Genomic DNA, 115,343 nt, shown 5'->3' with positions numbered 1-115,343 from the left:
TCGATAATATATCATGTTTTTTAGTTTATCATAATGTTTGCAGGAATGGTAACGTTAGCTTTCCGTCTTTTGCTCCAAGGACCTTATCTGCATCTCATGGTAATCGTAGGAAATAGAATATCCCACAAACAGACCATATAATATAAATACACATAATGTAGTTATCCATGTATTTGCATCAAGTTCCAGCATTCTCTTCGTGTATGGAAAAATTGGTTGCAGAAGAAAGAATACGATTGTCCATAGTACAATTCCATAACCGACACCAACCCACATGGAATCTATTTTTCTGAATATCATATGGTAAATAACTGCGGGAACTAAGGATAAAATACTTGCTATAATAATCGCTATCACATGTCCGGAGAAGCGGTCAACCCACCCTTCCTGAACCCAAGGCTTCAATAAATATGTCTTTGGTGAAATTCCGGAGAAATTAAAGTAATAGGAAACAGCTAATAATGCACTCCAGATGAAACCACCAACCAATCCAATAACTAGCGCTCGCACAAATAACGTTCCCGTACTAGGAATCTGTGCACTTTTATTGTCGTTTTCCATCTTCGATCACCTCCATTTGTAGTATGACCAATCAATTCTATTTCTATCATTGGAAGAATGACTAAAATGTCATGATTTTGTGAATTAAAATTCTGAAAACCGATAGTTTTATTATGATGTTTTTAGTACAATTAAGATAAGGGACCTATTCTCCTACGGGATTCAGACTTTCACATTCTTTCATGTATAGTTTTTTGCAGATAGTCAAGACTGGTAATGGTTTTACCTATTGAGCACATGGAAATTTCTGAGTTTCCTAAAAGCGAAGTTGTGGTATATGCTAGTAGTATGTATTATTTGTTCGATGGAAAGGAGGACTTCTTCATGAAGCGTAAAAAAATAGCTTACCTATTCTACCTCATCATGATTCTTGCTGGATTTGGACTCGTCACGCAGTTGTTTGGAAATACTCGAGGTTTCTTGACTAGTATGTTTATGATGCTTGGTTTTGCTGTAGCTATTTTTGCGTTACTTTATTTTCTTGTCAACCGATCAAGAGGTTCGTCCGACGAAATGAAAAAGTACAAACAAGCAGTCAAACAATCAAAATCAAAATACAATCAAGCTGCACCAAAAAAACCTGCACACGTTCCTACGATAAATAAAAAAGCTGCTACGGCACGTAAAGGGAAAAAACGACCTACCCATTTACGTGTCATTGAAGGCAATAAATCTAAAGAAAAAGACCGAGCAACTTTCTAAGTAACTCGGTCTTTTTTATTTGGTTTTTATAGACTGTTTCGGTATGTTTTTGCTATCTTCATCTCGGCCATCTTGCTAAAAAAGTATCTGCTCTTGCTTTTCCCACTGCAGCCAAATGCGACTTTTCCTCATCAGATATATTTAAATCTGTAGCTAGAATATTTTCAACAGGGATAAAAAGTATATTGTTTTCCTCCGACTTTGAGATATACCTCATGTCATGTGCTTTTTTCATTGTATGGAATAATGCATAAAACATATTGAATGCATTTGTAATTTTCTCTTCTTGGTTTCCTTCACTATCTTGTTCAGTCAATTTTATACCTAATACCGGGCGCAGCTGATGCTTTTTTTGTCCAAATAACCACAGAGGGAAATTACTTAATAAACCACCATCAACAATAATGTTCTTTGTTCCTTTTTTTCCTGGAAGCTTCTTAGGCATAAAGAAAAAAGGAAAACCTGCACTCATACGCACCGCTTTTGCAACTGGAAAATCATTCGGGTGGATTCCGTAATATGTCATTAAATCATCCGGAAAAACGACAATTCTCCCCATTGACAAGTCACTGGCGATAACTTTTAAATAACCTTCCTTAATATCTTTAAATGTTCTAATATTTTTCGCAGCTAATTTTTCCGTGAGCCATTCTTCCAACTTATCTCCCTTATAGATACCCATTTGAAAATATAATAAAGGCCATTTTAGTAATGGAAGATACTGGGTAATTAATGGTGGATCCATAAATAATTTAACATCCAATTCATAAATAAGTTTTTCGATTTCTTCATATGAGTAGCGAGCAGCTATTAATGCAGACACAATCGCACCAGCCGATGTACCGGCAGTGCGTTCGAGCTGAAGTTGGTGATTATCGATGCTCTCCAGTACTCCCATATAGGCATAGGCTTTCACCCCACCACCCGAGAAAACTGCATCAATCCGCATGACTCTCCCCCTAAATGTTTAGATAGTATTATATTTACTAGGGTGAGATGTTGTTTTAGAACTATTTTTTCATATATGAACCCTTTACATACTTAACTGAGCCGCCCACGGAAAGCGAAGGTGTTTTGGGTGTGCGGGGCAGAGGCCTAAATTCACTTATCAGCAATCTATTTAAATTATTCATAAAAAAACACGCAAAAGTTAGGATGAGTCTGCTAAACTTGCGTGTTTATTTATTTTTGGATAATTGCTGTATTTCTTTTAAATCTTTCAATCGATTCTCATCTGCCTTAAAATAATTGACTAAATCACTGATGCGATCAATTGAATTCCAACTTAAATGATGTTCAATTCCTTCAACATCGTTGTAGATATTCTCTTTATCCACTCCAATGATTTCCAAGAACTCTTCAAGCAAATCATGGCGATATAACAACCTTTCACCCATTTCTTTGCCTTTCGATGTTAAAACGAATCCACGATATTTCTCATAATTGACATATTCACTTTTATCCAGTTTTTGAATCATTTTTGTAACAGAGGAAGGATGGACATCCAGTTCTTCTGCCATGTCCGATACTCTGGCATAACCTTTAGTTTCTATGAGGATGTATATTTGTTCAATATAATCCTCCATACTTGGCGTTGGCATAATAACACTCCATTTCATTGTGCATCTTTTTTTATATAGCGCAACATTTTTTCTATTACTTAAAGAATATCGTAAAAATTATGTTGGAACAAGTAATTATCCTTGGAAATGAAAAAAAGACCTGTTAGAAGGAGCAACTTTACATGATTAACGTAAGATTGCTTCCTAACTAACAAGTCTTTTAATTAGCTATTATAAACCACATTTTAATTGGGCACCACAGCTTGTGCATGTATTACATCCACCAATTTCTTCAACATTACCTTTACGGCAAACTGGGCAAGTATCCCCGATTTCCGATCCGATTTTAACATTAGTGGAGTCTAATTCTTGAATGGTGTCCATTAATACTACTTTCGGTTTTTCGATTTCACTTTCCTCATCAAATAACTCTGTCTGCTCTCCAACTGTGTTTTCTTCAGCTTTCAGAGTCAGAACTTGGGAATCTCTACTACCATCTACATAAACCGTTCCACCTTTTGCTCCACCTTTGTATAAACGTTCATACACCTGTTCCACTTGCTCTACAGTGTATCCTTTTGGAGCATTAACAGTCTTCGAGATTGAACTATCTACCCAACGCTGAATTACACATTGTGTATCTGCATGCTCTTCCGCTGTTAGATCCATGGAAGAAACAAACCAATCTGGTAAGTTATTAGGATCAACATCAGGGTTATTTTGTAGATACTCTTCAACAATTCCTGCATTTACTTCGATGAATTTTCCTAAACGCCCACTTCTAAAGTAAGAGAAGGAGAAGTATGGTTCAAGTCCTGTGGAAACCCCAACCATTGTACCTGTGCTTCCTGTTGGAGCTACCGTCAACAGGTGAGAGTTACGTATTCCGTATTTCAAGATATCTTGACGGATATCCTCAGGCATAGTCTTCATGTAACCTGTATTAATGAAAGCTTCTCTCAATCTCATTGTCTCTTCTTCCGTCTCTCCAACTAAGAAAGGAAAACTTCCTTTTTCTTTTGCGAGTTCAATGGATGCACGATAAGCAGTAGTTGCAATTGCCTCAAACACTTTGTCAACAAGTTCGTTACCTTCTTTTGAACCATATTTCGTTTCACAGTAGATTAATAGATCATGCAGCCCCATTACCCCTAAACCTACACGACGTTCGCCTAGTGCTTGTTTACGGTTTTCTTCCAAGAAGTAAGGAGTCGCATCGATTACGTTGTCCTGCATCCTCACACCTGTTCGTACGGTTTGTTTAAGCTTTTCAAAGTTAACCGTCTTATTTTCTTTATCTGCCATTTCAGCAAGGTTTACTGCTGCAAGGTTACAAACACTATATGGTGCCAATGGTTGTTCACCACATGGGTTTGTTGCAACAACTTGCTGGCCATATGCTGATGCATTTGTCATATCATTGGCATTGTCTATAAAGAAAATTCCTGGTTCTGCGGAATATGTTGCACAAACATTAATTAAATTCCAAAGTTCTTTTGCACGAATTTTACGGTAAACACGAACGCCATATCCCATTTCTTCCCACTTACGCACATCACCGACTTCATGCCATTTTTCATTATATGCCTTCATTTCTTCTGGTGAATAATTTTCCACATCCGGGAAGCGCAGTTCATACATTTCGTCATTCTCTACAGCTTCCATGAACTCTTTAGTAATACAAACAGAAATGTTTGCACCCGTTAAGAATTCAGGATTATGAACGCTGTACGTTCCGCCTTCCTTCAATTTCAATTCTGCTTCACGCATAGCATCTTCGGTGAAGCCACCTAAACCTGGGAAATGTTTGTAGTTCACAACACTTGTGTACAGATCTATTTCTGTTTCAGTTAATGGTTTAAAATTCAACTTTTCTTTAGCTAATCGTTTAATTTGCTCGTCCTCTGTATTCTCAATCAAATATCGTAGAATACGTGGATTTTGCATTTTAGAGATGATAAATTCAATAATATCTGGATGCGAATCTACGAGCATTATCATTTGAGCTCCACGTCGTGAACCTCCTTGTTCAACAAGGTGTGTAAGCTTTGCGATATCGTCTAACCAGGAAACGGAACCAGATGATTTTCCGTTTACTCCGCGAGCTAGTGTATTTCTAGGACGGAGAGTCGAACCGTTTGTTCCTACGCCACCGCCGCGTGACATGATTTCCATCACTTGTTTGCGGTGATCAGAAATACCCTCTCTTGAATCCTTTACATAAGGCATCACATAACAGTTAAAATAAGTTACCTCTGTATTTGCCCCAGCACCGTAGAGAACCCGTCCAGCTGGTACAAAGTTTAAGCTTGCCAATTCATTATAAAACTCATCGAAGGATTTCATTTGTTTTTCTTCAGATTTTTCAACAACTGATAAACCTGTTGCATTTCGTTTTGCGATTTGCTCATAAAAGATTTCCAATGGTTTATCAATAACATCTAGGGAACGGGTGATGATACCAGTTTTTACTTCATCTTCATTGTCCAACGCTGATAAAAACTCATCTAAGACTTTGACTTTCACTTCATTTGCTTCCCAATCAATCGCTTGTACAAATCCTAATCCTCTTGCTGGGAATTTCGGATCAGATTTTACAGTCAAAACGACAAAATCCCCGACTTTTAGTGTCACTTTCTCTGTATCCTTGTAAGCATACCTATCAAGCATTACCAATCTGGAAACGCCTGAATGGGTAAGCTTCATATCTTCGGTTATCGGATGGACAGCATCAAACAACTCAATGTCCTTATTCAATGAAGCAATATCAATTCCATTTACTTTTTCTAAAACTGTCGACATTAAATCGCTCCCTTACTCATCTTTTTCTATTATTTATGTTATAATTACTAAGTACCACATCTTCAATGTTTTAAAACAACATGTTGTAGTATTAATGTATAAGTCATACTATATATTGTGTTAACACCTTTGTCAATCGTTTAATCCCGTAGTTTTTTTATGTAAAACACCAATAAGCAACATAACTCGACATTTTAAGAATAAAAACTATGGAGTTAAATAATGACAGCACAAAAACTTTCCATGTAATTAAAAGTATTTTATAATAAAACAGATTAGATATGTGAAAGACGGGGGAAATTAAATGGAAGTATTAATTATTGTTTTAGTAGTACTATTAGCTATATCAATTTTCCGTTATTATAGACAGAAAATGTATCTAAGTGTACTGACACAAGATCAATGGATCGAAGGATATCGTAAAGCGCAATTGATTGATGTCCGGGAGCCACAAGAATTTGATGCAGGACACATCCTAGGCGCCAGAAATATACCTGTTACTCAATTAAAGCAACGATTAATCGAAATTCGTAAAGATAAACCAGTATATTTATATTGCCAAAAAAGCAGCCGTTCTGCACGTGCAGCGCAAATCCTCCATAAAAATGGCTACAAAGAGCTTTATCAATTAAAAGGCGGATTTAAAAACTGGACAGGTAAAATCAAGGCAAAATAAGAACAAAATAAAGAGCTATACCGGCGAAAATAATTTCCGGTATAGCTCTTTTATCCGATTACCATTTCGATAAATTCATAATATCAACAAATATACACCTGCCCTATTCATAGGCAGGTGTATTTCATTAGAATGATTAATTATTCTCTTCACTTACGTAGCGCAAAATTGGCTTACGCGATGCTGTGGCCTCATCCAAACGTTTTACAGCTGTAGTCTGTGGAGCTTCCTGCACAATCTCCGGGTTAGTCTTCGCTTCCTCAGCAATTTGGAGCATTGCATCGATGAAACCATCCAATGTTTCTTTCGACTCCGTTTCAGTAGGCTCAACCATAATTGCCTCTTCCACAATTAATGGGAAGTAAACTGTAGGTGGATGAATTCCTAAATCCAACAGACGCTTAGCAATGTTTAATGTCTTCACTCCGTTTTTCTTCTGTTTATTACCAGATAAGACAAATTCATGCTTACAATGTTGCGTAAACGGAAGCTCGTATTCTCCTTCAAGGCTACGCATAATGTAGTTTGCGTTTAGTACCGCGTATTCACTTACCTTCTTCAGGCCTTCAGGACCCATCGTGCGGATATACATATATGCTCGCACATTTATTCCAAAGTTTCCGTAATAGCCTTTCACCATACCAATAGATTGCGGCAAATCATAATCCAGATCATATTCACCATTATTTTCACGGACTACTGGTTTTGGAAGGAATGGCGCGAGCTCCTCAGATACACCAATAGGTCCTGATCCTGGACCCCCTCCACCGTGTGGGCCAGTAAATGTCTTATGCAAGTTCAAGTGGACCGCATCAAACCCCATATCTCCAGGACGAGTATAACCCATAATTGCGTTTAAGTTTGCACCATCATAGTACATTTTTCCACCAGCATTATGAACAATCTCTGACATTTCCAAGATTTCAGTTTCGAACAGACCTAAAGTATTAGGGTTTGTTAACATAAGTGCTGCAGTATTTTCATTAACGACCTTTTTCAAATCTTCAACGTCCACTAGCCCTTTTTCATTGGACTTCACTTCAACTACTTTGAAACCTGCAACTGCAGCAGAAGCAGGATTTGTACCATGGGCAGAGTCCGGCACAATAACCTCATTACGATGGTGATCACCGTTTGCTTCGTGGAAAGCTTTAATCATCATTAAAGCAGTCCACTCTCCTTGTGATCCGGCAGCAGGCTGTAGAGTGATTTCATGCATACCTGTAATCTCTTCAAGATGGACTTGCAAATCATACATCAATTCAAGTGCACCTTGTACTGTTTTCGGATCCTGATAAGGATGGATATGACTAAATCCAGGGAGTCTTGCAATATCCTCGTTGATTACCGGATTATATTTCATCGTACAAGACCCTAGCGGATAGAATCCGGAAAGGATACCGAAGTTACGATTGGATAATCCGATATAATGGCGCATTAATTCCAGCTCACTGACTTCTGGTAATGCAGCATCCGTCTTACGTACATATTCATCTCCAAGTTCCGCTTCCAAATCAACTTCTGGAACATCAAGCGGCGGTAGATTAAATGACGTTCTACCTTCTTTATTACGTTCAAATATTAATGGAAAGTTCTCTTTAGCCATTGATATCCCTCATTTCTTTTACGAAAGCATCGATTTCTTCTTTAGAACGAATTTCTGTTGTCGCAATCAGCATGTGGTTTTCCAATTCTGGGTATACTTTGCCAAGATCAAATCCGCCAATAAATCCTTTTTCAAATAACTCATCATTTACAACAGATACCGGCTTGGAAAGTTTAACTACAAATTCATTGAAAAATGGTCCATCAAATTTAGCTGATAAATTTGCTTCTGCTAACTTTTGCTTTGTATATCTTGCCTTTTGCATATTTAATTTAGCCATTTCTTTAACACCATTCTTACCTAGAGCACTCATCGCAACTGAGCTAGCTAAAGCGTTCAACGCCTGGTTTGATGTGATGTTCGATGTTGCTTTCTCACGTCTAATATGCTGTTCTCTTGTTTGTAAAGTTAAAACGAACCCGCGTTTTCCATCTTGGTCTACCGTTTGACCAACTAAGCGACCAGGTACTTTTCGCATCAGCTTTTGAGTCGTTGCAAAATAACCACAATGTGGCCCACCAAATTGTGCTGGAATACCAAACACTTGTGTATCACCTACAACAATATCTGCGCCAAATTCACCAGGAGGAGTCAAATACCCAAGTGATAATGGGTTACTGGAAACGACAAACATCGTTTTCTTTTGTTGTTTAATCAGTTCATTAATCTTTGCCAATGGCTCGATTTGACCGAAAAAGTTAGGATATTGAACAAGAACTGCAGCAGTATTTTCATCCAGTTCCTTTTCCAATTGTTCTAAGTCAGTCACACCATCTTTATAATCGATCTCAACGATTTCTAATTTCTGTCCATTCGCAGCGGTTTCAACAAGCTGACGATATTCCGGATGCAAGGCAGCTGAAACAAGGACTTTTTTGCGTTTTGTCTGGCCAACACTCAAATTGACTGCTTCGACTACAGCCGTTCCTCCATCATATAAGGAAGAGTTGACGACAGGCATTGCCGTTAATTCCGATATCATCGTCTGGAATTCAAACATAGCCTGTAATTCGCCTTGTGTGATTTCCGGTTGATATGGTGTGTAAGCTGTATAGAATTCTTGTCTTGAAATGACGTGGTCAACAACGGATGGAATGAAATGATCATATACACCCGCCCCTAAAAATGATCGATACTCTGTTAAGTTCGCATTTTTACTTGCCATTTCTGTAAGTTCTTTTTTCAACTCATATTCACTTGTTGGTTTTTTAAGATTTAATTCCCTGTCCAGTCTTACTTCTTGTGGGATATCGGAAAATAACTCTTCAGTGGATGATACACCGATTTTATCCAACATTTCCTTTTTGTCGGTTTCAGTCATTGGTAAATAACGAAATTCCATTACTATGTCCTCCCTATTTATCTCGTTTATAAAATGGTGTTGCTACCACTTTTGCTTTTAACTGGCGCATTCTTACTTGCACTAAAACTTCTGTTCCGATTTCGGTATAGTCGATATCAAGGAGAGCACGACCGATATTTTTCTTTAAAGTCGGTGATTGCGTACCTGTCGTAACATGTCCAATTACCTTTTCATCAGATACTACGTCATAGCCTGTACGTGGAATTCCTTTATCAATCATCTCAATACCTACTAATTTTCTCGTTACACCATTCTCAATCTGTTGTTTAAGTACATCTTTCCCAATAAAGTCGGCTTCCTTATCCACTTTTACTGCAAATTTAAGACCTGCTTCAACTGGTGTAATTGTTTCGGAAAGCTCCTGACCATATAATGGCAAATTGGCTTCAAATCGCAAGGTGTCCCGTGCACCAAGCCCCGCTGGAACAATTCCGTCTTCCTTACCACTTTCTAAAATGAGGTTCCAAAGTTCAGCGACACTTGCTGGTGCTATATAAATTTCAAATCCATCTTCACCGGTGTATCCAGAACGTGAAACTAAAGCTTTATCAGCAATTCCTTCAAAAGCCACATCCGATTCAAATCGGAACGGCTTAATATCTGAGAGATCCGTTTCTGTGAGTTTTTGCAGAATTGATTCCGCTAAAGGACCTTGAATGGCGAGTTGTGCATAGTTATCAGAGTCATTAACGATTTCCAGTTCACTTTCCGTATAACTATTATGTTTTGTGAGCCACTCGTAGTCTTTATCAGTATTCGCCGCATTGACGACAAGAAGGTAATTATTTTCCTCCAACATATAAACGATCAGATCATCAACTACTCCACCATTTTCATTACATAAAAATGTATAATGTGCTTTTTTCGGGGATAGTTTACTAATTTCATTAGTAGTCATCTTTTGAAGGTATTCAACAGATTTTTCCCCTCTGACAACAATTTCGCCCATATGAGATACGTCAAATAGACTCGCTTTTGTTCTTGTCGCTTCATGCTCTTCTTTAATCCCAGAAAATTGAACCGGTAAATCCCAGCCTCCGAAATCAATCGTCTTAGCCCCATATTTCTCATACTCCGGATAAACTGGTGTCTTTTTTAAAGTAGTCACCTAATGTCCACTCCCCTCAAATAATTAATAAACTTATTATGCATTAATAATGAAACCTGAATAATTATAGTATATTCAGATTTTTTAACAAAAAAATAGAGATTTCCTTATTAAAGAAATCTCTGTCCTTGTACCAGAAAGTTGCATATTTACATAGAAAATCTTCTAAGTAAATACTTGCTTCTTGGGTGGTTTACAGGATATGTAAACGCTCTCCAGAGTTGTGTCCAATAAGAGTCTTTTTGCCTGAGAGATTCGTCTTCAACTTGCTCCTTCGGCGTTACATCAAATGATGTAATCTCTCCCCTTATCTTCATCCACGGCATATATTTTCAGTTAATGGTAAAACTACATCTATAATAAGAAAATTTCTATTCTTGCATTGAATAATACCATATTTTTTAGGAAAGGTATAGTGAAATCCAAATTTTAATTAGCTAAAAAGGGTGTATCATATGGATTTTATTAAATTACAAACAGATCAGACATTTATTAAAGAGTTAGAGAAGAGAGTGGAAAGTGATGGTCCGTTCACTTCTCATCAACTTTTTTCACTTGCACACCAGGCAGATCAGGCTAAAATAATCCCCTCCTTTACTGGATTAAGAAGTCTGGACTTTCTTCCACATATGTCTTTTCTTGATCATCAATTGGTGACGGCCAAGGAAACAATAGAAAAGATGAATGGTAGAGCGATTCTTGCAGATGAAGTAGGACTTGGAAAGACAATAGAAGCGGGATTGATACTTAAAGAATATATGTTGCGTGGACTCGTAAAAAATGCGCTGATATTAGTGCCAGCTTCACTCGTTAATCAATGGGTCAATGAATTAAATCAAAAATTTTATATCCCTGCGGTTTCCCATAGAAAAAATTATAATTGGGATGGAAATTATATACTCGTCTCCTCCCTTGATACTGCTAAACGTTCACCACATCGGGAAGCAATTCTAGCAAATGAATATGATTTTGTTTTGATTGATGAAGCACATAAGCTGAAAAACCATAAAACGAAAAACTATCAATTTGTAAGACAAATTAAGAAAAAATATTGTTTACTATTAACTGCAACACCGATACAAAATGATTTAATGGAGATATTTAATTTAATTGCGATACTTCGTCCAGGTCACCTTGGTGATATGACAACTTTCAAACAAAAATATACTGGAAATAAAGGTAAAGTGGAAGCAGATACTTATTTGAAACAATTGATAGAAAGGGTGATGATTCGAAACACGCGAGAAAATACAGATTTAAAACCCTCGAACCGCCATATCAATACAATTTGGGTTGACTTTTCAAAGGATGAAGCCAGTGTATACGATCGATTAAATAACTTGAAAAAAGTAAATGATATGTTTACAAAAATGACATTATTACGAGAGATGTGCTCTTCAAGAGAAGCGTGTTATTTATCATTAAACAAGTTGCTTGAATCTCGTGGGGAAGATGAAGATATCCAATCCATTATACAAGATATCGGTCAATTGCCTGCCCATTCAAAAGCAGATAAAGCCGTTGAATTGATCCAGTCCATTGGTGATGAGAAAGTTATCATTTTTACAGAATATAGAGCGACTCAGCTTTATTTACAATGGTATTTGCAACAACACGGTATCAGCTCCGTGCCTTTTCAGGGAGGGTTTAAACGAGGAAAAAAAGATTGGATGATTCAGTTATTCAGGGATCGTGCACAAGTATTAATAGCTACTGAAGCAGGTGCTGAGGGAATCAACTTACAGTTTTGTCATCACTTGATTAATTATGACCTGCCATGGAATCCAATGAAGATAGAACAAAGGATTGGCCGAATCCATCGATTTGGACAAGAAAACGATGTCAAAATTTATAATATAGCAATTAAAAATACAATCGAAGAACATATACTGACCATTCTATATGAAAAAATACAACTATTTGAGAATGTTATTGGTGAACTGGATGCAATTTTATCTGAATTAAATATAAATAACTTTGATAAAGAAATTGAATCGATTTATGCAGAATCTGATTCCTTAGGAGAAGCTAAGATCAAGTTGGAAAACTTAGCATCCATCGTTCATCAAATGGCTAATGAAAATAAGGCGGCAGGTGAATATTATGACAATCGCTAATTTAGAAAGTTTTATCGTCGAATTTTTTAATGCTTATGGGTGTAATGTCCAAAATCAAGAATCTGGCGTTATCCAAGTGGAGCTTACTGAGGAATTGGATAAAGCATTGATGAATCGCCCGTTCTACTGGCATTATATGAAGAGTCTCAATCAGCAAGGGGTCCCCATGTCGCTGACGTTGATTACAGACCCTGATAAAAGGGACATGAAGGGAGAATGGATTGATATCGGCAGTCCGCGCCTCCAACAAATATTTAACCATGTCACATCTCAAGAAAAATATGTGTTACTGTTTCAAGAGGTGGAAGCAGAGATAAATACACCCCTCTACCCTTGGCTGCTGGCCAACTTTAAAATCAGCTATAGCGGACGACAAAAAAAGGAAGAATTAATCTCCCTTGGTATTCACCTATTAAATGGAAAAATGATTGTTAACATGATGGATGAATTGGAGAAACTTACCCTCAAACAGCAAATTTCCGATTTATGTTATACAATCACCCCTATTATTACTTTATCAAGCGGATATAAACGCCTTGAGAAAATCATATTGAATTATATCGACAACCAACCAAAAGAATGGGCAAATGAAGCAATGGAGACATTAAATGAAGAAATCGCCCTTCTACAGCACTTTTACCAGGACGATTTGGACGATAAGATTCTAAAAAAAGAAGTTGAGGAATTGAATAACCGCTATACTCCAGAAATTAATATCGAAGTGATCAGCGGTGGTATAGTTTATTTATTGGACAACTTTCCTAAATCTTAACTTATTTTCCTCTGATGAATAATTTGAAGGAGAATGGAAGCACCCCAAACCAACGGTTCAGAATAGCAGAATCCGATTGTTTCCCCGCTTCCTTTCTCACTTTCCTTTCTTCTTTTGAACTGTTTAAATATCTCACTATTTCCTCTGTCATAAACTTCAAGTAGTTATTTGTAGACATGATAAAACCTCCCTGATTTTTTTAATAGCTTACACCTCAAAAAAAATTTTATACAAAAAATAAAAATAAAGCAGGAATTTTGCAAACGTTGTCGAATTACAAATAGCAAAAGGAGGTGACTCAGGCTTGAACCCGGCTTTACCTTTAGTTGAAGAGCTGCTCCATAACGCTATCACTACCAAAGCAACCGATCTTCACTTCTTCCCCGCTCGTAAGGAAACGAACGTATTTTTTCGCATTCATGGCAAACGCGTATACCACCGCTCCATCCAGACTAGTCAATATGAGCTATTGCTAACCTATTTTAAATTTACAGCTGGTATGGATATTGGAGAATCAAGAAAGCCACAAGACGGTAGTATTTTCCACCATTTTTCATCACTAGGCAGCTACTCCCTTAGACTTTCAACACTCCCCCTCGCTTCACTCGAAAGCTTGGCAATCAGAATCTTGCCAGAGGAGAATCTCCTGCCACTGGATAAACTTTTTCTTTTCCCAAATCAACTCAATACTTTAAAAAAATGGCTGACAAAAAAAGAAGGGATAATTTTAATTACCGGACCTACAGGAAGTGGAAAAACAACCACGCTTTACGCATTAATAAAAGCCTTAATGGAGAATAACACCTATCAAATGATAACGCTGGAGGATCCAGTTGAAAAACTGATTGATGGAGTGATACAAGTCCAAATTAATGAACAAGCAGGAATCACTTATCAGACAGGTTTGAAAGCAGCTTTACGACATGATCCGGACGTGTTGATGATTGGAGAACTTAGAGATGCAACTACAACCCGATTTGCATTTCAGGCTTCATTGACAGGCCATTTAGTATTAAGCACTCTACATGCAAAAAATACTACAGGAACGATTTACCGTTTACTTGAGATGGGAATCAATCAGCAAGATTTATTACAATCGTTACTTGCGGTTGCCAGTATTGAATTAGTCCCCATCAAAAGAAAAGATTCCTTTCAACGAGCAGCAATTTTGGAGTTATTAGATGGGGACGAATTGGCGAGAGCAATTCGACTAGAAGATGTAACGAATAAGTATCATTCTTTTGACCACTTAAGGAGGAAAGCATATGCGTATGGTTTCTTCTCTGAAGTTTATGACAAAGAAACGAGATATGTTGCCAGAAGAAATTCAAATGAGGTTTCTTAAACGATTGGAGCACTTTATTTCAAATGGTTATGCCTTACAAGATGCACTAGAAGCAATAGCATGGGACAAGGACCTTGCAGATATTTCCTCCCACTTTCTCTTTAGGTTAAAAGAGGGTGAACGATTGGAACTTATTTTTGAAGAAACAAAGTTCCATTCTTCTGTCAGTGCGTTTCTATCCTTTATCCACTCAAACTCCAATCTAAGAGAGGCAATAAAGAAATGCATCGAAGTCATGGAACAACGGTTTAATACAATGAAGAAACTCAAATTGATCATACGTTATCCTTTAATGCTTCTGTTTTTCTTTTCCTTAATTCTATTTTTCATTAACTATCATGTATTGCCTGCTTTTCAATCACTTTTCCTAACCTCATCGCAAGCACTAACGACAATAACCGTTGTAAAATGGATCATGGACTTTCTTCAATTTTCTTTAATATTTTGTTCGATTCTACTTCTTGCATTAACAATTCTTTGGAATTATTACAGTAAGAAGATGCCAATCGAAGAGCAGGTTAAAGTGACTCAACGAGTTCCACTCTACCGCCATTACTTGCGGATACAAACTTCCTTTCAATTTGCCACGCATTTCAGTTCACTGCTTAAAGCAGGTCTTTCCTTAAAAGAAATTCTCTATGAATTATCCAACCAACAGCGACTTCCGATTATTTCTTATTACGCTACACTCTTGATAAATAATTTGGAGCATGGTTTTCATATTAGTAATTTACTTAGAGAGTTTCCTTTGATTGAAGAACAGTTAGCCATCATCTTTCAAAAAAACGCTACAACTGATGTACTTGAGAGGGATTTAACTTTATATAGCGATATGCTTTTAGAAGAGATGGAACGGATGACCATTAAGATAATAACCGTTATTCAACCGATATTTTATATCATATTGGGCATTTTTATTATTTTCATTTACCTCAGTTTAATGTGGCCAATGTTTCAACTAATGAACACTTTTTAGAAAAGGAGAATGTAAAATGCTTAAAAATAATAAGGGATTTACGTTGATTGAAATGTTAATCGTTATGTTGATTATTTCTGTCTTGTTGATACTAATCATTCCCAATCTTACATCTCAGTCGAAAAATGTAAACGATAAGGGGTGTGATGCGTTAGTAGCTGTTGTTCAGGCTCAAGCGGATGCTTACTACTTAGACAAAGGTCAGACTGCCAGCAGTATTCAAACCTTAATTGAAAACAATTATCTTGAGGAAAATCAGAAGACTTGTGGGGATTCGCAAATAACGGTTTCTAACGGAAAAGCTACAATTAAATCACCTCAAAATTGAAATGAATAAAAATGGATTTACCTTTCTTGAGATGCTCATTGTTTTAAGCATAGTAGCTCTCTTGATGATTCTTACTGTTCCACTTCAATTTAACACTTTAAATAATCTAAAAGAGGAACAATTTATTGAACAATTGAAATTGGATGTTTTACTCGTCCAAAATCAGACGAGTCATCATGGAGTAAATCAAATGTCCATCAGATTTCACGATCATTATTACCGTGTATTACACGGTAGAAATCCTACCTACGCAGATCGAGATTATCCAGCTGGCTGGTCGACCATAGCAGGACAAACGATAAGATTTAAAGAAACTGGAACGTTTCTTGAACCTCGCAGGATACCCATGTATACACCAACGGATCGGATACATTTCGTATTTCCGCTCGGTAAAGGGAGGTTTTACGTTGAGAGGGAAAAACGGATACTCCATGATTGAGGTACTAGTTGCATCAACCATCTTCTTTCAAGTCATTTTAATTTTTATACCCATCCATTCACAACTGCAGATGGCAACAGACACATTATCAGATAAGAGATGGGCTTCTATTATATTACATGAAGAAATCCAACATTTTATATGGGAGGATGCTCCCCTCCTCCCTGCTACATTTGAAACAGAACTTAAGAATAGGGTTTTCAGCTTACATTTTTACGAGGAAGAAGGTTATGTGAAAGGATGTGTATACTGGATTAATGCAAAAAAAACGACAGAATCCTTCTGCCTATATGGCTTACCTTACAAATGAAAAAGGATTTAACCTTGTTACACTTCTTACGATGATAAGTCTAATTTTTATTACCCTGCCTTTTCTCGGATATGTCCTCCAAATCACAACAAAACCATCCGATAGTTACGAAGAGCTATCTGTTCATGAATTTTTCCGTTTTATCCGGGATGACATCATCTCATCACATTCTTATTTTATTAAGAAAGATGCCTTACACCTTATCCAAGAAGATGATGCAATCGTTATTATCAGCCAATACGATAATCTAATTCGTAGACAGGTTGAAAACAGAGGACATGAAATTTATTTGCGTGATATAGAGGGATTAGAATTTTATAGTCAACCTTATGGCATAAAAATAGTGATTACTGTCGAAGAAGGTGCTAGGTTTGAACGAACATTCACATTTTACAATGAAACCTAATGGATTTTTTCTCATTCACGTTTTATTTACCATATCAATTATATTTATCATAATCAGCACTAGTATTATCGCCTATCGTAATGAGCTTTTTATCACAGATAGACAGATAGAACAGAATCAAATAGAAACCTTATTCCAAATGGCTCGTGTAAAATATATAGAAGAGCAGAGAAAATCAGAAGAAATCTTACGAACTGCAAGATATACTTTTCCCTATGGTCAAGTCGAGATCACGTTGGGAAATGCTACTGAACATTATCGAAATTTAAACTTTCAAATAAGACTACAATCTCAACAAGAATTTTTCTCAATCAATCACTTGATTAGTGCGGAATTCTTCACCCCATAAATTATGTAAACTTTTCAACAAAGTCAATCTGTACCACCTTTCAAATTAATTTTCTAATATAATTAAAGTATATACAATGTGTATGATGTGGGGTGAAAAAATGGAAAACACATTAAAGGTGACAAATGTAATGAGTGACCCTACCAGATTCTATATTTATCAATATTTAGTTGAAAACCATCAGGATGTCAGCGTAGTTGATATTGGCAATACATTTGACATTCACCCGAATGTAGCAAGACTTCACCTATCTAAACTTGAGGAAGTAGGTCTTGTCACCTCCTACCTAAAGAAAACAGGAAAAGGTGGAAGACCTGGGAGACGCTATCAATTGTCGAATGAAGTGATTGAATTGAATTTTCCAGCCCGTGATTATAAGATTCTTTCATCCATTGCTCTAGAAGCGTTGATGGATCTAGGTGATCCAGGAAAAAAAGCCCTTTACGAAACAGGGAAAAAATATGGAAAAGAAGCAATGCGCAAGAGTTTGAACCATTTGGGCGAACAGTTAACAATCCAAGATAAAATCAAGCTATTGGAAAACGCAAGCAGAATTCTCGGAATGTATCCGGACTTCGAATACGAGAGCAACACGAATAGTATTTCTTTCTCAATCAATAACTGCCCTTTCAAGGAAATGGCCACTAACAACCATAAAATGGTATGTGAGATGCATCGTATTTTTATTAAAGGTATGTTTGAAGTTTTATTTACGTCGATTGACTTGATAGAAAAGCAAAATATGTTTGTCAATAAATGTAGTAATTGTGCATATACTGCAAAACTTTTAATTGTATAGGGTCAAACGTTTACAATATTTGTTTACTCGTTTATAATAACTATGAGATGTCAACTAGAAGGAGGGGGAAAGGGCATGGATCGTGTTTTTCGTATGCTTGCTTTTTGGACAGGTATCTTCGCAGTAATGTTCTATACTGGCGACATGATGGTACCAGCGGTTTTATCCCTGATCCAAACAGTATTTTTCCTTACAGTAAGCTATTTGAAATTATCTGAACGGACGTATATGTATTTATTCGGAGCTTATTTAACTGTATTTATCGTAGGTTATACGTGGTACTCCGAATTTATCCTTGTACCAGGTTTCGGAAGCTAAAAAACCCAAAAAAACCATGCATGGTTCGAATGCATGGTTTTTTATTATGAAAAATATCTCCTGCACGATATATTTAAACTGTTGATTAATGGATTCTCTTTTCCCGAAGTTCGCCGCCCCCGATACACCTTCGCTTTCCGTGGTCGGCTGGTGAGCCTCCTCAGGAGCAAGCACCTTGCGGGGTCTCACCGATGCTTCTGCTCCCACAGGAGTCTCCGGTGTATCGGGTGCAGCTCCAGCAAATATGTTGATTTGGTTCATTGAATAAGGGAATTAATTTTATTAAAACAATTAATACATTTGCATCTAAGTTTCATCCGTTGCTTTAGAAATTGAAGGAATCCAGTGAGACCAATAAATTATGACAAGGAGCAGTCCAAATATTTCGAGACTCGTGCAGGAGGACAGGCCAGAGGAGACCCCGCAGCGTAGCGAGGCAGACTAAAATCGACCACGTCCTGTGGCAACGTCTGCATTAGCACTTCCTTTGTGTCGAAGCTCACGGCCACCTGCGGAAAGCGAAAGGGATTTGACTCGGTCCTCATGTAGAAATTTTTTATTCTTAAATACAATAAATCAAAGGTTTCGAACTACTATTTACTCACGAAAGAATGGATTGTATTGTTTTTCGAAGCCTATCATCGTGCTTGGTCCATGACCAGGGAATACTTCATAATCATCATCCAATTGATATAATTTTTGACGTATGGAATGTTCTAACGTCGCTAAATCGCCTCCACGTAAATCTGTACGGCCAATCCCTTGCCTGAATAAAGCATCGCCACTAATCGCTTGTTTTGTATCAGTAAATACAAAACTTACACTTCCAGGTGAGTGACCTGGCGTATGAAGAACATGAATATTGAAAGGTCCTATTGAAAGCTCCCCTTCTTCTAGTACAATTTCTGCTTCAGAAGTAGTGATCCCTCCACTCACTAGTTTATACGAACCATTCAACATCGGATCAGTTAACCAGCTTTGCTCAGCTTCATTAATATAAACATTAGTTTGGTACTTATTTCTAACCTCTTCTACCCCACCGATATGATCATAATGTGCATGGGTCAATAATATAGCTAACGGACGTAATTTATTTGCTTCAATGTATTGAATAATCTGTTCCGCATCCCCACCTGGATCTATTATTAATGCATCTTCCCCTTTAGAAAGAACATAACAATTTGCACCTATGATTCCAACAGGCATCGTTTTAATATCCATTATATCCATCTCCTTCTACCAATCGAGAGTCTAACCAAAAACAATTCGGCTAGGTTATTTCTCGACAAAAATATTAATATGCTTTAAAATGAGTATAGAGTATTTACATAATAATATAAAGGAATTCCTTAGTGTTCCAATTTATTCTAAGGAGAATAGACATAAGGAGGGTGAACTTTTCATGAGCCATATTATATTAGGAATCATTTTCTTGTTAGTTGCATTACTTGCGGTAGTTTCCGTTATTCGTCAATTAAAATTTAAAAACTATTTGGCACTGCTCTTCTCAGCGATTACAGCATTATCTTTTGGCTTCTTTTCAATCGCAACAATCATTTCCGAGCTGTCTAATCTTTAAGATTAAAGCGTTAATAAATATAGCGTGTGAAAACAGCAGGAGATCAATAGATCTTCTGCTGTTTTTATATAAGAAAAAGGTAGAGAATGTTAGTCATTCTCTACCTTTTCTTCCTTGCCAAAGTCTACAAAACGGAATAAATCTCCATAGATGATATCATCGGAATAATTTAATTCCAAATCAACCTTTTCTTCAATCTCATCACAAGGAAATGTTGTTTCTGCATCATTTTCTTCTGCAGATTCTGTTTCCTCACTTTCAATCGGTTCACCTGTATTCACGTCGTAACACATGCCTGCAGTAGAGACATAATCGTTACTGATAAAGTCACCGTTTCTTAAAGCAATGTAGCCTTTTCTATCTTCGGAAAATAAGTCATTACCGAAATAGATGTCTGATTTATGCTCAATACCTAATAGACTAAGAATTGTTGGTTTCAAATCAATTTGTCCAGCAACTTCAGAAATCACTTCTCCCTCGCCATGCCCTGGGATATGGATAAATAATGGTACTTTTTGAAGTTGTACTTGATCAAATGGAGTTATTTCTTCTTTATCCAAATACATACTCATAGCACGGTTATGGTTTGCACTAATTCCAATATGGTCTCCCATTATAATAATAATTGAGTCTTCATAAAGACCAGCTTGTTTCAGATGATTGAAAAATTCTTCCATCGCTTCATCTGCATAACGTACTGCCGGGAAATAATTATTAAGTGTGTTGGAGTTGGAATTATAAGGTTCTATTGACTTATCCTCTTCATCTAATTCAAAAGGAAAATGATTTGTCAAAGTTATAAATTTAGTATAAAAAGGTTTTTCCATTGCTTGCAAATATTTTATGGACTGTTCAAAGAACGGTTTATCTTTCAATCCCCAGCCCACTGAATTTTCTTCATTTATTTCATATGCATCTTCACTATAGAAATGATCATATTCTAGGCTCTGATACATCCCATCACGGTTCCAGAAACTTTTATTATTTGCATGCAACACAGCAGAATAATATCCTTCTTCTCTTATAATCTCAGGTAGTGCATGATACTCATTTCCACCATGGGTGAAAAATACAGCACCACGAGATAAAGGATATAATGAATTTTCTACAAGAAACTCTGAATCGGATGTATTACCTTGACCAGTTTGCTCAAAGAAATTGTCAAAATAATACGTGTCTTCATCTTCAACCAACTTATTTAAAAAAGGTGTAATTTCTTGACCATTTACATCCCTACCAATTACAAAGTTTTGAATGGATTCTGCATTGATAAAAATGACGTTTTTCCCTTCGGCCGCTCCGAAAAGATCAGATTTTTCTTCGCTAATAACATTTTCATCTACATATTTTTTAATTTCAGGTATTTCATTTCCATCAGCGAATACGCGTTGCGATTCAGCCTTTGAATGAATAACTAAGTCATAGATGTGATAGTTGAATAACCCAATATTCTTGACTAGGTACTCCCGGTCAAATGCACGTGTGAATAATTGTGGTCTTTCCATTTCTGCAAGGAAAAAGTTTCCTGCTAATAGAAGTAATGACATTGCTAAAGCAAAAACTTTTCCGCGCTTCAAGTATTGTACCGAACCAATTTTTTCATCTTTTTTACTGAAGTACCAAATAATGACTACGTCAGCAAATAATAAAATGTCATATGGTTTTATCAATGTCAGAATACTAGAACCTAGATCAGCCATATTACTTCCCATGAACAACTGAGGAAGTGTAATAAAGTCCGTGAACTGTCGGTAAAATACTAGATTGGCAAAAACGAGAAAACTGAAAATAAATGCGGTGTACCGCAGATATTTCATTTGTCTCGATTGCTTTTTAAACCAAACTGATATTGCAAAGATCAGAAATGCAGATACAAACGGATTGATAAATAAAATTAATTCCTGCATTCCATTTTCAAGCTCGATATTAAACATAAAGCGGTAAACTATATATGTTTTTAAGCCAAATAGTAAGGTGGCTAACATATATAATGGTATTTTTAATTGTTTATTTCGCATATTAAATCCTCCCAAAAAAGTAAAAAGAACAGACTGAGGCTAGAAAAGCACAAATCTATTCCCTCTTTAAGCTGATTGTAAACTTTCATTTACAATCAGCTATATATATGACGTATTACAGACAGCATAAGTTTCATATTTTTTACATTTTATCAATATTTTATTCTGAGATTATATTTTACTAGATAAAGAGGAAAAAATCCAGAGTTAATTTCCTGCCATATTTTGGCTAACCAGAAAGGCTCCACCGATTATGCCTGCATCATTCCCTAATTCAGCAAGCTTTATTTCACAACTTTCCTTAACACGAGGCAAGGCATAATGCTGGAAATATGAGTTGATGCGATTTACAAAAGGCTCACCTGCTTGCGAAACGCCCCCACCAATCAAAATTTTCTCTGGGTTCAATATCACTCCAATATTAGCGAATGTATGACCTAAAACATCAGAAACCCGATCAACGATACTTGTTGCTGCTACATCCCCTTCTGCAGCCAATTCAAAAACATCACGGGCTGTGACTTTTTTATTAGTTTCATAATGTTTTGCAAGTGAAGACTCGGGATATTTACTAATCGCTTCCTTTGCTTGTCTAACAATACCTGTAGCTGAAGCGATAGTCTCTAAACAACCATGATTGCCACAATTGCAATATGCACCATTTTCTTCAATTAATATATGTCCGAGTTCACCAGCCATACCATTGGTACCATTAAGGATTTTCCCTGCAGAAATGACACCACCACCAACTCCAGTTCCAAGTGTCACAGCAATGACATGCTGTGCTTGATTTCCGGCACCTTTCCAGTTCTCGCCTAATACAGCAATATTGGCATCATTTTCAATAAAAACAGGTAATCCTGATAATCCCTCTAACTCTTCAGTAATCAATTTATTCTTCCATCCAATATTAATCGCCTCGTGGACGACACCTGTTTGACTATCCACATAACCTGGTATGCCGACACCGATGCCCAGTGCTTTGTCTGTCGAAATGTTCATTTCTGATAATTTACTTTTCATAGAGTTCCAGCTATCATCTAAAATAGCGGATCCATTATTATCTATATTTGTTGGTATACTCCATTTATGAATTAATTCTCCATCGCTTGTAAATAAACCAAACTTTATTGATGTACCGCCCATATCCATACCTATCATATATTTCTCCATGTTTAGTCCCTCTCCCTGGCCATTTCCTCATTCTTTTCTTTTTGTAAAATTAATTTTCCATTTATATATTCTTCTTTTGAAATAAAATTCATTTTAGCAAGTTCTTCAAGTTCACTTTCCATTAATACAAGGTCACCTATCCGATTTCTCGAATAAATGAATGTGCCAAATTTTTTTAGAAGCATACGAACATCATATACTGTTTTCATATTTTCACCACTTTATATTATACCAAATAAATATATGTACAGAAAAGTGTAATGGAACTACACAATAAAGGAAATAGGCAGGAAGGATTGTTTAAGAAGAGTTATGAGGGTTTATACAAAGCGGGAACTGCGAACTAATCAATTTACTTTAATATGGTATTCCTCATACGTAGAATCATTAATTTTATTATTTATATCCTAATTAGTTCGCAGTCACGTATTCATTCAATCGATGGCTTACCTTTTATTTTTTCTTGAATTTCAATAAAATCCTCGTTTTTTGGATCGAGACGGATAGCCTCTTCAATTGCTTTCGAAGCCTTTTCATCTTCCCCATTCATTTCATACAATAAGGCAAGGTTATAATATGCTTCGGGAAGAGGATTATGATACGTTACACTTTTCTCCAAATCAATCAATGCTTCATTATAGCGGCCTTGTTGGATATAGGCGTAGGAACGCTGGAACAATAGTGCACTTTCCATATCTCCTTCTAAACTTAGAGCGTCTGTCGCTTTGTTGATTACTTCATCAAACTCATTTTTCATCAAATGTTCTTGTATCTCCAAAAGTTGAAAAGACTGGCTGTTTTCATTTGCAGAAACACCATAATAACCAATAAAAATAAAAAGCAGTAATGTCACAATTGCTATTGCAAGTTGATTAAGTGCCCTTTTCTTACCAGGCATCCCAACAATTGCTGCAGCAAGGAAACCAGCTAACAAGCCTCCAACATGTGCTGCCATATCTACTTGCTCAAAAGAAAGTCCAATCACTAAATTAATAGCAAGAATAAGTAAGATACTCGTTCCAATTGTTTGAAAGAACAATCGCTTGTGAATTACACCAAAATATAGGAAGGCTCCGAATAAACCAAAGATAGCTCCTGAAGCTCCGGCACTTATACTGGTCGTAAAGGAAAAACTGGCGAGTGAACCACCTATACCTGCAATAAAGTAAATAAAAACAAACCGGGCATTACCGAAGATTTTCTCAATCGCGACACCTAAATAAAAAACGGCAAGCATATTTAGTGCAAGATGTATAAAACCAATATGGATAAACATTGCACTGACAAGGCGCCACCACTCTCCGTCTAATATAATTGCCGGGTTATACTTGGCTCCAAATTGAATCAACGTTTCAGTAGAAGTTGTACCACCGTTCATTTCCATGTAAATAAAGTACAGTACATTAATCACCATAAAAATGTAAGTAAAAACAGGTTTACCAAAACTGAAAATATTTTGCATTTCCTTCTTTTTACTATTTATCAAATGTATGAAGTTGACTTTTGTTTTTGCGATTATATTTTCTTTCGCTGCATCAGGTAAACTAAGATCATAACTGACTGGATTATTCAGCAAATCTCGCTGGAATCTTTCCGTTTCTTGCTCATAATCATCTTTATCAAAGTAATATACCTTCATACTTACTTTCGGTTTACCCTCAGCACTTAAAGGATTTTTTAATACTTCCCACGTATCCACAGGTTGATGGGTGGTGAAATACAAGTTATAGACTTCGATATTCTTACCAAACATTCTCTTTAAATTTTGTATTCGTTGAACTAGAAAAGAGACATCCTGTTTTAAATGATTTTTCCAATCAAACCCCTTATGTATTAATCGTACCACCGTTGATGAACGATTTTCGTATTTCTCCAACCATATTTCATCGTTTTTTTCATTCATATACAGTAGATTGAACTGATGATTCTTGATAAGTTCCTCTGCATAAGTATATAGAAGATATTGTTCATTTAAAGACATGTATTCACCTTCCTTCCCTTTATCATAGCAGATTATCATTGCTTAATATATTAATATATCGCCGCAAAATAAATAAAACCCTTATCCGAAGATAAGAGCTTTATTTTTGTTTATTTAGTTTCACGATGTAATGTGTGTTTTTTAAGGCGTGGTGAATATTTCATAAGCTCGATACGCTCAGGATTCGTACGCTTATTCTTTGTAGTGATATAGTTACGATCTCCTGTTTCTGTACAAGCTAACGTAATGTTAACGCGCATGGTCTTCCCTCCAAACTATTCAAACTATCTTCAACATATAAGCATTCATTAGACCTTATCAATAATAACAGAATTCGAATTAATATTCAAGAACTCCAAGAAAATTTTAATGGTTTTCACCAGAGCTAATCTATGATATAACTAAATATGTGGTTAAAGGGAGGGAAATAAAATGATGATTGCGATTGTAACCATACTTGTCATAGGTGTGATATTGTTCGTTCTTTCTTACTTTATGAATGATCGTATAGAGGAAATTGAAAGCCAATTGGAGCATTATTCAATCACATCAATGCAAGATACATATCAAATGAAGAAGAAAATTAAAATACTGGAAGAAGAATTGCTCCCGGGTAACATGAATCAAGCGGCCAGTTCGGTTGAAAATGAAAAACCATGATTAAGAAAGGGAGTTATGTATGAAACATACAATGCGAGCATTCTCTGTAGGTTTAGTTACTGCAGGCCTCATATTACTTGGTGTATTTTACTTCACTGGGGGAGATAATAGTGGACAAGCAGATTTAAACACAGAGGAAATGATTACAAAAATTGAAGAAGATGGTTATCGCGTGATAACTGAAGAGGAGTATATCAGTTATTCAGTAGCTTCTACTCAACAAGATAATTCTAATAAAAAAAATGCTGAAGAAACAGTAGATGATGAAGATGCTTCAGAGGAAGATAAGTCTACTCAGAAAGAAAAAGCCGATTCATCTAAAGACGATAAAGAGAAAGAAAAGCAAACTGAAAAAGCTTCCGAGAAAGACAATGATAAAAAGGAAGACAAAGAAAAAGAACAGAAAGAGAAAAATAAAGAAAAACAAACCGCTTCCACAGTAACGTTTACGGTGGAACCAGGAATGGCATCTTCCCAAATTAGTGACATGCTTGAAGATCTAGGAATTATTGAGGATGCTAAAGAGTTCAGTAAGTATCTAGATGAGCATGATTATTCTTTACGTATACAAATGGGCAGCCATGAATTAGAGACTGGCATGTCCCATTACGAAATTGCTGAGCGGTTAACAAATTAAAAAAATCCAGTGCCCAACATCAGGGTACTGGATTTTTTCTTAATTTATTTTAGTGCTTTTTCCTTTTACTAAGTAAAGTATACTCTCTCCAATGTTAGTGATGTGGTCAGCGAAACGCTCTAGATAACGGGCACAAAATGCCACTTGCATGACATACTGGATTTTATCAGGATTTGTTGCAGTTTCTCCCAACAACTCACTTACAATCTGTTTATACATCTTGTCTACTTTATCATCTGTTTCGGCTAATTTAGTTGCTATAGTGATATCTTCATATTTAAAAGCATGCATTGCCGTTTTCAACATTTCCATTGTAATCTCATGCATTTGACGCAAACCTTCTGGAATGGTCGTGTGGTTTTTATCTAAATGGATTGTCGCCTTTGCAATATTTTTAGCATTATCCCCCATCCGCTCAATATCTGTAACGACACGTAAGTACATAATAATCCGCCGCAGATCTGTAGCAACCGGCTGTTGTTTTGCTATTAATAAGACAGATTTATCATTTATATCATCTTCAAGATCATCAATTTTTTTATCTTCTTCCAGTATCTCTTTTGCTTGGTCTATACTTTGATCATATAAAGATTCAACCGCCTTAGTAAGGGCTTCTCCAGATAAATTTGCCATCGTAATAATATCTGATTTTAATTGATCCAACTCTGTTTGAAATTGTTCACGTGTAGTAGTCAATATCCTTCCTCCTATCAATGTGATTTACTTAATTATACAGGAAGATTATTAAAACAGTGTTAATTTTACGAAAAATCTAATTTGAAGGATAGATAGGATGAGATAATAAAATTACTCATCACTATCTTCATTTGAGCCATCCTCTGAATCTTCCTCATCTGCCTCTTGCATTTCGAAATAAGTATCAAGAATACGTTCAGCTATCCGATTACTAACATTCCCATCTTCTTTGGCATTAATACCAATATTAGGTACAATTACCGCAAAAGCTACTTCGGGATCGTCTTGAGGAGCATAACCAACAATACTTCGGTTAATTGTTTTATATTCAACTTTATTTTCCCAAACCGAATGTTCCGCAGTACCGGTCTTTCCAACAGCATCGTAATCTTTCCCTGCAAAATAGCTATATGCAGTTCCACCTTGCGATTGAAATGCTTGTCTAAAACCTTCTTGAACACGTGCCAATTCAGATTCGCTCATTTGAATTCGGTTCAAGTATTCCGTATTAATACTTTTATAAACAGGACCTAATTCTTCTTGAGATGCAATAGGTTCCCTAATTTCTTTGACAAAATGCGGACGAACCCGATAACCACCATTTGCAATGGTTGATACATACTGCGCTAGTTGTAATGTAGTATATTGATCATATTGGCCAATGGCAAAGTCCATTAGTAGACCGGCATTCGGTTCGGACTTACCAACTAATCCTGGTTCCTCATATGGAAAATCTACTCCAGTGGGACCTCCAAGTCCAAATTGACGGAAATAATTTCTGAATTCCTGCCACGCATTAATATCAATAGACGTAGGACTATTATTCGGGAAAGGAATACGTGTTTCTCCACCCATTTGTAAAGCAATATTGAACATATAAACGTTGGATGATTGTTTTAGTGCTTTAATATCATTTGCATAACCAATATTTGGGTTTAAAGATCTTTTTGGTGGTGTACCTTTAATTTGTATCGGTTTATCATAATAAGTTGTTCCAGGTTTAATTACTCCCGACTGAAATCCTGCAAGAACTGTCGCTCCCTTAATACTTGAGCCTGGAAGATAGGTTGCTTGAAGATTTTTATTCGCCGCGTCTACAACTTGATTCTTTTCACGATTATATGTCTTTCCTGATACGGAAATCAATTCACCAGTCTGCGGATTCATGACTACTGCTAAGGCGTCATTTAAAAATTTGTTATTATATGGATCAAGCTTAATTGCCTTCTCCAATTCCTCTTCTAGAATCCTGTCAACTTCTTGTTGAAATTCCATATCCAAGGTAAGGACAAGATCCTTTCCTCTTTCACCCTTCACTATCGTCTCCGAGTCAATGATTACCCCTGTTTTGGTTGTTGTATATTCTATTTGTTCTTTTCTTCCTCTTAGAACTTCCTCATATTGTTTTTCTAAACCACTCGTCCCTACCCGGTCATTCCTACTATAACCACGAGACATATACTGCTGAATTTCATCTGCTGGAATACCGGCTTCATGGGAAGTAACATTTCCTAAAATGGAGCCGCGGAGTGTTTGATCATATAGATACTCCCGATCCCAATCCGTCGTAGCATTAATTCCAGGTAATTTATCCAGATTTTCCGAGACGAGTGCATATTCTTCTGGGGTTACATTTTCATTTTTTACAATTTGCGGTGTTAGAGAATAAGCTTTATCAAGTTCCTTTTTGATTCGGATTACTTCCAGCTCTTGTTTCGTAAAGTTCTCTACAGCTACATCTTCATCCGGTATAGAATCCAAAACTAGACGGTATAGTTCAGCATTGGAGAGATCTTCCTTTTTTTCATCAGGAATACGTTCTTCATAAGTCTCTTCCTGTTCTTCAGTACTTTTCCCTTCGTTTTTTTCAAGGTCCTTAAGATAAACATATTCCCGTATATCTCGATCAGTAATCTTGTCTAAGTATTCTTTGCTGTCCATTGAAATAAATTCTGCTAGTTTTTCAGCAACTTCCAGTCTATCTTGTGCTTGCACACCTTTTGGCGGCGTATATGTAATGGAATATAACGCCTTATTATCGACTACAAGATTGCCATTCGTGTCATAAATTTTCCCACGCGGCACTGGTATCTTAGTTATGTCTTGAATAGTCCGGTCAATTTCTTCTTGAAATTCCTCCCCATTCAATATTTGCACAACCCCTAGCTGGAATATAAGGGCAGAGAACAATAAGAAGATAATGAAAAAGATAATATTCGTTCGAAAGGGAAGCTGTGCTCTTTTTTTCTTCTTTTCTTTCATAATGATTCCCCTCTGTTAATTTTTTTACAGTTTATTATCATTTTATTTTACCATAGTATCTTAACATTTTCGTTATTTTCGATGAAATTTTGAAGGATTAATAATAACAGTAGATGTAATAGAGGACTTATTAATTTTCACCGTAAAAATAAAACGCGGGGAAAAGTTCCCCACGTTTCAAAGAATTATTTATTTAGCTTCATTATAGCGTTTAGAAACTTCTTCCCAGTTCACAACATCCCAGAAAGATGCAATGTAGTCAGGGCGTTTGTTTTGATATCTTAAGTAATATGCATGCTCCCACACATCAAGACCAAGAAGTGGAGTTTTCCCTTCCATTAATGGAGAATCTTGGTTTGGAGTACTTGTAACTTCAAGTTCACCATTGTTAACGACTAGCCATGCCCAACCTGAACCAAAACGGCCAGTTGCTGCAGTTGAGAATTCTTCCTTGAACTTGTCGAAACTGCCAAATTTCTCATTAATTTTATCAGCTAATTCACCAGTAGGCTCTCCACCACCATTAGGAGATAGGATTTCCCAGAACAAGCTATGGTTAGCATGTCCTCCACCATTGTTACGGACAGCCGTGCGAATGCTTTCAGGTACTGCATCCAAGTTGCTGATCAGCTCTTCAAGGGACTTCTCTTGTAGGTCAGCATGCCCTTCAAGTGCATTGTTAAGGTTTGTAACATACGTATTGTGGTGTTTCGTATGATGAATGTTCATAGTCTCTTTGTCAAATGATTTTTCTAGTGCATCATATGCATACGGTAATTCTGGTAATTCAAATTTTGCCATATCTAATCTTCCTCCCTAAAAATATATTTATTACCTATATATGTAGCGTATCAAAGCTTAAAAATTGTTGCAAATTTTATGCACCTAATTTATTATTTTAAACAATTTTAATCAAAGCTATAAATTAACCAAATTTAAAGTTGTTGCCTCAATTGGAATTCTTCAGTTCGATTATCTTCCACTTTTCTCGAGTAGTGCTTTTTATAGCAGTTATAAATAATAATTATTAAATAAAAAAACAAGCAATAAGCTTGTTGTTCAAATGGTGGCTCGGGACGGAATCGAACCGCCGACACACGGATTTTCAGTCCGTTGCTCTACCGACTGAGCTACCGAGCCTTTATAGTATTTATATAGAGTTTGTTTCTCGCTTCATAATGGTTTCGAAGCAAATTCATAGATGTTTGTTGCTCGTCGTGTTGCAAGCACATGCAACGATGCAGCACTCCTCGCAAAGCTACAAAGAAGAATATCCAATGAGGTTTACGCTTTGCTCTACCGACTGAGCTACCGAGCCAATAATTTTATGTTTTAAATATATGTAATGGAGGAGGTAGAGGGATTCGAACCCCCGCGCGGTTTGACCCGCCTTTCGGTTTTCAAGACCGACCCCTTCAGCCAGACTTGGGTATACCTCCGAATAAAAAATGGTGGACCCTGCAGGACTCGAACCTGCGACCGATCGGTTATGAGCCGATAGCTCTAACCAACTGAGCTAAGGGTCCGTTTTATAAATATATGGGGCGACCGGTGGGAGTTGAACCCACGAATGCCGGAGCCACAATCCGGTGCGTTAACCACTTCGCCACGACCGCCATCATAGTAAGATTACTAGCTTTTGTATAAATAAAACATCATGCAGATTAATGTCGAAAGATACGTGGCTCTGTGTTTATATTTCTAAACTTTATTAGATAGCCGAGAACGCGTCATCGCGTTCTCAAACTTTCTAATTTCGGCATCGAAGCAAGTATCATTTACAAGACCTAGCTTCTTAGCCTTCCTTTATAGCGGCGGAGGGGATCGAACCCACGACCTCACGGGTATGAACCGTACGCTCTCGCCAGCTGAGCTACGCCGCCATGGCTCCACAGGTAGGATTCGAACCTACGACCGATCGGTTAACAGCCGATTGCTCTACCACTGAGCTACTGTGGAATAAGAATTAATTTTAAGAGTCAACAAGATATAATTTATCATGTAGGAAGAAATATGTCAACATCTTTTTGTCTTTTCGTCAATTTTCCTGTAGTACATTAAAAAATATCCAAGACTTATTATACATGATAAATTAAAAAAATGCATTTAAATTATGAGGAGGAAACCCTCCTCATAATTTAATGCATCAATTTTCTTTTTCTAATATCTCTTCTGCAATATTAACCGCATGGTCACCAATGCGTTCTAGATTACTGAGCATATCAACGAATACAATACCTGCTGTTGCACTACATAATCCTTCATTTACACGAATGATATGTTTCTTACGGTAGTTTCTTTCCATTTGGTCAATCTGATCTTCCTTACGAACAACTTCTAGTGCTGCTTCTCTATCGTTATTCTCAAGACTCTTTACCGCTTGTTTGACCGTTAGAATTGTTAAGTCAAACATCACATTCAAATCTTCCATTGCTTGTTCAGTCAAATTGACTTTATGTGAAATTCTATAGTCGTTCAGTTCTATAATATTTTCGAAATGGTCTCCTATCCGTTCAATATCTCGTACGCTATCCATTAAAAATGTGTGTTTATCTCGTTCCATTTTTGTCATGGAATCTGCAGATATATCAACAAGATATTCCGTTACTTTTTGATCAAGGTTATTGATCGCTCCCTCAATCTGCATAGCAAGTTCTGAATGCTTCTTATCAGAAGTTGTCGTATACTTCAACGTTTCATCCAGCCCATGATAAGCATACTCTCCCATGCGCACTACTTCTTTTTTGGCTTGTTCTAATGCAAGAGAAGAAGATTGTTGTATTACTAGTGGGTCTAAATGCTTTGGCTTATATTCAATGACTGTATCCTCACCTGGAATCAATTTGGTAACCAACCACGCTAAACCACCGATAAACGGAAACTGAATAACCGTGTTGAGAATGTTGAATGATCCATGAGCAAATGCAATAGTCATTTGAGGATTTAATGATAATTGACTTTGTAGAAATGCAACATAGGAAGTAAATAACCCTAAAAATACCAGAAAAATAACTGTTCCAATCAAGTTAAAGACAACGTGAGTTAACGCTGCTCTCTTTGCTGCTATTGAAGCACCTAAAGAAGCTAAAATTGCTGTAATGGTTGTTCCGATGTTATCACCAAACAACACTGGCAAGGCAGCCTTTAGTTCGATGGCACCTTCTGCAAATAGCCCTTGCAGAATACCAATAGTTGCTGATGAGCTTTGAACAATTAATGTAAATACAGTTCCTATTACGACTCCTAAAACAGGTGTGTCACTCATACTGACTGTTAATTCATGAAAAGCTTCCAACGACCGTAGTGGACTCATTCCGCTACTCATGAGTTCCAGTCCAAAGAATAATGCACCGAATCCAAATACTGCTTGTCCGATTGCATTTACTTTCTGGTTCTTAAAGAAGAAAATCAACAAGCTACCAACCGCTATTATAGGTAGTGCATATTCACCGATATCAATCCCAATGATAAATGCAGTAACTGTAGTCCCAATGTTTGCCCCCATAATTACACCAATAGCTTGTCTTAACGTCATAAATCCTGCACTAACTAGTCCGACGGTAAGAACTGTCGTTCCAGAGCTGCTTTGAATTAATACTGTTACTACAATCCCTGCTAGTACGCCTAAGAATGGATTACTTGTAAATCGATCAAGAATGTCCCTTAGTCTATCTCCAGCCGTACGTTGTAGCCCGTCTCCCATGAATTTAATACCTAGGAGAAATATCCCTAAGCCACCAATAAATTCAAATATAAGCGACTGTAAATCAATGTCCAATCATATTCATCCTTTCGAGCATAAAATACATTCTTTTCGAAATCACCCTATCTATTATTAAATTAAATGTACCAATTTGTAAAGTGTTGTTTATATATTTTACTTTATTTTAATACAATATCCATTTTTTATTATTAATAATCATTATTCGACACTTAATTGTTGAATAATATCAAAAAAAATGCTTACCCTAATAGGGTTAAGCATTTCCTGATATTAACTGCATATTAACTTTCTTCCACTTGTATTTTTGTACCATCTACGGTTACTACAGTAACTTTTGTATCTTTTTTGATCCATTTTCCATCTGATTGAGCACTGTATGTTTTTCCTCTGACCTTAATCGTCCCCACAGGACGTAAATCGGTCATTGTAATTCCTTCTTCTCCTAGCAGCTTTTGATACTCCATGTTCATGGAATTATACCCAGCCTCTTTACTAAGCTGATCTTTAAGAGCAATTTTCGTCCACATCTCTCTCTTTTTGAATACTTTGAGAAAGAAAAAGGCACCTCCAGTTCCGATTATCACTCCAATGATAGCATATAACGCAGTAGTCAAGTCAGGGGCTGCAACACCTACTGCTGTTAACATGGTTACGAGCCCGATGGTGGCAAGAGTTCCATCATTAACTATTTTACCATCTATAACGATCAGTACTAATCCAACAAAATAAATAATAAGCATAAGTATAACCGAATCAGTTCCTGCATAAGCACCAAAATAAACGGAAATAAAGCCAACTCCAAGTAATGCAAAGAATCCGCGCATATTAACTAATACTTCACCAATCAAAAAAAGTGTACCAAAGAAAGTAATAATTAACCCAATCCATTCATAATCAAATATCGCCATAACAATTCCCCCTTTCAGTAGTACTACGTATTACATTTTAAATTTGTTTCAAATAAAAAGGTGATAATATGTCCGCTTTAAAGAGGTTTTCTTTGATTTTATTATTTTTCTTGATCATTTTGAGTGTAATGGATGACTTATCAAAACCTAAATCTGTAACGCATGATAAACCAGCTGAATCAAATGTTCATACCGACTATCAGATTGCTCATATTAAGGTAAAACCAGGTGATACAGTTCTTTCCATTACAGAATCGATTAATGAAATGGATGAACTTGATATCGATAAAATTGTATCTGATTTCGAATACTTGAACCCGGGTACCACAAGCGAGACAATAATTCCTCATTCATTTTACTACTTTCCATTATACAATGATTTCTAATAATTAGCATAAGAAAGAGGTTGCGTGAACAACCTCTTCTACATTCTTCGGTTATATGAATAGTCGAAGTATGATGGATAGCACACCAATACCTATTGCAATATTACCTAGTGTGTCAGCGCCTTTACTACGAGACATAAACCCAAGGACAATTCCCGCTACAGCCAATAATAGCGGCCATATTAAAAAGGAAAGAAAGGATAAGACAATCCCTATCCATCCATAGGTGCTGATGGTCTCTGTTCCTTTATTTACACCAACATCCCGACCTACAATTTCTGCTGCGTATTCTTCATCATATCTGCGTTTGTCGTTATCTTCGCCTCGATGCGGAGCTGGCTGGATGTCGGAGCTTCGTTTATTTTCATCCATAGTTTGACCTCCTCTTATAGTTGGTGCATCTTTATTTTATGGAATCAAAGCATACTTATGATGTTATTTCCTGGCAAGAATGGGTGTGGTCCTGCATAACTTACGTATAGAAGGATAAAAAGGAGGAGGAACATGTCTTTTTTTATTAAAGAAATTGTTAAAAACAGGTTAAGACAGCTTACTGTCAATGAACTCTTACATTACGCAGGAGAATATGGTTTTTCAATAACAAGAGAGGAAGCTCACCATATATTGCATTATTTACAATCAAGTGACCTTGACATCTTTTCCAAACAAGCGATGGATGAGGCATATGTAAAATTAGCAGAGATAACAGATCAGCAAACAGCAAGTAAAGCTAAATTGTTATTCGAACAAATAGTTAAAAGCTATGGACTTGAGGATTATTTCAAATAAAATAGACGCAAGCACCCAATCATGAGTGCTTGCGTCTATTTATTATTGCATAATTAGTTCTTTCAACTCCGAATTAAAGTTTCCATCCTTAATCATTTCAATCTCATGTTTATACGGAGCCTTTTTGTTCTTCTTATCCTCACCAACATAAGGTGTTTCTAGAATCTTCGGCAATTCACTCAACTGAGGATGGTTAATGATATAATGCAAAGCATCAAAACCAATATGGCCAAATCCTATATTTTCATGTCGATCTTTCCTAGCTCCTCGAGGGTTTTTACTGTCATTAACATGAACAACCTTAATTCGGTCGACACCAATAATCTTGTCAAATTCATTTAATACACCATCAAAATCATCTACAATATTATAACCTGCATCATGTATATGACACGTGTCCATACATATAGATAACTTTTCATTGAACGTGACTCCATCAATTATGCGTGCAAGCTCTTCAAAAGTTTTACCGATTTCAGATCCTTTTCCTGCCATCGTTTCCAAGGCGATTTGAACCTGATGTTCTCTCGTTAATACTTCATTTAAGCCTTCAATAATCTTCTTTATCCCTTCATCTTCCCCTGCCCCAACATGTGCACCTGGATGGAGGACAATCTGGTTAGCCCCGATTACTTGTGTGCGTTCCATTTCACTACGAAGGAAATTCACTCCAAGTTCAAAGGTAGCTGGCTTTTGTGTATTACCGATATTTATTATATATGGAGCATGTACAATGATATCTGAAATTCCATGCTCTTCCATATGTTTTTTTCCAGCTTCTATATTCAATTCTTCAATGGGCTTTCTTCTCGTATTCTGTGGTGCTCCTGTATAAATCATAAACGTATTCGCTCCGTAGGAAATAGCCTCTTCACTTGAGCCTAAGAGCATTTTGCTTCCACTCATGGAAACATGTGAACCAATTTTCAACAAATCTTACACCTCTCCTATATATAATTATTTCTTTTTATATTTTTTGTTGCCTAATCTTCGTTTTATATTTTCTTGTTCTTTTTTCATTTTCTTTTTATAACCAGGCTTCACTTTCTTAACTTTCCTCACTTGCTTCCAAGCTTCGTTTTCAAGGTTCGTGGAAGTATTTTTCCTTAATTTTCTTGTATTCCAAGGCTTGGCCTCAACAAATTCTCCATTATTAATATCTACATAGGAAATCTGCAACCCTTTTTTCTCTAGCTTTTCAATTAATGGGAGATCTTCTTCAGTATAAAGGCTAATTGCAGTTCCTTCTAATCCCGCCCTTGCAGTACGACCAACCCTGTGGATATAAAATTCTTCTTCCTTTGGTAAATCAGCGTTTATTACATGACTGACCCCTTTAATATCAATGCCCCGGGAAGCGAGATCCGTACAGACAACATATTCATAACGTAAATTTTGTATCTCTTTTAAAACACGTTTTCTCTCTCTTGGAGCTAGACCACCATGGATGATTCCTACATTCAAGCCTTCACTTAACAATTGGTCAACTAAGGAATCTGCTTCCTTTTTTCCGTTAGCAAAGATCAATGCAAGATAAGGTTGGATTGTATTGGAAATTCCCTTGATCAGCTCTCCTTTGTCACGATGTTTCAAAGCTATAAAACGATGCTCCATCGTTTCTGGAGAAAAATGCTCTTCAATCTTTACATAGGTAGGATTTTCCAAGTATTTCTTAAAGAAATGTTGCAACTTCTCAGGAATTGTTGCGGAGAAAACTAGGATTTGAATATCACTTTTAGCTCTTACCAACAACTGGTCAACCTCTTGGATAAACCCTAAATCAAGCATGAGATCTGCCTCATCTACAACAAATGAGTTAGCGGAATAAATGGACAATGCTTCAGATTTCACCATATCCAAGATTCTTCCAGGCGTCCCTACAACAATATGAGGTGGGGTTTTTAACTTGTCAATCATTTTCTGTTTATCAGTTCCACCGATTAATAATTTACTACTCCAGACTCCATCCTTTCCAGCGTAACTGATCACTTTTTTAACTTCTTCATAAAGTTGGGTAGCCAATTCTCTTGTTGGAGCTGTGATAACAAACTGTACTTCTTGCTTCGTGCTATCCAATTGTTGAAAAAGAGGTAATAAAAAAGAATGTGTTTTCCCAGATCCAGTACGAGACTGACCGATTACACTCTCTCCTGCTAAAATTGGAGGAATTACTTTTTGTTGTATCTCTGTTGGTTTTTTAAATTGTAATTGATCAATTACCTGAAGTATATCGGACCCTATACCTAAAGATTCGAAGTTTGAATTTCTCATTATTTGTACTCCTTCTTTGCCTTGCACTAATTTCTTTTATATATACTGAAATGGATCAGTGTTCGTATCGGAAACTATAATTTCCACATTATTTGACGCTAATTTCTTTTGTAGATAGTCTTTGATTTCCTCTTTCATTATCTCTTCAATGTAATGTCCAGCATCAATAACAGCCAATCCGATTTGAATAGCTGTTTGGGCTTGGTGGAAGCCAAGATCTCCTGTGATATATACATCAGCGCCAGCTCTTTTTGCTTGGTGTATATACTTTTCCCCACTTCCTCCAATAATAGCTACTTTTTTAATCTCTTTTTCAAGATTACCGGCTACCCGCACATGATTGAGACCTAGCTGTTGTTTCATCAACTTAACATAATCATCGAGGATTATTCTCTCCGATAGGTCACCGATTCTACCCAGACCGTACTCCGCGCCTTCATTAGCCAACTCTATGATATCATAAGCCGGTTCTTCATAAGGATGTGCTTTTAAGACTGCTTTCTTTACTTCATTCAACTTACTCTCCGTGACCAGCACTTCAATCTTCGCTTCATCCACTTTAGTGATTTCTCCTACTTTGCCAATATATGGGTCAGCCCCCTTAATTGGTTTAAAGGAACCTATTCCCTTTATTTCAAATGAACAGTGGGAATAATCCCCTTGTTCCCCGCCACCTACATCACCAATAACGTTTTTTATCGCTTCAATATGACTAGTAGGAACGTAAACAGCAAATTTGTACATTCTTTCTTTCCCTAAAGATATAAGTGTTTTATTGTTTTGAAGTTTCAAGCGCTTCGCAAGCATATCATTTACTCCAGATGCAACAACATCAAGGTTCGTATGTGCGGCATAAACTGTAATGTCATGGCGAATTAATTTAGATATTATTTTTCCTTCAGGAGTATCGACATTGATTCGCTTTAATGGATTAAAAAACAAAGGGTGATGTGCAATAATAAGATTTACGTCTTTTTCTATTGCTTCATCCACAACAGATTCTACTACATCCAAGGTTATCATCACTTTAGTTGCCTTTTGATTAGCTGAACCAATCTGTAAACCAACATTATCCCAAGAATAAGCTTTCTCTTTTGGAGCTAATTCCTCAATCAGCCTAAAAATAAGCGAATTCGTTGGTACATCAACCATGGTTTAATTCCTCCTCAATCCAAGATAATTCTTGTGTAAATTTCTTGATTTTTTGTTCGTCAGGTTGGGCTGCTTGCTTCATTTGTTCAATTACAAGCTTTAATTTACTAGCTTCTTCCCGCCATTTTTTTAAGAATATGGAAGATTTTTCTTCCATTAAATAAGGCCCCAACAGTAATTGCTTCTCTATCATTTCGGACTTGTATGGATGTACTCCATTGCGGTCTGCAACTAAAATCTCGTAGATATGACCATTTTCCTCCAAGATTCTTTCAGCAGTTAGATCAAATTGATGTTCATTAAGCCATACCCTGATTTGCCTTGCATCAACGTTGGGTTGAAGAATTAAACGGTTTACCGTGGAAAGTTTCTCTACACCCTTATCGAGAATGTTTGTAATGAGCCCTCCACCCATACCAGCAATGACGATCTGCTCTATATGATCATCTTCATTTATAACTTCCAATCCATTTCCAAGTCTAACTACAATTCTTTCCTCTAGGCCTTGCTTTGAAACGTTCTTTTGTGCGCTTTCAAATGGGCCGCGATTTACTTCACCTGCTATTGCTAATGCTTGTTCATCATGTAAACATACGAAACAAGGTAAGTACGCATGATCGGAACCAATATCCGCAAACTTGGCCCTTTTAGGAAGAAATTCAGCTACTGCTATTAAACGCTCGGAAAGCTTCAGATTATATTGTTCCATCGTCCACTCCTTTTGAAAAAGAAAAGCTTTCTGTTATTCAGAAAGCTTCTCCATTTCCTTTTATAGATAATTATTGTTTTTCACTCAACCAAGTTGCAAGAGCATCTAACTCTTCACCTTGAACAGCAGGAATTGCAGGCATTCCGCCTTTACCATTTTGAATAATATCTTTGATCTCATCCACTGAATAAGAAGCTCCTACAGTTGTTAATGCAGGACCAGCACCACCGGATAAGTCAGCACCGTGACATGCAGCACAGTTAGCTTGGAAAACAGAGTCTGCATCTCCACCAGCCGTTTCGCCCGCTGCGCCATCTTCTGTCTGTTCAGTATTTTCTCCTTCGCCACCATCAGCGATATTTTGTTGTTGGTTTAATCCGATAACCGAAATAATGATTACGGCCACAACCCCAATTATAGCAATAATTGCATATGGCATTACCGCGTTTTTCATTTTGTTTCCTCCTTATGTATTACCATTTTCTATCTATAAAAAGACTATATATAGTTTACTCTAAAATCAATAACTTTAAAAGAGAAATGATATGAAAACTAAAGAAAATAATAGACAAGTACAAAAATTATCCCTATTATTCCACTAATCAACATATATTTAAATTTAGCTAAATATCCTAAAATTAACCATAATAAGAAATTCATTAAGACAATTCCGGTAACGACAAATGCGCTGCCAGATAACAAGTCCCCCACTAGAATCGTTGTTAATAAGAACAGGAACAAACTGATAATTAAAGCCGAGTGAAAATAGAGACGTCTTTTGTCATTAAAGGAGAATGTACACCAGAGAGAATAACTAAGCAATAAAGCTAAAATAACCAGTTGCAAATAGATATGAAATTCAGTAAAATAGATTACAACAAACGAAAAGGGAAGAAGTAAATACAGTATAACTATTTGAAAGCGCTCTATTAACGTCAAATATTTATTGTACCCTTTGTAATCTTGCGTAATGACATCTGTCATTTCTTCACCATTCGTATACAGAGCAAGCAAGTAATTGCAATAGTGTTCAGGAAGTAACCTATGTTGTTTCCAATACTCAATTTCCTGAATAATTGTAAACCTGCGTTCTTCTTCCATCCGTATTCACCCCGTATGTTTTGGAAATCAAGCAATAATAGCCATTGCTTACACTAAAAGTGTAAACAATGACCATAATTGTTTAATCATCTAAAAAGTCTTTTAATCGTTTACTACGGCTTGGGTGACGCAGTTTTCTCAATGCTTTAGCTTCGATTTGTCGAATACGTTCTCGTGTGACACCGAAGACCTTTCCTACTTCTTCCAAGGTCCTTGTCCGACCGTCATCCAGTCCGAAGCGGAGGCGAAGAACATTTTCTTCACGGTCTGTTAAGGTATCAAGCACATCTTCCAGCTGTTCTTTCAACAGTTCATAAGCTGCATGATCAGATGGCGAAATAGCCTCCTGATCTTCAATGAAATCGCCTAAGTGGGAATCATCTTCTTCACCGATTGGCGTCTCAAGCGATACTGGTTCTTGAGCAATCTTAAGGATATCTCTGACTTTATCCGGTGAAAGTTCCATTTCTTTTCCAATTTCTTCAGGAGTTGGTTCCCTACCTAAATCCTGTAATAATGAACGTTGGACACGAATTAACTTATTGATCGTTTCCACCATATGCACTGGGATACGAATGGTTCTAGCTTGGTCAGCAATTGCACGCGTTATAGCCTGACGAATCCACCATGTAGCATAGGTACTGAATTTAAACCCTTTACGGTAATCAAATTTCTCTACTGCTTTAAGCAGACCCATGTTACCCTCTTGGATTAAATCAAGGAATAACATGCCACGTCCTACATACCGTTTGGCAATACTAACAACAAGTCGCAAGTTGGCCTCTGTTAACCTACGCTTCGCTTCTTCATCGCCTTCTTCAATACGGGATGCAAGCTCAATCTCTTCTGCAGCAGATAATAGGTTTACTCGACCAATCTCTTTTAAATACATACGAACAGGATCATTTATTTTTATACCCAAAGGCACACTTAAATCGTCCGTATCCACTTCTTCTTCTTTAGCAATTTGTTGCATGCTTGGATCATCTTCTGATTCTCCAATCACTTCAATTCCTTGTTCACCTAGGTACTCATAGAACTCATCCATTTCATCGGATTCAATCTCGAAATTCGATAAACGGTCCGCCACCTCTTCATAGGCTAATGCACCGCGTTTCTTTCCAATTTCGACTAATTTATCCTTTGCCATCTCTAATGTCATTTCAGTTTCTTTGGTTTGAGTCGGCTTCTTTTCGGTCATGAGTCCCCCTCCTTCCAACAATTTAAACTTGATTATTTCTTTGAATTTCTTTTGATTTCTAAAATTTCTTGTGCAATCTTAGCAGCGGTGAGTGGATCACTTTCTTGTTCCGCTACTCTCAATTTTTCTTTTAAGGTTTGGATAATATTTTTGTCACTCGATTCTGCTTTAACAATGTTAATATAATCGGAGAGTGCTTCTTCACTAACTTCTTCGATTTCAGAGGTCATTGATATTTCAGTGACAACCTTTTTCAAATTATCATCACTAAGATTCTCAATGAATTTACTAATATCTGGAGAATTTCTTTCTTCATAAAAAGCATATAAGTGGGTGACAATTATTTTATGCTCATCAACCTCAAAATTTGCTCCAATTTCCTCTTGAATACGTTCTGCTACCCATTCACTTTGCAACATATGATATATTAATTTTCTCTCTGCATTGTGATGGGCTGGAAGTAGTTTCCGGTTTCTAGAAAAATTTACAGTGTTATTAGTATATCTGTTCTGAAGCTTATTATCCGGGTTATTCCCGTTTTTTAATCGGAATACTTCCAATTCTTCCTTTAATGCATCTAAAGACATCGAGAATTCTTTACTTAATTCCTGTAAGTAATATTCCCTTTCCAGCGAGCTTTCAACCATCGCCAACTCTTTAAGTATTTTTTGGATATAATCTAGCCTTTCCGCTTCAAGGCTTAAATTATAATCTTTTTTAAAGTAGCGCATGTAAAATGTCATGTAAGTATCGCTGGCTCTTAAAACTTGACTCTTAAATGCTTCAGCACCATTTTGTTTAATAAAGCTATCCGGATCACTTCCGTCTTTCAAGTAAGCAATTTTAACTTCACAGCCTGCTTTTCGGAGGATGTTAGCAGCTTTATAACTTGCCTCTTGACCTGCAGCATCGCCATCATAACAAATAATGACTTGGTTTACATAGCGTTTCAACAAACTCGCCTGAGATTCAGTCAACGCAGTACCAAGCGTAGCTACAACGTTTTTTATTCCTGCCTGGTACGAAGCAATTACATCCATATACCCTTCAAACAAAACTGCTTCATTTTCTTTCCGTATGTGCCTCTTGGCAAGGTCAAAATTATATAGGAGTTTTCCCTTTTGGAATAATTCACTCTCAGGGCTATTTAAATATTTTGGACCTTGTTCTTGGATTGCTCTTCCACCGAATGCAACGGTCTTTCCAAGGTGGTTACGAATCGGGAAGATAACACGACCTTGAAATCGGTCTGAAATTGTATTGTCCTCCCTTAAGGTTACAAATCCGGCTTTAATTAATAATTGTTTGTTGAAACCCTTTTTTTCCAAGAACTTTACAATGAAATCCCTTATATTAGGGGCGAAGCCTAATTGAAAGGTATCGATAGCCTCATCATCGATTGAACGCTCACTTAAATAATTATATCCTTCTTTACCATCTTTCGTATAACGGAGCAAGTGATGGTAAAGTTTTGTGAGCCATTCATACGCTTCAAGAACACGTTGATTTTCTTCGGAATAAGAGGACTTTTTCTCGCCACCTGTATCGGGAAGTTTGATTCCAGCCCGGGTTGCAAGAAGCTCTAACGCTTCAAAAAATGAGAAGCTCTCTATTTCCATTAAAAATGTCACTACATTTCCGCCTTTTCCACATCCGAAACAGTGGAAAATTTGCTTTTCCTGTGTGACTGAAAAGGAAGGTGTCTTTTCTCCATGAAACGGGCATAACCCAAAATAATTCCTTCCCTGTTTCTTTAATTGTACGTATTCTCCGATAACGTCCACAATGTCATTGGCTTTTCTTACTTCTTCAATAATTTCTTCAGGTATTTGACTCAATCTAATCACCAAATTCTATCTATCCTGTAAGATCATTAAACTCCTTTATATTACGACATTTTTCTACATAAAGATAATTTACTGCTTACATTTTTGACTCAGAGAATTACTTTTGTTCTTTTCTTTCCATTCATCCACATGTAATTTAATCATTACATAAATCTACATTTATTATAGAAGTTTCTTCATTTAAGAAAAAGTAGAAACATGGAAATACATATTTTTTAGTAATAACTAAATTTTTCTTGCTCTATAGTTGTTATTTCTATATTACAAAGCAACATTCCTTCTTTTTTTTGAATGTTTTACTTTTCAGAATATAACTAGCTACTAAACAATGAATATTTATATGTTTACACAAAAAATCATTATAATACATTTTTCGCAGAATTTCTATCAAATTATACTTTTTCTACTCAAAAAGAAGAAAACATTCTACAAACAAAGGAAGTAGAATGTTTTCCTCGTGAATCTGCTTTAGAAATTCATTATTTATTTTCAGCTTTATTTTTAATCATTTGTAAAATAATATTAGCTGTTTCTTCAACTGCCTTATTTGAAACGTCAATAACGTCGCAACCTATCTTATCTACAACTTTATCAAAAAACTCAAGCTCTTGATTTATTCGTTTAATTGTAGCATAAGTAGCTTGGTTGCCAAGACCTAGAGCTTTAAGCCTTTCTTTGCGGATTTCATTCAATTTTTCAGGACTTATCCGAAGGCCGATACATTTATCCTTTGCGACTTCAAACAGTTCCTCTGGCGGATCCACTTCTGGAACAATTGGAACGTTAGCTACTTTAATCCGCTTATTAGCCAGGTATTGAGATAATGGTGTCTTCGAAGTTCTCGATACCCCGACCAAAACAATATCCGCCCGTGCAATTCCTCTAGGATCTCTTCCATCATCATATTTGACGGCAAACTCAATTGCTTCAACACGCTTAAAATAATCTTCATCTAGTTTATGTACGAGACCAGGCTGCAAATGCGGTTCGGTTCCAAAAAACCTCTCCATCGCCTCAATGGTTGGCCCCATAATATCCAGTGCCTCTACCCCAAGTTCTTTTGCTTGGCCATTCAGATAGTTTCTTAATTCAGGGTCAACCAATGTGAAACCGATCATCGCCTTCTTCTCCTTAGCGATCTGAAGATATTCGGAAATCGTCCCTTTATCTTCCACATATGGTACACGGCTAATTTTGAAACTTCCATTATTAAATTGACTCAATCCAGCTTTGATGACGAGTTCTGCTGTCTCCCCAACTGAGTCAGATAGAATATAAACGGTAGGTTGCTTACTCATCTTCTCCCCCCTAATATCAGTCAAAACGGTTTTCTTCCGTTAATTCAACAAGTGCCTTTGTCATGGAGGTTTTTGTTATTCGCCCCACAATCTCCAAGCCTTTTTCGGTATCTTTAACGACAGGCAAACCATCAATTTGTTTATTGATCAATTTAAGCGCTGCTTCAAGCAGTGAATCATTTTTTCTGCATACTGTTATATTTGGCATCCGAGTCATAATGATATGAACTGGTATTTCATTTAAACGTTGCTGACCAAGACTTGCTCTCAATAAATCCTTCCTTGAAAGGACACCAGTTAAACAAGAATGTTCGTTTACCACAAATAAAGTTCCAACATCTTCCAAGAACATCGTGGTAATCGCATCGTATATCGACGCATCTTCATTTACAGCTACTGGTACTTGTTGATAGTCTTGAACTTTTAGCTTTTTGATATTCTCTGTGAGTAATTCTGAACCAGTTTTCCCCGTGTAAAAATATCCAACACGGGGTCTTGCTTCAAGAAAACCAGCCATGGTAAGGATAGCAAGATCTGGCCGCAGAGTTGCTCTAGTCAATCCTAGCTTTTCAGCAATTTTTTCTCCAGTAATCGGACCATTCAGTTTTACAATTTCGATAATCTTGTCTTGTCGCTCACTTAATTCCATTTATTCACCACCTCTTAAAAGAGACATACTAATTAATGTATATTATACATTATTAAGCGGCGAAAAGGAATTATGCCATACTATTTCGCGGAAACAAATGTAATCCTTGAAATAATTTTGTACATTAAAAGGACATTAGAAACTCTGTTTCCATTCAATCATCGTCAAATCAGCAAACTCACGAATTAATACCGATATAACAGAAACAAGTGCCAATCGATTATTTCTTATTTCTATATTATCTGCCATGACCATATTATTGTCAAAGAATTGATGTATTGGATCAGCAAGTAATTCTAGCTGTTCAAAAGCTTTCAATCCTTCTTGTTTGTCATTATGGAATTCAAATGGTTGCTTTGATTTCAAGTATTGTTCATATAACTGCTTTTCCGAATCTGTTTCAAACAGGTCTGGATTTACTACATTTGATTCAGCCTTGTCTGCTAAATTCAAAATCCTAACAAGTGCTTCTTCTGTGGCTTTGAAGGATGCGTCCTGTCGCTTATTGGATAAGATTTTTGCTTTTTCTATGGAATAGTTGAAATTACCAATCTCTTCATTTAGAACCGCTTGAACCACATCCTGTTCGATACCTAATTCTTTTAGTAGGAAACCGGCACGTAGTTTGAAGAAATCATATATTTTATCTTGGTAATCCTGGTCTTTATCTAAATCTAGTTCATCATACAGATCAAAAGCTAATTTAAGCAATTCTTCCAATGTAATCTTCCATTTTCTATCTTCCAATATCCTTAACACACCTGCTGCCTGTCTTCGGAGTGCATAAGGGTCTTGGGAACCGGATGGAGTCAATCCAACTGAAATGATACCAACTATTGTATCGATTTTTTCTGCTACACTTAATACTGCTCCAATTTCTGTTGCAGGTAATTCACCATTTGCATGAGTTGGCATATACTGTTCTCTTAATGCAATTGCCACTTCATTTTCTTCTTTAAAATTAAGTGCATAAATCTCACCAATTATCCCTTGTAGCTCGGTAAACTCGTTTACCATGTTCGTCATTAAATCGAATTTCCCGATTTCTGCAGCTCGTATTGCATGTTTAGTCGCTTCATTAGGAAGTTCAAGTTTCTCAGCAATTTGTTGTGTTAAATTTCGTACTCGCTGAACTTTTTCTGCTACCGTTCCTAATTTTTCTTGGAACACAACGCGTTCTAATTTGTTTAAGTAGAAATCAATAGAATTCTTCTGATCTTCTTCGTAAAAGAATTCAGCATCTGCAAGTCTTGCCCTTAACACTTTTTCGTTACCCTTGACTACCGTTTGAAGTGCTGTTCCATTGCCATTTCTAACACCGATGAAATAAGGCAACAAGTTCCCATCTGAAGATTTTACTGGGAAATATCGTTGATGTTCTTTCATCGAGATGATTAATACATCGCTTGGGAGTTTTAAGAAACCTTCTTCAAAAGTACCTTGGAATACAGTTGGATATTCGACCAAGTTTGTAACTTCCGCTAACAAGTCGTTATCCACAATAATCTTATAGTTGTTTTCTTCTTCTAATGCTTTTATACCGTTTAAAATCTCTGTTTTTCTCTTTCCAGCATCAGCGATTACATAATTTTCCTCAAGTATTCTTTCGTATTCTTCTGCATCATTTATAGTCGTTGGTTTGCCTAAAAAACGGTGACCGTAAGTTACATTGCTTGTTCTTACTCCTGCGATTTCAAATGGTATAACTTCCTCTCCATACAGAGCCACTAGCCATCGGATCGGACGGGCGAATCGTAAAGATTGTTCTCCCCAACGCATATTACTGCTGAATGTAAGTGAAGTAATTATTTCCTTAAAGCCAGGTAGTATTTCCTTCGTTGGTTTACCCTCTATCCGCTTCGTTACAAATACATAGGATTTACCTTTGACTTCTTTTTCCACTAAATCTTCAACAGTTTTCCCTTGCCCCTTCGCAAAACCAATAGCTGCTTTTGTCCACTGTCCTTGCTCATCTTTAGCAATTGAGACAGCTGGACCCCTTGCTTCTTCCTCTATCGTAGATTGCACTTCAGCAATATCTCGTATCACGATGGAAATCCGTCTTGGAGTTGAATACGAAGTTATAGAATTATAAGATATTCTCGCTTCATTTAACCATGCGATAGTTTTATCTTTTAATTGCATTTCTGCATCATCGACAAATCGTGCTGGAAGTTCTTCAACACCGATCTCAAATAAAACATTATTAGCCATTTACCTCTCCTCCTTTTTTAAGCATTGGAAATCCTAATCTTTCCCTCTCTGTTACATAAGCTTTTGCAATGCTTCTAGCAAGATTTCTTACTCTTGTTATATATCCAGTCCGTTCGGTAACAGAGATTACTCCCCGAGCATCCAATAAGTTAAATGTGTGAGAACACTTTAAAACATAGTCATAGGCTGGGAATACAAGCCCTTTTTCCATGATACGCTTTGCCTCATTTTCATACTTCGAAAATAAATCAAATAACATGTCTGTATCTGATTCTTCAAAGGTATATGTAGAGTGTTCAAATTCAGGCTGGTAGAAAATATCACGGACAGTCACACCATCCGTCCATTCCAGGTCAAATACATTTTCCTTATCTTGTATATAAGACGCCAACCTTTCCACACCATAAGTCAACTCTACAGAAACAGGATTCGCTTCCAATCCTCCTATTTGTTGAAAATAAGTAAATTGGGTTACTTCCATACCATCCAGCCAGACTTCCCATCCCAATCCGGCTGCACCAAGCGTCGGATTTTCCCAGTTATCTTCAACAAAACGTATATCGTGTTTCAACGGGTCAATCCCTAGTTTTACTAACGATTCTAAATACAATTCTTGTATATTATCAGGAGATGGTTTCATAATTACCTGAAATTGATGATGTTGATACAAACGGTTCGGATTGTTACCGTATCTGCCATCAGCAGGTCGCCTTGATGGCTCCACATAAGCTACATTCCATGGTTCTGGCCCTAAACTACGAAGCAAGGTCATTGGTGACATGGTGCCGGCACCCTTTTCCGTATCATAAGCCTGAACAAGAATACAATTTTGTTCAGACCAATGTTTTTGCAAGGTTAAGATCATTTCTTGAATATTCATTACATTACCTCCAATATTATACGTAATAATTTAAAAGGGACGAGGAACATCTCCGTTGGTGAAACACTCCTACAAAAGCTAATTTAGCACTTATGCATTTTGCTTGAGAATATGATTACGTGTTTCTAAACGATAAAAAGCCGTCCCTATGCTTGCACAGCGCAAACATAGGGACGGCTTTCATACCGCGGTTCCACCCTATTTACCCGATTTTAGTAATCGAGTCACTTTATTGATTAGCTCAGGAGTGCCTTTCCTTACCATCAGTTTATCCAGCTTACACTATCCTGGACTCGCTATGGAAACTAATTTGATAAGTACTCTTTCCCTCATTGCTGATTATATTTATTGTGAATATGTAAAAGATGATAGACCAAAATGGTCGATATGTCAATTATATCCCTTTCAATTTATCCAATTGCTGGATAAACTTCTTGCTTTTTAAGAAGTAGCCACCATGACGGTCATAATACGCATCAATAATTTGTCTTAATAACTGTTTATTTTCTTGCTTAACGGAGATCTCACCGACCTGTTCAATACCAACGGACTGAAATAATTGCAAAAGTTTAACTTGAGTTTCTGTTAGATGAACTGCATTTTCATCTAAACGCCTGCAATTCCGGCAAAGAAAACCGCCTTCTCCTATCGAAAATACATAAGGCAATTCTGTACGCCCGCAATTGACACAATGTGATAAGGTCGGAGCAAATCCACCTTTTCTGAAGACTTTTAATTCATACATCATAACTGGTACTGCATATTCCTCTTTGTCGGCTATCCGAAGCATCGTTTGGTATAGTTGTTCATAAAGATATGGATCGGCAGATTTATCATCTATCAGTTTTTCCGTCAGTTCTGTCAAATATGCTGTAAAAGCAGTTTTTTCAATATCTTCCCTGATCGGACGAAATGAATCGATGATTTCCCCTTGCTGAATGGTACTTAAAGCTGAATTGACATACACAAAGAATTGCCCATGAATGAATGGCTGCGTTACAGCAGCCATTCTACTGCGTGGCTTTTTAGCACCTCTTGCCATCGCCGCAAATTTTCCTATTCTTTTACTAAAAATCGTGACAATCTTGTTTGTTTCTCCATAATCGACTGTTTTGATAATAATCCCTTCAATTTTCTCAAGCAAAGCTCGTCAGCTCTTTTCATATTTAATGCATTAAAACAATTTTTGAACAGTCTCGACATCGCTCATATTAGATAAATCAAATTCATTCCCTTGATCGTGATTTTCGCTTTTGACATTTTCTAGTTCCTTTAATAATAAATAGGTTTCAATGTTTCCTGTCTGACTAAATACTTTCCAAGTAATATCGAGCACAAGAAACCCCGCCTTTCTATTGTGGTTTGAAAATGTTTCTATTTCTAGATTGACCAGGAAGTTTAAAAAAATAAGTATTAAAATTTACCATGATTAATATTCATCTTTACGAAAGCCTAGTTCGTAAAGTTGACTTTGTTTGTTTCTCCAGTCTTTCTTCACCTTAACCCAAAGCTCCAGATAGACTTTTGAACCAAGAAGCACTTCAATATCTTTTCTAGCTTCTTGCCCAATCTTTTTCAACATACTTCCTTGCTTTCCAATAATGATTCCTTTTTGACTATTTCTCTCCGTAACAATAGTTGCCTGTATAAAGACCGTTTCGTCACTTCGTTTTTCCATATTTTCTAATGCGACAGCAATCGAATGAGGTACCTCTTCTCTCGTCAAGTGCAGTGCTTTTTCCCGAATCAGTTCAGTTATGATGAAACGTTCGGGATGATCAGTAACTTGATCGGCAGGATAATATTGTGGGCCTTCTGGAAGATATTTCTTTAATTCTCCTAGGAGACGATCAATATTATTACCTTGTAATGCGGAGATTGGAATAATCTCTTGGAAATCACTTTTTACCCTGTACTCATCAATAATACCCAGTAATTCTTCAGGCGAAACTAAATCAATTTTGTTTATGATTAAGAAAACAGGGCTTTTCACTGTTTTGAGACGATCAATAATAAATTGATCTCCTCTGCCATAGCCTTCATCTGCATTTATCATAAACAAGACAGCATCAACTTCATTTAATGTGTTTTCCGCAATTTTCATCATAAAATCACCGAGTCGATGTTTGGGTTTATGGATACCAGGAGTATCTATAAATATCATTTGATAGTCTTCTGCGGTTAGTACACCTTGTATTTTATTTCTAGTTGTTTGTGGTTTATCACTCATTATGGCGATTTTTTGACCGATGACATGATTAAGAAAAGTTGATTTCCCGACATTCGGTCTACCAATGATAGCGATAAAACCTGATTTATAATTGGAATCCATTTGAAGATCCTCCATGATGATTGTTTTTTTAATATTTAAATGTTGTTGTGGGTAGATTAGTTCCATCAATTTCCCACTTACAGCTGCTACGACCAGCAACTATTAGCAAAGAAAAACTGTGCGTCGCTAATCAGTCGCTTACACTTTTTTATATCATACTATAAAATAGCTTGCATTTCATATTTTCGACAAAAGTTGTAAAAACTTCTAATAATTTGCTGCAGGATGAAGGATGGGTTGCAGACAGGACATATCCTAGTCCTGCCTGATGGAGTTACAAGAGGATATTTATCTTTGGCAGAAAAATAAGTAATCCAACGACGACAGCGACAATCGCACTTACCAGTACTGCTCCTGCGGCAGCATCCTTAATGAAACGGGCACTTGGGTGATATTCAGGCTTCAGGTAATCAATCGTCTTTTCTATCGCCGTATTGATTAATTCGCTTATTAATACCATTCCAACAGCAAAGCTGATCAGCACCCATTCCATTATGGTTAGACTCAACATAAAGCCGACAATAATGACGAGCAAGGCTGCAAAAGAATGAAATCGAAAATTCCACTCCGATTTCCACACACCTATAAGTCCGGCAAACGCATGAAGAAAGCCTATATGACCCTTCTTCCCTTTTTTATCTTTCAATTCCAAACTCACTCAATATCTCATTTTGTCTAGCAAACATTTCCTTTTCCTCTTCTTCGGTTAAGTGATCATACCCTAAAAGATGGAGAAATCCGTGAATCGTTAAAAATGATATTTCTCTTTCTAGCGTATGACCGTACTCTTCCGCCTGTTCCTTTGCTCGATCAATTGATATAACGATATCACCAAGAATAGTAGGAATATCTTCTTCTCCGTAGATATGCAGTTCCCCATCGACTTTTTCCTGAATTGCAAACGATATGACATCAGTCGGTTCATCTTTTTGTCGGTAATTTCTATTCAATTCCTGTATTTCTTTATCATCAACAATATTGACAGACATCTCCGCTTCTTGCGATACCCCTTCTTTCTTCCGTGCAAACTCCAGAAGTCTTTGCAAGAGATCGAAATATTCAGTGGGTAGTGAATTAGTTTCATCATGAAAATCAATATACATTTAATTTGCCTCCTTATCCTTTGTAGGATACTGAATTCGTGAATGGAAAAATCCTTTTAATGACTCACAAATGGTAGTTTGAATTACTTTTAGTTCTGTTAATGTTAATGGACTTTCGTCTAATTGTCCATCAGAAATTCGGTCATTCATAATAGAAGCCACTATTTCCTCAATTTTATCTTCAGTAGGTTCATTTAGTGACCGGACCGCAGCTTCTACCGAATCACATATGCTGATGATTGCAGCCTCTTTAGTAGCGGGCTTTGGACCTGGATAACGGTAATCCGTCTCTAATACTTCGGAATTTTGTTGTCTTTCCTTATGATAGAAAAACTTTAAAAGTGAGGTGCCGTGATGGGTCTTAGTAATTTCAATAATTTCTTTAGGAAACTTATTCTGCTTTAACATCTCAGCTCCATCATATGGATGGCTTATAATAATTTTAGCACTCTCTCTTGGATCCATTTGATCATGAGGATTACGATTTGTTAATTGATTTTCGATAAAGAATTGTGGCCTCACGGTTTTACCAATATCATGATAATACGCACCAACCCTTGCCAATAAGCCGTTAGCTCCAATTGCTTCACAGGCCGTCTCACTAATATTGGCTACCATAACCGAATGATGGTAGGTACCCGGCGCCTCTACTAAAAGTTTTTTTAATAGCGGCTGATTAGGGCTCGAAAGTTGCAACAGTTTAACATCAGATAATATTCCTAGACTAGTTTCAAAGAAAGGCAACAATCCAATCGTCAAAACCGCAGACAAGAACGCTGAAACCATCCCATAGGATGAATAGATGAAGAAGTCCATCACGGTATATTTTTCAAAGGACAAGAATAAAAATAATAGTACCGTGATGATGTTAACGAGAATAATCGCTATTCCCGACTTTAAAATCGCCAACCGATCCTTAACCCGAGGGAAGAAAAGTATTCCAGCCAGCTGCGAAAAGAAGAAATAAATTCCTGCTTCTATATTTAACGCCCCAGGAATAAATCCATTGAATATGACTGTCCCAAGGATTGCATATACGCCTGCCATAATAATCGCTAATCTTTCACTTATAAATAGCTTGATGAGAAGTGTACCCATGGCAATTGGCATCAAATAAAACAAATGATTATTCTCTGTAGAATATAAACTCACGACTTTCATTAAAGATATAACTATTACACTAATAATTAGGATGGCAGCTAAAATACGTTTATCGAATGAATTTGATTTGACCAATTTATTAATCTCAATTACGGAAATCCCGCCAAGGATGAATAATAACAAAATTAACCCTAATACCGGGTAGAAATTACGTTCACCATCCAATAGTCCCACTAGTCTCAGTTGTTCGTAAATTTCATTCGTAATTACTTGACCTTCACTGACAATGATTTCCCCAGCTTTTATCATCTCAGGATCTACATTGCTTGCGGCAATCTTCCTCGCTTCATTTGTCGCTTCTAAATCAAAGAATGAATTTTCCGTCACTATAAAGGTCGATAAATTGATTAATGCGTCTTTAACGATAGGTTCTAGATTTGAATATTTTATTTCATCTTGAACTAACCCACGAGCTGTTTGCAGGTTCTCTATCCTGACACCGTTTTCCATAACCTCTAACGTCGATTCAATGAAGAGTTTTTTTGCTTCTTTGAGTTCATTACTAGGCTGAGAAAGCAATGTGCGAAATACTTCAGCATCCACTCCAAGGACTATGTCCTCTGAAAGAACTTGACGTAATCGTTCAATTTTCTCATCAAGGGATAGCCCTTCTTCGTTTACAGCTTCCTCTTTCTCTCCGTCTTCTTGATCCTCAGCTTCATTTTTATTATCTTCATTCAATGTTAAAATAGCATCAAATATTTCTTCACTATATCCGATTCTTTCGTTGATAACCTGTTCTGAAATGGAATAGCGATCACCAACCTGTTGTACCGCTTCCCTCGTTTTCCTTTCCGTTTCATCCTCATTTTCAATGGTAACAGGTGAGCGAATCGTTGTGTTGGCTGTAGCAAAACGTTGAAGATCATAAGTCTCTGTATATACATTATTCAATGATAGGAAAAAGAAAAATAGGCTTTGTATGAGCACTATTATAACAATCAAAAATATACTCGTCCGATTTTTCAACCAGTTCTTCATCTGATCAATGAACTTGTTTTTCACTTTCTCACCCCTTTGTCCATAGCAAAAAGAACCTGTCTTCCAGGCCTACAGCACAAATAAGACCTACAAAGCAGGTCTTACTGATTTGTGTTTTCTTTGTCATAAGCACGGATTATTTTCTGTACAAGTGGATGACGTACAACATCAGAGTCATCTAAATAAATAAAGGAAATGCCTTCAATGCCTCTAAGCAGCTGTTCTGCCACCCGGAGACCAGATGCTACTCCTTTCGGGAGATCAATTTGGGTAACATCCCCAGTTATCACCATTTTAGATCCAAATCCCAAACGTGTTAAAAACATCTTCATTTGTGCAGGTGTGGTGTTCTGAGCTTCATCTAAGATGACAAAAGCATCATCTAAGGTTCTTCCTCGCATATAGGCAAGAGGAGCAATTTCAATTGTTTCCCGTTCAATTAACCGAGTAGTGTGTTCTGCACCTAAAACATCGTGTAAAGCATCATATAACGGCCTTAAGTAGGGATCAACCTTTTCTTTCAAATCTCCTGGCAGGAAACCTAAGCTTTCTCCTGCTTCAACAGCTGGCCTTGTTAGAATGATCCTTTTTACAAGCCCCTTTTTTAATGCGTCTACAGCCATTACAACTGCCAGATAAGTCTTTCCCGTACCAGCTGGGCCAAAACCGAACACCAAGTCGTTTGAACGAATTCGCTCAATATAATTTTTTTGTCCTAGTGTTTTTACTCGAATGGATTTACCTTTTACATTTTTTGTGATTTCGTCTTCAAACATTGCTTCAAACTGATTAATATTCCCTTTTCTTGCCATCTCAACGGCATAGCCTATATCTCTTTCGGAAAAACTGATTCCTTTTTGAATTAAAGAAAGCAATGAAAAAAGGACTTCCTGTAATACTTGTACGGCTTCCTCACTTCCAGAAGCTTGGACTTTTTCACCACGAGAAACGATGCGTATGTCCAATAAAGACTCTAATTGCTTTAAATACTTGTCATTATTTCCAAATAGCGCAAGAGCCTCAGTTGGATCTTGTAATTGTAAGTCGATATCAGTTAAGTTTCCTGTCATACTTAATCTCCTTGGTTTATCGGTTGTTCAATCGCTATATTTTCTTCCACTGTAATATACAAGCTTAGTTTAACTTTACCATGCCGGTTAGTTTCATGCAAAACTTTTTCTGATATAATTCTTGCATCATTTCCCAACTTTCTATATAAATCTTCCTTCGCCTGTTGTATACCGGCCTCAATTGCTTGTTCTCGTGTCCTCTCTGTAATCTTAGATGTACTTTCCATTCTTTTTTCCTTAACAATGTATAGTGGAAATTCCCAACCAAATATCTCTAATTTTTTTTCATCAATCTCCTTTATTTCATCATCAAATTCTTTTTTGTTCCATGGCCAGATTGGGAATGTATACGATCCAATCCCAAAGCGATAATTCTCATCTATATTTCCAGTCAATTCTATATGCTCGGATTGTAAAGGTATAAGAACTTCTGCGCGATACCATGTAGTAGCGATAACTTCCCCCTCTGAAGCAAGGTATTCATAATATACCTCTTCATTTTCCTCTTCTTTCGTTTTTTCCATATTCAGCTTTTCAATCGCTCCTGATACAAGTATTTTTCCTTTCTCCACAAAATCATTAACCCTAACTTGAGGCAAGCCTTTCTTTACATACATACTCTTGATTACTCCACTTTTGTTCGCAACCAAATGCCTAGGACTTTTCTTTTCCTCATCCTTTACAATCAATTTCTCTACACCTTCTAAATAAAAGCTTGTCCCTCTTTTTTCAATACCAACCCAAAGCAATTCGGGGACGTCCTCCAACAATAATTGTTGGATTTGATTGGGGGAATCGACAGTGAATGTAAAAGCACCGGGATGGACGCCGTAACTGGATAATCTTTCATAAATTTTATTTTCCAATTCTTCTGGAACGCCGGTTACTGTAACTTGCCAAATCATATTGGAAAGCATAAAAAATAAAAGCACACTAAGAAGCAAGCCAAATAGAAGTGGTTTTTTCCTCTTAGCTTTTTTATTGAGAAATGGAATTCCATACTTTTTCTTAAAATATATTTTATAATTACTTCCATGTCTTAACTTTTTTATCTTCTGAACGTCTTTTAATTGGACCATCGCCGTACATTGATTAGTGCTCTGCTTTTGGATTTCCCATAGCATAATACCGTTCGCTGCACATGTTTGTAAAAAACGTTCGGGATATTCTCCATTTACTTGAATTTGCAGATAGCCTGAAATATAGGACCCTTTTACAGTCTTCATATATCCTCCTTTGCAATCAGCTTGGTAAATATTTTACTTCTTCAATTTCTCCTTCTAATAAAATTTCTTCTGGTAACATTTGTTTTAATACAAACGAAGATCCCAAAATTTGTACATATCCATTTGTAGTTTTTACTTTGAGTTCGGTTTCTGAGTATGTTTCCAGCCCTTTATGATTTTCAATATACAAGTGAAAATTTCCAATCATGGTTAGCCTTGGTAATTCAAGTAAAACATCAGAAGGAAGTGATAGGTAATCAACCATTAAGTTACGCAATCGTAGATGCCATTTTTTCACTGATACATCCCCCTCCTCTTTATATGTATGAAATGAAAATTTAATTAAGACCATTAGAAAAGACAAAAAACCATCAGTAGACAATAGATTAAACATTGTACTGATGGTTTTTATAATAATATATCATTTTACTTTTTGTAACGTTCTAAAGTCGGACTTTCAAACGGCTTTAATGAGCGTGGTTTCCCTAATACTTCCGCCATAATGATGCCATTGATCAAACCTTTATTTTTTAAACTTTTCCGGATATCTTTACGCAATATTTCTTGCTCTTCGGAAAAGTATTTCGCTGGTTGTAATGAACCTGACTCTGTTAAATCTTGACCTATTTGATTACTAGTAACGGCTTTTTCGTCAGGCGAAGTTGACCTGCCAAATCTCTCTTGCAGACGCTCCATTTGAGCCTTTTGTTCCGCCTCAATGGAATCTGCAACAGTGACCTGAGGTTTAGCAGGCTGTTCTGCTTGCCTCCTTGGACTCTCTATTGGACGTTTAGTTTCAGTCCGAGTTCGGCTTGGTGCAGGTACCGGTTGCCGTTGCGGAGTATTAGTTTTAACTGGACGCTGCTTCTTTTTTTGTTCTTCCTTGTTACTGCCCAGGAAACCGATAATTCCTGAAATTATAATGAAAATCAGGAAAATGTTATCTAAGATTAGATCCAAAAAACCCATTACTTCCCTCCTTTACAGGAAACAAAGAAGTGCTTATTGATTGTTGTCATCATTGTCTTCTGTCAACTTACCGATCGTATCTCTCATTTCTGTATCTGCACTAATGTTACGATAGTTCATATAATCCATAACACCCATGTTTCCTGAACGGAGTGCTTCTGCCAATGCGCGAGGTACATCTGCTTCTGCTTCCACAACTTTCGCACGCATTTCTTGGGTTCGTGCAACCATTTCCTGTTCTAATGCGACTGCCATTGCACGGCGTTCTTCCGCTTTCGCCTGGGCTATATTCTTATCTGCTTCCGCTTGATCAATTTGTAATGTAGCACCAATGTTCTTACCAATATCTACATCTGCAATATCAATGGACAGAATTTCAAATGCTGTTCCTGAATCTAGTCCTTTAGCCAGTACAGTTTGTGAAATGGAATCTGGATTTTCAAGTACTTGTTCATGCGTATTAGAACTACCAATTGTACTGATAACACCTTCACCAACACGGGCGATTACTGTTTCTTCACCCGCTCCCCCAACAAGTCGGTCAATATTTGCACGAACCGTAATTCTCGCTAAAGCTTTTACCTCAATACCATTCATTGCAATACCAGCAATAAACGGCGTTTCAATTACTTTGGGGTTAACACTCATTTGTACAGCTTCTAATACATCACGTCCAGCAAGATCAATTGCTGCGCCTCTTTCAAATGGAAGTTCAATATTGGCACGGTGAGCAGCAATCAATGCATTTACTACCCTATCTACGTTACCACCAGCAAGGTAATGGCTTTCAAGCTGATTAATTGCTACATTAAGTCCTGCTTTGTGTGCTTTTATTAACGGGTTTATTACTCTGCTCGGTACAACTCGACGTAATCGCATTCCGATCAAAGTAAAAATACTAACCTTTACCCCAGCTGCAAGTGCACTAATCCAAAGTGCTACTGGAATAAATGTAAATAGAATTGCTACTGCTATTACAATAACAGCAATAATAATAATTGGTAGAATTTCAAAACCACCCATAATTCTTTCCTCCTAATTGTGTATTTATTTTATTATTTCTCTTACAACTACTCGCATTCCTTCAACTTTGGTGACTTTTATCGTCTTTCCTTCTTCAATAAAACTGCCTTCCGAAACGACATCTATTTTTTCATCTGCAAACATTCCAGTTCCTGAAGGACGTAATGGAGTTAAAGAAACACCTTCCATACCAATCAATTCCAGACGGTTCACGGATGAAACATAGCCTAATTCTGTGGATGTTTGGTCTTTTAGAATAATATGACGGAAGATACCTTTATCCATACCGATTCTCCGGTATAAATAGATGGCGGCCACGATAGCGACAATAAAAGCAATACTGATACTCAAGGCCATATGTCCCATATCATAACCTGACATCATTAAGGATCCGAGGATAGCACCAATTCCCAGCAAACCAACAATGCCACCTGGTAAAAAGAACTCCGCAATAACTAGTATGATTCCAAGTATCAGAAGAATTATCGCTTCCATTCCAGCCAAACCGGCAACGATATGGCCATAGAAAAATAGGAATAATGCAATGAGTCCCATAGTACCCGGCACACCAAAACCCGGCGAATATAGTTCAAGCACAAGACCAAGACTGGCGACGGATAATAAAATCGGTATAACCAGCGGGTGGGTTAAAAAACGCGCAATCTCCTCTGCAATAGTCGTTTCAGTTTCAACAATGGTTGCATTTGTTAAATCAAGCTCCGCTAAAAGTTCTACACGATGATTGACAATTCCTTCAGCATAGCCAACTTCGACAGCTTCACTTGGACCAAGGGTTAGAAATTTCCCTTCTGCTGCACCGTATTCCGGTAAGTCAATAGAAGGATCGGCCATTGCTGCGGCATATAACGGATCTCTTCCCTTTGATTCAGCCGCACTCCGCATTGCCGCTATCCAAGCTGATTGCGCCTTTTCATCTGCAGCATTACCATCCCCGGTAATGACACCACTCGCTCCCATCGTTGCTTGAGGCTTAAAATAGATATTATCAGTATTGAGTGCTATATATGAGCCAGCAGATAATGCTTCATGAATAACAAATGAAGTTGTAGGAATTTCCAGGTTTTGTAACAACTCGGCAATTTGACCTGCAGAATCAACTCTTCCACCAGGAGTATCAATTTCAAAAATAATATGATCGGCATTTGCCTCAATTGCTTCATTCGTGGTTCTAGTTAAAAAAGCTTCGAGTCCTCGTTCGACTTCACGCTCTATCGGAATAACATAGACGATTTTCCCCGTCCCATCACCATGTACTTTTTCTCCGAACAAAGGGAAGGAAACAAGTCCTACAATGAAAATAATGAGTATGTAGTGTAATATCTTTTTGGCAGGCAACTTTAACACCCCCTTTATATTTACCTATTTATACGAAATTCAACAACCAGATGTTTCATTTTTTAAAAACTTTTTAAAAGGAATACCTGTCACTAAGATACTATCACATATTATCTACATATGAAAAGAATGGTACAGGACTAAAAAATGGTTCCATTCATTTTTTGATGAATGGAACCATTTTCAAGGTGTTAAAGAAGAGTTTTAAATTAAACTATCATTCATTTTAATTTTTGTTCAACAATTTTCTTTACTTGAGAGCCGTCAGCTTTCCCTTTCGTTAAAGGAATCACTTTACCCATTACTTTTCCAAAATCTTTCATGGAAGTGGCATTGGCTTCTTGTATCGTCTGCTCAACAATTTCATGCAATTCCTCTAAAGAAAGTTGCTCCGGCATATACTGCTCTAAAACGTTTATTTCAAATCTAACTTTTTCAGAAAGGTCTTCCCGACCTGCGGAAGTAAATTCTTGGAGGGACTCTTTCCTTTGTTTGAGCTCTCTTGATAAAATTGTCAATTCTTCATCTTCTGTTAGATGTTCTTTACCCAGCTTAATTGATTCATTTTGAATCGAAGCTTTAACCATGCGAATAACACTAAGGGTATCCTTGTCTTTATTTTTCATCGCCTGAACCATATCTTGATTCAGCTTTTCAAGTAAAGTCATCAAAGCTACACCCTCTTCTTAGTATTTACGCTTTCTAGCAGCCTCCGATTTCTTCTTACGTCTTACGCTAGGTTTTTCATAATGTTCACGCTTGCGATATTCCTGTAATGTACCGCTTTTTGATACACTACGCTTGAAGCGACGAAGAGCATCCTCAAGAGACTCGTTTTTACGAACGCGAGTTGTATTTGACATGCTTGTTTCCCTCCCTCCGAAGCAAAAAACAAAAGTTATCAGCGAATGAATACTAAGTCACACGCTCCCTAAATTATAATATAATCAAACTTTCAGGTCAACAGAAAGTTTGTTATTAGGTTTAATAGTTTTCTGTGCCTTTTAATCCTTTGATAATAGACACTCCCGCACTTGCACCGATTCTTGATGCACCAGCATCAATCATTTGTTGCATAGTCTCCAAGTCTCTAATGCCACCAGAGGCTTTTACACCTATTTCTTCACCTACTGTATCACGCATTAACTTAACATCTGCAACTGTTGCACCTCCACCAGAAAAGCCTGTGGATGTTTTTACAAAATCCGCACCAGCAGCCTTAGCCAGCTTGCAGGCATTAACTTTTTCCTCTTCTGTTAAAAGCGAAGTTTCAATGATCACCTTGGTGATCGCTTGTCCTTCTGCAGCTTGCACAACAGCTCTGATGTCTTCCTGGACCAATTCATCTTTCCCGGATTTTAATGCGCCTATATTTATTACCATATCCACTTCGGTTGCACCATCTTTTATGGCTTGTTCAGTTTCTGAGACTTTCGCTTCAGTTGAGGTGGCACCTAAAGGAAATCCAATTACTGTACAGACTTTTACTGGTGTATCTTTTAATTCACTATAACATGAAGAAACCCATGTTGGGTTCACACAGACAGAAGCAAATTCATATTCCTTTGCTTCTTCCACCAATTTGTTGATTTGGTCTTCTGTTGCTTCAGGTTTTAAAAGTGTATGATCGATATATTTGGCTAATGAAGTTGTCATGCTATCAATCCTTTCCTTATTTGGTATAACAATCATATCCGGCACAGCTCTATCTTAGCTTTTGTTATTTAGTTAATGCGTGGGTTGCATCATCCATAACCCGTACAAATGTCCCCTCATTATATGGATAACCAGATTTTGTGACTTTCACACGCACAAGTTTCCCTACCATATCTTTTGTACCTTCGAATTGTACCTTAAGGTAGTTATCCGTATACCCAACTAATAGTTCAGGTTGGTCTTCATTTACTATTCTTTCTTCAGGAATCACTTCCAACACTTCATTTTCAAATGTGGATGCGTATTCTTTTGCCAATTGATCTGATAGAGCGATGAGGCGGTTTACTCGATCCTCTTTCACCTCATCCTCAACTTGGTTATCCATTCGAGCTGCAGGAGTACCAGTACGACGTGAATATGGAAATACATGTAGCTCACTGTATCCTATTTCTTTAATGAAGTTATAAGTTTCTTGGAATTCTTCCTCTGTTTCTCCAGGGAAACCTACAATGACATCTGATGTAATTGCCAAGTTAGGTAATGCTTGTCTAATTTTAGCGATTTTTTCCTTATAGAAAGCAGTTGAGTATTTACGACGCATTCTTGCAAGAACGGAATCAGATCCAGACTGAACTGGAATATGAAGATGTCTAACAATTTTTTGGGAGTTATTGAGTACATCAATCACTTCATCCGTAATTTGGCTCGCTTCAATGGACGATATTCTAATTCTTTTTAGTCCATCGACTTTTTCCTCTAAATCACGAAGTAGTCTAGCGAAGTTATAATCCACCATGTCCTCACCATATCCAGCAGTATGAATACCAGTAAGAACGATTTCTTTATATCCTGCATCTACAAGTTTTTGCGCTTGGTTGATTACATTCTCAGGGTCACGTGAACGAAGTAAACCTCTTGACCATGGAATAATACAGAAAGTACAGAAGTTATTACAGCCTTCTTGAATCTTTAAGGAAGCTCTTGTACGATCCGTAAATTCAGGTACATCCATTTCTTCAAATACACGATTTTTCATAATATTACTCACACCGTTAACCGGTAATCTCGTCTGCTTATGTTCTTCAATATATTTGAAGATATTTTTTCTGTCTTGTGTACCGACAACCACATCGACCCCTGGAATCTCCATTACTTCACCAGGAGAAGTTTGTGCATAACATCCAGTAACACAGACGATCGCATCTGGGTTACTGCGAATTGCTCTCCGAATCACTTGTCTACTTTTCTTATCACCAGAGTTTGTTACGGTACAAGTATTAATTACATAAACATCGGAATCATGGTCGAATTCTACACGTTCATACCCTTTTTCCTTGAACATCCGCCAAATACCTTCTGTTTCGTAATGGTTAACTTTACATCCCAACGTATGAAATGCTACTGTTTGCATTCATTCCACCTCAGTTCTTCAAAATGGTAAGAGATACTCGATAAAGCATATAATGCAGCAGTTTCAGTCCGGAGAATTCGAGGTCCGAAGCGGACTGGTTTAAAATCATTCTCCTTTAATAGCTCAGCCTCCTTTTCCGAAAAACCACCTTCAGGGCCAATACAAATCAACAACTGCATTCCACTATTCATTTCCTTTAACACTTCTGCAAAGGATTGGTAGGAAGTTGTTTTTGCCTCTTCCTCGTAGGCAAAAATTTTCACATCAAATTGATCACTGACTTCAATCAGTTGCTTAATACTGACAAGATCATGGATTGTAGGAATTTTATTGCGATGGCTTTGTTCACTTGCTTCTTTCACAATTTTTCCAAATCGTTGTAATTTCTTCTTCATTTTCTTCTCATCCCAAACAACGATGGAACGTTCTGCTTTATACGGTATAAAGGAATCAGCTCCAAGTTCGGTTCCCTTTTGAAGAATAAAATCCATCTTATCGCCTTTTGGTAAACCTTGAACAATAGTAACTTCTATAGGCAATTCAACATCTTGATCCTGCCAGTCAACGATATTTGCTCTAACTTTGTCATTGGATATTTCACTGATCTCACAAATCGCGGCTCTGCCATTTCGGTGATTACATATAATGCGATCACCGACTTCCCCACGCATAACACGCGAGATGTGATGGACATCCTCACCATATATTGTGACAACTGTCTCTGACCAAGCATCATCCTTAAGTATAAAATATCGTTGCATTCCATTCACCTACCACTAATTCATTTTCATGGTTTCATTGCTACGATTGAAATCCATTCTTCCAATTCATTTACTTCGATTATTTCAAAGCCTTGGTGCTTCAATTGCTCAAGGACAGTTTCCTTTTTGGTTTCTATAATTCCGGAAGTGATAAAAAATCCTTTATTTTTTAAATTCTTCCATGCGTCATCCACAAATTTCACAATAATTTCCGCAAGTATATTCGAAACAATGACTTCTGCCTGTAAATCAACATTCCGCAACAGATTATTCTGCTTTACAGATATTTTATCAGTGAGTTCGTTCATAGCAATATTTGATTTACTGCTTTTAACAGCGACTTCATCCAAATCATACGCATACACTTTCTCGGCACCAAGTTTTGCAGCTGCTATACTCAGCACACCTGAACCTGAACCGACATCGATTACGACATTTGATGGTTCAGCATACTTTTCAAGCGCTTGGATACTTAAGACTGTTGTGGGGTGGGTCCCCGTGCCGAACGCCATTCCAGGGTCCATTTCAATTATTATTTCGGAATCTCGTTTTGGTTCATATGTTTCCCAAATCGGCTTAATTGTAATATTATCAGTCACTTGAAGAGGTTTATAATACTTTTTCCAAGCTGTCGCCCAATCTTCTTCATGGACCTCACTTAAGGTTATTTCATTTTTCCCCATATCATGATAATCAGTTAACTTATTTATTTCTTCCCTGATTTCGGCAATAGAATCCTTAAGATAGCTGTTGACTGGTAAATATGCTTTAATACGGACACCTTCTTCAGGATAATCATTTGGATTCAATTCATAGATTTCACCAAATTGTGAATCACGCGCTTTAATCAAATCAAGTGGATCCTCAATAATCAACCCGCTCAAACCTGCTTCATGAAGCACATATGATATCGATTCAACCGCTTCACGGGTTGTGTGGATGCATACTTCCGTCCAGTTCATTATACCAACTCATTTCATAGAAGATTGTTTCTTTTATGTATAGATGTTGTGTGTCACACAACATCTTTATTCGCCTTTAAAAGCTTTCTTAAAGCGTTGGAAGAAATTCGAATCCTGTTCATTCGTAGAATCATTCCCTCCAATAGCATTGAATTCCCTCAATAACTCTTTTTGTCTATCGGTTAATTTAGTAGGTGTAATGACACGAACTTTAATATGCTGGTCCCCTTGACCACGTCCTCGAACGTTTACCACACCTTTACCCCGAAGTCTGAACGTTTTACCTGTTTGAGTACCCGCAGGGATTCTCAACTTAACTTTCCCATGGACCGTTGGCACTTCGACTTCATCACCTAAGGCAGCTTGTGCAAAAGTTAATGGAAGCTCACAGAATATATGGTCTCCTTCACGTTCAAAGTATTCATGTGGTCTGACACGGATTGCAACATATAAATCACCTGGAGGGCCACCATTTATGCCAGCCTCCCCTTGGCCTGCAACTCTAATTTGTTGGCCTTCGTCAATTCCAGCCGGGATTGTAACATCAATTTTACGATGCTTTTTCACACGGCCTTCTCCATGACAAGTGGTACATTTATCAGTAACGACCTTACCTTTACCGCTACAATAAGGACATACTCGGCGATTCACAACTCTACCGAATGGTGTGTTCTGTTCTTGATTCAACTGACCTGTTCCATGACAATGGGTACAAGTTTCTGGTTTCGTTCCTGGCTTACCACCAGTTCCATGACAAGTAGTACATTCTTCTTCTCGCGGTACAGTTATATTCAATTCTTTCCCAAAAATCGCTTCTTCAAAATCTAAAGTTACGGTATATTGTAAGTCGTTACCTTGTCGCGGTGCATTAGGATCACGACTTCCAGCACCACCACCAAAGAACATATCAAATATATCTCCAAAACCGCCAAAGTCGGCACCGCCGCCTCCGAATCCACCAAATCCTTGTGCACCTGGACCTGCATGGCCAAATTGGTCGTATTGAGCTCGTTTTTGATCGTCATTTAGTACTTCATACGCTTCTTTTACTTCTTTAAACTTCTCTTCTGCTCCCGGTTCTTTATTTACATCCGGATGATATTTTCTTGCAAGTTTACGATAAGCCCTTTTTATTTCATCTTTTGATGCGCTTTTCTCTACACCTAAAACATCATAATAATCACGCTTACTCAAATTTCATCACTCTCCTGCCGAACTAATCACATAAGTGTTATCATATCATTATCTATAAAACAATGGCAACTAATGGTTTACTTTTATTTATGCTACGACACATTAAATGTAGCGATTATAGCCTGAATCGACCCTGCCTCTTTTGAAATCACCTAGAAAAAAGTCAAAGTCAAGAGAATCCTGACTTTGACTTTTTAGTATACCTTATTTTTTATTATCTTCGTCGTCCACTTCTTGATAATCAGCGTCTACAACATCATCATCGTTTTGAGATTGAGTTGTGTCTGCACCACCTTCAGCTTGTTGCTGTTGTTGCATTTGCTCATATAGCTTCACAGACAATTGTTGTACGTGTTCTTCTAGAGCAGTTTTCTTCGCTTTAATATCTTCCAGATCAGATCCTTCTAAAGCTTTTTTAAGATCTTCTTTAGCTGCTTCTGCTTTGTTCTTATCATCCTCTGTTACTTTATCTCCGAGATCTTTGATTGTTTTCTCTGTTGTGAAGATAAGTTGGTCGGCTTCATTACGAAGGTCTACCTCTTCACGGCGTTTTTTGTCTGCTTCAGCATTCTCTTCCGCTTCTCTTACCATTCTTTCTACTTCTTCATCTGATAATCCAGAAGAAGACTGAATAGTGATAGATTGTTCTTTGTTAGTTCCCATATCTTTTGCACGCACGTTAACAATTCCGTTTGCGTCAATATCAAAGCTTACTTCGATTTGAGGGATTCCACGAGGTGCTGGTGGAATATCAGTCAATTGGAAACGACCAAGTGTCTTGTTATCCGCCGCCATTTCACGCTCACCTTGTAACACGTGGATATCAACAGCTGTTTGGTTATCTGCTGCAGTTGAGAACACTTGAGAATGGCTAGTTGGAATAGTTGTATTTCTTTCAATAAGCTTTGTAAATACGCCACCCATTGTTTCGATTCCAAGTGATAGTGGAGTTACGTCAAGCAATAGAACATCCTTAACATCACCTGCAAGTACACCACCTTGAATTGCTGCACCTAGTGCAACCACTTCATCCGGGTTTACTCCTTTTGAAGGCTCTTTTCCGATTTCACGTTTGATAGCTTCTTGAACAGAAGGGATACGTGTAGAACCTCCAACTAGTAGTACTTTATCTATATCACTTGCTGAGAAGCCTGCATCAGATAAAGCTTTACGAGTAGGAACTATTGTGCGTTCAACAAGCTCTGAAGATAGCTCTTCAAATTTCGCACGGGATAAACTCATCTCTAAGTGTAATGGTCCTGATTCACCAGCAGTAATGAATGGTAAGGAAATTTGAGTTTGAGAAACTCCTGACAATTCTTTCTTGGCTTTTTCTGCCGCATCTTTTAGACGCTGTGTAGCCATTTTATCTTGAGACAAATCAATGCCATTTTCTTTCTTAAATTCTTCAACCATATAGTTGATGATCACTTGGTCGAAGTCGTCTCCACCTAGTCGGTTGTCACCAGCAGTTGCCAATACCTCAAATGTACCGTCCCCGATATCAAGAATAGAAACGTCAAAAGTACCTCCACCGAGGTCAAATACAAGAATTGTTTGATCTTCATTTTCTTTATCGATACCATATGCTAAAGCTGCTGCAGTTGGCTCGTTGATAATACGTTCTACTTCAAGACCGGCAATTCTGCCCGCATCTCTTGTCGCTTGACGTTCTGAGTCATTGAAATAAGCAGGCACAGTAATTACTGCTTTTTCAATTTTTTCTCCGATATAATCTTCTGCATAAGCTTTAATATGCTGCAAAATGATTGCAGAAACTTCCTGAGGTGTGTATTCTTTATCCTCGATTTTCACTTTATAATCTGTACCCATATGACGCTTGATAGATTGAATGGTATTTGGATTAGTGATTGCTTGTCGCTTAGCAATCTCACCTACTTGTCTTTCACCATTTTTAAAAGCAATAACTGATGGTGTCGTGCGGTTACCTTCCGGGTTAGGAATGATAACTGCTTCTCCACCTTCCATCACTGCCACAGCAGAGTTTGTAGTTCCTAAGTCAATACCAATTATTTTACTCATTTATTGAAATCCTCCTCAAAAAATCCAATTATTTATTAACTTTAACCATTGCTGGTCGAATCACACGATCTTTAAGCATATAACCTTTTTGCAATTCTTCAACTACATAGTTCGATTCAAAGTTTTCATCTTCTACCTGCATCACCGCATGGTGTAGGTTCGGATCAAACTCCTTCCCTTCTGCTTCTATTGCTTCAATGCCATTGTTTTTCAAAGCATCTTGCAGCTGACGGTAGACCATTGAAATTCCTTCAATCAGATTGCTTGTAGCATCTGTATGTTCTACTTGTAATGCGCGCTCAAAGTTATCAAGAACAGGAAGAAGATCATTAGCAATGTCTTGGGATTTATATTTCCGTTCTGCTTCTTTTTCCTTTTGTGAGCGTTTTTTAAAGTTGTCGAATTCTGCCTGTAAGCGAACCAATCGATTAAACAGGTCTTCTTTTTCCTTATGTAGCTCTTCTATTTCTTTATTCAATTCACCCGATTCTTCACTTTCTTGAACGATTTCTTCGTTCTCTTCAGCAGAATCCGTCACTTCAACAGATTCCTTTTCTTCTACCTCTTCGTTTGCTTGTGTCTCGTCTCTTTTCTCCGTCACAAGCGCCACCTCCACTCTCTATATTTCTCAAAAAAGCACCAAAAATGGTGGTAGGAAGGAGTTTGACACAGGTGTCTCTCCCCTGCCACACATCACTTTATAAATATTAATCATCGTTCTTATACCACATATATAAGGTGTTTGTCATTTCATTAGACAAACCTTTTAACAAAGAAATCACTTTACGGTATTCCATCCGTTTAGGACCTAAAAGAGCAATTGTACCCATTTGCTCCTTCCCATGGTGAAGAGATGATGTAATTAAACTGAAATCTTTAATAGCTTCTATCTCGTTTTCATTACCAATGGTAACTTCAATACCAGGAGTTGAGTCTTTTAACAAATTGACAATTTCTTCTTCTCGATCCATCAATGAATAAAAAGAACGCACTTTATTTATATCATTGAATTCTGGCAACATCAGCATATTCGACTTGCCGCTGACATAAACCTTGACAGGATAGTCCGTTGCGAAGATTGCCTTCAAGTACTGCATTGACTTTTCATAGTCGTCCAGATATTGTTTCATAATCTGTGCAATTTCTGTGTAAAACATATCTTGAAGTTTCACAACAGGAAGACCGACAAGCTTTTCATTAATAATATTTACAAGTTTCTCCAAATCAGATGCATTAATTGCTTCTGGCAGAGATATCGAACGATGTTCTACATGTCCCGTATTGGTAATTAGTATAGCAACGGCAGTTTGCGAAGTTAAAGGTACGATTTGCAATTGTTTTAACTTTGTTTCAAAGACTTCAGGTCCTAAAATAATTGCAGTATAACTAGTCAGGTCAGATAAAATTTCTGCAGACATTTGGACGACTTGTTCAAATTCGAAAATCCCTTCTGTTATCAGTTTGCTTACAATGCCGTTATATTTGTTATTAGAGATCGGTTTAATCAAATGATCAACATAATAACGATAGCCTTTTTCAGAAGGTATACGTCCAGATGAAGAGTGCATCTTCTCCAAAAAGCCAAGTTCTTCCAAATCTGCCATTTCATTTCGTATGGTTGCCGCACTATAAGGTATGTCTCCTTTTTTAGCTAAGGCACGAGAACCTACGGGGTGGGCAGTATCTATAAAGTCATCAATAATCACCTGTAACAACAATAATTGCCTTTCCGTCAGCATGTCGATCACCTCTGTTAGCACTCCGACTCCTTGAGTGCTAATTCTAAGTATAAACTATCAAATTCATCGGTTTTTGTCAATAATCTTAGCTCATACTCCATGTAATCAACATAGAAAAAACATCGATTAATTCAAGATAAATTCAGCAAATACCCGGTTCTCAAGAAGCATACCCTTGTCAGTCAATCTCCAAACCCCTTGTTCATCCTTCAACAAGTCTTGACTTTTCAACTCATTTAGTTGTTTACCATAAACTGAACGAATATCTTGTCCAAATTTACGTTGAAATGTTCTTTCATCATAGCCCTTTATCTTACGTAATCCTAAAAACATTTCTTCTTCCATCCGTTCTTTTATACCGACAGTATCTATTTCCAAGATTGGTTTCTCTTCATGTAACGCCTTATCTACATACGCAGGTAAAGGTTTCACATTCGAAATACGTTTACCAGGTAAATAACCGGATGCTCCCGCACCAAAACCGTAGTAATATTCATTACTCCAATATGTTAAGTTATGCTTACTTTCAAAGCCAGGCTTAGCAAAATTACTGATTTCATATTGCTCAATTCCATTGGCTGCCATCATTTCCTTCAGTATATTGTACATCGCTACCTCGTCATCTTCTTTTGGACGATGTAATAATCCTTGCCTATGTTTTTTATAGAACACTGTTTTCGGTTCTATTTGTAGGGCATAAGTTGAATAGTGAGGCAACTGGAATGATAAGGCTTCTTGCAATGACTTTTCAAAGTGTTCAACAGTTTGGTGTGGTAAAGCATAGATTAAATCCAAGCTGATGTTATGAAAATGATTTTTAGCTAACAAATCGACAGTTTGATACACATCTTCTACTCGATGTATTCGGCCCAATTCCTTTAACATCGAATCATCCATAACTTGTACTCCGAATGATATACGGTTAACCCCATAATCCTTTAGAATCTTCGTCTTTTCTTCATTAATGTCCCCGGGATTTACTTCAATTGTAAACTCTTCTATTTGAGACACATCTATCTTCTTATGGATGATTTCAAATAAATAAATCAATTGATCTGTATTTAATGCGGTTGGAGTACCTCCACCAATATATATAGTACGGAGTTTATGGTTATTTTCTGGTAAATAAGCTTCGATTTCCTTCTCTAGAGCTTGTAAGTATTCCGTCGCACGTTTTTCAGTATAATAGTACTTTACAAAATTACAATAATGACACATTTGTTTGCAAAAAGGGATATGTATGTAAGCAGACTCTATTTTGGCCATCATTTACCTCTTCCTTTTACTCAGACTAAAAGAAAAGCCTGAGAGCAAAATGCTTTCAAGCTTTTCAAAGATTAAACATTTATCTCGGTACTGCTTAACGATTTTTATCCGATAGATAGAAGTGTAGTAATTAATCTTCATCCATTTTTAGGACAGCCATAAATGCTTCCTGTGGAACTTCCACGGATCCAACCATTTTCATTCGTTTTTTACCCTCTTTTTGTTTCTCTAACAGTTTCCGTTTACGACTGATATCTCCACCATACAGTTTCGCCGTAACATCTTTTCTGACCGCTTTAATCGTCGATCTTGCTACAATTTTATTTCCAATAGCTGCCTGAACAGGGACTTCAAATTGTTGTCGAGGGATAAGATTCTTCAACTTTTCAACAATCTGTTTACCGCGTTCATAAGCGAAGTCACGATGTACAATGAATGATAATGCATCAATCGTATCATGGTTAAGTAGTATATCCATTTTCACAAGGTTAGATTGTTTATAACCGATTAATTCATAGTCAAACGATGCATAACCTTTTGTTTGAGATTTGAGTTGGTCAAAGAAATCATAAACGATCTCGGATAATGGAATATGATAGATTACATTAACCCGAATGTCGTCTAAATAATTCATATTCACAAACTGTCCGCGTTTCCGTTGGGCAATTTCCATAACAGCACCAACATAATCATTCGGAACCATGATTGTAGCTTCTACATACGGTTCCTGAATAGATTCGATTACTTGTGGGTCTGGCATTTGAGACGGGTTATCTACCCTAATCGTTTCACCGTTGGTTTTCGTCACTTCAAAGATTACACTTGGTGCTGTAGTAATCAAGTCAATACCGAATTCTCTTTCAATCCGCTCTTGGATGATTTCCATGTGAAGTAAACCTAAGAATCCACAACGGAATCCGAATCCCAGTGCTTGGGAAGTTTCTGCTTCATATTGCAGGGATGAGTCATTTAACTCTAAACGCTCTAAAGCTTCCCGCAAATCATTATAATTATTCGAATCGACTGGATACAAACCACAGAAAACCATTGGGTTCAGTCGTCGGTAACCTGGTAAAGCTTCCTCTGCAGGTCTGTTCACAGTAGTTACCGTATCACCAACTTGTGTATCACCAACATCTTTCATAGAGGCTGTGAAGTAACCTACATCCCCTACTCTCAACTCGTTTGTTGCAGTAATTTTCGGTTTGAATACTCCTACTTCGTTAACCTCAAATTCTTTTCCAGTTGAGAACATCTTAATTTTGTCCCCGACTTTCATCGAACCTTCCTTAATACAAACATAGGCAACAACGCCTCGATAAGAATCATAAAGAGAATCAAAAATCAATGCTTTTAAAGGAGCATCTTCATCACCTGATGGAGGAGGAATAACCTCTGCCACCCGCTCCAGTATCTCATCTATTCCTATATTCGCTTTAGCTGAAGCAAGAATCACTTCGTCTTTGTCAATTCCGAGTACATCTTCTAATTCCTGCTTGACTCTTTCTGGGTCTGCGTTTGGTAAATCAATTTTATTAATAACTGGAATAATTTCTAAGTCATTTTCCAACGCCAGATATACGTTTGCCAATGTTTGAGCTTCTATTCCTTGAGCTGCATCCACGACAAGGATTGCCCCTTCACATGCTGCAAGACTTCTGGATACTTCATATGTAAAGTCCACATGTCCCGGAGTATCTATCAAGTGGAAAATAAAATCTTCGCCGCTCTTACTTGTATATTGAAGCTGAACAGCATTTAGTTTAATTGTGATTCCACGTTCCCGCTCCAAATCCATTCCGTCAAGGATTTGCTCTTTCATTTCACGTTCAGAAATTGCCTTTGTATTTTCTAAGATTCGATCTGCCAAGGTGGATTTCCCATGGTCAATATGTGCAATGATCGAAAAGTTACGTACATTCCTTTGTTTTTTCACCATTCCTGTTGTTCACTCCTACGTCCCGATTCCATTCGATGAATTCATTCGTCGGGCATATAAATTTGGTGATGAATGCTAGAATTGATTATAGCAATTGAAACAAGGATATTCAAGAACAAACGTGTGGAGCGCATACTCTGGACCTTAATTAAATGATGATTACCTGAAGATAAAGCTTGCTGGTTCTTCTGGAAATCCGCAGTCCAAATATTTCGAGACTCCTTCTTAAAGGAGACCTCATATCGTGCTTATCCCCGAGGCAGACTAAGTATGCCACGTCATGTGCGTCGGAAGCTCACCAGCCGCCCGCGGAAAGCGAAGGTATATCAGAGACTGCGGCCTGTCATCCTTAAAATGAATTTTCTGGGTAAAATGAGCCATAAGTTGTATCGAGTGTATTAATAAAATAACTTTGATATTTGAAATAGTATTTCTACAATGATCTCATAAATGAATTCGACAACGGATGATAGTGCTGAAGCGGCTTTATAAGCAGGAGTGTTGTCCCCTGATTGAATAACATGGACTTGTTCTACAGTTTCTTCAGGTTCTTCTACGACTAGCTTGTCTTCGATCGATTCAACAATTTCATGCTCCAAAGTCGAGTCTTGCGCTACATCGTCTTTCTCCCGATCCATTCCGTATAGCACACCGATTAAAAAACAAACTGCCAGGGATAAAAGCAATAACATAATCCGCATATTATGCTCCTCCTTAATTACCTTGTACGGCTTCAGCATCCCAATAATATTCACTAAAAACTTCAGCGAGCGCCTCAACAGTTCGATAAGCTTCCTCTAATGTATTGTCAACTCCACCGACTTCAAGAAGTAGTAGATTTTCGGAGAGATCTTGATTATATACTCCATTGTTCCCTGCTCCACCTTGACGTACAGCTCCACGGCTCAATCCTGGATATTTTTCCTCTAATTTTTTATGGAGCTCGTTTGCTATCTCCAAGTTCTCTTCATATGCAGGGTTGTCTTCACCAATCACGAACATGACCCGCGCATAATCTTCCCCGTTTATATTTTTTGTTGTTGAATCTCTGGAGATTGCATCACGATGGAGATCGAATGCATATTTCAATTTTCCGTTCTGGGCAAATGCTTCCGTAACAACTTCACGTGATGCTCGATAAGATTGCCAATACTCCCAGTTTTTTTCTACAAGTACTTCACCAATAATATCCGTCTCATCAACAATTGCCCCGATGCCCCTCTTCGCTAGTTCCTCTTTCAACCGTTCCGATACTTTAGTAATATTCACTTCACGATGATGCGCTAGATCGGGATCTGTTACATCAGGTAAATGAGGTAAAAATGATTCTCTGTTGTGTGTATTGTAAATAAATACAACGTTTTCCAGCTCTTCTTTATTCTTTGGCGGCTCTATTTCGGACCCATTTTCTTCCTTATCATCTTCATAAACCGCTTGTCTTTCTTCCAATACATCTTCTAACGGAAAAGAAGACTCTACTGGTAAGTTTGTATAATCTGTCCCTTCACCAGCAATAAGTATTTCCCGATCATATCTAGAAAATCCTGGTAGCTCATTGCCAAGTAAGCTCCGGAAATCATTTGGTTTAATACTCGTTACCAATTGAAACATCGTATTTATAATGGTTTTAGATTGATTTTCTTCCTCATATACATGCATGAAAGCCCTATTCTCCATTCCTAATAGATGCAAATAAATTGAACTATTAATATCGCTCGTCCACTGGGATATTGTATTGGAAGACGGTCGATTCGCCGGATTCATGGTTGTTAAATATCCGACTAATAGAAAAATGAGGAAGAAACTTATTGCTAATGCAACTATTTTCCTTACCAATCCAAAGTTTTGATGGTTCTGCTTAGAAAAAAACATGGTCCTCTCCCTCCTAGTTTCCTGTACATTTAACTCTATGTCAGGAATCTATTTAGTAGAACCATGTTTTCTATTGAATATATTAATTATCTTGTAAAGCTGGCAGAATCACTGCTATCAATATTTTCATGAAGGGCATGATTAATTCCATCAGCCAATAAATGAGCCATATCCAGCATAAATGAGTCAACTTCCTTAGGTGTCACCATCAAATTATGACCGATTGGAGTCAAAACCTCGGATATAAGTTGCCTTTTCTCTTCTTCAGATAGTCCCCCTACAATCCCAAGGACCGTCTCTCGGTGTTGCTCATTTGGCATATCCTGTTCAGTAAGCTTTCTTTTTCCAAAGGAGAATCCTCCTGGTGTCAGTGCTTTACTAGGATCATCTTTTTCCTTCCACTCTCTACCAAAATGTTTAAGCATGAAATCTATCGTGTCACTAGTAATAGTCACCGCATCAACAACAGTAGGAACACCAATTGCAATTACAGGAATCCCTAAAGTTTCTTTACTCAATTCCTTTCTTTTATTACCCACGCCCGACCCAGGGTGTATACCGGAGTCGGAAAGTTGAATTGTTTCATTTACCCGTTCGATGGAACGAGACGCTAATGCATCAATCGCAATCACAAAGTCTGGCTTGAATTTCTCTACGATTCCAAGGACAATATCACTTGTTTCAATTCCCGTGATTCCCATAACTCCTGGAGTTACGGATGCGACAGGGCGGTAACCTTCTGTAACGGTTTCGAAATCAAGTCTAAACAAATGACTAGTCACCATTATTTTTTCGGCAGTCATTGGACCTAAAGCATCGGGTGTCACGTTCCAGTTTCCCAAACCAACAATTAGTCCTTCTGCATCTTTCGGAATATCATTTTTCTTAAGTAAGCTTTTCAACTCCATCGCCAAAACATCTGAAGCTGCCTTTTGCCGCTTTGTATCCTGAAGCTTAACTCCATCAGCATATATTGTAATATAAGAACCTGCCTTCTTACCTATCTGTTCCGCGCCTTCAGCAGAAATATCCACATACGAAACTTTTATTCCATCTTGTCTCTTTTCATTAAATACAACTCCATGAATGTCACTTTTTTTCTGCTGTTCTTTTTCTACGTACATATCTCTTGCTTCAACAGCTAAATCAGTTCTTACTTGAAAGTTTTTTAACTCATCCATCTTAGTTTCCTCCATTATAACTTTATTTCGTTATATCCAAGTTATACTTAGAATGAGCTTAACTCTCCCAAATCATACAAATACAAGTAAAATAACAATTCTATTGAAAACTATCTCTCCGTTTGGTAAAATTACTTTTGTTAATGAAAAAGCGAAACAAAGGTTTTATTAAAATAGGAAGCTTTGATTAACCACATCGTATTTTTAATTAAGGAGGTGCCATACATGGCTAATATTAAATCAGCAATTAAGCGTATTGATACAAACGAAACAAAAAGAGCATTAAATCAATCCAAAAAATCAGAAATGCGTACAGCGATTAAACAAGTTGAAAAATTCGTTGAAGCTAATGATGTAGAAAACGCTAAAGCAGCATTAAAAGAAACGGTTAAAAAAATTGACAAAGTCGTTCAAAAAGGAATTATCCATAGAAATAACGGTGAACGTCAAAAAGCCCGTTTAGCTAAAAAAGTTAATAACCTTGGTGCATAACACAAATATGTATCCATAAAAAAACGATCCAAGATTGGATCGTTTTTATTTTTTTATGCAGCTTCTATTAGTTCATATAGCAACAACTCAAAAGCCAAATCTTTTTCCATTCTTCCCTGCTTTATCGCCGCATCCGTATCAGCAAGTTGGATGATGATCCGCTCTAGTTTATCTATTGTAAATTGCCTTTCCCGCTTTAGTGCTATTTTTACAACATACGGGTGGACGCCTAATTGTTTTTGCATTTGGAATTGACTATAACCTTGCTGCTTAAGAAGTTTCACTCGAAGAATCGAACGGAACTGGAAGGCTATCAATCCGATAAGGGCTATTGGTTCTTCCTTCATCTTCAGCAGATCTTTAAAGATACGGATTGCTTTTTGTAAATCCTTTTCAATGACCGCATCCACTAATCGTAGAGAAGAACTTGTTGTCGTATGTGAAACTAGACTTTCCGCTATCTCCTTTGTGATTACTCCTTCTGGTCCAACGTATAAGGCAAGTTTATGAAGTTCATTTTCTAATTGATACAAGTTGTTGGATAGCTCTGTTTCCAATATTTCTATAGCTTCATCTGTAAGTGAAATCTCCAGTCGGTCGGCTGTAGTTTCCATCCAGTTCCGTAAATCATTTTCACCAATCGGATTACATTCCGCTACTGTTGCATGTTTTTTTAGAAGCTTACTAATCTTCTTTCTTTCGTCGATTTTTTCATAAGGGGCGATAATGACGAATACCGTATAATCTACAGGAGAAGTCACATATCTTTCAAGAGCATCTAAATTATGTTCAAAACTCAATTTATCCGGCTTTGCCTTTAAAAATACTGGATTCTCTGCAATTACTAATTTTCGATCGCTAAAGAAAGGATATGTTTCGGCATCCCCTACTACCTCATCAATAGGAACTTCCTCTAAATCATAAATAGCTAAACTATCTTCATCATTCCCAGTAACCTTCTCTATTAATTGTTGTTTAATATTTTGAATAAAATAAGCTTCTGATCCATAAAGGAAATAGAATGGTGCTATTTGATTTTTCTTTATTTTTTTCATTACATCCATGTATGACATGACGAACCACTCCAATTATCTTTCTATCTCATCTAAATTGTACCATATGGGAATAAGGCAATGTAGCTGAAAAGAAACAATTGGATTTTTCTTTTAGTTTATCTTATACTAAAGATGGATGATAGGAGGGGTAATGATGAACGAATTCGAAAAAAATCCACAGTCTAAAAACAACGATATCATTGATTCAGGTCTAGGTTTTGTCTTCTCATTCTTATTCTTTTTCCTTATATTTGGAATTGGAGTAGCATTTAATGTACTAGGTGGATAATAAAATGGCAATTTTAGAAAAGAGACTAGTTAGATGAGTCTCTTTTTTTAATTGCCTAAAAACGTTTGGAAATAGCCGTCTTTGTTGCTAAAATTATATTGTACCGCACCGTGTTGGTCTGTACGAAACACCCGGACTCCTAGTTCTTCGAGTCTATGGATAACTTCTGAGGAAGGGTGACCGTATGCATTATTCTCGCCTACTGGTATGAACGCAACCTCACTTTGAAGGGATTCAAGAAATAACGGATCGGATGACGTATCACTGCCATGATGGGCAATTTTAATGATATCCGCATTCAATCGGTAGTCATTTATAATTTCTAACTCTTCCGTTTTGCTTATATCCCCTGTAAACAACCAACTTTTCCCACCTATTTCTGCATGTAGTACTAATGAATTTTCATTGGATTTTCGCCTATCTTTGCTCGGACCCAAGACCGTAAATGATTGATCTCCAATGGTAATCAACTCACCTGCCGTTAACCGATATATTGGTATATTATTATCCTCCATTTTGTTTAATAGACTAGTAGAAATATCAAAATAGTCACTGACATATACCGCACCCACAATTCCAGCATCTAACATGAATTCTACACTGCCCATATGGTCGATATCCTCATGAGTCAGAAACAAGGCATCAATATGATGGATACCATTAGCACGCAGGTAAGGCTTAATAATTCGCTGATATACGGAAGGAGATGGTTGCATATCCTCAAAGGAAAACTTTGCACCAGCATCAATCATAAACACTCCTTTGCGATACGGTAATTCAATAATAAAAGCATCTCCCTGGCCAATATCCAGCATCGTAACTGAACCATCATCTGAGAAATAAGGTATCGCAGCATATCCTATTATTAATAGAGAAACTGATATAAAACCAGTCAACGCTTCTTTCAAACAGCCTTTTTCAACAAAAAACAATGCAGTAAGCAGGGTTAAATAATATAAAACAAAGAACCATACTGGCAAATCAGATAAATACAACGGATAATATAATATTTCATCTATCCATTCCACTACTCCAATAACACGGAGATGAATGCCAACAAACACCGCATCGAAGGATTGCAAAATGGAGTTGGGGAGAAAGGAAAACAACAAGAGGAAAAACATAAATGGGATCACAAATAATGAAAAATATGGGACGATTACTAGGTTAACTAGAATAGATAGAGATTGAAAAATTGAAAAATAATTAAATTGAATAGGTAAAATGATCATTTGAGAAATAAAGCTAATTATCAACAATTGATAAGTTCGAGAAGATACGGAAGACAGCCAATTTCGAGATAAGATTATTCCAAATGTCACAATAAAAGAGAATTGAAAGCCGATGTGGTAAATCAGATAAGGGTTTGAGAGGAGAAGGACAATAAAAACTATACTAATGATATCAAGAGCAGATACGTTGATTTTTAATCGACGTAATACTAATAGAAGTAGAACCATTGAGCATGCACGTAAAACCGAAGGCTCTCCCCCCGCCAGAACTGCATATACCGGAAGGAAAAACAAAATGATAAGCTCTGATTTTTCCTTAGTCATCACATTCGATTTTATTAATAACAAATAAATTATCCCTACAACTATCCCTATATGGAGGCCGGATATTGCTAGAATATGTGATAATCCCCAATCCTGAAACAGCTTAATGACATGATCATCTATCAAGGAATCATCACCAAGTACAAGAGCACTTACCCATGCAGCGCTATAATCGCTAATATTTTCTTGAGCTTGACGTATTAACTGGATCCGCAGAGAAAAGAACCGGTGCCAGAAGGAGGCTCCCTCACATTCGATCTGAGTTAAATCATTTACAACCACCTGCTTGGTGATTCCTTTTGTCAATAAAAACTCACGATAATCAAATTCACCTGGATTTCTTGCACTTTGGGGAAGTTCCAGTTCTCCTTTTACCGTACAAAATCCACCGTATCGTATGTGCGACGCTTCTTCTGTTTTGATTTCATCATTTTGCGGGAAATATAGCACCATTATCTTTTCTTCTGAGTCCATTTCTTCTAAGATGAACTCAATTTTATTCGATTGAATGGCGGGATATTCGATAATTTTTCCGAGGATGAGATTTTGACTGGTAATTTCAGAGGAAGTATCAGCTACTAAGTTTATCGCAGGTAAATAAACTAGGAAAAAGAGAAAAGAACATATGGATAGTAGAAAAGGAATGATTTTTAACCGTTGATTTAAATAGAGGAATACTAGCCAAAGGAATACGAAGAGAAATAAATTTTTACCTAGAATCACAGAAATGACGGCTATTGAAGCGGACAAAGCGACAATATGCCAATAACCTTTCATCATTTATTCTCCTAATAGTTAATTGCTTGCAATTAGGCAGTCCAAACACCTCCTTAATTTCTGGAGTGTATTTGGTCTGCACAAAAATGATATGTACGTTCGATTAATTAATTCAAAAACAATCGTTCAACTTCTTTTTTTAATTCTTGGATTTCTCCATCAGCATTATTCTTATCAAGTTCAGCGTATAGCCTTTCAATAAGTTTTTGTTTTTCTTGATAATTCGTATCAAATGCAAGATAGTCTAAAGTAACTTTTATCGTTTTTACACCAGTTTCTTTAAACAGTTCAATTGCATACTCATGATTTCGATAATCCTCTGCATAGTACACTGTACGAATTCCGCTTTGAATCAATTGCTTGCAGCATTGTAAACAAGGAAAATGGGTAACGTAAATGTCCGCGCCATCGGTTGAGGCACCAAACTTCGCACATTGCAAGAGGGCATTGGCTTCTGCATGCACCGTTCGGACACAATGGCCATCAATGACATAGCAGCCTTCATCAACGCAATGTACACTACCAGAGACACTTCCGTTATACCCTCCAGCAATAATACGTTTGTCCCTAACGATTGTAGCACCGACCATCAGCCTGGTGCATGTACTCCTTAAAGCAAGCAAATGGCTCTGTGCCATAAAATATTGGTCCCATGAAATTCTGTCCAATTGCATATCCCCCCAAAACAACATATTACATCCAGTTTAACTATGAACAGTGATATTAGTCAAACTTCTTAAGGTACTTGAATTTGGTCAATAAAATTTTGTAATGTTTTCTCGCCAATCCCTGAAACATTCAATAAATCTTCTGGAACTTGGAATAGTCCATGTTCCTCTCGATATTGTATAATTGCCTGCGCCTTGGAAGGCCCAATTCCATTTAAGGATTGTATCTCTTCAACAGTGGCATAATTAATGCGAACTTTCCCTTGTGCATTGCCGTTCCCAGATCCTGCGGTATTATTTTCGTCTCCCTTTTTATATACGATAATGGACATCTCGTCCTGAATCTTCTGTGCAAGATTTATCAGATGGGTATCGGCATGGTCCGTAAAACCACCGGCAAGTTCAATGACGTCATTTACTCTGGAGTCAAGGCTAATCTCGTATACTCCCGGTTTATTCACCTCACCTTTAATATCTACAATAGCATATTCAGGACTTACTTCTTCTGCTGGACGAACGATGGAATCTCCTGTTTCTTTTGCTGCAAGGATGCTTTTTGAATGATTATCTTCTTTCACCGAATTCTCTGTAAGGAAAAAAAACAGGATGACAGCCATTCCGATTCCGGCTACAAATACTAGCTTCTTCACTGTATCAGACATTTTTGAGGACCACATCCTTAGAGGAAATTGAAGTATAGTTTTGGAGTGAATTGTTTAAGGGGGGATACTTTCATCTTAAGGATTCGACACAGAATGCAAAACTCCTTCTTACAAAAAAATAATCGAGATATTGTATTATCTCGATTATTTTACCGCGGAAAAAAAGATTCTCGCTGTGTTATCATCTATATTTGATTGTTTCGTGTTAAAATCTGCATAAACTTTAACGTTTTTAAAGCCAACGTCTTCTAAAATTTCTTTATAAAAATTTATGGAATAGGTTTGTTGATGATGTTGTTCATCAAACCTTTCATATTTTTCGTTCATCAAATAAAAGAATGTTAAGTCATGATACATTTCACCCAGTTCTTCTCCAGGTGAACAAAACCAAATATATGAAGCTTCATCGGTTACTTCGGCAAAAGTTTGGTTAATATAATGATCTAATATATAGTCGAGATGGTGAACATCGAAGAGGAACAGTCCATCCTGCTTTAATGATTGGTATACATTGTGAAATGTTGCTTTTATATCTTCCGGTTCGGTAATGTAATTCATCACGTCACAATAACTTACTGCTGCATCAAGATTTTCTAGACCATCTAAACTCCTTATATCCTGATGCAACCAAGTAACGGATACATTATTTTCCATGGCCTTCGATTCAGCAAGTGTGAGCATCTCTTCAGAGTAATCTACACCGACTATCTGATAGCCTTTTTTTGCCAGAAGAGTGGTGATTTCACCCGTTCCACAACCTAGATCAGCGATATGATGAATTGATTTTTCATGTTCTTTAAACATTTCTTCGGTGAATTCCACCCATTTTTCGTATGGTGCATGTGCCATTAAATGGTCATACACCATAGCCATCTGTCCATAGGCCATCACTAGCCCTCTTGTCCAATATGCAACGCAACTTCTTCGGCATCTCCCCATAATCTTTCCAGATTATAGTAGCTGCGTTCGTCTTTGTGGAATACATGACAAACAATATCCCCAACATCGATAAGTATCCAACGGGCCTGTTCAAACCCTTCCATACGTCTTACATCAATTTGATGTTCATCCATCTTATCTTTAATTCCTCTTGCGATTGCTTGGACTTGACGCTCTGTACTCCCATGACAGATAAGAAAATAATCTGCTACTAATGATACCTGGTTCATATCTAAGGCAATAATATCTTCTGCACGTTTATCATCACAAGCGTCCGCAATCAATTGAACGATTTGCTTATTATCCATTCAATAATCCCTCCGTTTTTATATACCTTGTAAAATCATTATATGCATAAAACGAATCGGGGTGGATAGTGGCATTCTTTTTCATTAAATACATTATCGTATTCCTAGCTACTAACCAACAGGCATATTTCAAGTTTTTTTCGCTTGCTTGGCGAACTTCTTGTAACCCAGGAAAGCTTCTTCCTGGTTCAATATAATCTGCAAGATAAAGGATCATTTCGACTAGACTCATTTCTGCTCTACCTGTCGTATGGAACCTTATCGCATTTAATATATCCTGATCAACAACTCCATACTGATTCTCAAATAAGTGTGCCCCGACCGGTCCATGCCATAATTCCTTATCAAAATCCAAGAGTTCCCTTGGCAAACCATTGTCTAAAATATAACTTTTTAACTTTTCACTTGGCCAATTTTTTGCGTAGTCATGGAGAATAGCTGCTAGCTGTACCTTATCCACTGCAACACCGTATACAACCGCTAATTCTTTACTTACTTCTGCTACACGTAATGTGTGTTCAAATCTTGATTGAACAAGTTCAGCTTTAACCAAGTCAATTGCTTTGTTTAAATCCATATAAACTTTCACCCCTAATATAGGCAAACACAGCTTCTGGAACGATATAGTTGACTGTTTTATTATTTCTCAACCTTTCTCGGACCATCGTTGAAGAGATATCTATTAATGGAATATCTACTTTTACTATATCGTATTCCGTTTGGAGTTCATAACCTGAACGCTTTACTCCTACAAATTGTACGAGCTTCACCAACTCATCGACCTGATGCCAATTAGGGAGATACTCTACCATATCAGCTCCGATAATAAAGTAAAAATCACAATCGGGATGCAGTAGATTCAACTTCTTGATTGTCTCAATCGTATATGACTTTCCAGACCGCTCAATCTCAATTGAATTAAGTTTAAAATTGGGATTGGATTTGATGGCAAGCTCCGTCATTTGAATTCGATGGTGAGCCTCTGTTTGCGAAGCGTTCTTGTGTGGTGGTGTATATGTTGGAATAAACCACACTTCCTCAAGACTCAAAGCCGTTCGAACTTCCTCAGCAATAATTAAATGTCCAATATGCGGCGGATCAAACGTTCCTCCCAGAATACCGACTCTTTTCATATTGTTCTCACCCTTTTCAAGGTAGTTGCAGTTGTTTATTTTCGAGTGATTCCTTGTAAAGGACAATGTTATTTCCAATAATTTGCACCAGTTCAGCTTCCGTTCCTTGGATTAGCTTTTCAGCTACTGTGTTTTTGTCTTCCAAACAATTTTGCAGAACACTTACCTTAATCAGTTCCCTTTTCTCTAGAGCATCTTTTATTTGCTCAATCATATTCTCATTTACTCCAATTTTACCAACTTGAAAAATCGGTTTTACATGATGTGCTTCTGATCGTAAAAAGCGTTTTTGTTTTCCTGTTAACATATTATCTTCCTTCCAAAATAGCTAATAATTCATTTTCCATATCTTTCAAATCAATTCGTTTGTTCGTCCATATTTCAAAAGCGTATTGTGCTTGATAAAGAAGCATCGTATGTCCAAAAAGCAGCCTAGCTCCATGCTCTTCAGCATCCTGTAAAAACTTCGTAACAATCGGCTGATACACGATATCACTTACAATTACATCTTTTTTCAATCGCTCAATAGTGACTATTGGTTTTAAACCAAAACTCTTCATTCCGACTGATGTGGTCTGGATAATCAAGTCATAGTTATGGAGGCATTCATTGGCTTTTTCTATGGTAAATACATTTGTATTACTATTATTGTTGCCCAACTGCGCAATATCTTCCGCTTTTTTCAAAGTACGGTTAGCTATATCGATATTTACGAATCCTTTTTGACTCAAAGCGTAAAACAAAGCGCGTGCAGCCCCACCTGCACCAAGAATAAGCACCTTATTTTTCAAGTCATTGAAAAAATCTGGATAGGCATGCTCCAGCGAACGTAAGTAACCTATCCCATCTGTATTATAACCATACCATTTTCCATTCTTGTGAATTACAGTGTTTACTGCGTGCATTTCTTCAGCAGTTGAATCCAAGCCATCCAAATAAGGGATGATCTTTTGTTTATAAGGTACTGTCACATTGAAGCCTTTGATTTCTTTTGATTTTAATTCCTGAATTTTTTCTGCAAAGTCCTCTTCTGGCGAAATTTCAAATAAACGATAGTTTCCTTCCAATCCAGCATTGTCAAGTAATCGATGATGAATCCAAGGAGATAATGAATGCTGAATTGGATAACCAATCAACCCTAACTGATACACTTCCCCAATTCCCCCTATATTAACGAATTTCTAATTCCAACAGAAACATCTTTCGGACTGTGTACGACTACAGTTGCCTCTTCCCCACTCACCGTTACCCAACCTAAACCAGGAAAAACAATATCTTTTTTCTCACCTGTAAGTTTAAAGGAGTGTTGTGTAAAAGATGGTAGAAGTTTTAAACTATCTTCATCTGGTGGAGATAGTAGACCACCAAGATGATTTTCATATAGTTCATCTGCTTTCTCCAATTTTGTACGATGTATTTCCAACTCATTGGCAAAATAACAAATAAATGACTGCCTATCCCCTTTAATGAAATCCAATCTGGCTAATCCTCCGAAGAAAAGAGTTTGCCTATCATTTAACTGATACACACGAGATTTGATTTCTTTTCTCGGGGTAACAATTTTTAAATCTTTTGGTGAAAGATAATGGGCAATCTGCTGTTTATTCACGATCCCCGGGGTATCGATCAACGACGAACTTTCATCTAAAGGTATTTGTATAAACCCTAGAGTGGTTCCTGGAAAATAAGAAGTTGTAATTATATCTTTATGGCCTGTCGATTGTTTAATCAAAGTATTGATAAATGTTGATTTACCAACATTAGTCGTACCAACTACATATACATCCTGGTCATTTCGATGATATTCTATCGCTGCTTTTAAGTCATCAATCCCAGCACCTTTAGCTGAAGAAATCAAAAAGACATCCAATACCTTAATTCCAGCATCCTTTGCTTCTTTTTTAAGCCAATGAATAAGTTTGTTTGCATTCGTGGATTTTGGCAACAAATCAAGCTTGTTTCCTACAAGTATGATTGGATTTTCTCCTGTGATCCTAGGTAAGCTTCTTATGAGGCTGCCATGTACATCAAAAATGTCTATCATGTGTACAACCAACCCTTGAGAATCTCTAATGCTGCTGACCATCCTTAAGTAGTCATCATCTGTCATAGGAACATCCTGCGTTTCATTATAGTGCTTCAATCGAAAACAACGCTGACATAAAATAATGTCCTTTTCAAGAGCAGCTGCTGGCGCGTAGCCAATTTCACCTTTATTTTCAGTTTGAATCTTCGTTCCACAACCCTCGCAATAAATAACTTCCATGCATTAATCCTCCCAGCTGATTTTTCCTTTTGAACGGAAATAATTTAAGATAATCCTTTCAATTCTACGGTTAAACTGCGTAATTTTCGCATCAGACTGGACAATTGGGACAACCAGAATCGTATAGAATCCCGCCGAGTTACCACCAAATACATCAGTAAGCAATTGATCACCAATTACAACAACTTCACTTTTATCAAGGTTCATTTCTTTTACTGCTTTATTAAATGCACGACGCAGTGGCTTTCTTGCACTATAGACATAGGGTGTGCCTAATGGATCTGAAAATACTTTCACCCTATCTTGATTATTGTTGGATATGATTGTCACTTTTATATCTGATTTTTTCATTTGCTCAAACCAAGCAATTACTTCAGGTGTTGCATCTTTAACATCCCAAGCAACCAATGTATTATCAAGGTCTGTTATGATGCCCTTTATTCCACGTTCCTTTAATTCTTCCGCCTTTATATCAAAGATACTTTTAACATGTTGATTTGGTAAAAATTTATTTAACACGCTTACACCTCATTATCCGACTTTCCATTTCATTTCCAATCAGTAATTATCTTATCCTATCATAGCTTAATTAAGATGAAAGATAAACTAAGTAGTGGTAGAAAATATTATTTTACTACAAATTTGATATAAAATCCTGACTAATGTCATTCAAAGAATTTCATCCGGTTAATTATTATTATTTGGAGCATTGAAGCTAGTTAAAATCAATGATCATTAATTTTGTTCAGAAACCAAAACAAATACCATACACTTGAAACATACAGTTTTTAATACAAATTATGTAGTTATTGTCTAAGTAGAATCAAATCATCTAAATCCACGTATCAAGGGACTGTCTCTCTCAAGGCCCCGCAGCGCAGTGTGGTAGACTAAGAACGCACGTCCTAAGCTTCGAGTCTCATGGGCCTTCCTGCGAAAATCGAAGGATAGTTGGAATGCAGAATTAAATTAGAAGCGCAAAGGTATGATTTCAATTTATTAATACTCTAAATAAATGTAAATGATAACTATATTGTATTTGTACAATAATTATTCCAAATATTAGATGATTTTTTGAAAAATCGTTCGACAAATAGTGACACCCGAAAAAATGTGGATAACTTTACCCACTAAACTAACCTCTATAACACAACATTTATATCGATAATTAACGAATTATACACAAGTTATCTACACGTTCCTGTAGATAAACTAAGGCTTGTCCTGTTTTAGGAAACATGATAAATTATAAATTGAACATTCTCATACAATTTTATTGGGGGATTGTAATATGGAAAACTTATCAGATGAACTGCTTGTCGAATCGTATATTAAAGCTAGAAAATTAAATCTTAGTCAAGACTTTTTATTATTAATCAAAAAAGAAATAGATAAAAGATCACTGACGCCAAAAATTAAACATCTCCGTTAACATACCTATTTTCAACCTTATTTCACCTCTTCTTTTGTCGATTTTTTCATAAATCATGAAAATTTCCTTGGACATACACTATTTCACACGAATAGTCATACATTTTACTATGGGCAATTGCCCAGAAAGGTTTGACCTTAAATTTGTGGAGGTGTATGTTCTTGTCAGGAATTTTATCCGTCCTTGCAGTGCTCATCAAAGAAGCGATGTTTTTTGTTTCTTATATTAAGAACCATGCCTTTCCGCAACCATTATCCTCACAGGAGGAAACAAAATATATCAAGGCAATGCTGAATGGGGATAAGGAAGCAAGGGACAAATTAATTGAACATAATCTTCGACTAGTTGCTCACATTGTCAAAAAATTCGACAATACTGGTGAGGATACTGAAGATCTAATTTCCATTGGTACTATTGGACTCATTAAAGGGGTCGAAAGTTTTTCCGTTGACAAAGGTACGAAGTTGGCGACCTACGCTGCGCGATGTATTGAAAATGAAATACTGATGCATTTGAGAGCTTTGAAGAAAGTTAAAAAGGATGTATCTCTCCATGATCCGATTGGTCAGGATAAAGAGGGTAATGAAATTAGCTTAATTGATATTTTAGAAGCTGAGAGTGAGAATATCATTGAATTTATTCAGCTTAATATGGAAATCAATAAAATGCAGGACTTCTTCCAAGTACTTGACGACAGAGAAAAAGAAGTAATTATTTACCGTTACGGTCTCCATGATAAAGACGAAATGACACAAAGAGAAATCGCGAAGAAACTAAATATTTCTAGGAGCTATGTCTCAAGAATTGAAAAAAGAGCACTAATGAAAGTGTTTCATGAATATTACCGACAAGAAAGAAGTAAACTAATAGATTAACTATACAAAAAACGAAGGAAATCGCCCTATTCTTTGCGACTTCCTTCGTTTTAATCATTTTATATGGATTTTACAACTTTAATAATCAATTGTGCTGCATGTTTAGCCGCAGTCTCCAGAAATTCATCAAAGCTAGTGGACGAATCTTTCCCAGCAATGTCAGAAAGAGCACGAATAACAACAAAAGGAGTTCCGTATTGATGGCAAACTTGAGCAATCGCCGCCGCCTCCATCTCTGCAGCTATCATATCAGGAAAGTTTTCCTGTGCCTCCTCAACCTTTGCTTTGTCTTCCATGAAGGAATCACCTGTTGCAATCAATCCTATTTTATAATCAATATCAAGCTCTTTTACAGCATTTGCGGTGTATTCTACCAGCTCTTTTGAAGCTTCATATGTGGCAGGCAATCCTGGAACTTGACCATAAGCATAATCAAACGCAGTCACATCAACATCATGATGAACAACTTCGCTCGATATCACTAAATCCCCTACTGCAAGCTCTGCATGAAATCCACCAGCAGAACCCGTATTGATGATAGCGTTCGGGGAAAATCGTTCCATCATAATTGTAGTGCCCATAGCAGCATTTACCTTACCTATTCCTGACTTTAACAGGACTACTTCCTTTCCTTGAAGCTCACCTTGTACAAATAGGCTGTTTGCTACGGTAATTTCCGTTTTATTTTCCATTTCATTTAATAAATATGCAATTTCTTCATCCATTGCACCAATCAAACCAATCATTCCGCTACCTCCAGCTGTCATTATATGTGCATCATTTCTTATCATTTTCAACTAAAGTTTCTAGTTTTGTTGGCTGCCATCCCTCATTATCTACCCAAGATAGATATACTCGGTAGGTTTCTGTTTCTTCTCGATCAGAAACAGTCGCGACCACTTTCTGATCTCCACCATTACCAACCCACCATTCAATCATATTATCTTCTGGTATGCCTGTAACCATCGATACAGCCTTCTTTATTTCTATACGGTCTTGTGATCCATTTTCAAAATTTGTTGTATGAGGTCCAGTCTGGCTTGTACCAATTGCTGGCCAATTTCCTGTAACTGCTTCAGATACATTATCATCAGATGGTTCTGCCTCCACCGTAGTCACTTCCTGATCTTCGTCTTCCGCTTCTTCATTGTTATCCTTCTCGTCGTCGGCCTGATCTTCTGAATCCTCTTCTATATCTTCTACTTGATCTGAATCGTTGGATTCATTTTCTTGTTCTTCATCATCCTCATCAACTTCCAAGAAAAGTGACTCATTTTTAGCAGTTTCTGCATCAGTGGTTTCTGCTACTTCGTCCTCTCCACCGCCAAATATCCACATCGCCACCAAAAACAGAACGAGTACAGAAGCGAGTATAAGAGAATAGTTAATAAACTTTGTATTTCTTCTACGTTTTTCAAATTTATTTAAGCGAGAATTTGAATTATTTGTCAATGTTTACTCCCTCCTCTAATAACATTTATAGTATCATATTATAACATTTATTCAGAGTAAATTAGTATTTTCCTTTTTACTTTTTGTTTACGAAATATATATAGTATCGATACAAGTTGTAAAAGTTTCAATAAACATATTACCTATACTAGAGTTTCATCGACATGTACAAGTGAAATAAAATTATTTAGGTAAGAAAATTTACAAATCCTCCTATAATAATAGAAGATAAAAAAGTAGCAGGTATTGCTCCTGCTACTTTTTGTATCATCATTAATTGAAAGTCTATTCCACTTTAGTAATTCTAACTTGGATATCGCCACCTGGAGTAGTCACCGTTACTTCCGCTCCAACTTCTTGTCCCAGTAAACTTTGGGCAATTGGAGAGTCATTAGAAATTTTACCTTCGAAAGGATCTGCTTCTGCACTACCAACGATAGTATATGTTTCTTCTTCCCCGTCTGGTAGCTCTTGGAATGTGACCGATTTACCAAGTGAAACAACATTAGGATTTGAATCCGTATTTTCAATAATTACAGCATTACGTATCATTTTTTCAAGTTGTGTAATACGTTGTTCAACGAATGCCTGCTCTTCTTTAGCAGAATCGTACTCCGAGTTTTCCGATAGGTCTCCGAAATCCCGAGCAATTTTAATTCTCTCAACAACCTCTTGTCGACGGTCTGTTTTAAGATAATGTAACTCCTTCTCTAGTTTTTCTTTCCCCTCAATAGTCATATAATAACTTTTCTCTGTAGACATGTATAAACACTCCTTTTTATAATTCCGACAGTATAAGTAATACACTCGCTTGCATTAAATGTATGCGCTTTGAATGTAAATATGAGAATATACTAACCACCACTATGGCAGAAATTCAATAATATATCAATATATTTTTACAATTAGTTAACTTTTTTCTGTGCTAAGATTGTCTCAATCTTAGACGCCATAATATCAATGGCTACATGATTTTGACCACCCTCAGGTATGATGATGTCCGCATAGCGTTTAGTTGGTTCAATAAACTGCAAATGTGATGGTCTAACTTCATTCAAGTATTGATCGACTACTGAATCCAGGCTGCGTCCTCTTTCTTTTATATCACGTAGTAGACGACGAATAATTCGGAGATCCGCATCCGTATCGACAAACACTTTAATATCCATTAAATCACGTAATTCACTATCTTCTAATATGAGTATTCCTTCAACTATAATGACATCTTTTGGTTCAATATGGATTACTTTGTCTGATCGAGTATGCAGTTTATAATCATAGACTGGCTTCTCTATTGCTTTATGTTGTATCAAGTCTTTAACATGTTGAATCAATAACCCATTATCAAATGCTAATGGATGATCATAATTCGTGTTGAGTCTTTCCTCAAACGATAGATGTCCTTGGTCTTTATAATAATAATCCTGTTCAATAACTAAAACACTTTTATCTGAAAAACGATCAAAGATTGCTTTCGTAACCGAAGTTTTTCCACTTCCGCTTCCCCCGGCAACTCCGATGACCATTGGTTTGCTTGTCACTGGCTAGCGCCTGCCTTTCAATCAATTTTATAGCTAAGCATTACACCGTCTCCAATTGGTAGAATTGATGTAATGTAATCTGGATGTGTGGAGAGTAATTGATTATATTCACTAATCTTCTTTACCATATTTTTATATCTTTTCGGTGCAGCCTCCGGATTTGCTACATAACCTCTAAATAATACATTATCTGTAACTATCCATCCACCCTTATTTAATAGCTGGTGAGCTATATCAAAGAAATCACGATACTTCCCTTTTGCAGCGTCAATGAAGATAAAGTCAAATTTTTTCTCTGCTTCCTGAAGTTTCTGCATAACGTCTAAAGCATCACCAAGATGGACAATAATTTTATTGTCTTTATTCTGTTTACTGATTGTTTCAATAGCCTCTTTATAACGCTGTTCGTCCTTTTCAATTGTAATTATTTCAGAATTGGGGCTTGCTTCCAACATACGAAGTGCGGAGTAGCCTATTGCTGTGCCTACTTCAAGAATTTGTTTCGGTTGATGGATCTTTATTTGATTCAACATAAAATCGATTGCGACACTTTCCATAATCGGTACATTGTTTTTATCGGCATGCTCTTCAAGTGTCATTACCCAATCAGGTTTAGGTGAAACCAACTCTTGCAAATAGGTATGGATACTATCATTTATCATATTCTACCTCTTCTACATAAGATTCTAATGCCGTAAAAGTAGAAATGTGAATCAATCATCCACATTTCTACTCGTCGTCACCCAAATGCTCGGCTTTATTCTGATTATGCTCCTCTAGTGTTTCTGCAAAATGAATGTTACCTTGTCGGTCATGTAGAAAATACAAATAATCACTCTCGACAGGATTTAATACAGCTTCTAAAGAACTCTCAGCGAAATTACTTATCGGCCCGACCGGAAGTCCCTTGACTTTGTATGTATTGTATGGTGATTCAATCTCCAAATCCTCATATAATACACGTTCTGTATGTTCACCTTTTGCATAGATTACCGTCGGGTCGGTTTGTAAAGGCATATCTACATCTAGACGATTATGAAATACACCAGATATTTCATTACGCTGATCAAGTTTACCTGTTTCCTTCTCTATAATGGAAGCGAATGTGATTGCCTCGTGAATCGTCATCCCAGCTTCATCTATTTGTTCAAAATATGGTGCCATCACACTTTGAGTCTGTTCAAGCATCATCTCAACAATAGATTCAATGGACGGATTTTCCTCATAAAAGTCGTAAGTAATAGCGTAAAGGTAACCCTCCAATGGAGTTTTTACATCTTCATGCAAAATTTCTTCTGTCAACAGAAGTGGATACTCATCAATCAGCTGCTTAATGTACTCCTCATCATTTACCTTTTCGAGGAATTCTTCACTAGTAAATGAAAAATGGTTACTATAGATTTCAGCAATTTGCTCTACGGTTAACCCTTCCGGTATCGTTACTCGTTGAGTTGACTCCAATACTAACTTCCCGCTTTTTAAAGACTCGATAATCTCATCGATTGTCATAGAGGGACTGAATGTATAATTTCCTGCCTGAAAATCAGATTCATTTTTAAATTTTATGTAGAAACGAAATATAAGATCGTTTTTAATAATTCCATTTTCTTCCAATATCCCTGCAATCGTTGAGGTAGAAGAACCTATAGGAATCTCAACATCAATTTTTTCCTCACTATTCTCATCAACTGGTTCCAAAGCGGATTTGACGTATGAATATCCGGCTACTCCACCAATTGCAAATAATAATATAAATACGATGAGGATGATAAAGACTATTTTACGAACCGTGTGTGCTTCTTCTCCCCGAGCATTCCGGTTTTCTTTAAATAGCTTTTTGAATTTTCCTTTGCTCATGCACTTCTCTCCCTCTTATTCGATATATTATACTATATCTCGGAAAATAATAAAGTATAATAACGCGTATTGCAATAGAGCAAATACGCACTTGAGCGACGTGTGACTGGACCGGAACCAGCAATACTAATAATAAAGATGCTGATAGTTACAGGGAAAAGCTGATGTCTACATAAGACATCAGCTTTTCATAAAGTGAATCTGTATCTCTTGGAATATTACCTTGTGGAAACACGATTCAACGTTAGATTTCCCTTTTACTATCCCGATTTCATTCGATACATCAAATGGGAGGTCTTATAGCCACAACTGTCATTTACTTTTCTTCATCGGCTTCGTCTGCTAATGTTTCTAACATTTCCTCTACCATTTCCCATTCCTCATCAGATTCTATTGGGAATAAAGAGAGGTCCTCATCATCGTTATCCTTTTCTTCATAGCGGAATGCATAAACTTCCACTTCTTCATCCTCTGCCTGTTCGACAGGTATAACTGCAATATAGGAAGCATTCGTCTCGTCTACTTCGAACGTAAATAATACTTCAAATAAATGTTCATCCCCATTATCATCGGGAATAATGATTCTTTCTTTTTCTTCTAATGCCATGAGGTCACCCCTATTATTTTTGATTCAGATAACCCTGTAAGATCATTACAGCAGCCATCTTATCAATTACTTTTTTCCTTTTTTTCCTGCTTAAATCCGCTTCAAGCAGTACTCTTTCTGCAGCAATGGTGGATAATCTTTCATCCCATAATACTACAGGTATTTGAAATGTCTCTTCAAAATGCTCGGCAAATCTCATTGAAGCCTCTCCACGTTCGCCGATGGTCCCATTCATATTCTTTGGCAAGCCAATAATAGCTTTTCCTACTTCGTGTTCTTCTATGATTTTTTTCAGTTCAGCATCTGCAGACTGAATATCATCTTCTTGCCAATATATTGTTGTAATTCCTTGGGCTGTCCATCCTAATGCATCGCTGACAGCTACACCTATTGTTTTTGTTCCTACATCAAGCCCTAATATTTTCATTTAGTTATTCTGATTTCCTTTTAAATAGTATTTTACTAATTCCTCAATAACCTCATCACGTTCAACCTTACGTATTAAATTTCGTGCATCTTTATGTCTTGGGATATACGCAGGGTCACCTGACAATAAATAACCTACAATCTGATTAATTGGATTGTAACCTTTTTCCTGTAAAGCTTCATGTACGGTAAAAAGAATGGTTTTTATATCGTGATCATACGGCTCCTCTGAAAAATTAAACTTCATCGTCTTGTCAATTGAACTCATTGTGACACCTCATTCCAATTTTTAAGGAAGCACTCAACTCTATCATAAAATCATTATAACCTTTTCAATGCATTGTTACAAATTACTTACTGGTTTATTACACCATTCACATGATCTTTAGCAGTGTTAAGTGCTTCAAGAATTTTCGATGGATCACTTCCTCCAGCTTGAGCCATATCTGGGCGTCCACCACCTCCGCCACCGCAAACGGCAGCAGCTTCCTTAATTAATTTTCCTGCATGCAATCCTTTTTCGACAAGATCCTTGGATATTCCTGCAGCCAATTGGACTTTCTCATTATTTTCTGTTGCAAGAAGTATAACAACAGAACCAAGTTTCTGTTTCAAATCATCCACCATATTCCTAAGCTGATTCATATCCTTCACATTCACATGCTGTGCCAGTACTGGAATGCCACCAATATCTTCTACCTGCTCTAATATGGCAGAGGCTTCAACATTTGCTAGTTTCGAACTAAGTGATTCGTTTTCTTTTTGCAGAACCTTAATTTCGTGCTGTAAATGCTGTACTTTTTCAGGTAATTGAGCATCATCATTGGCTTTTACAAGGTCGGTAACTTGTCTGAGCACATTCATCTTCTCGTTTAAAAATTCATAAGCATTTTTACTTGTTACAGCTTCAATCCTTCTCGTTCCAGCTCCAATTCCACCTTCTGAAACAAGTTTGAACAGTCCGATTTCAGAAGTATTCCTAACATGACAGCCACCACAAAGTTCGATACTGTAATCACCGATCTGCACTACGCGAACAATATCACCGTATTTTTCACCAAATAAAGCCATTGCTCCCATCTCTTTTGCTTCATCGATTTTTTTATAATCAATAACAAGATTGATGGACTGCCAGATTTTTTCGTTTACAATCTTTTCGATTTGTTCAAACTCTTCTTTGGTAACCGCAGCGAAGTGGGTGAAATCGAAACGAAGACGATCTGGAGTAACTAATGAACCTGCTTGATTCACATGTTTACCAAGGACATCTTTTAACGCTTGATGCAATAAATGGGTTGCAGTGTGATTTTTTATAATTGCATTACGAAAATCATTCTCTACAATAGCACGCACTTGCTCAGCTTTTTGCAACTCACCACTTTTAACCGTCACTCGATGGATATGAAGACCTTGAGGGGATTTTTGTACATCTTCAACGTAAGCTGATGCACTTTCTGTGTAAATCCATCCCTTATCGGCAATCTGTCCACCACTCTCTGCATAAAATGGCGTTTCTGATAAAAAGAGCAGAACCTCATCATTTTCTTTTGCAATCTCTGCTTCAGAATCATCTTTTACAATTGCCGTTATTGTAGCGTTCGTTTCCAACGTATCGTAACCAATAAACTCACCTTCTACATCAAGTTCGCTCAATGCTGTGTTTTGGACCTGCATTGAATCAACTTTCTGTCTAGCACTTCTTGCACGTTCCCTCTGCTTCTCCATCTCTTTCTCAAAGCCTTCTTCATCAATCGTAAAGCCGTGTTCTTCTACGTATTCAGCAGTAAGCTCTTTTGGAAAACCGTACGTATCATATAATTTAAATACTGCTTCTCCAGGAAAAACTTTGTTGCCTGCTGACTTTTCCCTCTCGATAATAGTTGTAAGAATATCCAATCCATCATTTAACGTTTCATGGAATCGCTCTTCCTCTAAACGAATAACTTTGGCTATATAATCTTTTTGATTCGACACTTGTGGATAGTATTCCTTCATTATATCTCCAACAATATCTACTAACTCATATAAAAATGGTTTATCTAATCCTATTTCCTTGGAAAATCGAATAGCTCTTCTAATTAATCTTCTAAGAACATAACCGCGTCCTTCGTTCGAAGGTAGTGCACCATCTCCAATTGCAAAGCTGACTGTCCGAATATGGTCTGCAATCACTTTAAATGCGATAGTCTGTTTTTCGTCTTTCCCATATTTAACTTTAGCGATGCTTTCTGTTTTTTCAATGATAGGCAGGAATAAGTCTGTTTCAAAGTTGGTTGGCACATTTTGAATGACGGACATCACTCGTTCCAATCCCATACCTGTATCAATGTTTTTCTTAGGGAGTGGCGTATACGTATCATCAGCATTATGGTTGAACTGGGAGAAGACCAAGTTCCATATTTCTAAATAACGTGCATTTTCTCCACCTGGGTATAGTTCAGGATCATTTGGATCATTCCCATATTCAGGTCCTCGATCGTAAAATATTTCAGAGTTTGGTCCACTTGGCCCTTCGCCTATATCCCAAAAGTTCTCTTCCAACCGGATGATTCTTTCTGCAGGTACTTTAATTTGATTCAACCAGATATCGTAAGCCTCATCATCTTCTGGGTGCACGGTGATTGACAATAATTCCGGGTCAAAGCCGAGCCATTTCTCACTTGTAAGAAATTCCCATGCCCAATGAATTGCCTCCTCCTTGAAGTAATCACCAATCGAAAAGTTACCTAGCATTTCGAAAAATGTATGGTGCCTTGCAGTGTAACCGACATTCTCAATATCATTTGTTCGGATGGACTTTTGAGCATTTACAATTCGTGGATTCTCTGGAATGACTCTCCCATCAAAATATTTCTTTAATGTAGCGACACCACTATTGATCCATAATAAACTCGGATCGTCATTTGGTACAAGAGAAGCACTTGGTTCAATTTGATGGTCCTTTTCCTTAAAAAAGTCTAAAAACATTTGTCTAACTTCAGCAGAATTTAATTTTTTCATCATTTGATCCTCCTATATATTTACATTCAGTAATCATCTAATCAAACCAATAAAAAAATCCCCTCTCTGCTCTATGCAGGGACGAGATTATTCGCGGTACCACCCTAATTATGAATAGAATGACTACTATTCATCACTTATGCATGTTAACGGTTTGAAACCGACGGGGATTAGCCGTACTCTAGTGTAGCATTCCATGTTTCCATGTGAGGATGTTCTCAGCACTTCATCCCTCTCTGTCACACGAACTCCATGTACTCGGCACTTTCATCATTTTAAAATATGTGTTTAGCGATAGTATAGATAATAATTTTTCTCTTGTCAATCGGTACTAATTAAATATGGTAAATGCTTAAAGATCACCTTGAGAATCGCAAGAACTGGAACAGCAAGAATCATACCAAGTATACCAAACAATTCTCCACCTAGAAGTAGAACAAAGATAATCGCAATTGGATGGATTTTTATGTTCTTCCCCATGATATATGGGGATAAGAGATTGCCTTCAATGACCTGAACAGCAAAAATGGTGATGACTACATAAATTGCAAGGCTTGGTGATGAGGCATACGCAATTATGACAGCTGGAATGGCACCAATTATTGGACCAAAGTATGGAATAATATTGGTTAAGCCAAGTAAAATGGAAAGCAAAAGAGCATAGGGCACATCAATCCATTTAAATATGATTAAGGTGACCAGTGCAACAAATATACTTACGATAAACTGTCCCCTGATATAACCTCCAAGTCCTTCATCAATTGCATAGACCATTCGTTTTACTCTAGCATGGAGTCTTTTCGGTATAAACCTTTTGATGAAATTCTTCATCAACTGATAATCCTTAATATAATAAAATACGAGGACAGGGATTACAGTTATGATAATAATCATATCGAAAATATGCAGAAATCCATCAACGAGCCTCGTCAACAACATATCCAATGAATTTTCCAAACTGAGGAGCAGTTCATCAATTTTATCGTGTACCGTCTCAGGGAGAAATGCGGTATAATCATACAGATTGTTAATTGAAGCCTCATACAATTCTATAAATTGCGGGAAATTGTCGATCAAATCTTTCATTTGATGAATTACCAAGGGATAGACACGATAAAATAAAAATCCGATACCTCCAAAAAATAGAACATAAATAATCAAGACAGCAAGCCCTTTATGAATTTGCTGCCGATCTAAAAAAGCAATGATCGGAAAAAGTAGATAGGCAATAAAAGCAGCAATAAAAAAAGGCAGTAGAAGCCGCCATATAAAGGAGAAAAGCTCCTTAAAGTAAGGATAAGTTATTAAGATCAAAAAAGAAAATACTAAAAGTAAAATACCAATCAATAAAATATATATTAGTTTTTTTCCATCTATCCGGTGAAGCAATGGCAACACTCCAAGAGACTTATTTTAATCACGATATTCAGGATAGCAATCTATCTTCTAATATCGTTCTTTCTTCTTCGGAAAATAAGTCATTTAATGGACTTAAGCTGCCATCAGGTTCTATTTGATTCATATTAAGCTTCCCTTTTTCAATAGAAAGTTCAATATAACACGTCCAACAATAGTATAATTGAACGCCTATCTTACCAAGGTTCTTCCCTCGACAGTTAGGACAGTGCATTCTACATCATCTCCACGGTCAGTATATAACACTATCCTAACCGTATTTCGAGAGGTCTATACCTATTTTACATAAAATCATAGGGATTGAGTGCTTCTGATTCTTCAGATGAATCTACTTGAGGTTCTATTTCAATTCTTTTTTCAAGCTGTTCAATTAACGAAGTATAACGCTGATTCGTATCGATGGTGGTAACTCCACGCATAAAAGCTGAACTATCTCCACATATAATGAGAGATTCCTTGCTTCTTGTAATTGCTGTGTACAATAAATTTTTCCTGAGCATACGATGATAGGAAGAAATAACAGGCAATACGACAATCGAAAATTCACTGCCTTGTGATTTATGAATGGAGATACAATAAGCATGCATAAAGTTCAGGAAGTCTTGCCTTTCATACACCACTTCCCTCTCATCGAATGCAATAACTATTTGATCCTTCTTTTCTTTGTTCTCTTTAGCGAAGAAAATCGCTACAACCTCTCCAATATCTCCGTTAAACACACCATCTTCAGGTTGATTAACTAGTTGAATGACACGGTCGCCTACACGGTAAGAAACATCAGAAACTTGGATTTCCCTTTTTTTGTCTGTTTTTGGATTGAGCATTTGCTGTAATTCTTCATTAATCCGATTGATTCCTGCTTCTGTCTTATAAATCGGTGCAAGAACTTGAATATCATTCGTATCAATACCTTTATCCATCGCAAGTTTAAAGATTTTTGTGATTGCTTCTACAATTTGGTTATTATTTACGGAGAGAAAACTGAAATCCTTTGCTTTTTTCAATGATTGTGAAGTTAGAGCATTGTTTTTTATTTCATGGGCGAGTTCAATTATTTTTGAACCTTCTTGTTGACGATAAACCTCTTGTAATCTTACAACAGGTATTTTATCACTTGCCAGCAGGTCAGATAGAACTTGACCGGGACCTACCGAAGGCAGTTGGTCTTCATCACCTACCATTAATATTTGCATATCATCAGGAATAGCCTTAAATAGATGATTGGCCAGCCAAATGTCGACCATAGAAAACTCATCAACAATTAAAAAACGGCCAGATAATTGTTCATGTTCATCTTTATCGAAACCATCTGTTCCATTCCAACCAAGCAAACGGTGAATCGTATATGCCGGCAACCCAGTTGATTCACTTAAACGTTTGGCCGCCCTCCCAGTCGGAGCAGTCAAAACAAAAGGAAACTCAGCTTTCTTCTCATAATCATCGATATCAAGGGATACATCATGGATAGCTGCATACGCTTTTACAATCCCTTTAATTACAGTGGTTTTACCTGTACCGGGCCCACCGGTTAGGATCATAATCCTTGAGCTTAGTGATTTTTCAATCGCATGAAATTGTTCTTTACCATAGCTAAGCACTTCTTCTTCCTCGATTTCACCTGTAATTTTCATCAGTTCTGCGAGAGTCGTTCTATCTTCAAGCTCGTTTTGCATAATCCTATTCAGGTTCGTCGCAAAACCATCCTCAGCATAATACAAGGAAGGCAAGTATACGTTCCCATCATGTATAATAATTTTCTTCTCTATATTTAAAGTATCCAATTGCTCCATCACTACTTGTTCTTCTATTTGGAACCCTAATAATTGGATGACTTCTCTTATACAATAGTCATATGGTAAGTACACATGTCCATCTTGCATGCTTCTTTGCAAGACAAATACACAACCAGCACCAATACGAGTAGGGTGGTCGACTGCGAGCCCGTTCATTCTTGCAATTCGATCCGCAGTTTGAAAGCCAAAACCTTCAATATCGAAAACAAGTTGGTAAGGATCATCGGCAAGTTTGATAATAGCATCTTCTTTATACTCTTGATAGATTCGTTGAGCCATTTTTAAGCCGATCTGATAATTTGAAAGAGTGATTGCGATTCTTTCAAACCCTTGATGTTCTTCTAAACTTTTATGTAATTGGTCACGCGTCTTTTTAGTAAGACCCGGAATCCCATCCAGGCATTCCGGGTCTTCTAAAATATGAGAAATAGCATTTAAGCCAAGTTTATCTACTATCTTTGTTGCAGTCTTTACACCAATGGAATAAAAAAGATCACTGGAAAGGTATGAAATCAGGCCTTCCTTTGTATCAGGAATATAAGTTTGGTAGGAGTCGACACGATACTGCATCCCAAATCGTGCATGTTGTTCAAAGGTTCCATAGAAATAGTACGAATTTTCTTCCGTAAGTTCAGAAAAATAACCTTTAACAACAATTTCTTTTTCATCATATTCTTCATTTGTATCTTCAATCTTCACTTTAATGATTGAGAAGTTCTCCGACTGATTTTGAAAAATTGTATAAAGAACGACTCCTCGTATATATCCCTTTTCATTTTGCTTTTTTTCTTCCATTTGTAAAACCTCTCGTTTCGTTATAGCTAAAATTTTACATGCTGGCTTCTTCGCCATAACATCTCGCACCGCTATTCATTATAGTTGAGGTGCGGGACATTAAAGATTTACTAAAAATTCTTCCACCTGTTTCTTGCCGTTAGCAGCCAAATAATGGTCAGCTTGGTTTTGAAGGGCCGCATCAAAATAAGCTAACGCTTGTTTTGCATCTTCTTCAAAAACAGCAATTACTCCTAAATTATAGTAAGCGTCACTATGCTCTTTATCAAAATCGATTACTTTCGTAAAAACACTCTTCGCTTCATCAATTAACTGACATTGGGCAAGAGACAAACCGTATTGAAAAAGATAATTTGTTTCCCCTGGTTGTAATTCTGTAGCCCGTAATAAATATGGCAATGCTAAACGAAACTCTTCTTTATTCTGCAACGATAGTCCCAACAAGTAATAAACATGAGCATCCTCAAGACCTTTATCCAAAGCCTGCTGAAGATATTTTGCAGCATGTTCAAATTGATTTTGTTCAAAGTACAGATTACCAAGGCCATAATATGCAGTAGCGGCATTTTCATCTAAATCGATTGCTTTTAGAAAAAAGCGCTCTGCACGTTCGTTTTCTTGCAGCTCTACTAATAGGTTCCCAAAGTTTATATACCCTAATGGATCGGACGGATTTTCTTCTATTATTTCATTAAATAATTTTGCTGCTTCTTCGTATTTTTTTTCATGCATCATGCGAATGGCTTCTCTATTTTTTTCCATGTATTAACCCCTAACTCAACCTACATACTCAAGGTGCTGTTCTTCCTTGATCACTTTATCAATAGTCGCTCCACCAAGACATACTTCACCATCATAAAATACAACAGCTTGTCCTGGTGTAATCGCACGCTCCGGATTGTCAAAATCTACACGGACTTTATTATCTTCCAATACAGTGACTGTCACTTTGCTATCTTTTTGACGATATCTGAACTTCGCTGTGCATGTAAACTTTTCTTTTACCACTTCTGGGTTGATCCAATTTACATCCGTTGCAGTCAATGCATCTGAATATAATTTATCATTCGCATAACTTTGCTCTACATAAAGAACATTTTCTTTTAGATTTTTCCCAACAACAAACCATGGGTCCCCAGCTCCACCGATTCCAAGACCTTGCCTTTGCCCGATAGTATAGTACATGAGTCCATCGTGTCTTCCCTTCACTTCACCAGCAAGTGTCTGCATTTCACCTGGTTGTGCTGGAAGATATTCACTAAGGAATTCTTTGAAATTCCTTTCACCAATAAAGCAAATCCCTGTAGAATCTTTTTTTGTAGCAGTTGCCAGATTATTCTTCAAAGCAATCTCACGTACTTCTGGTTTATTAAGGTGACCTAACGGAAACATGACTTTATCCAACACGTCTTTTGAGAGCTGGTTAAGGAAATACGTTTGGTCCTTATTTTCATCAACGCCGCGGATAAGTTCTACTCTTCCGTCTTCCCTTCTGACTTGAGCATAATGTCCAGTGGCCAAATAATCTGCACCTAAAGAAATTGCATGATCAAGAAACGCTTTAAATTTAATTTCCTTATTACACATAACGTCAGGATTTGGAGTACGGCCTGCTTTATATTCATCTAGAAAATAAGTAAATACTTTATCCCAATATTCTTTTTCAAAGTTAACGGAGTAGTAAGGGATATCTAATTGATTACATACACGGACAACGTCATCAAAGTCTTCGGTCGCCGTACACACTCCAAATTCGTCAGTGTCATCCCAGTTTTTCATAAAAATACCGACAACATCATAACCTTGTTCTTTTAGAAGTAAGGCGGCAACCGATGAATCGACACCACCACTCATCCCGACAACCACTCTAATATTTTTATTATCGTTCATTTCTATCACAATCCTTAATTTGTTAATCTTCGTATAATCTTAGCGATCCGTTTCGCTGCTTCGATTACATTCTCTTTCGTATTTGCACTACCGAAACTAAACCGGATGGAATTTGTTGTACATGGATTATTTTCTCCAAACATCGCACTCAAAACGTGTGAAGGTTCAACGCTACCGGCTGTACAAGCACTTCCACTAGATGCTGCAATTCCAGAAAGGTCCAGATTCGTTAACACCTGTTCTACATTTGTCCCTGGAAAGCTTATATTGACGATCGCACTGATCGTGTTCTCTTGTTCGCCATTTAATGTAAACTCAATATCTTCTTCTCTTAATTGCTGAACAAATAATTCTTTATATAGTTGGTACTGTTTGTTTCTTTCTTCACGCTCTAGCTTGACAAGCTCTATTGCTTTACTAAATCCGACAATCGCAGCAACATTCTCTGTACCAGCTCTTCGTTTTCTCTCCTGTTCTCCTCCAAAAGATAAATTTTGAACTGGAACGGATTCATGGGCATATAGAAAACCGACACCTTTTGGCCCATTGATCTTATGAGCTGAAGTAGTCAATAAATCGACTTGAAGCGCATTTACATCGATTTCCAACAAACCATATGCTTGTACGGCATCTGTGTGGAAATAGGCTTGATGTTCTTTTAAAATACTTCCTATTTCTTCTATTGGTTGAATAACACCCGTTTCATTATTTACGTACATGATTGAAACGAGGATAGTATCCTCACGCAGAGCTTTCTCTAGCTCATCTAATGAAATACGCCCTGTTTCACTGACTGATAAATAAGTTACGTCAAATCCAATGGATTCCAAATATTCAGCAGTATGAAGTACAGCGTGATGTTCTTGGGCCGTTGTAATAATATGATTCCCTTTGTCACGGTTAGCCAACGCAGTACCGATTAAAGCGATATTATCCGCTTCTGTACCCCCGCTCGTAAAGTAAATCTCTTTTTCGTTTGCGTTGATGCTGGATGCAGCAAGCCTCCTTGCTTCATCTAACATCTTTCGTGCTTTTCTTCCATAAGAATGGACACTGGATGGGTTACCAAAGACTTCTTGGTAAACTGTAATCATTTCGTTTGCTACTTCTGCAGCTATTGGCGTTGTAGCTGCGTGGTCTAAATAAATCTCTTTCATAGGAGAATTCCTTTCCTTATTCATTAAATATAGAACATGTATGCTTCTTCTGTTTCATTATCATCAGCCTGAATTAAGTCCTCTAGGCTCGTATTATCCAGTACCCCACGAATGGCATCACGGATTTTTATCCATAATGCTTGTTGGGCAGGTTTTTCTTCTTCAATACCCTCCACTAGTGTGATTGGTCCTTCCAATACACGGATGATGTCACCAGCAGAGATTTCTGTTGGTTCCTTGGCAAGTTTATAGCCTCCGTAAGCACCCCTCACACTCTTAATAAGACCGGCGTTCCTAAGAGGTGCAGCTAGCTGTTCTAAATAATGTTCAGATAGATTATTCTCTTGGGCAATGGACTTCAATGACTTCGGTCCTTCCCCATATTCCTTTGCAAGTTCAATCATTATAGTTAATCCGTATCTTCCTTTAGTTGTAATTTTCATACTTTGCACCTCTTTACAATATAAGTCATCACTATACGAGAAAATTAAATTACTGTCCAATAATCAGCGTTTAATTCCAATCGTTCATTATATACTATTCGCTATTATAACATGAATTATATCTCTCTTGCATTTCTGCGATTTCAAGCTTAAGCTTTAATTATATAACTAATAGAAATACCTGACAGCCGTTTTATAACATATGGATTATAATCCATTCGTTATGTCACTGGCAATGAAACTAGATAATGACAAAGGGCGGTTTAAATGAAACGACAACCATTAGCTTTACGTATGAGACCTACTCACATTTCGGAAATTATCGGGCAGGAACACCTTGTCGGTGAAGGTAAATTGATTCACCGGATGGTCAAAGCAAATATGCTCGCCTCTATGATACTATTCGGCCCTCCCGGCACTGGTAAAACGTCAACGGCGGTTGCAATTGCCAAAACAGCTGGTTTGCAAGTGAGATTGCTTAATGCGGTAACACATAAAAAGAAAGATATGGAGATCGTTGTCGAGGAAGCCAAATTAAGTGGACAAATCGTCCTTATTCTTGATGAGGTCCATCGTTTGGATAAGGCGAAACAAGACTTTCTTCTTCCTCACTTGGAAACGAACTTGATTACTCTTATCGGTTGTACAACTAGTAACCCATATCACTCTATAAATCCTGCAATCCGCAGTAGGTGTCACCTCTTTGAACTGCATTCTCTAGAACCCAAACATGTTAAAGAAGCATTACTAAGAGCTATCGAAGATGATACCCGTGGCTTAGGAAAGATGAATATTGAGTTGAGTGAGGATGCACTCGAACATTTCTCAACCAGTTCAAACGGGGACTTGCGTGCAGCTTTAAACGGTCTTGAGCTTGCAGCCATGTCAACCCCGGCTAACGATGAAGATATCATCCAGATCAATCTTGAAGCTGCAGAAGAATGTATGCAAAAGAAAAGCTTTTCACATGATAAAGATGGAGATGCCCATTATGATGTCCTCTCCGCTTTTCAGAAATCCATTCGAGGCAGTGATGTTAATGCTTCGCTTCATTATTTAGCTAGATTAATTGAAGCAGGTGATCTTGATAGTATCGCGAGAAGAATGTTAGTAATCGCATATGAGGATATCGGATTGGCAAATCCGCAGGCCGGTCCAAGGACTCTTGCAGCTGTGCAATCTGCTGAAAGACTAGGTTTTCCAGAAGCTAGAATTCCCCTGGCAGTTGCTATTGTTGAACTAGCTTTGTCCCCGAAATCCAATAGCGCTTATAAAGCTTTAGATTCTGCACTTAGTGATGTACGATCCGGAAAAAGTGGTGATATTCCACTGCATTTAAAAGATAGCCATTACAAAGGGGCAAAAGAACTAGGTAGAGGGGTGGAATATAAATACCCACATAATTATGATGGCGGCTGGGTCTCTCAACAATATTTGCCAGATCGAATTAAAAACAAAAAGTATTATCAACCAAAAGATACGGGTAAATTCGAATCGGCAATGAAGCAAGTTTACGAAAAAATTCTACGAGAGTTAAATGATTAACGTATAATTCCTTTTTCTTGAGGTAATAATAACTATCAACATGATAATCTAGTTTTTCTCATAATGAAAAAAACGTTCAGTCAGCATGTTGGAATCCGTAATCATAGTAACCGCTAAACTCCAAAGCGAAGTTTCTAGTCTGAAATGCCGTCTGGATGAAAGAGCGATTACAAATCGAATACCAACCGAAGCAGAACGTGTTCCATGAGAAAAAATTATCAGATGGATATATTTATAATCTACTATACCACGAGAAAAAGGAGTTGGGTAAGATGGCTAAAGTCAGACAGGATGCTTGGTCCCATGAAGATGATTTACTATTGGCAGAAACCGTACTGCGTCATATTCGAGAAGGCAGTACACAGCTTAATGCCTTTGAGGAAGTTGGGGACAAGCTCAACCGGACATCTGCCGCTTGTGGCTTTCGCTGGAACGCTGAAGTCCGTAATAAATATATTAATGCGATTGATCTTGCAAAAAGACAACGAAAAGAATTAAAAAGAAAACAAGCGAGGCAAAATGTCAAGTCTCTCGATAAACCAACCACGCCTGTCACCAATACAGGTAACCAGGTAGAATACTCTAGTGAGCTAACTTTTGATATGGTTCTAACATTCTTGAAAAACTTAAAACAAGATTATTACGCTTCTAATCAATCAAAAGCAAACATGGAGATTACCTTAAAAGAAAACCAACAACTAAAAGAGGAAAATGCCCGTCTGGAAAAACAATTAAAACAGACAGAAAAACAATTGGAGACCATGCAGGAAGATTACCAGACATTCATTCAAATTATGGATCGCGCTCGTCGCATGACAGTATTGAATGATGAGCGTTCATTTACTTCCCCTAGTTTTAGGATGGATAAAAATGGAAACTTGGAGCAACTAGCGAATCCCTCTAATTAGTTGATCAATAAAAAAACACGCAGAACCCTCTGCGTGATTTTTTTATTACAAATCCCGATCGTGCCGTCCATGTAAAGTTTTGATCCCGCTATTAGCAGGTGGGTGCCCTGTTCCATACTGCATATATTCGTCCGGTTGACGGGATGAAGCATGGAAACTCCAGGCTCCCTTTCATCTGTTGTTCGGTCAATACACTTTGTATGAACGTACACATCAGGATTACTGAATTATTTATTTATTTGTAAATTTATATTAACATAGTTATTTTTATTTATCAATTCATTCCCCATAAAATAAACAAAGGAAATATATTTCTAATTTAGTAGAGGTTTACCCCCAATTATAATAAATAAACTTTATTTCAAATGGCTAATTCTTCATATTGAAAATTGGGATAAAGACCAAGTCTTTATCCCAATTATTTTATTCGTTTATATTCACTTTTTCTTCTTTTCTATTCAAGAGTAAAGATAACTCTTCCAGCTGCTCGTTTGATACTTGACTCGGTGCTTGTGTAAGTAAATCCGAGGCAGATGCAGTCTTCGGAAATAGGATTGTATCACGAAGGTTGGAGCGCCCAGCCAACAACATAATGATCCGGTCAAGTCCTAGTGCAATTCCTCCATGAGGAGGTGCCCCATATTCCAGTGCTTCCAACAGGAAGCCAAATTGGTCATGAGCCTCTTCTTCAGAGAAGCCTAGTACCTTAAACATTTTGTCTTGCAGTTCTTTCTGATATATCCGGATGGAACCTCCGCCTAGTTCGTAACCATTTAAAACAAGATCATACGCATTAGCGCGGACATTTTCAGGTTCTGTTAATAATTTCTCTACATCTTCTTCTACAGGTGATGTAAACGGATGATGTGCTGCAAAGTATCGGTTTAGTTCCTCATCGTATTCCAACAATGGCCAATCTGTCACCCATAGGAAATTGAAAATGGATTGGTCAATTAAGTTCAATTCTTTACCAAGCTTCAATCGTAATGCTCCCAAGCTGTCGAATACCACTCGATTTTTATCAGCTACAAATAGGATGAGATCACCATCTGTAACGTCTGCCAACTCAACGAGCTGCTGCTTTTCATCATCGGATAGGAATTTTGCGATTGGTCCTTTCAAATCCGATCCTTCTGATTTCAACCATGCAAGTCCTTTGGCACCATACACATTCACATACTCTGTAAGTTTATCAATATCTTTACGGGAATAATTAGCAGCTTCTCCCTTGACGTTGAGCAATCTGACACTTCCACCGGCCTCAATTGCACCTTTAAATACTTTAAAATCAGAGTCCTTGAAAACAGGTGAAGCGTCGATCAATTCCATCCCGAATCTCGTGTCAGGTTTATCAGAACCATATCGATTCATTGCTTCATCATATGACATTCTCGGTAGTGGTAGTTCAATATCGATACCTTTTACTTCCTTCATGACATGTTTCATCATTTGTTCCGTCATATCCATAATTTCATCGCTTGTCAGAAATGATGTTTCAATGTCGACCTGTGTAAATTCCGGCTGGCGATCAGCACGTAAGTCCTCATCACGGAAACAGCGGGCGATTTGATAATATTTTTCAAAACCACTCACCATAATCAACTGTTTAAACAATTGTGGTGATTGTGGCAGTGCATAAAACTCTCCAGAATGCACCCGGCTAGGCACTAAATAATCACGGGCCCCCTCCGGTGTACTCTTGGTCAAGATCGGAGTTTCCATTTCTATAAAGTCTTGCTCATTTAAAAACTCTCGAATCGCTTGTGTCGTCTGATGACGTAATTTAATGGTTTGTTGTAAAGTAGGACGTCTTAAATCCAAGTAACGATATTTTAATCGTAAATCTTCTGCTACATCTGTTTCATCCTGAATCATGAATGGTGGATTTTTGGATTTATTTAACACTTTAATTTCAGAAGCGATGACTTCGACTTTGCCCGTCTTCATTAAAGGATTTACCGTGGACTCATCACGAGCCACCACCTTCCCTCTAACTTCCACAACATATTCAGAACGTATTGTATCTGCAATTTTAATCGCTTCACTGGAAGCATCTGGGTTGAATACAACTTGAACAATCCCACTACGGTCGCGTAAATCGATAAAAATAAGTCCACCTAAATCACGACGTTTTTGTACCCATCCTTTTAGAACAATTTCTTGATTGATATGTTCTTCATTAATTGTCCCAGAATAAACTCTAGCAGTCACCATATCATTTACCTCCTGTCAATTTCCCATGTAAAGTTTCCAAAAGTTCTTCTTTGGGCAGAACCTTCTGCTCTCCTGTAGCCATTTCTTTTACAGTGACTGTACCTTGACTAAGCTCATCTTCACCTAGTATAAGAACATACTTTGCCCGATAACGATCAGCTGCTTTTAATTGAGCTTTCATTTTTCGTTGTTGGTAATCCTTATCAACTTGAATGCCATTTGTACGAAGCTCATGTACAAGACGAACTGCTGCTTGTTCCGGCTCTTTACCGACAGCGACAACATAGCAATCCAGTTCATCATCATCCGGTATCTCAATTCCTTCAGCATCAAGCGCCATTAATAAACGCTCTAATCCCATTCCGAATCCGATTGCCGGGGTACTAGGTCCACCAAACTCCTCAACCATGCCATTATATCTGCCACCACCAGCAAGTGTAGTAATAGCACCGAAACCTTCCGCGTCACTCATGATTTCAAATGCTGTGTGGTTATAATAATCTAATCCTCGAACTAATGTTGGATCCACTACATACTCGATCCCCATAGAATCCAAATAAGCTTTTACATCCTCAAAATATATTTTTGATTCATCATTCAAATAATCAAGGATAGATGGAGATGATGACATCGCAGGGTGTTCCCTATCTTTTTTACAATCTAGCACCCGAAGCGGATTTTGCTCTAATCTCACCTGACAATCAGCACACAATTCTTCCTTATGTGGTGTAAAGTGATCTATCAAAGCTTGCCTGTGATCCGCTCTGCTTTCTTTATCACCAAGTGAATTAATGATGAGTTTTAAGGAAGTTAATCCTAAAGAGCGATAAACTGTCATCGCTAGATCGATTACTTCAGCATCTACCGCTGGGTCGGCACTTCCCAGTACTTCGACTCCAAACTGATTTAACTGACGCATTCTTCCTTTTTGAGGTCGCTCGTAACGAAACATCTCGGCGAAATAATACAATTTTACCGGTTGACTTGCTTCACCATAAAGTTTATTTTGTACATACGCCCTGGCAACCCCAGCTGTTCCTTCAGGTCTTAACGTTAGACTCCTTCCACCTCTGTCTTCGAAGGTGTACATCTCTTTTTGAACGATATCCGTTGTATCCCCGACTCCTCGCTGATAAACCTCAGTATGTTCAAATACAGGTGTTCGGATCTCACTATAATGATATCTGTTACAAATCTCTTTTATTTGATCTTCGACATACTGCCAAGCCTTTACATCTTTGGGTAGGATATCTACTGTCCCACGTGGTGCATTCATAGCCAAAACAATCTCTCCTTTACTCTATGTATAATTAAACTCTAGATAAATAAAAAAATCCCATCCCTTATAAAATAAGGGACGAGATTTTACCCGCGTTGCCACCCTAGTTGATGTTAAACATCCACTTTCCACAGTTAACGCCTGCAAGACGTACATGCCTACTGTTAGTTCGACATGTATCCTCGGGAATGTCTTTCATTAGTCTATGATATGAAAATGCTCTCAGCCACTGGCACTCTCTCTCTTCTCTATCTAGTTCCTAATTACTTTTTCCTTCATCGGTATTCATATTCGTATCATATTTGAATGATTATTATCATAAGCTGTTCCACTAAAATTGTCAAGAACGATTCCTCTCTTTTTGACTCATCTTTATTTCAATAGCTGTTCTGCTTTGGTCGGTAATATCCTTCGAATACAAATCGTCATTCTCCAATGCTAAAAGTCCGTTTCTATCTTCCATTGATAAACTTGAATACATCCTCGAGATATCTTTATATCCTATTCTCATCTTCATCCCTCCGACTATAGCTTTGCCATTATAGTAATATTTTATTATAATTTAGAATGGCAATAGTATATTAATGAAATCAAGTGATTGGAGGAACAGGATTGTCTTTTAAAAAAGTTAGTATTCTTAGCATTTTGCTTCTACTATTGGTGACATCACCCGTGCTAGCCAACGAAGCAATTATAGATGTAAATAACCTCAATGTCCGCAGCGGTCCAGGAACCGAATACGAACCAATTGGACAAGTTAATCAGGGAGAAAAGCATAAAATCTTAGAAGAAAATGAAGAGTGGATTAAAATTAAATTTAACGACATGGAAGGCTGGATCACCAAAGAATTTATTACCTCTCAAGGGAATGGTGCCAGCAATAAAGAAGCAGAACAGCCAATAGAGAAACCTACTATAACAACAATTACAATCCAGGATGACGATATGCACCTACGTGAAGGTGCGTCCATAGACTTCGACATCGTTGCCTTTGCAGAAAAAGGCCAAACATATGATGTACTGTCTGAGACCGAGAACTGGCTGGAGATATCGGATGGCAAAATAAAAGGTTTTGTTTTACGTGATAATATTGAAGCAACAACTAACACAAATGATGATAAAATGCAGAATAAAACAATCGTCATTGATCCTGGGCATGGTGGTAGAGATGTTGGAGCAATTGGTGTTAACGGTTCATATGAAAAAGAAATTACATACTTGACCGCTCACGAATTAGCGAAAGAATTGACAGCTCTTGGAGCGGAAGTGATTTTAACTCGTCAAGAAGATGAATTTATCCCCCTAGAAAGCAGAACTACTTTAGCAAACGCTCTCGCAACAGATGCGTTTATAAGTATTCACTATAATAGCTTTCCAGAAGTTCCCTCTGTCACTGGTATAGAAACATTCTATTACCATGATCAATATGAAGTGTTAGCAGGATTTGTTCATCAGGAAATAATAAAAGAAATTGATGAAAAAGATCGTGGCGTTACTTTTGATGACTTTCATGTAACTCGCCAAACATTTAAGCCAGGCATTTTATTAGAACTAGGTTTTCTTTCCAACGAAGAAAGCGAATCCCTTTTACTAACTACAGGATATCAAAAGAAAATTGTAACGGGTATTATCAATGGCCTACAGAAATATTTTGCACTAAACCCGTAAAACAAAAACCACAGGATTATATTACCTGTGGTTTTTACACTTTCAAATACTTTTTACTTATCTTTACTATCAATAATAATTGTTACTGGTCCGACGTTAGTTAGGCTTACATCCATCATGGCACCAAATTCGCCTGTTTCAACTTGAATATTTTCTTTCCTCAATTCAGCATTGAAAGCTTCATATAGTTGATTAGCTTCCTCAGGTTTTGCTGCATGGATAAAGCTAGGTCTTCTCCCTTTCCTCGTATCAGCATACAAAGTGAATTGAGAAATGGAAAGAATACTGCCTCCTACGTCCTTCAATGAAAGATTCATTTTTTCGTTTTCATCTTCAAAAATACGTAAATGCATAATCTTGTTCACTAGATATTTTGCATCTTCCACAGTATCTTCATGGGTGACCCCTAATAAAACGACAAGACCATGATCAATTGCGCCGATTATTTGTCCGTCAACTGAAACGGAAGCATCTTTTGCACGTTGTATAACTGCTTTCATGACAATAAATTCTCCTTACTGTACTACTGGATTGTTCGCGATACAGAGAATATATCCGGAATCTTCTTTAGCCTGCCTACAATTTTTCTAAGATGATTCGTATTTCTAATAAGAATGGTCAGCTGAACAACAGCCATTTTATTTTTATCCGTTTTTCCATTTACATGAGTTATGTTGGTTTTCATTTCATTTACGGCTTGCAAGACTTCATTCAATAAACCTTGTCGGTCATATCCTGAGATTTGCAGATCGACGTAATAATGTTTGGAATCTGTAAAATCGTCTTCCCATTCCACTTCAATATATCTTTCCTTCGCTTCATCTGTATCCAAATTAGGACAATCTGCTCGGTGGACAGAGACTCCGCGCCCTTTTGTGATATACCCATTAATTTCATCACCAGGTACTGGACTGCAACATTTGGCAAGACGAACAAGTAAATTGTCCACACCCTCTACCCGAACACCGGAATCCTTTTTATTTGTTTTCTTTTTCGCTTTTTCGGTATTTTCTTCAGAAAGAATCTTATTAAGATTCTCTTCCTCTTCTCTCTCTTTTCTTATCTTATCCGTCAACCTTGTTGCAACAAGGGCAGCTGTAATCCCTTGATAACCAACCGCAGCATAGAGGTCTTCCTCATTGGTAAAAGTGAATTTATCACATACACGCTTCAAATTCTCTTGAGTCAATACCTCTTTAGGCTGTATGTTCATGGCCCGGATTTCTCTTTCAACAGCTTCTTTTCCTTTACTAATGTTCTCTTCTCGTCGCTGTTTTTTAAAAAATTGTTTAATCCTGCTTTTAGCTTGAGATGTCTTTGCAATCTTTAACCAATCTTGGGATGGTCCATAAGAATGCTTTGAAGTCATTACTTCAATGATATCTCCGTTTTTCAATTTATAATCGAGCGGTTCCATTTTCCCATTAATTTTTGCACCGATTGTTTTATTACCAATCTCTGTATGAATTTTATATGCAAAATCGATGGGAACAGAGCCGGATGGCAGTTCAATGACATCACCTTTCGGGGTAAAAACATAGACCATATCAGAGAACAAATCTATTTTCAACGACTCGATAAATTCCTCAGCATCATGAGTTTCATTTTGCCAATCCAATATTTCTTTAAAAAGGGAAAGTTTTTCTTCGAATGACTTTCTTGATCCGCTTTTAACTTGTTTCCCCTCTTTATAGGCCCAATGCGCTGCAATTCCATACTCTGCAATTTCATGCATTTCCTTGGTCCGAATTTGAACTTCCAACGGGTCCCCTTTCGGTCCAATCACGGTTGTATGCAAGGATTGGTACAGATTCTGTTTAGGCATAGCGATATAATCTTTAAATCTTCCTGGCATCGGTTTCCAATTCGTATGAATAATACCTAAAACTGCATAACAATCTTTAATACTATTTACGATGATCCGCACTGCTAATAAATCGTATATTTCATTAAATTGTTTATTTTGTTTGATCATTTTTTGGTAAATACTGTATAGATGCTTTGGTCGTCCCGACATCTCCGCTTCAATATTTACTTCGGTCAGCTGGGCTGTCAATTGTTTAATGACTTCTTCTATATATGTTTCACGTTGCTCCCGTTTCTGTTTCATTAACTGTACAATGCGATAATATTGTTGGGGATTCAAATAACGTAGTGCAGTATCTTCCAATTCCCACTTGATTGTTGAGATACCGAGCCTGTGAGCTAGAGGTGCAAAAATTTCAATTGTCTCGTTTGCTTTTTGACGTTGTTTATGTGGTGGCAGGTGTTTTAACGTACGCATATTGTGCAGACGATCGGCAAGCTTGATTAAAATGACTCGGATATCTTTCGCCATTGCGACAAACATTTTCCGATGATTCTCCGCTTGAAGTTCCTCTTTTGATTCATATTTAATTTTACCAAGTTTCGTAACACCATCTACAAGGAGAGCAACTTCAATATTGAACTTTTCCTTGATTTCCTCAATGGATGTATCCGTATCCTCGACCACGTCATGCAGAAATCCTCCGGCAATCGTTTCGGCATCCATCTGCAGATCAACCAAAATCCAAGCTACTTGAACCGGATGGATTATATATGGCTCCCCTGACTTCCTGAATTGACCTTCATGAGACTCTTCCGCAAAGTCATATGCATGTTTAATAAAGGTAAGGTCGTCTTCGGATAAATATTCACTTGCCCTCGACATCAACTGTTCAATTGTAATAATTTCATCTTTTGCCATTTAATCACCTTTATCAACAATCTAATTCTAAATTTTGTGTACTGTAGCAAATCTTTTAAATTAATCTTTTAAATAACTTCAATTATATTCGTTTATTTCCCAACTGTCTATATAAAAAACTGGAAAGATTGAGTCAAGTACTTGTGGGAGTTTTTTAAGTCCCTTATTTTATACTGTTTTCGTCCAGTGTTTTGTTAGCGTTATCAACCCTATATTGCTCTAAAATGTTTGGGTTCTTCTATTTTTTAAATTC

Annotated in this window: 118 protein-coding genes, 6 tRNA genes, 1 other RNA gene, 1 riboswitch and 2 other annotated features; of the genes, 25 read left to right on the top strand and 100 right to left on the bottom strand. The window is 37.1% G+C overall.

Going from position 1 to position 115,343, the window contains the following annotated elements; all coding sequences use genetic code 11:
• Positions 1-54 precede the first annotated feature (54 nt).
• On the bottom strand, positions 55-561 hold the full coding sequence (locus M3210_RS00625; RefSeq protein WP_251510150.1) for a YqhR family membrane protein: 507 nt from the start codon (positions 559-561) through the stop codon (positions 55-57).
• 324 nt (positions 562-885) lie between these two features.
• On the opposite strand from M3210_RS00625, the gene M3210_RS00620 reads away from it, so the two are divergent.
• Positions 886-1,263, top strand: coding sequence for an SA1362 family protein (locus M3210_RS00620; protein ID WP_251510148.1), 378 nt, complete (start codon positions 886-888; stop codon positions 1,261-1,263).
• A 58-nt stretch (positions 1,264-1,321) separates the two neighbouring features.
• On the opposite strand, the gene M3210_RS00615 is transcribed toward M3210_RS00620, so the two are convergent.
• From M3210_RS00615 to M3210_RS00605, 3 genes are all read right to left on the bottom strand, one after another.
• Positions 1,322-2,212, bottom strand: coding sequence for a patatin-like phospholipase family protein (locus M3210_RS00615; RefSeq protein WP_251510147.1), 891 nt, complete (start codon positions 2,210-2,212; stop codon positions 1,322-1,324).
• 229 nt (positions 2,213-2,441) lie between these two features.
• Positions 2,442-2,864 (bottom strand): transcriptional regulator MntR, encoded by a 423-nt coding sequence (mntR, locus tag M3210_RS00610; RefSeq protein WP_251510146.1) that lies wholly within the window; start codon positions 2,862-2,864, stop codon positions 2,442-2,444.
• A gap of 192 nt (positions 2,865-3,056) precedes the next feature.
• Complete coding sequence (locus tag M3210_RS00605) at positions 3,057-5,627, bottom strand: vitamin B12-dependent ribonucleotide reductase (RefSeq protein WP_251510145.1); 2,571 nt, start codon at positions 5,625-5,627, stop codon at positions 3,057-3,059.
• 304 nt (positions 5,628-5,931) lie between these two features.
• Here M3210_RS00605 and M3210_RS00600 point away from each other — a divergent pair, with 304 nt between their 5' ends.
• The gene (locus M3210_RS00600; RefSeq protein ID WP_251510144.1) at positions 5,932-6,303 is read left to right on the top strand and encodes a rhodanese-like domain-containing protein; all 372 of its coding nucleotides are present in this window, start codon (positions 5,932-5,934) and stop codon (positions 6,301-6,303) included.
• 136 nt (positions 6,304-6,439) lie between these two features.
• Here M3210_RS00600 and gcvPB read toward each other — a convergent pair whose 3' ends face one another.
• The 3 genes from gcvPB to gcvT are packed head-to-tail and all read right to left on the bottom strand — an operon-like array spanning position 6,440 to position 10,380.
• Complete coding sequence (gene gcvPB, locus M3210_RS00595) at positions 6,440-7,909, bottom strand: aminomethyl-transferring glycine dehydrogenase subunit GcvPB (RefSeq protein ID WP_251510143.1); 1,470 nt, start codon at positions 7,907-7,909, stop codon at positions 6,440-6,442.
• Entirely contained in the window at positions 7,902-9,251 is a 1,350-nt protein-coding gene (gcvPA, locus tag M3210_RS00590; RefSeq protein WP_251510142.1) for an aminomethyl-transferring glycine dehydrogenase subunit GcvPA, read from the bottom strand. Before gcvPA ends, gcvPB begins: the two co-directional genes overlap by 8 nt.
• Before the next feature lie 13 nt (positions 9,252-9,264).
• Positions 9,265-10,380 (bottom strand): glycine cleavage system aminomethyltransferase GcvT, encoded by a 1,116-nt coding sequence (gcvT, locus tag M3210_RS00585; RefSeq protein WP_251510141.1) that lies wholly within the window; start codon positions 10,378-10,380, stop codon positions 9,265-9,267.
• A 224-nt stretch (positions 10,381-10,604) separates the two neighbouring features.
• Positions 10,605-10,697, bottom strand: a riboswitch (glycine riboswitch).
• A 138-nt stretch (positions 10,698-10,835) separates the two neighbouring features.
• Between gcvT and M3210_RS00580 the strand changes: the two genes are divergently transcribed.
• The gene (locus M3210_RS00580) at positions 10,836-12,497 is read left to right on the top strand and encodes a DEAD/DEAH box helicase (protein WP_251510140.1); all 1,662 of its coding nucleotides are present in this window, start codon (positions 10,836-10,838) and stop codon (positions 12,495-12,497) included.
• A complete protein-coding gene (locus M3210_RS00575; protein ID WP_251510139.1) occupies positions 12,484-13,269 on the top strand; it encodes a YqhG family protein in 786 nt (261 codons plus the stop codon). The genes M3210_RS00580 and M3210_RS00575 overlap by 14 nt, the downstream gene beginning before the upstream one ends.
• A 1-nt stretch (position 13,270) precedes the next feature.
• Here M3210_RS00575 and M3210_RS00570 read toward each other — a convergent pair whose 3' ends face one another.
• Positions 13,271-13,447 carry a YqzE family protein gene (locus M3210_RS00570; RefSeq protein WP_251510138.1) on the bottom strand — a complete coding sequence of 59 codons (177 nt, stop codon included), beginning with the start codon at positions 13,445-13,447 and terminating at the stop codon, positions 13,271-13,273.
• Positions 13,448-13,573: 126 nt separating this feature from the next.
• Between M3210_RS00570 and comGA the strand changes: the two genes are divergently transcribed.
• The 9 genes from comGA (at position 13,574) to M3210_RS00525 (ending at position 18,539) form a co-directional block, all read left to right on the top strand.
• Positions 13,574-14,614, top strand: coding sequence for a competence type IV pilus ATPase ComGA (gene comGA / locus M3210_RS00565; RefSeq protein ID WP_251510137.1), 1,041 nt, complete (start codon positions 13,574-13,576; stop codon positions 14,612-14,614).
• Positions 14,535-15,590, top strand: coding sequence for a type II secretion system F family protein (locus M3210_RS00560; protein WP_251510136.1), 1,056 nt, complete (start codon positions 14,535-14,537; stop codon positions 15,588-15,590). The genes comGA and M3210_RS00560 overlap by 80 nt, the downstream gene beginning before the upstream one ends.
• Positions 15,591-15,606: 16 nt before the next feature.
• On the top strand, positions 15,607-15,918 hold the full coding sequence (gene comGC, locus M3210_RS00555; protein WP_251510134.1) for a competence type IV pilus major pilin ComGC: 312 nt from the start codon (positions 15,607-15,609) through the stop codon (positions 15,916-15,918).
• 1 nt (position 15,919) lies between these two features.
• A complete protein-coding gene (gene comGD, locus M3210_RS00550) occupies positions 15,920-16,357 on the top strand; it encodes a competence type IV pilus minor pilin ComGD (RefSeq protein ID WP_285853476.1) in 438 nt (145 codons plus the stop codon).
• Entirely contained in the window at positions 16,326-16,667 is a 342-nt protein-coding gene (locus tag M3210_RS00545) for a hypothetical protein (protein WP_251510132.1), read from the top strand. The genes comGD and M3210_RS00545 overlap by 32 nt, the downstream gene beginning before the upstream one ends.
• Complete coding sequence (locus tag M3210_RS00540; protein ID WP_251510131.1) at positions 16,615-17,073, top strand: ComGF family competence protein; 459 nt, start codon at positions 16,615-16,617, stop codon at positions 17,071-17,073. The genes M3210_RS00545 and M3210_RS00540 overlap by 53 nt, the downstream gene beginning before the upstream one ends.
• Complete coding sequence (locus tag M3210_RS00535) at positions 17,039-17,422, top strand: hypothetical protein (protein ID WP_251510130.1); 384 nt, start codon at positions 17,039-17,041, stop codon at positions 17,420-17,422. The genes M3210_RS00540 and M3210_RS00535 overlap by 35 nt, the downstream gene beginning before the upstream one ends.
• Before the next feature lie 100 nt (positions 17,423-17,522).
• On the top strand, positions 17,523-18,221 hold the full coding sequence (locus M3210_RS00530) for a helix-turn-helix transcriptional regulator (protein WP_251510128.1): 699 nt from the start codon (positions 17,523-17,525) through the stop codon (positions 18,219-18,221).
• Positions 18,222-18,296: 75 nt separating this feature from the next.
• Entirely contained in the window at positions 18,297-18,539 is a 243-nt protein-coding gene (locus tag M3210_RS00525) for a DUF2626 domain-containing protein (protein ID WP_251510125.1), read from the top strand.
• A gap of 597 nt (positions 18,540-19,136) precedes the next feature.
• Here M3210_RS00525 and M3210_RS00520 read toward each other — a convergent pair.
• Positions 19,137-19,760, bottom strand: coding sequence for an MBL fold metallo-hydrolase (locus tag M3210_RS00520; RefSeq protein WP_251510123.1), 624 nt, complete (start codon positions 19,758-19,760; stop codon positions 19,137-19,139).
• A 181-nt stretch (positions 19,761-19,941) separates the two neighbouring features.
• Here M3210_RS00520 and M3210_RS00515 point away from each other — a divergent pair, with 181 nt between their 5' ends.
• Entirely contained in the window at positions 19,942-20,118 is a 177-nt protein-coding gene (locus M3210_RS00515; protein ID WP_251510121.1) for a DUF2759 family protein, read from the top strand.
• 89 nt (positions 20,119-20,207) lie between these two features.
• On the opposite strand, the gene M3210_RS00510 is transcribed toward M3210_RS00515, so the two are convergent.
• From M3210_RS00510 to rpmG, 5 genes are all read right to left on the bottom strand, one after another.
• Positions 20,208-22,136 carry an LTA synthase family protein gene (locus M3210_RS00510; RefSeq protein ID WP_251510118.1) on the bottom strand — a complete coding sequence of 643 codons (1,929 nt, stop codon included), beginning with the start codon at positions 22,134-22,136 and terminating at the stop codon, positions 20,208-20,210.
• Positions 22,137-22,343: 207 nt separating this feature from the next.
• Entirely contained in the window at positions 22,344-23,309 is a 966-nt protein-coding gene (locus M3210_RS00505; protein WP_251510116.1) for an ROK family glucokinase, read from the bottom strand.
• A gap of 2 nt (positions 23,310-23,311) precedes the next feature.
• Positions 23,312-23,518 carry a YqgQ family protein gene (locus tag M3210_RS00500; RefSeq protein ID WP_251510107.1) on the bottom strand — a complete coding sequence of 69 codons (207 nt, stop codon included), beginning with the start codon at positions 23,516-23,518 and terminating at the stop codon, positions 23,312-23,314.
• Between the two features lie 221 nt (positions 23,519-23,739).
• Positions 23,740-25,290 carry a Wzy polymerase domain-containing protein gene (locus M3210_RS00495; protein ID WP_251510106.1) on the bottom strand — a complete coding sequence of 517 codons (1,551 nt, stop codon included), beginning with the start codon at positions 25,288-25,290 and terminating at the stop codon, positions 23,740-23,742.
• Positions 25,291-25,400: 110 nt separating this feature from the next.
• Entirely contained in the window at positions 25,401-25,550 is a 150-nt protein-coding gene (rpmG, locus tag M3210_RS00490) for a 50S ribosomal protein L33 (protein ID WP_021291115.1), read from the bottom strand.
• 172 nt (positions 25,551-25,722) lie between these two features.
• On the opposite strand from rpmG, the gene M3210_RS00485 reads away from it, so the two are divergent.
• Both M3210_RS00485 and M3210_RS00480 read left to right on the top strand, forming a co-directional pair.
• A complete protein-coding gene (locus tag M3210_RS00485; protein WP_251510102.1) occupies positions 25,723-25,950 on the top strand; it encodes a hypothetical protein in 228 nt (75 codons plus the stop codon).
• Between the two features lie 19 nt (positions 25,951-25,969).
• A complete protein-coding gene (locus M3210_RS00480; RefSeq protein ID WP_251510099.1) occupies positions 25,970-26,587 on the top strand; it encodes a hypothetical protein in 618 nt (205 codons plus the stop codon).
• Between the two features lie 39 nt (positions 26,588-26,626).
• Here M3210_RS00480 and phoU read toward each other — a convergent pair whose 3' ends face one another.
• The 11 genes from phoU to M3210_RS00425 form a co-directional block, all read right to left on the bottom strand.
• On the bottom strand, positions 26,627-27,283 hold the full coding sequence (gene phoU, locus M3210_RS00475; RefSeq protein ID WP_251510097.1) for a phosphate signaling complex protein PhoU: 657 nt from the start codon (positions 27,281-27,283) through the stop codon (positions 26,627-26,629).
• 111 nt (positions 27,284-27,394) lie between these two features.
• Positions 27,395-29,545: a peptidoglycan D,D-transpeptidase FtsI family protein gene (locus M3210_RS00470; RefSeq protein ID WP_251510096.1), complete on the bottom strand. Its 2,151-nt coding sequence runs from the start codon at positions 29,543-29,545 to the stop codon at positions 27,395-27,397.
• Positions 29,546-29,734: 189 nt separating this feature from the next.
• Positions 29,735-30,346 (bottom strand): superoxide dismutase, encoded by a 612-nt coding sequence (locus M3210_RS00465; protein ID WP_251510095.1) that lies wholly within the window; start codon positions 30,344-30,346, stop codon positions 29,735-29,737.
• A gap of 263 nt (positions 30,347-30,609) precedes the next feature.
• Positions 30,610-30,685: transfer RNA gene (locus M3210_RS00460), tRNA-Phe, on the bottom strand.
• Positions 30,686-30,891: 206 nt separating this feature from the next.
• Positions 30,892-30,984, bottom strand: a tRNA-Ser gene (locus M3210_RS00455).
• 10 nt (positions 30,985-30,994) lie between these two features.
• A tRNA-Ile gene (locus M3210_RS00450) sits at positions 30,995-31,071 on the bottom strand.
• Positions 31,072-31,085: 14 nt separating this feature from the next.
• Positions 31,086-31,161: transfer RNA gene (locus M3210_RS00445), tRNA-His, on the bottom strand.
• Between the two features lie 193 nt (positions 31,162-31,354).
• Positions 31,355-31,428, bottom strand: a tRNA-Met gene (locus M3210_RS00440).
• A gap of 1 nt (position 31,429) precedes the next feature.
• A tRNA-Asn gene (locus M3210_RS00435) sits at positions 31,430-31,504 on the bottom strand.
• A gap of 187 nt (positions 31,505-31,691) precedes the next feature.
• Positions 31,692-33,323, bottom strand: a complete 1,632-nt coding sequence (locus tag M3210_RS00430) for a Na/Pi cotransporter family protein (protein ID WP_251510094.1) — start codon at positions 33,321-33,323, stop codon at positions 31,692-31,694.
• A 227-nt stretch (positions 33,324-33,550) separates the two neighbouring features.
• Positions 33,551-34,177 (bottom strand): NfeD family protein, encoded by a 627-nt coding sequence (locus M3210_RS00425; protein WP_251510093.1) that lies wholly within the window; start codon positions 34,175-34,177, stop codon positions 33,551-33,553.
• Between the two features lie 92 nt (positions 34,178-34,269).
• Here M3210_RS00425 and M3210_RS00420 point away from each other — a divergent pair, with 92 nt between their 5' ends.
• A complete protein-coding gene (locus M3210_RS00420) occupies positions 34,270-34,563 on the top strand; it encodes a hypothetical protein (RefSeq protein ID WP_251510092.1) in 294 nt (97 codons plus the stop codon).
• Positions 34,564-34,614: 51 nt separating this feature from the next.
• Here the strand turns inward: M3210_RS00420 and M3210_RS00415 are convergent, their stop codons facing one another.
• Positions 34,615-34,935 carry a hypothetical protein gene (locus M3210_RS00415; RefSeq protein WP_251510091.1) on the bottom strand — a complete coding sequence of 107 codons (321 nt, stop codon included), beginning with the start codon at positions 34,933-34,935 and terminating at the stop codon, positions 34,615-34,617.
• 132 nt (positions 34,936-35,067) lie between these two features.
• On the opposite strand from M3210_RS00415, the gene M3210_RS00410 reads away from it, so the two are divergent.
• Positions 35,068-35,352, top strand: coding sequence for a DUF2624 domain-containing protein (locus M3210_RS00410; RefSeq protein ID WP_251510090.1), 285 nt, complete (start codon positions 35,068-35,070; stop codon positions 35,350-35,352).
• Between the two features lie 42 nt (positions 35,353-35,394).
• On the opposite strand, the gene M3210_RS00405 is transcribed toward M3210_RS00410, so the two are convergent.
• The 39 genes from M3210_RS00405 to gpr all read right to left on the bottom strand — a co-directional run bounded on the left by M3210_RS00405 (position 35,395) and on the right by gpr (position 75,934).
• On the bottom strand, positions 35,395-36,285 hold the full coding sequence (locus tag M3210_RS00405; protein WP_251510089.1) for a deoxyribonuclease IV: 891 nt from the start codon (positions 36,283-36,285) through the stop codon (positions 35,395-35,397).
• 24 nt (positions 36,286-36,309) lie between these two features.
• A complete protein-coding gene (locus M3210_RS00400; protein ID WP_251510088.1) occupies positions 36,310-37,623 on the bottom strand; it encodes a DEAD/DEAH box helicase in 1,314 nt (437 codons plus the stop codon).
• A gap of 36 nt (positions 37,624-37,659) precedes the next feature.
• On the bottom strand, positions 37,660-38,775 hold the full coding sequence (locus tag M3210_RS00395) for a Nif3-like dinuclear metal center hexameric protein (protein ID WP_251510087.1): 1,116 nt from the start codon (positions 38,773-38,775) through the stop codon (positions 37,660-37,662).
• A complete protein-coding gene (locus tag M3210_RS00390; protein ID WP_251510085.1) occupies positions 38,768-39,484 on the bottom strand; it encodes a tRNA (adenine(22)-N(1))-methyltransferase in 717 nt (238 codons plus the stop codon). The genes M3210_RS00395 and M3210_RS00390 overlap by 8 nt, the downstream gene beginning before the upstream one ends.
• A 70-nt stretch (positions 39,485-39,554) precedes the next feature.
• Positions 39,555-39,938, bottom strand: a complete 384-nt coding sequence (cccA, locus tag M3210_RS00385; RefSeq protein WP_251510084.1) for a cytochrome c550 — start codon at positions 39,936-39,938, stop codon at positions 39,555-39,557.
• A 98-nt stretch (positions 39,939-40,036) separates the two neighbouring features.
• Positions 40,037-40,585, bottom strand: coding sequence for a hypothetical protein (locus M3210_RS00380; protein WP_251510083.1), 549 nt, complete (start codon positions 40,583-40,585; stop codon positions 40,037-40,039).
• Positions 40,586-40,667: 82 nt separating this feature from the next.
• The gene (rpoD, locus tag M3210_RS00375; protein WP_251510082.1) at positions 40,668-41,786 is read right to left on the bottom strand and encodes an RNA polymerase sigma factor RpoD; all 1,119 of its coding nucleotides are present in this window, start codon (positions 41,784-41,786) and stop codon (positions 40,668-40,670) included.
• Positions 41,787-41,818: 32 nt separating this feature from the next.
• Positions 41,819-43,633, bottom strand: a complete 1,815-nt coding sequence (gene dnaG / locus M3210_RS00370) for a DNA primase (protein WP_251511084.1) — start codon at positions 43,631-43,633, stop codon at positions 41,819-41,821.
• Between the two features lie 479 nt (positions 43,634-44,112).
• Positions 44,113-44,931 carry a pyruvate, water dikinase regulatory protein gene (locus M3210_RS00365; RefSeq protein ID WP_251510081.1) on the bottom strand — a complete coding sequence of 273 codons (819 nt, stop codon included), beginning with the start codon at positions 44,929-44,931 and terminating at the stop codon, positions 44,113-44,115.
• A 16-nt stretch (positions 44,932-44,947) separates the two neighbouring features.
• The gene (gene ccpN, locus M3210_RS00360) at positions 44,948-45,580 is read right to left on the bottom strand and encodes a transcriptional regulator CcpN (protein ID WP_251510080.1); all 633 of its coding nucleotides are present in this window, start codon (positions 45,578-45,580) and stop codon (positions 44,948-44,950) included.
• 135 nt (positions 45,581-45,715) lie between these two features.
• Positions 45,716-47,794 (bottom strand): glycine--tRNA ligase subunit beta, encoded by a 2,079-nt coding sequence (gene glyS, locus M3210_RS00355; protein WP_251510079.1) that lies wholly within the window; start codon positions 47,792-47,794, stop codon positions 45,716-45,718.
• Positions 47,787-48,674 (bottom strand): glycine--tRNA ligase subunit alpha, encoded by an 888-nt coding sequence (gene glyQ / locus M3210_RS00350; RefSeq protein WP_251510078.1) that lies wholly within the window; start codon positions 48,672-48,674, stop codon positions 47,787-47,789. The genes glyS and glyQ overlap by 8 nt, the downstream gene beginning before the upstream one ends.
• A gap of 394 nt (positions 48,675-49,068) precedes the next feature.
• Positions 49,069-49,818 carry a DNA repair protein RecO gene (gene recO, locus M3210_RS00345; protein ID WP_251510077.1) on the bottom strand — a complete coding sequence of 250 codons (750 nt, stop codon included), beginning with the start codon at positions 49,816-49,818 and terminating at the stop codon, positions 49,069-49,071.
• A 30-nt stretch (positions 49,819-49,848) separates the two neighbouring features.
• On the bottom strand, positions 49,849-50,010 hold the full coding sequence (locus M3210_RS00340) for a YqzL family protein (protein WP_251510076.1): 162 nt from the start codon (positions 50,008-50,010) through the stop codon (positions 49,849-49,851).
• 93 nt (positions 50,011-50,103) lie between these two features.
• Positions 50,104-51,006 carry a GTPase Era gene (era, locus tag M3210_RS00335; RefSeq protein WP_251511082.1) on the bottom strand — a complete coding sequence of 301 codons (903 nt, stop codon included), beginning with the start codon at positions 51,004-51,006 and terminating at the stop codon, positions 50,104-50,106.
• Positions 51,007-51,280: 274 nt separating this feature from the next.
• A complete protein-coding gene (locus M3210_RS00330; RefSeq protein ID WP_251510075.1) occupies positions 51,281-51,652 on the bottom strand; it encodes a diacylglycerol kinase family protein in 372 nt (123 codons plus the stop codon).
• Complete coding sequence (gene ybeY / locus M3210_RS00325; protein WP_251510074.1) at positions 51,642-52,109, bottom strand: rRNA maturation RNase YbeY; 468 nt, start codon at positions 52,107-52,109, stop codon at positions 51,642-51,644. Before ybeY ends, M3210_RS00330 begins: the two co-directional genes overlap by 11 nt.
• Positions 52,110-54,275 carry an HD family phosphohydrolase gene (locus M3210_RS00320; RefSeq protein WP_349774297.1) on the bottom strand — a complete coding sequence of 722 codons (2,166 nt, stop codon included), beginning with the start codon at positions 54,273-54,275 and terminating at the stop codon, positions 52,110-52,112.
• A gap of 77 nt (positions 54,276-54,352) precedes the next feature.
• Positions 54,353-55,321, bottom strand: a complete 969-nt coding sequence (locus tag M3210_RS00315) for a PhoH family protein (RefSeq protein WP_251510073.1) — start codon at positions 55,319-55,321, stop codon at positions 54,353-54,355.
• Positions 55,322-55,323: 2 nt separating this feature from the next.
• Positions 55,324-56,547 carry a sporulation protein YqfD gene (yqfD, locus tag M3210_RS00310; RefSeq protein WP_251510071.1) on the bottom strand — a complete coding sequence of 408 codons (1,224 nt, stop codon included), beginning with the start codon at positions 56,545-56,547 and terminating at the stop codon, positions 55,324-55,326.
• Positions 56,548-56,563: 16 nt separating this feature from the next.
• The gene (gene yqfC / locus M3210_RS00305) at positions 56,564-56,845 is read right to left on the bottom strand and encodes a sporulation protein YqfC (RefSeq protein WP_251510070.1); all 282 of its coding nucleotides are present in this window, start codon (positions 56,843-56,845) and stop codon (positions 56,564-56,566) included.
• Between the two features lie 128 nt (positions 56,846-56,973).
• The gene (locus tag M3210_RS00300) at positions 56,974-57,516 is read right to left on the bottom strand and encodes a YqfB family membrane protein (RefSeq protein WP_251510069.1); all 543 of its coding nucleotides are present in this window, start codon (positions 57,514-57,516) and stop codon (positions 56,974-56,976) included.
• A 33-nt stretch (positions 57,517-57,549) separates the two neighbouring features.
• The gene (gene floA / locus M3210_RS00295; protein ID WP_251510068.1) at positions 57,550-58,539 is read right to left on the bottom strand and encodes a flotillin-like protein FloA; all 990 of its coding nucleotides are present in this window, start codon (positions 58,537-58,539) and stop codon (positions 57,550-57,552) included.
• Positions 58,540-58,563: 24 nt separating this feature from the next.
• Positions 58,564-59,895 (bottom strand): NfeD family protein, encoded by a 1,332-nt coding sequence (locus tag M3210_RS00290; RefSeq protein WP_251510067.1) that lies wholly within the window; start codon positions 59,893-59,895, stop codon positions 58,564-58,566.
• 221 nt (positions 59,896-60,116) lie between these two features.
• Positions 60,117-60,563 carry a GatB/YqeY domain-containing protein gene (locus tag M3210_RS00285; RefSeq protein ID WP_251510066.1) on the bottom strand — a complete coding sequence of 149 codons (447 nt, stop codon included), beginning with the start codon at positions 60,561-60,563 and terminating at the stop codon, positions 60,117-60,119.
• Positions 60,564-60,581: 18 nt separating this feature from the next.
• Positions 60,582-60,758 carry a 30S ribosomal protein S21 gene (rpsU, locus tag M3210_RS00280; RefSeq protein ID WP_072887896.1) on the bottom strand — a complete coding sequence of 59 codons (177 nt, stop codon included), beginning with the start codon at positions 60,756-60,758 and terminating at the stop codon, positions 60,582-60,584.
• Positions 60,759-60,879: 121 nt separating this feature from the next.
• On the bottom strand, positions 60,880-61,551 hold the full coding sequence (deoC, locus tag M3210_RS00275; RefSeq protein ID WP_251510065.1) for a deoxyribose-phosphate aldolase: 672 nt from the start codon (positions 61,549-61,551) through the stop codon (positions 60,880-60,882).
• A gap of 64 nt (positions 61,552-61,615) precedes the next feature.
• Positions 61,616-62,962, bottom strand: coding sequence for a tRNA (N(6)-L-threonylcarbamoyladenosine(37)-C(2))-methylthiotransferase MtaB (mtaB, locus tag M3210_RS00270; RefSeq protein WP_251510063.1), 1,347 nt, complete (start codon positions 62,960-62,962; stop codon positions 61,616-61,618).
• Positions 62,950-63,723, bottom strand: coding sequence for a 16S rRNA (uracil(1498)-N(3))-methyltransferase (locus M3210_RS00265; protein ID WP_251510061.1), 774 nt, complete (start codon positions 63,721-63,723; stop codon positions 62,950-62,952). The genes mtaB and M3210_RS00265 overlap by 13 nt, the downstream gene beginning before the upstream one ends.
• A 26-nt stretch (positions 63,724-63,749) precedes the next feature.
• Entirely contained in the window at positions 63,750-64,685 is a 936-nt protein-coding gene (prmA, locus tag M3210_RS00260; protein ID WP_251510059.1) for a 50S ribosomal protein L11 methyltransferase, read from the bottom strand.
• A 66-nt stretch (positions 64,686-64,751) separates the two neighbouring features.
• Positions 64,752-65,879: a molecular chaperone DnaJ gene (gene dnaJ / locus M3210_RS00255; protein ID WP_251510057.1), complete on the bottom strand. Its 1,128-nt coding sequence runs from the start codon at positions 65,877-65,879 to the stop codon at positions 64,752-64,754.
• A 204-nt stretch (positions 65,880-66,083) separates the two neighbouring features.
• The gene (gene dnaK / locus M3210_RS00250) at positions 66,084-67,922 is read right to left on the bottom strand and encodes a molecular chaperone DnaK (protein WP_251510051.1); all 1,839 of its coding nucleotides are present in this window, start codon (positions 67,920-67,922) and stop codon (positions 66,084-66,086) included.
• Positions 67,923-67,950: 28 nt separating this feature from the next.
• Entirely contained in the window at positions 67,951-68,523 is a 573-nt protein-coding gene (grpE, locus tag M3210_RS00245) for a nucleotide exchange factor GrpE (RefSeq protein ID WP_251510050.1), read from the bottom strand.
• 106 nt (positions 68,524-68,629) lie between these two features.
• On the bottom strand, positions 68,630-69,661 hold the full coding sequence (gene hrcA / locus M3210_RS00240; RefSeq protein WP_251511078.1) for a heat-inducible transcriptional repressor HrcA: 1,032 nt from the start codon (positions 69,659-69,661) through the stop codon (positions 68,630-68,632).
• A gap of 126 nt (positions 69,662-69,787) precedes the next feature.
• Entirely contained in the window at positions 69,788-70,927 is a 1,140-nt protein-coding gene (hemW, locus tag M3210_RS00235; protein ID WP_251511069.1) for a radical SAM family heme chaperone HemW, read from the bottom strand.
• A 130-nt stretch (positions 70,928-71,057) separates the two neighbouring features.
• Positions 71,058-72,866 (bottom strand): translation elongation factor 4, encoded by a 1,809-nt coding sequence (lepA, locus tag M3210_RS00230; RefSeq protein ID WP_251510048.1) that lies wholly within the window; start codon positions 72,864-72,866, stop codon positions 71,058-71,060.
• Positions 72,867-73,264: 398 nt separating this feature from the next.
• A complete protein-coding gene (locus M3210_RS00225) occupies positions 73,265-73,567 on the bottom strand; it encodes a hypothetical protein (protein WP_251510046.1) in 303 nt (100 codons plus the stop codon).
• 13 nt (positions 73,568-73,580) lie between these two features.
• Positions 73,581-74,738 (bottom strand): stage II sporulation protein P, encoded by a 1,158-nt coding sequence (spoIIP, locus tag M3210_RS00220; protein WP_251510045.1) that lies wholly within the window; start codon positions 74,736-74,738, stop codon positions 73,581-73,583.
• A gap of 86 nt (positions 74,739-74,824) precedes the next feature.
• Positions 74,825-75,934: a GPR endopeptidase gene (gene gpr, locus M3210_RS00215; protein WP_251510044.1), complete on the bottom strand. Its 1,110-nt coding sequence runs from the start codon at positions 75,932-75,934 to the stop codon at positions 74,825-74,827.
• A gap of 210 nt (positions 75,935-76,144) precedes the next feature.
• Here gpr and rpsT point away from each other — a divergent pair, with 210 nt between their 5' ends.
• Positions 76,145-76,411: a 30S ribosomal protein S20 gene (gene rpsT, locus M3210_RS00210; RefSeq protein WP_251510043.1), complete on the top strand. Its 267-nt coding sequence runs from the start codon at positions 76,145-76,147 to the stop codon at positions 76,409-76,411.
• 53 nt (positions 76,412-76,464) lie between these two features.
• On the opposite strand, the gene holA is transcribed toward rpsT, so the two are convergent.
• Positions 76,465-77,484, bottom strand: coding sequence for a DNA polymerase III subunit delta (holA, locus tag M3210_RS00205; RefSeq protein WP_251510042.1), 1,020 nt, complete (start codon positions 77,482-77,484; stop codon positions 76,465-76,467).
• A gap of 136 nt (positions 77,485-77,620) precedes the next feature.
• Between holA and M3210_RS00200 the strand changes: the two genes are divergently transcribed.
• Positions 77,621-77,755, top strand: a complete 135-nt coding sequence (locus tag M3210_RS00200) for a YqzM family protein (RefSeq protein ID WP_251510041.1) — start codon at positions 77,621-77,623, stop codon at positions 77,753-77,755.
• Positions 77,756-77,802: 47 nt separating this feature from the next.
• Here the strand turns inward: M3210_RS00200 and M3210_RS00195 are convergent, their stop codons facing one another.
• From M3210_RS00195 to M3210_RS00145, 11 genes are all read right to left on the bottom strand, one after another.
• Positions 77,803-80,088: a DNA internalization-related competence protein ComEC/Rec2 gene (locus tag M3210_RS00195; protein ID WP_251510038.1), complete on the bottom strand. Its 2,286-nt coding sequence runs from the start codon at positions 80,086-80,088 to the stop codon at positions 77,803-77,805.
• 107 nt (positions 80,089-80,195) lie between these two features.
• Complete coding sequence (locus M3210_RS00190) at positions 80,196-80,756, bottom strand: ComE operon protein 2 (protein ID WP_251510036.1); 561 nt, start codon at positions 80,754-80,756, stop codon at positions 80,196-80,198.
• A 68-nt stretch (positions 80,757-80,824) separates the two neighbouring features.
• The gene (locus M3210_RS00185; RefSeq protein WP_251510034.1) at positions 80,825-81,418 is read right to left on the bottom strand and encodes a helix-hairpin-helix domain-containing protein; all 594 of its coding nucleotides are present in this window, start codon (positions 81,416-81,418) and stop codon (positions 80,825-80,827) included.
• A gap of 144 nt (positions 81,419-81,562) precedes the next feature.
• On the bottom strand, positions 81,563-82,306 hold the full coding sequence (locus M3210_RS00180) for a class I SAM-dependent DNA methyltransferase (RefSeq protein ID WP_251510031.1): 744 nt from the start codon (positions 82,304-82,306) through the stop codon (positions 81,563-81,565).
• Between the two features lie 2 nt (positions 82,307-82,308).
• Positions 82,309-82,665 (bottom strand): ribosome silencing factor, encoded by a 357-nt coding sequence (gene rsfS / locus M3210_RS00175; protein WP_251510029.1) that lies wholly within the window; start codon positions 82,663-82,665, stop codon positions 82,309-82,311.
• The gene (gene yqeK, locus M3210_RS00170; protein ID WP_251510017.1) at positions 82,658-83,242 is read right to left on the bottom strand and encodes a bis(5'-nucleosyl)-tetraphosphatase (symmetrical) YqeK; all 585 of its coding nucleotides are present in this window, start codon (positions 83,240-83,242) and stop codon (positions 82,658-82,660) included. Before yqeK ends, rsfS begins: the two co-directional genes overlap by 8 nt.
• Positions 83,220-83,798 carry a nicotinate-nucleotide adenylyltransferase gene (locus M3210_RS00165; RefSeq protein ID WP_251510014.1) on the bottom strand — a complete coding sequence of 193 codons (579 nt, stop codon included), beginning with the start codon at positions 83,796-83,798 and terminating at the stop codon, positions 83,220-83,222. The genes yqeK and M3210_RS00165 overlap by 23 nt, the downstream gene beginning before the upstream one ends.
• Positions 83,799-83,814: 16 nt before the next feature.
• On the bottom strand, positions 83,815-84,105 hold the full coding sequence (gene yhbY, locus M3210_RS00160) for a ribosome assembly RNA-binding protein YhbY (protein WP_251510011.1): 291 nt from the start codon (positions 84,103-84,105) through the stop codon (positions 83,815-83,817).
• A 1-nt stretch (position 84,106) separates the two neighbouring features.
• A complete protein-coding gene (aroE, locus tag M3210_RS00155; RefSeq protein ID WP_251510008.1) occupies positions 84,107-84,949 on the bottom strand; it encodes a shikimate dehydrogenase in 843 nt (280 codons plus the stop codon).
• 14 nt (positions 84,950-84,963) lie between these two features.
• Complete coding sequence (yqeH, locus tag M3210_RS00150; protein WP_251510005.1) at positions 84,964-86,064, bottom strand: ribosome biogenesis GTPase YqeH; 1,101 nt, start codon at positions 86,062-86,064, stop codon at positions 84,964-84,966.
• A 3-nt stretch (positions 86,065-86,067) separates the two neighbouring features.
• A complete protein-coding gene (locus M3210_RS00145; RefSeq protein WP_251510002.1) occupies positions 86,068-86,583 on the bottom strand; it encodes a YqeG family HAD IIIA-type phosphatase in 516 nt (171 codons plus the stop codon).
• A gap of 772 nt (positions 86,584-87,355) precedes the next feature.
• On the opposite strand from M3210_RS00145, the gene M3210_RS00140 reads away from it, so the two are divergent.
• Both M3210_RS00140 and sigK read left to right on the top strand, forming a co-directional pair.
• Positions 87,356-87,496, top strand: coding sequence for a sporulation histidine kinase inhibitor Sda (locus M3210_RS00140; RefSeq protein ID WP_251510000.1), 141 nt, complete (start codon positions 87,356-87,358; stop codon positions 87,494-87,496).
• 161 nt (positions 87,497-87,657) lie between these two features.
• A complete protein-coding gene (sigK, locus tag M3210_RS00135) occupies positions 87,658-88,371 on the top strand; it encodes an RNA polymerase sporulation sigma factor SigK (protein ID WP_251509997.1) in 714 nt (237 codons plus the stop codon).
• A gap of 59 nt (positions 88,372-88,430) precedes the next feature.
• Here the strand turns inward: sigK and mtnN are convergent, their stop codons facing one another.
• From mtnN to cymR, 17 genes are all read right to left on the bottom strand, one after another.
• Positions 88,431-89,117 (bottom strand): 5'-methylthioadenosine/S-adenosylhomocysteine nucleosidase, encoded by a 687-nt coding sequence (mtnN, locus tag M3210_RS00130; RefSeq protein ID WP_251509994.1) that lies wholly within the window; start codon positions 89,115-89,117, stop codon positions 88,431-88,433.
• 31 nt (positions 89,118-89,148) lie between these two features.
• Positions 89,149-89,823, bottom strand: coding sequence for a YrrS family protein (locus M3210_RS00125; protein ID WP_251509991.1), 675 nt, complete (start codon positions 89,821-89,823; stop codon positions 89,149-89,151).
• 285 nt (positions 89,824-90,108) lie between these two features.
• Positions 90,109-90,585, bottom strand: coding sequence for a transcription elongation factor GreA (gene greA, locus M3210_RS00120; RefSeq protein WP_251509989.1), 477 nt, complete (start codon positions 90,583-90,585; stop codon positions 90,109-90,111).
• 143 nt (positions 90,586-90,728) lie between these two features.
• Positions 90,729-91,364 carry a uridine kinase gene (gene udk, locus M3210_RS00115; RefSeq protein WP_251509986.1) on the bottom strand — a complete coding sequence of 212 codons (636 nt, stop codon included), beginning with the start codon at positions 91,362-91,364 and terminating at the stop codon, positions 90,729-90,731.
• Between the two features lie 17 nt (positions 91,365-91,381).
• Entirely contained in the window at positions 91,382-92,026 is a 645-nt protein-coding gene (locus tag M3210_RS00110) for an O-methyltransferase (RefSeq protein ID WP_251509983.1), read from the bottom strand.
• Positions 92,027-92,093: 67 nt separating this feature from the next.
• The gene (gene mltG / locus M3210_RS00105) at positions 92,094-93,221 is read right to left on the bottom strand and encodes an endolytic transglycosylase MltG (protein ID WP_251509981.1); all 1,128 of its coding nucleotides are present in this window, start codon (positions 93,219-93,221) and stop codon (positions 92,094-92,096) included.
• Between the two features lie 316 nt (positions 93,222-93,537).
• Positions 93,538-93,828, bottom strand: a complete 291-nt coding sequence (locus M3210_RS00100; protein WP_251509979.1) for a DUF1292 domain-containing protein — start codon at positions 93,826-93,828, stop codon at positions 93,538-93,540.
• Positions 93,829-93,841: 13 nt separating this feature from the next.
• Positions 93,842-94,255, bottom strand: a complete 414-nt coding sequence (gene ruvX, locus M3210_RS00095; protein ID WP_251509977.1) for a Holliday junction resolvase RuvX — start codon at positions 94,253-94,255, stop codon at positions 93,842-93,844.
• On the bottom strand, positions 94,256-94,522 hold the full coding sequence (locus tag M3210_RS00090; RefSeq protein ID WP_251509973.1) for an IreB family regulatory phosphoprotein: 267 nt from the start codon (positions 94,520-94,522) through the stop codon (positions 94,256-94,258).
• 86 nt (positions 94,523-94,608) lie between these two features.
• Positions 94,609-97,254 carry an alanine--tRNA ligase gene (gene alaS, locus M3210_RS00085; RefSeq protein WP_251509970.1) on the bottom strand — a complete coding sequence of 882 codons (2,646 nt, stop codon included), beginning with the start codon at positions 97,252-97,254 and terminating at the stop codon, positions 94,609-94,611.
• A 74-nt stretch (positions 97,255-97,328) separates the two neighbouring features.
• Positions 97,329-97,534, bottom strand: a binding site (T-box leader).
• A gap of 41 nt (positions 97,535-97,575) precedes the next feature.
• Positions 97,576-98,643 (bottom strand): AI-2E family transporter, encoded by a 1,068-nt coding sequence (locus tag M3210_RS00080; protein WP_251509969.1) that lies wholly within the window; start codon positions 98,641-98,643, stop codon positions 97,576-97,578.
• A gap of 37 nt (positions 98,644-98,680) precedes the next feature.
• Positions 98,681-98,884 (bottom strand): YrzR-like zinc ribbon domain, encoded by a 204-nt coding sequence (locus tag M3210_RS00075; RefSeq protein WP_251509968.1) that lies wholly within the window; start codon positions 98,882-98,884, stop codon positions 98,681-98,683.
• Positions 98,885-98,951: 67 nt separating this feature from the next.
• Complete coding sequence (gene recD2, locus M3210_RS00070) at positions 98,952-101,315, bottom strand: SF1B family DNA helicase RecD2 (RefSeq protein ID WP_251509967.1); 2,364 nt, start codon at positions 101,313-101,315, stop codon at positions 98,952-98,954.
• A gap of 42 nt (positions 101,316-101,357) precedes the next feature.
• A complete protein-coding gene (locus tag M3210_RS00065; protein ID WP_251509966.1) occupies positions 101,358-102,020 on the bottom strand; it encodes a tetratricopeptide repeat protein in 663 nt (220 codons plus the stop codon).
• A gap of 15 nt (positions 102,021-102,035) precedes the next feature.
• Positions 102,036-103,148 carry a tRNA 2-thiouridine(34) synthase MnmA gene (mnmA, locus tag M3210_RS00060; RefSeq protein WP_251509964.1) on the bottom strand — a complete coding sequence of 371 codons (1,113 nt, stop codon included), beginning with the start codon at positions 103,146-103,148 and terminating at the stop codon, positions 102,036-102,038.
• A 14-nt stretch (positions 103,149-103,162) separates the two neighbouring features.
• Positions 103,163-104,305, bottom strand: coding sequence for a cysteine desulfurase family protein (locus M3210_RS00055; RefSeq protein ID WP_251509962.1), 1,143 nt, complete (start codon positions 104,303-104,305; stop codon positions 103,163-103,165).
• Between the two features lie 23 nt (positions 104,306-104,328).
• Positions 104,329-104,748: a cysteine metabolism transcriptional regulator CymR gene (cymR, locus tag M3210_RS00050; protein WP_251509960.1), complete on the bottom strand. Its 420-nt coding sequence runs from the start codon at positions 104,746-104,748 to the stop codon at positions 104,329-104,331.
• Positions 104,749-105,015: 267 nt separating this feature from the next.
• Between cymR and M3210_RS00045 the strand changes: the two genes are divergently transcribed.
• A complete protein-coding gene (locus tag M3210_RS00045; RefSeq protein WP_251509957.1) occupies positions 105,016-106,293 on the top strand; it encodes a replication-associated recombination protein A in 1,278 nt (425 codons plus the stop codon).
• 272 nt (positions 106,294-106,565) lie between these two features.
• Positions 106,566-107,201 carry an RsfA family transcriptional regulator gene (locus M3210_RS00040; protein ID WP_251509954.1) on the top strand — a complete coding sequence of 212 codons (636 nt, stop codon included), beginning with the start codon at positions 106,566-106,568 and terminating at the stop codon, positions 107,199-107,201.
• A 47-nt stretch (positions 107,202-107,248) separates the two neighbouring features.
• Here the strand turns inward: M3210_RS00040 and ssrS are convergent.
• The 4 genes from ssrS to M3210_RS00020 all read right to left on the bottom strand — a co-directional run bounded on the left by ssrS (position 107,249) and on the right by M3210_RS00020 (position 111,205).
• A non-coding RNA gene (gene ssrS, locus M3210_RS00035) (6S RNA) lies at positions 107,249-107,424 on the bottom strand.
• Positions 107,425-107,624: 200 nt separating this feature from the next.
• Positions 107,625-109,415: an aspartate--tRNA ligase gene (gene aspS, locus M3210_RS00030; protein WP_251509951.1), complete on the bottom strand. Its 1,791-nt coding sequence runs from the start codon at positions 109,413-109,415 to the stop codon at positions 107,625-107,627.
• Between the two features lies 1 nt (position 109,416).
• Positions 109,417-110,697, bottom strand: coding sequence for a histidine--tRNA ligase (gene hisS, locus M3210_RS00025; protein ID WP_251509949.1), 1,281 nt, complete (start codon positions 110,695-110,697; stop codon positions 109,417-109,419).
• Between the two features lie 68 nt (positions 110,698-110,765).
• Positions 110,766-110,982 (bottom strand) — a binding site (T-box leader).
• 52 nt (positions 110,983-111,034) lie between these two features.
• Positions 111,035-111,205: a hypothetical protein gene (locus M3210_RS00020; RefSeq protein WP_251509947.1), complete on the bottom strand. Its 171-nt coding sequence runs from the start codon at positions 111,203-111,205 to the stop codon at positions 111,035-111,037.
• A gap of 101 nt (positions 111,206-111,306) precedes the next feature.
• On the opposite strand from M3210_RS00020, the gene M3210_RS00015 reads away from it, so the two are divergent.
• Positions 111,307-112,362, top strand: a complete 1,056-nt coding sequence (locus tag M3210_RS00015; protein ID WP_251509945.1) for an N-acetylmuramoyl-L-alanine amidase family protein — start codon at positions 111,307-111,309, stop codon at positions 112,360-112,362.
• A gap of 53 nt (positions 112,363-112,415) precedes the next feature.
• On the opposite strand, the gene dtd is transcribed toward M3210_RS00015, so the two are convergent.
• The gene (gene dtd / locus M3210_RS00010) at positions 112,416-112,862 is read right to left on the bottom strand and encodes a D-aminoacyl-tRNA deacylase (RefSeq protein ID WP_251509942.1); all 447 of its coding nucleotides are present in this window, start codon (positions 112,860-112,862) and stop codon (positions 112,416-112,418) included.
• A 23-nt stretch (positions 112,863-112,885) separates the two neighbouring features.
• The gene (locus M3210_RS00005; RefSeq protein ID WP_251509939.1) at positions 112,886-115,090 is read right to left on the bottom strand and encodes a RelA/SpoT family protein; all 2,205 of its coding nucleotides are present in this window, start codon (positions 115,088-115,090) and stop codon (positions 112,886-112,888) included.
• Between the last annotated feature and the right edge of the window lie 253 nt (positions 115,091-115,343).

Origin of the sequence: Oceanobacillus luteolus, from assembly GCF_023715655.1 — a bacterium.
GTDB classification, from domain to species: domain Bacteria; phylum Bacillota; class Bacilli; order Bacillales; family Amphibacillaceae; genus Oceanobacillus; species Oceanobacillus luteolus.
This window is presented reverse-complemented; position numbering and strand designations above follow the sequence as displayed.

Coding starts and splice junctions, on each gene's coding strand:
- M3210_RS00605 (WP_251510145.1), bottom strand. CDS start 5,627: ATGTCGACAGTTTTAGAAAAAGTAAATGGAATTGATATTGCTTCATTG.
- mtaB (WP_251510063.1), bottom strand. CDS start 62,962: ATGCAAACAGTAGCATTTCATACGTTGGGATGTAAAGTTAACCATTAC.
- mnmA (WP_251509964.1), bottom strand. CDS start 103,148: ATGAACGATAATAAAAATATTAGAGTGGTTGTCGGGATGAGTGGTGGT.
- yqeK (WP_251510017.1), bottom strand. CDS start 83,242: ATGGATTTAAACAAAGCAATTGACTTGGTTAAAGCTGAACTTGTTCAA.
- lepA (WP_251510048.1), bottom strand. CDS start 72,866: ATGGTGAAAAAACAAAGGAATGTACGTAACTTTTCGATCATTGCACAT.
- M3210_RS00580 (WP_251510140.1), top strand. CDS start 10,836: ATGGATTTTATTAAATTACAAACAGATCAGACATTTATTAAAGAGTTA.
- M3210_RS00415 (WP_251510091.1), bottom strand. CDS start 34,935: ATGGATGAAAATAAACGAAGCTCCGACATCCAGCCAGCTCCGCATCGA.
- M3210_RS00425 (WP_251510093.1), bottom strand. CDS start 34,177: ATGGCGATATTTGATTATGAATGGATTGGGTTAATTATTACTTTCTTT.
- M3210_RS00040 (WP_251509954.1), top strand. CDS start 106,566: ATGGCTAAAGTCAGACAGGATGCTTGGTCCCATGAAGATGATTTACTA.
- M3210_RS00470 (WP_251510096.1), bottom strand. CDS start 29,545: ATGAAAGAAAAGAAGAAAAAAAGAGCACAGCTTCCCTTTCGAACGAAT.
- M3210_RS00410 (WP_251510090.1), top strand. CDS start 35,068: ATGTCTTTTTTTATTAAAGAAATTGTTAAAAACAGGTTAAGACAGCTT.
- M3210_RS00200 (WP_251510041.1), top strand. CDS start 77,621: ATGAACGAATTCGAAAAAAATCCACAGTCTAAAAACAACGATATCATT.
- M3210_RS00510 (WP_251510118.1), bottom strand. CDS start 22,136: ATGCGAAATAAACAATTAAAAATACCATTATATATGTTAGCCACCTTA.
- spoIIP (WP_251510045.1), bottom strand. CDS start 74,738: ATGTTTTTTTCTAAGCAGAACCATCAAAACTTTGGATTGGTAAGGAAA.
- M3210_RS00110 (WP_251509983.1), bottom strand. CDS start 92,026: ATGATAAATGATAGTATCCATACCTATTTGCAAGAGTTGGTTTCACCT.
- rsfS (WP_251510029.1), bottom strand. CDS start 82,665: ATGGATAATAAGCAAATCGTTCAATTGATTGCGGACGCTTGTGATGAT.
- M3210_RS00465 (WP_251510095.1), bottom strand. CDS start 30,346: ATGGCAAAATTTGAATTACCAGAATTACCGTATGCATATGATGCACTA.
- M3210_RS00100 (WP_251509979.1), bottom strand. CDS start 93,828: ATGGCATTAGAAGAAAAAGAAAGAATCATTATTCCCGATGATAATGGG.
- M3210_RS00265 (WP_251510061.1), bottom strand. CDS start 63,723: ATGCAACGATATTTTATACTTAAGGATGATGCTTGGTCAGAGACAGTT.
- ruvX (WP_251509977.1), bottom strand. CDS start 94,255: ATGAAAATATTAGGGCTTGATGTAGGAACAAAAACAATAGGTGTAGCT.
- M3210_RS00055 (WP_251509962.1), bottom strand. CDS start 104,305: ATGAAAGAGATTTATTTAGACCACGCAGCTACAACGCCAATAGCTGCA.
- ccpN (WP_251510080.1), bottom strand. CDS start 45,580: ATGGAATTAAGTGAGCGACAAGACAAGATTATCGAAATTGTAAAACTG.
- M3210_RS00380 (WP_251510083.1), bottom strand. CDS start 40,585: ATGGAAGAAGAACGCAGGTTTACAATTATTCAGGAAATTGAGTATTGG.
- M3210_RS00045 (WP_251509957.1), top strand. CDS start 105,016: ATGAAACGACAACCATTAGCTTTACGTATGAGACCTACTCACATTTCG.
- era (WP_251511082.1), bottom strand. CDS start 51,006: ATGGATTCCAATTATAAATCAGGTTTTATCGCTATCATTGGTAGACCG.
- M3210_RS00520 (WP_251510123.1), bottom strand. CDS start 19,760: ATGGATATTAAAACGATGCCTGTTGGAATCATAGGTGCAAATTGTTAT.
- aspS (WP_251509951.1), bottom strand. CDS start 109,415: ATGGTGACTGCTAGAGTTTATTCTGGGACAATTAATGAAGAACATATC.
- M3210_RS00620 (WP_251510148.1), top strand. CDS start 886: ATGAAGCGTAAAAAAATAGCTTACCTATTCTACCTCATCATGATTCTT.
- M3210_RS00195 (WP_251510038.1), bottom strand. CDS start 80,088: ATGAAAGGTTATTGGCATATTGTCGCTTTGTCCGCTTCAATAGCCGTC.
- M3210_RS00365 (WP_251510081.1), bottom strand. CDS start 44,931: ATGAGTAAGCAACCTACCGTTTATATTCTATCTGACTCAGTTGGGGAG.
- yqfD (WP_251510071.1), bottom strand. CDS start 56,547: ATGAAGACTGTAAAAGGGTCCTATATTTCAGGCTATCTGCAAATTCAA.
- recD2 (WP_251509967.1), bottom strand. CDS start 101,315: ATGGCGAAGAAGCCAGCATGTAAAATTTTAGCTATAACGAAACGAGAG.
- hemW (WP_251511069.1), bottom strand. CDS start 70,927: ATGGCCAAAATAGAGTCTGCTTACATACATATCCCTTTTTGCAAACAA.
- M3210_RS00225 (WP_251510046.1), bottom strand. CDS start 73,567: ATGCGGATTATGTTATTGCTTTTATCCCTGGCAGTTTGTTTTTTAATC.
- holA (WP_251510042.1), bottom strand. CDS start 77,484: ATGTCATACATGGATGTAATGAAAAAAATAAAGAAAAATCAAATAGCA.
- M3210_RS00515 (WP_251510121.1), top strand. CDS start 19,942: ATGAGCCATATTATATTAGGAATCATTTTCTTGTTAGTTGCATTACTT.
- dnaK (WP_251510051.1), bottom strand. CDS start 67,922: ATGAGTAAAATAATTGGTATTGACTTAGGAACTACAAACTCTGCTGTG.
- M3210_RS00390 (WP_251510085.1), bottom strand. CDS start 39,484: ATGGAACAATATAATCTGAAGCTTTCCGAGCGTTTAATAGCAGTAGCT.
- M3210_RS00075 (WP_251509968.1), bottom strand. CDS start 98,884: ATGCACTGTCCTAACTGTCGAGGGAAGAACCTTGGTAAGATAGGCGTT.
- M3210_RS00570 (WP_251510138.1), bottom strand. CDS start 13,447: ATGTCTACAAATAACTACTTGAAGTTTATGACAGAGGAAATAGTGAGA.
- rpmG (WP_021291115.1), bottom strand. CDS start 25,550: ATGCGCGTTAACATTACGTTAGCTTGTACAGAAACAGGAGATCGTAAC.
- yqeH (WP_251510005.1), bottom strand. CDS start 86,064: ATGGAAGTTATTTATTGCGAGGGTTGTGGAACGAAGATTCAAACTGAA.
- M3210_RS00600 (WP_251510144.1), top strand. CDS start 5,932: ATGGAAGTATTAATTATTGTTTTAGTAGTACTATTAGCTATATCAATT.
- glyQ (WP_251510078.1), bottom strand. CDS start 48,674: ATGAATATTCAAGAAATGATCTTAACCTTGCAAAAACATTGGTCTGAA.
- M3210_RS00400 (WP_251510088.1), bottom strand. CDS start 37,623: ATGAGAAATTCAAACTTCGAATCTTTAGGTATAGGGTCCGATATACTT.
- M3210_RS00480 (WP_251510099.1), top strand. CDS start 25,970: ATGAAACATACAATGCGAGCATTCTCTGTAGGTTTAGTTACTGCAGGC.
- gcvPA (WP_251510142.1), bottom strand. CDS start 9,251: ATGGAATTTCGTTATTTACCAATGACTGAAACCGACAAAAAGGAAATG.
- M3210_RS00495 (WP_251510106.1), bottom strand. CDS start 25,290: ATGTCTTTAAATGAACAATATCTTCTATATACTTATGCAGAGGAACTT.
- mltG (WP_251509981.1), bottom strand. CDS start 93,221: ATGAGCAAAGGAAAATTCAAAAAGCTATTTAAAGAAAACCGGAATGCT.
- alaS (WP_251509970.1), bottom strand. CDS start 97,254: ATGAAAAAATTAAATTCTGCTGAAGTTAGACAAATGTTTTTAGACTTT.
- M3210_RS00285 (WP_251510066.1), bottom strand. CDS start 60,563: ATGACTTTACTTGAAAAGCTGAATCAAGATATGGTTCAGGCGATGAAA.
- rpoD (WP_251510082.1), bottom strand. CDS start 41,786: ATGACCGAAAAGAAGCCGACTCAAACCAAAGAAACTGAAATGACATTA.
- M3210_RS00575 (WP_251510139.1), top strand. CDS start 12,484: ATGACAATCGCTAATTTAGAAAGTTTTATCGTCGAATTTTTTAATGCT.
- M3210_RS00165 (WP_251510014.1), bottom strand. CDS start 83,798: ATGAAAAGAGTCGGTATTCTGGGAGGAACGTTTGATCCGCCGCATATT.
- prmA (WP_251510059.1), bottom strand. CDS start 64,685: ATGAACTGGACGGAAGTATGCATCCACACAACCCGTGAAGCGGTTGAA.
- M3210_RS00485 (WP_251510102.1), top strand. CDS start 25,723: ATGATGATTGCGATTGTAACCATACTTGTCATAGGTGTGATATTGTTC.
- greA (WP_251509989.1), bottom strand. CDS start 90,585: ATGTCTACAGAGAAAAGTTATTATATGACTATTGAGGGGAAAGAAAAA.
- comGC (WP_251510134.1), top strand. CDS start 15,607: ATGCTTAAAAATAATAAGGGATTTACGTTGATTGAAATGTTAATCGTT.
- yhbY (WP_251510011.1), bottom strand. CDS start 84,105: ATGTTAACAGGAAAACAAAAACGCTTTTTACGATCAGAAGCACATCAT.
- cccA (WP_251510084.1), bottom strand. CDS start 39,938: ATGAAAAACGCGGTAATGCCATATGCAATTATTGCTATAATTGGGGTT.
- ybeY (WP_251510074.1), bottom strand. CDS start 52,109: ATGTATATTGATTTTCATGATGAAACTAATTCACTACCCACTGAATAT.
- deoC (WP_251510065.1), bottom strand. CDS start 61,551: ATGACAACTTCATTAGCCAAATATATCGATCATACACTTTTAAAACCT.
- M3210_RS00615 (WP_251510147.1), bottom strand. CDS start 2,212: ATGCGGATTGATGCAGTTTTCTCGGGTGGTGGGGTGAAAGCCTATGCC.
- mntR (WP_251510146.1), bottom strand. CDS start 2,864: ATGCCAACGCCAAGTATGGAGGATTATATTGAACAAATATACATCCTC.
- M3210_RS00300 (WP_251510069.1), bottom strand. CDS start 57,516: ATGGGTTTTTTGGATCTAATCTTAGATAACATTTTCCTGATTTTCATT.
- M3210_RS00315 (WP_251510073.1), bottom strand. CDS start 55,321: ATGACAGGAAACTTAACTGATATCGACTTACAATTACAAGATCCAACT.
- M3210_RS00020 (WP_251509947.1), bottom strand. CDS start 111,205: ATGAGAATAGGATATAAAGATATCTCGAGGATGTATTCAAGTTTATCA.
- M3210_RS00625 (WP_251510150.1), bottom strand. CDS start 561: ATGGAAAACGACAATAAAAGTGCACAGATTCCTAGTACGGGAACGTTA.
- mtnN (WP_251509994.1), bottom strand. CDS start 89,117: ATGATTGGTTTGATTGGTGCAATGGATGAAGAAATTGCATATTTATTA.
- M3210_RS00065 (WP_251509966.1), bottom strand. CDS start 102,020: ATGGAAAAAAATAGAGAAGCCATTCGCATGATGCATGAAAAAAAATAC.
- M3210_RS00560 (WP_251510136.1), top strand. CDS start 14,535: ATGCGTATGGTTTCTTCTCTGAAGTTTATGACAAAGAAACGAGATATG.
- M3210_RS00395 (WP_251510087.1), bottom strand. CDS start 38,775: ATGGTTGATGTACCAACGAATTCGCTTATTTTTAGGCTGATTGAGGAA.
- hrcA (WP_251511078.1), bottom strand. CDS start 69,661: ATGCTGACGGAAAGGCAATTATTGTTGTTACAGGTGATTATTGATGAC.
- M3210_RS00180 (WP_251510031.1), bottom strand. CDS start 82,306: ATGGCCTATGGACAGATGGCTATGGTGTATGACCATTTAATGGCACAT.
- M3210_RS00540 (WP_251510131.1), top strand. CDS start 16,615: ATGCAAAAAAAACGACAGAATCCTTCTGCCTATATGGCTTACCTTACA.
- M3210_RS00005 (WP_251509939.1), bottom strand. CDS start 115,090: ATGGCAAAAGATGAAATTATTACAATTGAACAGTTGATGTCGAGGGCA.
- comGD (WP_285853476.1), top strand. CDS start 15,920: ATGAATAAAAATGGATTTACCTTTCTTGAGATGCTCATTGTTTTAAGC.
- M3210_RS00140 (WP_251510000.1), top strand. CDS start 87,356: ATGGAAAACTTATCAGATGAACTGCTTGTCGAATCGTATATTAAAGCT.
- M3210_RS00185 (WP_251510034.1), bottom strand. CDS start 81,418: ATGTCTGATACAGTGAAGAAGCTAGTATTTGTAGCCGGAATCGGAATG.
- rpsT (WP_251510043.1), top strand. CDS start 76,145: ATGGCTAATATTAAATCAGCAATTAAGCGTATTGATACAAACGAAACA.
- M3210_RS00500 (WP_251510107.1), bottom strand. CDS start 23,518: ATGAAAACAGTATATGATGTTCGTATGCTTCTAAAAAAATTTGGCACA.
- M3210_RS00525 (WP_251510125.1), top strand. CDS start 18,297: ATGGATCGTGTTTTTCGTATGCTTGCTTTTTGGACAGGTATCTTCGCA.
- glyS (WP_251510079.1), bottom strand. CDS start 47,794: ATGGCTAATAATGTTTTATTTGAGATCGGTGTTGAAGAACTTCCAGCA.
- gpr (WP_251510044.1), bottom strand. CDS start 75,934: ATGGAGGAAACTAAGATGGATGAGTTAAAAAACTTTCAAGTAAGAACT.
- floA (WP_251510068.1), bottom strand. CDS start 58,539: ATGGGTGGTTTTGAAATTCTACCAATTATTATTATTGCTGTTATTGTA.
- M3210_RS00530 (WP_251510128.1), top strand. CDS start 17,523: ATGGAAAACACATTAAAGGTGACAAATGTAATGAGTGACCCTACCAGA.
- cymR (WP_251509960.1), bottom strand. CDS start 104,748: ATGAAAATTACAACTAAAGGAAGATACGGATTAACTATAATGATTGAA.
- M3210_RS00505 (WP_251510116.1), bottom strand. CDS start 23,309: ATGGAGAAATATATGATAGGTATGGATATGGGCGGTACATCAATAAAG.
- gcvPB (WP_251510143.1), bottom strand. CDS start 7,909: ATGGCTAAAGAGAACTTTCCATTAATATTTGAACGTAATAAAGAAGGT.
- M3210_RS00090 (WP_251509973.1), bottom strand. CDS start 94,522: ATGAGTTCAATTGACAAGACGATGAAGTTTAATTTTTCAGAGGAGCCG.
- dtd (WP_251509942.1), bottom strand. CDS start 112,862: ATGAAAGCAGTTATACAACGTGCAAAAGATGCTTCCGTTTCAGTTGAC.
- rpsU (WP_072887896.1), bottom strand. CDS start 60,758: ATGTCAAATACAACTCGCGTTCGTAAAAACGAGTCTCTTGAGGATGCT.